The sequence below is a fragment of the Pseudomonas mercuritolerans genome (assembly GCF_025706525.1).
GTDB classification, from domain to species: domain Bacteria; phylum Pseudomonadota; class Gammaproteobacteria; order Pseudomonadales; family Pseudomonadaceae; genus Aquipseudomonas; species Aquipseudomonas mercuritolerans.
On record NZ_JAMSHA010000006.1, the window covers coordinates 56,050 to 171,392 of the forward strand.

99 protein-coding genes, 1 tRNA gene and 1 pseudogene (1 of these 101 running past the window's edge) are annotated in these 115,343 nt (G+C 60.4%); 44 read left to right on the forward strand and 57 right to left on the reverse strand.

Annotated elements, in window-relative coordinates; translation table 11 throughout:
- From ND528_RS17705 to ND528_RS17715, 3 genes are all read right to left on the reverse strand, one after another.
- On the reverse strand, nucleotides 1–643 hold the 5' portion of the coding sequence (locus ND528_RS17705) for an ABC transporter permease (RefSeq protein WP_016772144.1). It extends 53 nt beyond the left edge of the window; the window shows 643 of its 696 coding nt (coding positions 1–643); its start codon is at nucleotides 641–643; the stop codon falls past the left edge of the window.
- Nucleotides 644–720: 77 nt separating this feature from the next.
- Complete coding sequence (locus ND528_RS17710) at nucleotides 721–1,473, reverse strand: ABC transporter substrate-binding protein (RefSeq protein WP_042608621.1); 753 nt, start codon at nucleotides 1,471–1,473, stop codon at nucleotides 721–723.
- A gap of 13 nt (nucleotides 1,474–1,486) precedes the next feature.
- Nucleotides 1,487–2,260 (reverse strand): ABC transporter ATP-binding protein, encoded by a 774-nt coding sequence (locus ND528_RS17715; protein WP_024011209.1) that lies wholly within the window; start codon nucleotides 2,258–2,260, stop codon nucleotides 1,487–1,489.
- A gap of 543 nt (nucleotides 2,261–2,803) precedes the next feature.
- On the opposite strand from ND528_RS17715, the gene gabP reads away from it, so the two are divergent.
- Nucleotides 2,804–4,195 (forward strand): GABA permease, encoded by a 1,392-nt coding sequence (gabP, locus tag ND528_RS17720; protein WP_016772141.1) that lies wholly within the window; start codon nucleotides 2,804–2,806, stop codon nucleotides 4,193–4,195.
- 77 nt (nucleotides 4,196–4,272) lie between these two features.
- Here gabP and vapC read toward each other — a convergent pair whose 3' ends face one another.
- The 17 genes from vapC to ND528_RS17805 all read right to left on the reverse strand — a co-directional run bounded on the left by vapC (nucleotide 4,273) and on the right by ND528_RS17805 (nucleotide 20,179).
- On the reverse strand, nucleotides 4,273–4,671 hold the full coding sequence (gene vapC / locus ND528_RS17725) for a type II toxin-antitoxin system tRNA(fMet)-specific endonuclease VapC (RefSeq protein ID WP_039756566.1): 399 nt from the start codon (nucleotides 4,669–4,671) through the stop codon (nucleotides 4,273–4,275).
- Nucleotides 4,671–4,901 carry a type II toxin-antitoxin system VapB family antitoxin gene (gene vapB, locus ND528_RS17730; RefSeq protein ID WP_137215090.1) on the reverse strand — a complete coding sequence of 77 codons (231 nt, stop codon included), beginning with the start codon at nucleotides 4,899–4,901 and terminating at the stop codon, nucleotides 4,671–4,673. The genes vapC and vapB overlap by 1 nt, the downstream gene beginning before the upstream one ends.
- Nucleotides 4,902–5,065: 164 nt before the next feature.
- Nucleotides 5,066–5,518, reverse strand: coding sequence for a hypothetical protein (locus ND528_RS17735; protein WP_150741762.1), 453 nt, complete (start codon nucleotides 5,516–5,518; stop codon nucleotides 5,066–5,068).
- 6 nt (nucleotides 5,519–5,524) lie between these two features.
- On the reverse strand, nucleotides 5,525–5,938 hold the full coding sequence (locus tag ND528_RS17740; protein ID WP_016772137.1) for a hypothetical protein: 414 nt from the start codon (nucleotides 5,936–5,938) through the stop codon (nucleotides 5,525–5,527).
- A 29-nt stretch (nucleotides 5,939–5,967) separates the two neighbouring features.
- Nucleotides 5,968–6,942, reverse strand: a complete 975-nt coding sequence (locus ND528_RS17745; RefSeq protein WP_408005043.1) for an alpha/beta hydrolase family protein — start codon at nucleotides 6,940–6,942, stop codon at nucleotides 5,968–5,970.
- Between the two features lie 67 nt (nucleotides 6,943–7,009).
- Nucleotides 7,010–8,068 carry a PDDEXK nuclease domain-containing protein gene (locus ND528_RS17750; RefSeq protein WP_263470978.1) on the reverse strand — a complete coding sequence of 353 codons (1,059 nt, stop codon included), beginning with the start codon at nucleotides 8,066–8,068 and terminating at the stop codon, nucleotides 7,010–7,012.
- A gap of 281 nt (nucleotides 8,069–8,349) precedes the next feature.
- A complete protein-coding gene (locus tag ND528_RS17755; RefSeq protein ID WP_263470817.1) occupies nucleotides 8,350–8,694 on the reverse strand; it encodes a hypothetical protein in 345 nt (114 codons plus the stop codon).
- A 22-nt stretch (nucleotides 8,695–8,716) separates the two neighbouring features.
- Nucleotides 8,717–10,195, reverse strand: a complete 1,479-nt coding sequence (locus ND528_RS17760; protein ID WP_263470818.1) for an aminotransferase-like domain-containing protein — start codon at nucleotides 10,193–10,195, stop codon at nucleotides 8,717–8,719.
- A gap of 27 nt (nucleotides 10,196–10,222) precedes the next feature.
- Nucleotides 10,223–11,647, reverse strand: a complete 1,425-nt coding sequence (locus tag ND528_RS17765; protein WP_130910409.1) for an L-lactate permease — start codon at nucleotides 11,645–11,647, stop codon at nucleotides 10,223–10,225.
- 15 nt (nucleotides 11,648–11,662) lie between these two features.
- The gene (locus ND528_RS17770) at nucleotides 11,663–12,277 is read right to left on the reverse strand and encodes a glutathione S-transferase family protein (protein ID WP_137215094.1); all 615 of its coding nucleotides are present in this window, start codon (nucleotides 12,275–12,277) and stop codon (nucleotides 11,663–11,665) included.
- Nucleotides 12,274–14,055, reverse strand: a complete 1,782-nt coding sequence (locus ND528_RS17775; protein ID WP_263470819.1) for an FAD/NAD(P)-binding protein — start codon at nucleotides 14,053–14,055, stop codon at nucleotides 12,274–12,276. Before ND528_RS17775 ends, ND528_RS17770 begins: the two co-directional genes overlap by 4 nt.
- Nucleotides 14,049–15,080, reverse strand: coding sequence for a 2,3-diaminopropionate biosynthesis protein SbnB (gene sbnB / locus ND528_RS17780; RefSeq protein ID WP_263470820.1), 1,032 nt, complete (start codon nucleotides 15,078–15,080; stop codon nucleotides 14,049–14,051). Before sbnB ends, ND528_RS17775 begins: the two co-directional genes overlap by 7 nt.
- A 5-nt stretch (nucleotides 15,081–15,085) precedes the next feature.
- A complete protein-coding gene (gene sbnA, locus ND528_RS17785) occupies nucleotides 15,086–16,060 on the reverse strand; it encodes a 2,3-diaminopropionate biosynthesis protein SbnA (RefSeq protein WP_263470821.1) in 975 nt (324 codons plus the stop codon).
- A 402-nt stretch (nucleotides 16,061–16,462) separates the two neighbouring features.
- Nucleotides 16,463–16,538, reverse strand: a tRNA-Phe gene (locus ND528_RS17790).
- Nucleotides 16,539–16,629: 91 nt separating this feature from the next.
- Nucleotides 16,630–16,902, reverse strand: coding sequence for an oxidative damage protection protein (locus tag ND528_RS17795; protein WP_016772129.1), 273 nt, complete (start codon nucleotides 16,900–16,902; stop codon nucleotides 16,630–16,632).
- Complete coding sequence (gene mutY, locus ND528_RS17800) at nucleotides 16,899–17,966, reverse strand: A/G-specific adenine glycosylase (RefSeq protein WP_039756580.1); 1,068 nt, start codon at nucleotides 17,964–17,966, stop codon at nucleotides 16,899–16,901. The genes ND528_RS17795 and mutY overlap by 4 nt, the downstream gene beginning before the upstream one ends.
- Nucleotides 17,963–20,179: an AsmA family protein gene (locus tag ND528_RS17805; RefSeq protein WP_130911356.1), complete on the reverse strand. Its 2,217-nt coding sequence runs from the start codon at nucleotides 20,177–20,179 to the stop codon at nucleotides 17,963–17,965. The genes mutY and ND528_RS17805 overlap by 4 nt, the downstream gene beginning before the upstream one ends.
- Before the next feature lie 524 nt (nucleotides 20,180–20,703).
- Here ND528_RS17805 and ND528_RS17815 point away from each other — a divergent pair.
- The 7 genes from ND528_RS17815 (at nucleotide 20,704) to ND528_RS17845 (ending at nucleotide 26,680) form a co-directional block, all read left to right on the forward strand.
- Nucleotides 20,704–22,368, forward strand: a complete 1,665-nt coding sequence (locus tag ND528_RS17815) for an OFA family MFS transporter (protein ID WP_263470822.1) — start codon at nucleotides 20,704–20,706, stop codon at nucleotides 22,366–22,368.
- A 273-nt stretch (nucleotides 22,369–22,641) separates the two neighbouring features.
- Nucleotides 22,642–23,235, forward strand: coding sequence for an imidazoleglycerol-phosphate dehydratase HisB (hisB, locus tag ND528_RS17820; protein ID WP_016772125.1), 594 nt, complete (start codon nucleotides 22,642–22,644; stop codon nucleotides 23,233–23,235).
- Complete coding sequence (hisH, locus tag ND528_RS17825; protein WP_212615074.1) at nucleotides 23,235–23,873, forward strand: imidazole glycerol phosphate synthase subunit HisH; 639 nt, start codon at nucleotides 23,235–23,237, stop codon at nucleotides 23,871–23,873. The genes hisB and hisH overlap by 1 nt, the downstream gene beginning before the upstream one ends.
- Nucleotides 23,874–24,137: a DUF2164 domain-containing protein gene (locus ND528_RS17830; protein ID WP_212615075.1), complete on the forward strand. Its 264-nt coding sequence runs from the start codon at nucleotides 23,874–23,876 to the stop codon at nucleotides 24,135–24,137. It abuts the gene before it with no gap.
- 95 nt (nucleotides 24,138–24,232) lie between these two features.
- Complete coding sequence (gene hisA, locus ND528_RS17835; protein WP_263470823.1) at nucleotides 24,233–24,973, forward strand: 1-(5-phosphoribosyl)-5-[(5-phosphoribosylamino)methylideneamino]imidazole-4-carboxamide isomerase; 741 nt, start codon at nucleotides 24,233–24,235, stop codon at nucleotides 24,971–24,973.
- A gap of 107 nt (nucleotides 24,974–25,080) precedes the next feature.
- The gene (hisF, locus tag ND528_RS17840; RefSeq protein ID WP_016772122.1) at nucleotides 25,081–25,851 is read left to right on the forward strand and encodes an imidazole glycerol phosphate synthase subunit HisF; all 771 of its coding nucleotides are present in this window, start codon (nucleotides 25,081–25,083) and stop codon (nucleotides 25,849–25,851) included.
- 73 nt (nucleotides 25,852–25,924) lie between these two features.
- Entirely contained in the window at nucleotides 25,925–26,680 is a 756-nt protein-coding gene (locus ND528_RS17845; protein ID WP_137215103.1) for a substrate-binding periplasmic protein, read from the forward strand.
- On the opposite strand, the gene ND528_RS17850 is transcribed toward ND528_RS17845, so the two are convergent.
- From ND528_RS17850 to gpmI, 5 genes are all read right to left on the reverse strand, one after another.
- The gene (locus ND528_RS17850) at nucleotides 26,661–28,034 is read right to left on the reverse strand and encodes a Vps62-related protein (protein ID WP_263470824.1); all 1,374 of its coding nucleotides are present in this window, start codon (nucleotides 28,032–28,034) and stop codon (nucleotides 26,661–26,663) included. The genes ND528_RS17845 and ND528_RS17850 overlap by 20 nt on opposite strands.
- Nucleotides 28,035–28,150: 116 nt before the next feature.
- Nucleotides 28,151–28,927, reverse strand: a complete 777-nt coding sequence (locus ND528_RS17855; protein ID WP_130911995.1) for a divergent polysaccharide deacetylase family protein — start codon at nucleotides 28,925–28,927, stop codon at nucleotides 28,151–28,153.
- Nucleotides 28,928–28,929: 2 nt separating this feature from the next.
- Nucleotides 28,930–30,249 (reverse strand): S41 family peptidase, encoded by a 1,320-nt coding sequence (locus ND528_RS17860; RefSeq protein WP_042608642.1) that lies wholly within the window; start codon nucleotides 30,247–30,249, stop codon nucleotides 28,930–28,932.
- A 31-nt stretch (nucleotides 30,250–30,280) separates the two neighbouring features.
- On the reverse strand, nucleotides 30,281–31,567 hold the full coding sequence (locus tag ND528_RS17865) for a murein hydrolase activator EnvC family protein (protein WP_263470825.1): 1,287 nt from the start codon (nucleotides 31,565–31,567) through the stop codon (nucleotides 30,281–30,283).
- A 217-nt stretch (nucleotides 31,568–31,784) separates the two neighbouring features.
- Entirely contained in the window at nucleotides 31,785–33,314 is a 1,530-nt protein-coding gene (gene gpmI, locus ND528_RS17870) for a 2,3-bisphosphoglycerate-independent phosphoglycerate mutase (protein WP_016772117.1), read from the reverse strand.
- Between the two features lie 153 nt (nucleotides 33,315–33,467).
- On the opposite strand from gpmI, the gene ND528_RS17875 reads away from it, so the two are divergent.
- From ND528_RS17875 to secB, 3 genes are read left to right on the forward strand one after another with little or no spacing between them, the layout of a single operon-like run.
- Entirely contained in the window at nucleotides 33,468–33,881 is a 414-nt protein-coding gene (locus tag ND528_RS17875; protein WP_016772116.1) for a rhodanese-like domain-containing protein, read from the forward strand.
- A gap of 1 nt (nucleotide 33,882) precedes the next feature.
- On the forward strand, nucleotides 33,883–34,137 hold the full coding sequence (gene grxC / locus ND528_RS17880; RefSeq protein ID WP_130911997.1) for a glutaredoxin 3: 255 nt from the start codon (nucleotides 33,883–33,885) through the stop codon (nucleotides 34,135–34,137).
- A 57-nt stretch (nucleotides 34,138–34,194) separates the two neighbouring features.
- Nucleotides 34,195–34,680 (forward strand): protein-export chaperone SecB, encoded by a 486-nt coding sequence (gene secB, locus ND528_RS17885; RefSeq protein WP_130911998.1) that lies wholly within the window; start codon nucleotides 34,195–34,197, stop codon nucleotides 34,678–34,680.
- A 96-nt stretch (nucleotides 34,681–34,776) separates the two neighbouring features.
- Here secB and ND528_RS17890 read toward each other — a convergent pair whose 3' ends face one another.
- Nucleotides 34,777–35,232, reverse strand: a complete 456-nt coding sequence (locus ND528_RS17890) for a tRNA (cytidine(34)-2'-O)-methyltransferase (protein WP_263470826.1) — start codon at nucleotides 35,230–35,232, stop codon at nucleotides 34,777–34,779.
- On the opposite strand from ND528_RS17890, the gene ND528_RS17895 reads away from it, so the two are divergent.
- The 5 genes from ND528_RS17895 (at nucleotide 35,231) to ND528_RS17915 (ending at nucleotide 46,030) form a co-directional block, all read left to right on the forward strand.
- Complete coding sequence (locus ND528_RS17895) at nucleotides 35,231–35,671, forward strand: hypothetical protein (RefSeq protein WP_263470827.1); 441 nt, start codon at nucleotides 35,231–35,233, stop codon at nucleotides 35,669–35,671. The two genes, ND528_RS17890 and ND528_RS17895, sit on opposite strands and share 2 nt — an antisense overlap.
- Nucleotides 35,672–35,822: 151 nt before the next feature.
- Nucleotides 35,823–37,904: a leucine-rich repeat domain-containing protein gene (locus tag ND528_RS17900; RefSeq protein ID WP_263470828.1), complete on the forward strand. Its 2,082-nt coding sequence runs from the start codon at nucleotides 35,823–35,825 to the stop codon at nucleotides 37,902–37,904.
- A gap of 177 nt (nucleotides 37,905–38,081) precedes the next feature.
- Nucleotides 38,082–41,348, forward strand: coding sequence for a leucine-rich repeat domain-containing protein (locus ND528_RS17905; RefSeq protein WP_263470829.1), 3,267 nt, complete (start codon nucleotides 38,082–38,084; stop codon nucleotides 41,346–41,348).
- Between the two features lie 109 nt (nucleotides 41,349–41,457).
- Complete coding sequence (locus ND528_RS17910; protein WP_241669528.1) at nucleotides 41,458–43,437, forward strand: leucine-rich repeat domain-containing protein; 1,980 nt, start codon at nucleotides 41,458–41,460, stop codon at nucleotides 43,435–43,437.
- A gap of 121 nt (nucleotides 43,438–43,558) precedes the next feature.
- Complete coding sequence (locus ND528_RS17915; RefSeq protein ID WP_263470830.1) at nucleotides 43,559–46,030, forward strand: leucine-rich repeat domain-containing protein; 2,472 nt, start codon at nucleotides 43,559–43,561, stop codon at nucleotides 46,028–46,030.
- A gap of 624 nt (nucleotides 46,031–46,654) precedes the next feature.
- On the opposite strand, the gene ntrC is transcribed toward ND528_RS17915, so the two are convergent.
- From ntrC to glnA, 5 genes are all read right to left on the reverse strand, one after another.
- The gene (ntrC, locus tag ND528_RS17920) at nucleotides 46,655–48,091 is read right to left on the reverse strand and encodes a nitrogen regulation protein NR(I) (RefSeq protein ID WP_016772108.1); all 1,437 of its coding nucleotides are present in this window, start codon (nucleotides 48,089–48,091) and stop codon (nucleotides 46,655–46,657) included.
- Complete coding sequence (gene glnL / locus ND528_RS17925; RefSeq protein ID WP_024011230.1) at nucleotides 48,088–49,173, reverse strand: nitrogen regulation protein NR(II); 1,086 nt, start codon at nucleotides 49,171–49,173, stop codon at nucleotides 48,088–48,090. Before glnL ends, ntrC begins: the two co-directional genes overlap by 4 nt.
- Before the next feature lie 230 nt (nucleotides 49,174–49,403).
- Entirely contained in the window at nucleotides 49,404–50,027 is a 624-nt protein-coding gene (locus tag ND528_RS17930) for a DUF4124 domain-containing protein (RefSeq protein ID WP_263470831.1), read from the reverse strand.
- The gene (locus ND528_RS17935; RefSeq protein WP_263470832.1) at nucleotides 50,024–50,536 is read right to left on the reverse strand and encodes a DUF4124 domain-containing protein; all 513 of its coding nucleotides are present in this window, start codon (nucleotides 50,534–50,536) and stop codon (nucleotides 50,024–50,026) included. The genes ND528_RS17930 and ND528_RS17935 overlap by 4 nt, the downstream gene beginning before the upstream one ends.
- Nucleotides 50,537–50,813: 277 nt before the next feature.
- Nucleotides 50,814–52,220, reverse strand: coding sequence for a type I glutamate--ammonia ligase (gene glnA / locus ND528_RS17940; protein ID WP_016772104.1), 1,407 nt, complete (start codon nucleotides 52,218–52,220; stop codon nucleotides 50,814–50,816).
- A 327-nt stretch (nucleotides 52,221–52,547) separates the two neighbouring features.
- On the opposite strand from glnA, the gene thiI reads away from it, so the two are divergent.
- Together thiI and typA are read left to right on the forward strand one after the other, a co-directional pair.
- On the forward strand, nucleotides 52,548–54,002 hold the full coding sequence (thiI, locus tag ND528_RS17945; protein ID WP_263470833.1) for a tRNA uracil 4-sulfurtransferase ThiI: 1,455 nt from the start codon (nucleotides 52,548–52,550) through the stop codon (nucleotides 54,000–54,002).
- A 139-nt stretch (nucleotides 54,003–54,141) separates the two neighbouring features.
- The gene (gene typA, locus ND528_RS17950) at nucleotides 54,142–55,962 is read left to right on the forward strand and encodes a translational GTPase TypA (RefSeq protein WP_090280259.1); all 1,821 of its coding nucleotides are present in this window, start codon (nucleotides 54,142–54,144) and stop codon (nucleotides 55,960–55,962) included.
- Between the two features lie 274 nt (nucleotides 55,963–56,236).
- On the opposite strand, the gene ND528_RS17955 is transcribed toward typA, so the two are convergent.
- Nucleotides 56,237–56,674: a YkgJ family cysteine cluster protein gene (locus tag ND528_RS17955; RefSeq protein ID WP_133337377.1), complete on the reverse strand. Its 438-nt coding sequence runs from the start codon at nucleotides 56,672–56,674 to the stop codon at nucleotides 56,237–56,239.
- A gap of 259 nt (nucleotides 56,675–56,933) precedes the next feature.
- On the opposite strand from ND528_RS17955, the gene ND528_RS17960 reads away from it, so the two are divergent.
- From ND528_RS17960 to ND528_RS17980, 5 genes are all read left to right on the forward strand, one after another.
- Nucleotides 56,934–59,384 (forward strand): glycogen/starch/alpha-glucan phosphorylase, encoded by a 2,451-nt coding sequence (locus ND528_RS17960; protein ID WP_263470834.1) that lies wholly within the window; start codon nucleotides 56,934–56,936, stop codon nucleotides 59,382–59,384.
- Nucleotides 59,385–59,635: 251 nt separating this feature from the next.
- The gene (locus ND528_RS17965) at nucleotides 59,636–63,217 is read left to right on the forward strand and encodes a DUF2339 domain-containing protein (RefSeq protein ID WP_263470835.1); all 3,582 of its coding nucleotides are present in this window, start codon (nucleotides 59,636–59,638) and stop codon (nucleotides 63,215–63,217) included.
- Complete coding sequence (locus tag ND528_RS17970; RefSeq protein WP_263470836.1) at nucleotides 63,214–64,578, forward strand: DUF3999 domain-containing protein; 1,365 nt, start codon at nucleotides 63,214–63,216, stop codon at nucleotides 64,576–64,578. The genes ND528_RS17965 and ND528_RS17970 overlap by 4 nt, the downstream gene beginning before the upstream one ends.
- Before the next feature lie 291 nt (nucleotides 64,579–64,869).
- Nucleotides 64,870–65,880 (forward strand): class 1 fructose-bisphosphatase, encoded by a 1,011-nt coding sequence (locus tag ND528_RS17975; protein WP_039756611.1) that lies wholly within the window; start codon nucleotides 64,870–64,872, stop codon nucleotides 65,878–65,880.
- 3 nt (nucleotides 65,881–65,883) lie between these two features.
- Nucleotides 65,884–66,486, forward strand: a complete 603-nt coding sequence (locus ND528_RS17980) for a DUF924 family protein (protein WP_263470837.1) — start codon at nucleotides 65,884–65,886, stop codon at nucleotides 66,484–66,486.
- A gap of 1 nt (nucleotide 66,487) precedes the next feature.
- Here ND528_RS17980 and ND528_RS17985 read toward each other — a convergent pair whose 3' ends face one another.
- The 3 genes from ND528_RS17985 to ND528_RS17995 form a co-directional block, all read right to left on the reverse strand.
- Complete coding sequence (locus ND528_RS17985; RefSeq protein WP_263470838.1) at nucleotides 66,488–66,820, reverse strand: type II toxin-antitoxin system RelE/ParE family toxin; 333 nt, start codon at nucleotides 66,818–66,820, stop codon at nucleotides 66,488–66,490.
- Nucleotides 66,817–67,089 carry a type II toxin-antitoxin system Phd/YefM family antitoxin gene (locus ND528_RS17990; RefSeq protein WP_101156736.1) on the reverse strand — a complete coding sequence of 91 codons (273 nt, stop codon included), beginning with the start codon at nucleotides 67,087–67,089 and terminating at the stop codon, nucleotides 66,817–66,819. The genes ND528_RS17985 and ND528_RS17990 overlap by 4 nt, the downstream gene beginning before the upstream one ends.
- A gap of 221 nt (nucleotides 67,090–67,310) precedes the next feature.
- Nucleotides 67,311–69,203, reverse strand: coding sequence for a methyl-accepting chemotaxis protein (locus ND528_RS17995; protein ID WP_206665449.1), 1,893 nt, complete (start codon nucleotides 69,201–69,203; stop codon nucleotides 67,311–67,313).
- A 282-nt stretch (nucleotides 69,204–69,485) separates the two neighbouring features.
- On the opposite strand from ND528_RS17995, the gene ND528_RS18000 reads away from it, so the two are divergent.
- A complete protein-coding gene (locus ND528_RS18000; protein WP_016772095.1) occupies nucleotides 69,486–69,740 on the forward strand; it encodes a hypothetical protein in 255 nt (84 codons plus the stop codon).
- 29 nt (nucleotides 69,741–69,769) lie between these two features.
- Entirely contained in the window at nucleotides 69,770–70,339 is a 570-nt protein-coding gene (locus tag ND528_RS18005; protein ID WP_110602125.1) for a lipocalin family protein, read from the forward strand.
- A gap of 121 nt (nucleotides 70,340–70,460) precedes the next feature.
- Here ND528_RS18005 and ND528_RS18010 read toward each other — a convergent pair whose 3' ends face one another.
- Nucleotides 70,461–71,825: a formimidoylglutamate deiminase gene (locus ND528_RS18010; RefSeq protein ID WP_263470839.1), complete on the reverse strand. Its 1,365-nt coding sequence runs from the start codon at nucleotides 71,823–71,825 to the stop codon at nucleotides 70,461–70,463.
- A gap of 146 nt (nucleotides 71,826–71,971) precedes the next feature.
- On the opposite strand from ND528_RS18010, the gene hutC reads away from it, so the two are divergent.
- From hutC to mdoH, 15 genes are all read left to right on the forward strand, one after another.
- The gene (gene hutC, locus ND528_RS18015; RefSeq protein ID WP_263470979.1) at nucleotides 71,972–72,682 is read left to right on the forward strand and encodes a histidine utilization repressor; all 711 of its coding nucleotides are present in this window, start codon (nucleotides 71,972–71,974) and stop codon (nucleotides 72,680–72,682) included.
- A complete protein-coding gene (locus ND528_RS18020) occupies nucleotides 72,679–73,251 on the forward strand; it encodes a HutD/Ves family protein (RefSeq protein ID WP_263470840.1) in 573 nt (190 codons plus the stop codon). The genes hutC and ND528_RS18020 overlap by 4 nt, the downstream gene beginning before the upstream one ends.
- Nucleotides 73,252–73,632: 381 nt before the next feature.
- Nucleotides 73,633–75,321: a urocanate hydratase gene (gene hutU, locus ND528_RS18025; RefSeq protein ID WP_071174124.1), complete on the forward strand. Its 1,689-nt coding sequence runs from the start codon at nucleotides 73,633–73,635 to the stop codon at nucleotides 75,319–75,321.
- Between the two features lie 141 nt (nucleotides 75,322–75,462).
- On the forward strand, nucleotides 75,463–76,935 hold the full coding sequence (locus tag ND528_RS18030; protein ID WP_263470841.1) for a purine-cytosine permease family protein: 1,473 nt from the start codon (nucleotides 75,463–75,465) through the stop codon (nucleotides 76,933–76,935).
- A 71-nt stretch (nucleotides 76,936–77,006) separates the two neighbouring features.
- On the forward strand, nucleotides 77,007–77,975 hold the full coding sequence (locus ND528_RS18035) for an ABC transporter substrate-binding protein (RefSeq protein ID WP_137215122.1): 969 nt from the start codon (nucleotides 77,007–77,009) through the stop codon (nucleotides 77,973–77,975).
- A 68-nt stretch (nucleotides 77,976–78,043) separates the two neighbouring features.
- Nucleotides 78,044–78,895 (forward strand): ABC transporter permease, encoded by an 852-nt coding sequence (locus tag ND528_RS18040; RefSeq protein WP_016772087.1) that lies wholly within the window; start codon nucleotides 78,044–78,046, stop codon nucleotides 78,893–78,895.
- Nucleotides 78,892–79,722, forward strand: coding sequence for a quaternary amine ABC transporter ATP-binding protein (locus ND528_RS18045; protein WP_263470842.1), 831 nt, complete (start codon nucleotides 78,892–78,894; stop codon nucleotides 79,720–79,722). Before ND528_RS18040 ends, ND528_RS18045 begins: the two co-directional genes overlap by 4 nt.
- A 134-nt stretch (nucleotides 79,723–79,856) precedes the next feature.
- A complete protein-coding gene (locus ND528_RS18050; RefSeq protein ID WP_263470843.1) occupies nucleotides 79,857–81,380 on the forward strand; it encodes an HAL/PAL/TAL family ammonia-lyase in 1,524 nt (507 codons plus the stop codon).
- Nucleotides 81,381–81,496: 116 nt separating this feature from the next.
- Nucleotides 81,497–83,029, forward strand: coding sequence for a histidine ammonia-lyase (gene hutH, locus ND528_RS18055; protein WP_263470844.1), 1,533 nt, complete (start codon nucleotides 81,497–81,499; stop codon nucleotides 83,027–83,029).
- A 200-nt stretch (nucleotides 83,030–83,229) separates the two neighbouring features.
- Nucleotides 83,230–84,435 (forward strand): imidazolonepropionase, encoded by a 1,206-nt coding sequence (gene hutI / locus ND528_RS18060; RefSeq protein WP_263470845.1) that lies wholly within the window; start codon nucleotides 83,230–83,232, stop codon nucleotides 84,433–84,435.
- 10 nt (nucleotides 84,436–84,445) lie between these two features.
- Nucleotides 84,446–85,249, forward strand: coding sequence for an N-formylglutamate deformylase (gene hutG / locus ND528_RS18065; RefSeq protein ID WP_137215127.1), 804 nt, complete (start codon nucleotides 84,446–84,448; stop codon nucleotides 85,247–85,249).
- Nucleotides 85,250–85,490: 241 nt separating this feature from the next.
- Nucleotides 85,491–86,462 (forward strand): prolyl aminopeptidase, encoded by a 972-nt coding sequence (gene pip / locus ND528_RS18070; protein WP_263470846.1) that lies wholly within the window; start codon nucleotides 85,491–85,493, stop codon nucleotides 86,460–86,462.
- Nucleotides 86,459–86,896 carry a D-aminoacyl-tRNA deacylase gene (gene dtd / locus ND528_RS18075; RefSeq protein ID WP_263470847.1) on the forward strand — a complete coding sequence of 146 codons (438 nt, stop codon included), beginning with the start codon at nucleotides 86,459–86,461 and terminating at the stop codon, nucleotides 86,894–86,896. Before pip ends, dtd begins: the two co-directional genes overlap by 4 nt.
- 350 nt (nucleotides 86,897–87,246) lie before the next feature.
- Nucleotides 87,247–89,028: a glucan biosynthesis protein G gene (locus ND528_RS18080; RefSeq protein ID WP_160768503.1), complete on the forward strand. Its 1,782-nt coding sequence runs from the start codon at nucleotides 87,247–87,249 to the stop codon at nucleotides 89,026–89,028.
- A complete protein-coding gene (gene mdoH / locus ND528_RS18085) occupies nucleotides 89,021–91,591 on the forward strand; it encodes a glucans biosynthesis glucosyltransferase MdoH (protein ID WP_130910699.1) in 2,571 nt (856 codons plus the stop codon). Before ND528_RS18080 ends, mdoH begins: the two co-directional genes overlap by 8 nt.
- Nucleotides 91,592–91,843: 252 nt before the next feature.
- Here mdoH and ND528_RS28445 read toward each other — a convergent pair whose 3' ends face one another.
- The 11 genes and pseudogenes from ND528_RS28445 to ubiE all read right to left on the reverse strand — a co-directional run bounded on the left by ND528_RS28445 (nucleotide 91,844) and on the right by ubiE (nucleotide 100,084).
- Nucleotides 91,844–92,716, reverse strand: a complete 873-nt coding sequence (locus tag ND528_RS28445; RefSeq protein WP_372339873.1) for a methyl-accepting chemotaxis protein — start codon at nucleotides 92,714–92,716, stop codon at nucleotides 91,844–91,846.
- Nucleotides 92,699–93,760, reverse strand: a pseudogene (locus ND528_RS28450) (methyl-accepting chemotaxis protein); the annotation flags it as partial. The gene ND528_RS28445 and the pseudogene ND528_RS28450, both read right to left, overlap by 18 nt.
- Before the next feature lie 226 nt (nucleotides 93,761–93,986).
- On the reverse strand, nucleotides 93,987–94,694 hold the full coding sequence (locus tag ND528_RS18095) for a 16S rRNA (uracil(1498)-N(3))-methyltransferase (RefSeq protein WP_130911789.1): 708 nt from the start codon (nucleotides 94,692–94,694) through the stop codon (nucleotides 93,987–93,989).
- Complete coding sequence (gene tatC / locus ND528_RS18100; protein ID WP_016772075.1) at nucleotides 94,691–95,482, reverse strand: twin-arginine translocase subunit TatC; 792 nt, start codon at nucleotides 95,480–95,482, stop codon at nucleotides 94,691–94,693. The genes ND528_RS18095 and tatC overlap by 4 nt, the downstream gene beginning before the upstream one ends.
- Nucleotides 95,479–95,925: a Sec-independent protein translocase protein TatB gene (gene tatB / locus ND528_RS18105; protein WP_016772074.1), complete on the reverse strand. Its 447-nt coding sequence runs from the start codon at nucleotides 95,923–95,925 to the stop codon at nucleotides 95,479–95,481. Before tatB ends, tatC begins: the two co-directional genes overlap by 4 nt.
- A 10-nt stretch (nucleotides 95,926–95,935) precedes the next feature.
- The gene (locus tag ND528_RS18110; RefSeq protein ID WP_073471591.1) at nucleotides 95,936–96,217 is read right to left on the reverse strand and encodes a twin-arginine translocase TatA/TatE family subunit; all 282 of its coding nucleotides are present in this window, start codon (nucleotides 96,215–96,217) and stop codon (nucleotides 95,936–95,938) included.
- Between the two features lie 25 nt (nucleotides 96,218–96,242).
- A complete protein-coding gene (locus ND528_RS18115) occupies nucleotides 96,243–96,575 on the reverse strand; it encodes a phosphoribosyl-ATP diphosphatase (protein ID WP_007909355.1) in 333 nt (110 codons plus the stop codon).
- A complete protein-coding gene (gene hisI / locus ND528_RS18120; RefSeq protein ID WP_007899278.1) occupies nucleotides 96,568–96,969 on the reverse strand; it encodes a phosphoribosyl-AMP cyclohydrolase in 402 nt (133 codons plus the stop codon). Before hisI ends, ND528_RS18115 begins: the two co-directional genes overlap by 8 nt.
- 120 nt (nucleotides 96,970–97,089) lie before the next feature.
- Nucleotides 97,090–98,694, reverse strand: coding sequence for a ubiquinone biosynthesis regulatory protein kinase UbiB (gene ubiB / locus ND528_RS18125; RefSeq protein WP_130911787.1), 1,605 nt, complete (start codon nucleotides 98,692–98,694; stop codon nucleotides 97,090–97,092).
- On the reverse strand, nucleotides 98,691–99,314 hold the full coding sequence (locus tag ND528_RS18130; RefSeq protein ID WP_071174136.1) for a ubiquinone biosynthesis accessory factor UbiJ: 624 nt from the start codon (nucleotides 99,312–99,314) through the stop codon (nucleotides 98,691–98,693). Before ND528_RS18130 ends, ubiB begins: the two co-directional genes overlap by 4 nt.
- Nucleotides 99,314–100,084, reverse strand: coding sequence for a bifunctional demethylmenaquinone methyltransferase/2-methoxy-6-polyprenyl-1,4-benzoquinol methylase UbiE (gene ubiE, locus ND528_RS18135; protein ID WP_016772069.1), 771 nt, complete (start codon nucleotides 100,082–100,084; stop codon nucleotides 99,314–99,316). The genes ND528_RS18130 and ubiE overlap by 1 nt, the downstream gene beginning before the upstream one ends.
- A 154-nt stretch (nucleotides 100,085–100,238) precedes the next feature.
- Here ubiE and ND528_RS18140 point away from each other — a divergent pair, with 154 nt between their 5' ends.
- From ND528_RS18140 to ND528_RS18150, 3 genes are all read left to right on the forward strand, one after another.
- Entirely contained in the window at nucleotides 100,239–100,514 is a 276-nt protein-coding gene (locus ND528_RS18140; RefSeq protein ID WP_016772068.1) for a polyhydroxyalkanoic acid system family protein, read from the forward strand.
- Between the two features lie 230 nt (nucleotides 100,515–100,744).
- The gene (locus tag ND528_RS18145) at nucleotides 100,745–101,167 is read left to right on the forward strand and encodes a phasin family protein (protein ID WP_016772067.1); all 423 of its coding nucleotides are present in this window, start codon (nucleotides 100,745–100,747) and stop codon (nucleotides 101,165–101,167) included.
- A 10-nt stretch (nucleotides 101,168–101,177) separates the two neighbouring features.
- On the forward strand, nucleotides 101,178–102,083 hold the full coding sequence (locus tag ND528_RS18150) for a phasin family protein (protein ID WP_263470849.1): 906 nt from the start codon (nucleotides 101,178–101,180) through the stop codon (nucleotides 102,081–102,083).
- A gap of 143 nt (nucleotides 102,084–102,226) precedes the next feature.
- Here ND528_RS18150 and ND528_RS18155 read toward each other — a convergent pair whose 3' ends face one another.
- The 9 genes from ND528_RS18155 to argS form a co-directional block, all read right to left on the reverse strand.
- A complete protein-coding gene (locus tag ND528_RS18155; protein WP_212615103.1) occupies nucleotides 102,227–102,847 on the reverse strand; it encodes a TetR/AcrR family transcriptional regulator in 621 nt (206 codons plus the stop codon).
- A gap of 30 nt (nucleotides 102,848–102,877) precedes the next feature.
- Nucleotides 102,878–104,560, reverse strand: coding sequence for a class II poly(R)-hydroxyalkanoic acid synthase (gene phaC, locus ND528_RS18160; protein WP_263470850.1), 1,683 nt, complete (start codon nucleotides 104,558–104,560; stop codon nucleotides 102,878–102,880).
- A gap of 140 nt (nucleotides 104,561–104,700) precedes the next feature.
- Nucleotides 104,701–105,555 carry a poly(3-hydroxyalkanoate) depolymerase gene (gene phaZ, locus ND528_RS18165; protein WP_016772063.1) on the reverse strand — a complete coding sequence of 285 codons (855 nt, stop codon included), beginning with the start codon at nucleotides 105,553–105,555 and terminating at the stop codon, nucleotides 104,701–104,703.
- 150 nt (nucleotides 105,556–105,705) lie between these two features.
- On the reverse strand, nucleotides 105,706–107,385 hold the full coding sequence (gene phaC / locus ND528_RS18170; protein WP_263470851.1) for a class II poly(R)-hydroxyalkanoic acid synthase: 1,680 nt from the start codon (nucleotides 107,383–107,385) through the stop codon (nucleotides 105,706–105,708).
- A gap of 257 nt (nucleotides 107,386–107,642) precedes the next feature.
- Complete coding sequence (locus ND528_RS18175; protein WP_137215136.1) at nucleotides 107,643–108,014, reverse strand: gamma-butyrobetaine hydroxylase-like domain-containing protein; 372 nt, start codon at nucleotides 108,012–108,014, stop codon at nucleotides 107,643–107,645.
- Between the two features lie 76 nt (nucleotides 108,015–108,090).
- Nucleotides 108,091–109,428: an ATP-dependent protease ATPase subunit HslU gene (gene hslU, locus ND528_RS18180; RefSeq protein WP_016772060.1), complete on the reverse strand. Its 1,338-nt coding sequence runs from the start codon at nucleotides 109,426–109,428 to the stop codon at nucleotides 108,091–108,093.
- A gap of 55 nt (nucleotides 109,429–109,483) precedes the next feature.
- The gene (hslV, locus tag ND528_RS18185) at nucleotides 109,484–110,014 is read right to left on the reverse strand and encodes an ATP-dependent protease subunit HslV (protein ID WP_007968352.1); all 531 of its coding nucleotides are present in this window, start codon (nucleotides 110,012–110,014) and stop codon (nucleotides 109,484–109,486) included.
- A gap of 232 nt (nucleotides 110,015–110,246) precedes the next feature.
- Nucleotides 110,247–110,957: an SPOR domain-containing protein gene (locus ND528_RS18190; RefSeq protein WP_016772059.1), complete on the reverse strand. Its 711-nt coding sequence runs from the start codon at nucleotides 110,955–110,957 to the stop codon at nucleotides 110,247–110,249.
- A 1-nt stretch (nucleotide 110,958) separates the two neighbouring features.
- Nucleotides 110,959–112,695 carry an arginine--tRNA ligase gene (gene argS, locus ND528_RS18195; protein ID WP_024011262.1) on the reverse strand — a complete coding sequence of 579 codons (1,737 nt, stop codon included), beginning with the start codon at nucleotides 112,693–112,695 and terminating at the stop codon, nucleotides 110,959–110,961.
- On the opposite strand from argS, the gene ND528_RS18200 reads away from it, so the two are divergent.
- On the forward strand, nucleotides 112,694–112,816 hold the full coding sequence (locus ND528_RS18200) for a hypothetical protein (protein WP_016772057.1): 123 nt from the start codon (nucleotides 112,694–112,696) through the stop codon (nucleotides 112,814–112,816). The two genes, argS and ND528_RS18200, sit on opposite strands and share 2 nt — an antisense overlap.
- Before the next feature lie 118 nt (nucleotides 112,817–112,934).
- On the opposite strand, the gene ND528_RS18205 is transcribed toward ND528_RS18200, so the two are convergent.
- Entirely contained in the window at nucleotides 112,935–115,154 is a 2,220-nt protein-coding gene (locus tag ND528_RS18205; protein ID WP_263470852.1) for a primosomal protein N', read from the reverse strand.
- Nucleotides 115,155–115,343 lie beyond the last annotated feature (189 nt).

Here is a 115,343-nt window from a genome sequence, read left to right on the forward strand (position 1 = left end):
TGCCGGTCATCGCCAGCACGGTCAGGCCCAGGTACATGATTGCCGCGACCATATAGAAGGTGAATGGTTGTTTCGACACGGTCACGCCAATCTGCGCGTGACGCATGATTTCTTCCAGGCCGATGACCGATACCAACGCGGTGTCCTTCATCAGGATCATGAACAGGTTGCCCAGGCCCGGCAGGGCGATGCGCCACATCTGCGGCATGATCAACCGGGTGAAGATCCGCCACTTCGACAGGCCCAAGGCCTGGCCGGCCTCACGGTGACCCTTGGGAATGGCCAGCAGGGCGCCGCGAAACACTTCCGTGGCGTACGCGCCGAAGCACAGGCCCAGTGCGATCACTCCGGCGGCAAAGGCGTTGAGTTGCAGGTCGGGATTGCCGAAGTACTCACCGAGGGCGCGCATCAGGTTGACCGTACCGAAGTAGATCAACAGCACCCAGAGCAATTCGGGGACGCCGCGTACCAGCGTCGAATAAGTGCCGCCAAGCCATTGCAGCGGCTTGTACGGGGAAGTCTTGGCCAAGGCGCCGAGCAGGCCGAGCACCAGGCCCAGACACAGGGCGGTGAGGGCCAGTTGGACGGTCATCAGCGCGCCAGCGGCGAGCGCCGGGCCGAATCCGTAGAGGTCGATAATCATGGGTTTCTGTTCAAATTGCGGCAGGCAAAGTCGGGATCCGGTGCCGCTTGATCACGGCGCCGGTCCCACAGGTCAGATCAATAGATACTGAACGGGAAGTACTTGTCGTTGATTTTCTTGTAGGTACCGTCAGCGACGATTTCCTTCAGGGCTGCGTTCAGCTTGTTGCGCAGCTCGTTGTCACCCTTGCGCACGGCGATGCCGATCTTGTCGCTTTCCACCACCGGGTCGCCCTTGAACTCGTAGTTCTTGCCGGCGTCGGTTTTCAGCCAGTCATAGTTGGCGTACTTGTCGGCGAGGATCGCGTCGACACGACCGGAGGTCAGGTCGAGGTAGGCGTTTTCCTGGGTGTCGTAGAGGCTGACCTTGATGTCGTCACCGTAGGTGTCTTCCAGCCAGGTGCCGGCCAGCGTTGCGCGCTGGGTGCCGATGGTCTTGCCCTTGAGCGAGTCCTTGTCGGTTTTGAAATCGACATTTTTCGGCGCGATGAACTGCAATTTGTTCGAGTAGTACGGGTCGGTAAAGTCCACCGCGGCTTTGCGCTCTTCGGTGATAGACAGCGAGGAAATCAGGAAGTCGAACTTCTTCGCGTTCAGCGCCGGAATGATGCCGTCCCAGTCAGAGGTGACGACGGAGCATTCGGCTTTCATCTTCGCGCACAGGGCGTCGCCGATTTCCTTGTCGAAGCCGACCACTTGGCCGCTCGCGTCTTTATTGTTGAACGGCGGGTAGGCCGCTTCGATGCCCATCTTCAGGGTTTCAGCCATGGCACCGGCGCTGAACGCGAGGGTGACGGCTGCGGCCAGGAAGACCTTCTTGAAATTCTGCATGCATGTTGCTCCGTTAGCGGTTGCTGGACATGAATTGTTTGCAGCGCGCCGAAAGCGGGTTGTCGAACACCTGCTGTGGCGATCCTTGCTCTTCTATAAGGCCCTGATGAAGGAACACCACTTCGCTGGAGACCTGGCGGGCGAAGCCCATTTCGTGGGTCACGAGCAGCATGGTGCGGCCTTCTTCGGCCAATGCGCGGATGACACTAAGTACTTCCTGAACCATTTCCGGGTCAAGCGCGGAGGTGGGTTCGTCGAACAGGATCACCTTCGGCTGCATTGCCAGCGTGCGGGCGATGGCGGCGCGTTGTTGCTGACCACCGGACAATTGCGCCGGGTAGGCGTGGCGCTTGTCAGCGATGCCGACCTTGGCCAGCAACGCTTCGGCGACTTCGATGGCCTCGGCCTTGCTCTGGCCGAGCACGCGGCGCGGGGCCTCGATGACGTTGTCGAGCACGCTCATGTGCGGCCACAGATTAAAGTTTTGAAATACAAAACCAATCTCCGAGCGCAGGCGGTTGATCTGCTTGCCGTCGGCGGCGACCAGTTCGCCGTTCTTCGCGGCCTTGAGCTTGAGTTCTTCACCGGCCACCAGGATCTGGCCTTGGTGCGGGTTTTCCAGCAGGTTGATGCAGCGCAGGAACGTGGACTTGCCGGAACCGGAAGAGCCGAGGATCGAGATCACGTCGCCGTCGCGGGCGGTCAGCGAGATGCCTTTGAGCACCTCAAGCTGTCCGTAGCGTTTGTGCAAGTTGCGGATTTCAAGCGCGGGCGTGGCCTCAGCCATGTGCGTTCCTCATATATGTTGCGCTCCTGCTGTTGGCGGGCCTTCCTGGCGAGGCGGCCAAGCTAGCATAGCGTTTCAATGGCAGCCAACAGCGCTACGAGCGGTAAACGGGTGGCATGTGGCGGGTTGTCGCATCGGCGCAGCAGACTGTCGCCCCTTCAACAACCTAACGGGTGTTTGATCATGCAAACCCGTGGGTGCCGCGTAAAAAAAGGCGCGATGTTGCCAGCTTTGGCGGGGTGTTGGAAGCGCTATCCGGCCGAACGTTCCTTATTCGCCCTTTTTCTGTGCGCCGCACACTTTTTCTGTGTGTTTCTGGTGCGCTGATTCGTCTTGAAAGTGAGTCGCCGGGTAACGTTCTGGCGAATAGCCATTAAACTCAATGACTTGCATCGGATGCCGGAGCCCCCGGCACTCAAGGACTTGAAACATTTTGGCGCAAATATTGCGTGCAGAATAAGGAACAGGCCGTTGGATTCTTTTTACGAGAAAGAATTTTCAGACGCGCCGGACGCACTCGCTTTCCTTGCAAAGGTAGTCTCTATGAGCAGTACCCCAAGCTCCACTGGCCTCGAACAGGGGCTCAAACCGCGTCATGTGACCATGTTGTCGATCGCCGGGGTGATCGGCGCCGGTCTGTTCGTCGGCTCCGGCCACGCCATTGCTGCCGCCGGCCCGGCCGTGCTGCTGGCCTACGCCGCTGCCGGTACTCTGGTGGTGTTGGTGATGCGCATGCTCGGCGAAATGGCCGTGGCTTCGCCGGACACCGGTTCGTTCTCGACATATGCCGACCGCGCGATCGGTCACTGGGCCGGTTTCACCATCGGCTGGTTGTACTGGTGGTTCTGGGTGCTGGTGATTCCGCTGGAAGCCAACGCCGCCGCGACCATCCTGCACGCGTGGTTCCCGGGCGTGGACATCTGGGCTTTCGCTTTGGTCATCACCATGCTGCTGACCGTGACCAACCTGTTCAGCGTGAAGAACTACGGCGAGTTCGAGTTCTGGTTCGCCCTGATCAAGGTGCTGGCGATCATCGGCTTCATCGGCCTCGGCCTTGCGGCGATTTTTGGCTTCCTGCCGACCAGCCAGGTCAGCGGTGTGTCGCATCTGTTCGACAGCGGTGGCTTCCTGCCCAACGGCATGGGCGCTGTGCTGGGCGCGATCCTGACCACCATGTTCTCGTTCATGGGCACCGAGATCGTCACCATCGCGGCGGCGGAGTCGAAGGACCCAGGCAAGCAGATCTCCAAGGCGACCAACTCGGTGATCTGGCGGATCGGCTTGTTCTATCTGGTTTCGATTTTCATCGTGGTGGCGCTGGTGCCGTGGAACGATCCTACCCTGGCCAACCTCGGTTCCTACCAGACCGTGCTTGAGCGCATGGGCATTCCCAATGCGAAGATGATCGTCGACATCGTCGTACTGGTGGCGGTGACCAGTTGCCTGAACTCGGCGCTGTACACCTCGTCGCGCATGCTGTTCTCCCTCGGCAAGCGCGGCGACGCCCCAGCCATGTCGACCCGCACCAACAAAAGCGGCACGCCTTACTGGGCAGTGATGTTGTCGACCGGCGCAGCGTTCCTCTGCACCTTCGCCAACTATGTGGCTCCGGCCGCGGTGTTTGAATTCCTCCTGGCCAGCTCCGGCGCCATCGCCCTGCTGGTGTATCTGGTGATCGCGTTCTCGCAACTGCGTATGCGTAAACAGCGCATGGCCCGCGGCGAGAAGATTGTCTTCAGCATGTGGCTGTTCCCGGGTCTGACCTGGGCGGTGATCATCTTCATCGTCGCCGCGCTGACCATCATGCTGTTCCAGGAAGCCCACCGCGTGGAAATCCTCGCCACCGGCCTGCTGAGCCTGATGGTGGTGGCTGCCGGTCTGCTGGTGTCGCGCCGGCGCAAGCTGGAAAAGCGCGGTGCGGTGGTGTTGAACTGATTTTTAACGCGTAATGCAAAACGGCCGCTGTCAGGGATGACTAGCGGCCGTTTTTGTTTCTGAGCTTTTCAATCAGGTTAAACCCAGTCCTCGATTCGCAAACCGGAAACGCGTTCAAACTCCCGTACGTTGTTCGTCACTACAATGAGTCCAAGTGACCGCGCGTGGCCAGCGATCATTTGGTCGTATGGCCCGATCGGCGTTCCAGCTTTCGCAAGTTCAGATCGAACCATCCCGGCCTGTGCGGCTGCGTCGTTATCGAAAGGCAAGACATCCAGTCGCGCGACGAACCCTTCGACAATCGCCAGATTCTTCTCCGGGACCGCTGACTTTTCAGCACCGTAAATAAGCTCCATGAGCGTGATAGCGCTGATGCACAACTGCCCGGAATGTCGATTGAAGGCTTCCCGGACAATTTGTGGTTTGTTCTTGATGGTGAAGATGCAGATGTTTGTATCCAGCATGTATTTGATCATCAGAACGACTCGCGCTCCTGATCAGTGGGTTGCTCACGGTCAGCCATGAAATCAGGGCTGACGCTGTCGCCATCAAACCAGCTATCCCAGCATTCTCCAGCAGGCGTAATGACGCGTGTTCTGCCAATCGCGATAACTTCCACGCGTTTAACGTCGCCGGGCATCGCAACTGCCTTTGGCAGGCGGACTGCCTGACTTCTATTGCTCATGAAAATTGTGGTCTGCTCCATATCCGACCTCCGGGCCTGATCCTGTGATTGGTTCAGGATAGGTTGTGCTGGGGATATGTCAACGGGATATACATTGTCATTGGGCAAAGAGTGCTAGGCCATCCAAACAAAAAAACGGCCGCTGTCAGGGATGACTAGCGGCCGTTTTGGTTTCTGAGCAGGGCTTATTCGCTCTTGTCTTCCTGGGTGTCTACCGACTTCCCATAAGCATCCAGCGCCACCCCGAAATCCGTAATGAACTGCGGCTCGCTCAGCCAGGCCTGGGCTTGTTCGATGGTCATGCCGTCGGCCCACATGCGGTAGTCGATGAGCATGTCGGCGGCGAGGTGGGTGGCGGCCATGCCTTCGTTGTCGGCGTTTTCCATGTCGAGCAGTTCAGGATGGTCGACGATGATGAAGGCCAGTTCGCGCAGCAGGGTCAGCAGCATTTCGTTGCGGCTGACGGCTTCGGCGTCGCGCATTTTGCTGAACATCGCCAGGGTGTATTCCGGGATCGGCTCGGCGAGGTGGCCGAGCTCTTCGTCCTGATCCAGCGGTTTGCGCCCGACCATACGGATCTGCTTGGCTTTGGCCTTGGCGCGTTTGGCGCGTTTCTGTTGCTTGTTCAGGGATGCCATGGGAGCTCAGTTCTTCTGTTGGGTTTGTGCAGCGATCGCGTCGGATGCCGCCACATAGTCAGCCTGGAAGGCCGGGGATTCGATCCACGCCAGCGCGCCAGCCTCGTCGGTTTCCTGTGACCACTGGCGATACTCGATCAGCGCGGCGAGGATGAAATCCATCGCGCCTTCTTCGCCTTCCTGCTCATAGACCAGTTCCAGCAGCGGGTCTTCGAGGAACGCGGTGCACATGGCTTGCTGGCTGATCTTCTCGGCGTCGATCATTTTCTTGAACAGTTCGGTCAGGTCCACCGATTCGAAATCGATGCGGTCGTCGTTCGGGTCCAGCTCGACCGGCGCTTCGGCACGCTTGGTGCGGTTCTGCTTGGCCTTGGCTTTGGCCCGGGTGGCGCGTTTTTGCTGCTTGTTGGCGGAGGCCATGATGTGTTCCGTCGTGCGTGGAGAAGGGCTCAGCTGCGCGGGATTAGCCGGCCGGGTGTGTCGGGGGCCAACGCGCCGGTCTGCAGCCAGGTCAGAGCGATGGGCCATAGTGTGGCTTGGTATGCGCTGCGAAAAAAGCCGAAATGTCCGACTTGTTGTTCGCCGATGTCCTGCGGTGCGATGCGCAGGTGAGTTTTTGCCGCGCTGCTGAAGTAGCCGAGCAGGCGTTCGATCGCCGGGATCGTGCCGTAAGGATCATCGCTGAGGCTGATAGCGAGGGTCTGCGCGCGGACGCCATCGAAGGGCAGGGCGCCCGCCTTTTTCATCAGTGCGCGACCGCTTGGGCGTTGCTCGTAACGTGCGGTGGGCGTGCTCCAGTCGCGGACTACACCGGTGGGCGTGTCCTCCAGCCAGCCGAGCCGCTTGCCTGGAAAATAACCGCAGAGCAGCGCCATCAAAGGCATGACCACATGCCACTTGCCGAACATCCGCCAGCGGTGTTCGGGGGCGTAATCGCGCCAGTAGGCGAACTGCGCACCGACGGTTACCAGCCGTCGGATTACCTTGCCCGACTCGGCCAGGCCCACCGCGCAACCGCCGAAACTATGGCCGACCACATCGATCGGCTGGCCGGGAAACTCCCGCTGCGCCCGTTTGAGCATCGCTTCGAAATCCAGCGCGCCCCAGTCGGTCCACGAGGCACGCAGCCCTTTGATCGATTCGCTGCGTGATTCGCCGATGCCCCGGTAGTCGTAGATCATCACATCGAAGCCGTGGCTGAACAGATAGGCCGCGAAGCTTGAGTAATGGCGACAGCGCACGGAGGTGGCGGCGTTGATGATGACCACCGGGCGCTGAGGATTGGGCGAACTGTGGCGCCAGGTGAAGCCGCCGAGTGCGTAGCCGTCGGCTGCGGTTTCCTTGAAGGGCGTGGCTTTAGTTACAGTCAAAGCTGCTTGGCTCAACTCTGGGGCGCCCACATCGGATGTCTGCTGACAGCTCATGGCGCTTGACCTCGGCGGTTAGGTGCCAACCATAGTCGCCGCGCTGATCAAGAACAATCCGGCCGGTTCATTCACTGGATTGAATGAGCATGCGTTCTTCGATCAACGCCTGTTCGCGGTTGAGTTCAGCACGTAACTCTTCTTCGCTCGGCAGTATCGTCTTGTAGCTGCTGGCGAACAGTTGCTCATTGCCTTTGAGCATGGAATAGCGCGCCACCGAGTCATTGCTTTCCGCGCTCAGAATGATACCGACGGTTGGCTTGTCACCTTCGCTGCGCTTGAGCTCGTCGTACATGCGCACATACATGTCCATCTGCCCGACATCGCGGGCGCTGAGCTTGCCGCGTTTCAGGTCGATGATCACGAAGCACTTGAGCAGGTAGTTGTAGAACACCAGATCGATATAGAGGTCGACGCCGTCAGTGCTGATGCGTTGTTGGCGGGCGACAAAGGAAAAGCCTTTGCCAAGTTCAAGCAGAAAGCTTTGCAAGTGGTCGATGAGTGCTTGTTCGAGTCCGCTTTCCCTGACTTTGCCTGCCGAGGGCAGGCCGAGGAATTCGAGCATGACCGGATCGCGAATGAATTCCCGCGGATTGCATTTCATCGCGTCGATGTTGGTCGTGGCTTCCTCGACCACCTCGGCTTTGTCCGGACTCATCAGCAGGCGCTCGTAGTAGAGCGTCAGGATCTGACGATCAAGGGCGCGGCTTGACCAGTTGAGGTCGGCGCATTCGTTCATGTACCACAGGCGCGCTTTCTCGCTTTCGACCCGCAGTAGCCGGCGGTAGTGGGTCCAGCTCAATTCGGGACGCAGTGCGTCTCGAATTGGAAATTTTTGATAAAACAGGCGCATCTTCCACAAATTGGTTTCATCAAACCCTTTCCCGAATTGCCCGGTCAGATCCTTAGCCAGTAGGCCAATCAATTTTTTCCCATATCCCGCACGTTGGGCTCCCTGTTGTTCAAACTCGACGATATGCCGGCCGATTTGCCAACAGGTCTGCACCTGGATCGTATCGACCGCGCGCAGCACTTTTTGCCGCGCCTGGCGAATCAGTTCGCCCAGTTCGCCCAGCAGTGAATCGATTTTATGGTCTGGCGTATCAGCAGGTTTGAGCTGGCTCATCGGGTCTTCCGCATTCTGGAAACAGAGACGCAAGCATGCCGGGGAAGGCGGCGCAGGTATGTCGGGCGAACCTGCGAGTTCGGAAGGAAGGGCGGGACAGGCGTTGCAGGACTTTGCCACCGGAAGGCGCGTAACAAGGTAAATGTCCGTAGTCCATTTCGTACTTTTTGCCCAGTCAATCGCCGCAGAGTTGGCGGCGCTGCGGTGAGCGATCTGGTGTTGCGCTGGAATGAAAGGAACAGGCAGGTAAGAGGCTGCTTCAAAAAAGCGCCCCAGTTGCATCATCGCGAGCGCTTGCCCTTCGGCCTCTGCTCACGAACCCGCCCTTTGCGATAAATCCACAGCCCGAACACACCGATGGCCAACATGAACGCGGTCCAGAAGCTCTGCCAAAGGAACTCGAACCAGTATCGCCGAGGTTGCAGTGCCAAGGTGTAGGTGCTGCGCGGTCCGCGATTGTTGGTGGTGATGGAACCGCTGATCCAGCTTTCGATAAGCATGTAGATCGAAAGACACACGGCAAAGGCGATCAGCACTCCCGCGAGCACCGTCAGCCAGAATGTCCAGCGGCTCGGGCGATACGGCGGAGGATGCGGCAAGCGAATACGGGTTCTTTTCTGATTCATAAGCGAGGCTCGCGTGAGCCGGTCAGAAAACTGCCGGCTCTTGCAATTGTTCAGTCGGCATCTGCCGCAGGCTCGTCGGGCGTGCGGCAAGATGGGCGCATTCAGCGATCACCTTGAGAATGCCGATCACCGCCGGCGTCAGCGCAGTGCCGAGGCAGATGCGCACGCCTGTGGAAGCCTGGCCGTCGGCGAAAAAGATGCCGCTGCCAGCCACGTGGCAACCGCGTTCCGTGGCCAGTCGCTGCAAGGCCGGCATATCGGTGTTTGCGGGCATTTCGATCCAGTGGATGAAGCCGCCGCGCGGTGGGACGTAGAGGGTTCCGGCCGGGAAATCCGTGCGCACCAGCGTTTCGACAAAACTCGCCAGCGAAGAGAGTTGCGACCTCAATCTGGCGCAGTGCTCGTCCATGTAGCCACGGCCGATGAATTCATTGAGAACATTTTGCGCCAGGCTGGAAACGGCCAGGTTGCGCGAAAACATCTGCGCGAGGATGGCATTGCGGTATTTGCCGGCCAGACACCAGCCGACGCGATAACCCGGCGCGATGGTTTTAGAAAAGGACGAGCAGTAGATCGTCTGGCCGCTGCTGTCGTAGCTCTTGAGGGCGCGCGGCCGATCAGCTTCGGGCACCAGGTCGAAGAAGATGTCGTCTTCGATGATCGGCACATCCGCTTCGCGGGCGATCCGTGAAAGTCGGGCGCGCGCTTCGTCGGGCATGATGAAGCCACGCGGATTCTGCAGCGTCGGGTTGAGAAATATCACCGCGACTTTTTTCTGTTTCAGCGCTTCTTCCAGATGATCGACATCCAGGCCCGTGCGGCCGTGGGTGCGGATCGGCAAGGCGCGCATGCCCAGGCGTTCGATGGTCTGCAGGATGCCGTAATAAGTCGGGGTTTCGATGGCGACGGTAGCGCCTTTCGACGCGACGGCTTCGAGGGCCAGTTCCAGAGCGATGGTGTCGCCCGAGGTCACCAGAATATCGTCCGGCCCGCAGACTACACCGCGGGTCAGCATCAGCCCGGCGATGCGCCGTCGCAGCGCTGGCAGGCCGGGTGGCGCGACCAGACCGCTCAGCGCGTTGTCAGTCCTGGCGGCCAGCACCGAGAGGCATTTGTTGAGCAACACGTTGGGCGTGAGATCGCTGTGCAGAACCGCCGAATTCAGCGATGCGGTGGTGCGCGAGGCCGCTTCGGAGAGCATCGCGACCACCGCGTGATTGACGTTGACGGTGACACTGGAAAAGTCGAAGGCGCCGGACGGTTTTGCCCGCCCTGACGCCGAGACGAAGTAGCCGACGCGGGGCACGGTCGAGACGTAGGCATCAGCCTCGAGATCGGCCAGCGCCCGCTGCACCGTGGTGATGCTGGTCTCGAACATCCGCGCCAGAACGCGGATTGACGGCAGTTTCGCTTCGGCCGCCAGGTCACCGCTGTCGATCTGGCGAATAATCCAGTCCTTGACTATCCGCCAGCGCTTGTCCGGCAAATCAAACCTGTCCATAAGTTCTCTGTGATGATTCGAAACAATTCACAGAAAGTAGAGCAAAACGATCCCCGTTGCAGCAACTATGACGATGTTCAGCGCCACCAGACCGAAGGCGAAGCGGATCAGGCTGTTTTCTTCCTGGCGGTTGGCACCGGCAAGTCCGGTGATCAATGACAGGATCGACAGCGAGCCAAGTGCGCCATGGCCGGCGGCGCTGTTGACCATTGCCGCCAGCCACGCCCCGTGTTCGCTGCTCAGCGCGGCAATGGACGGCATCACCAGCGTGTTGCCGCCGACGTTGGAGCCGGTGACATAACCGGCAATCCCCGCCAGCAGGGCGATCGTCGGCGCCAGCGAAATACCCGACATGGATTGCAACGCGCTTTGCGCCTCGACGAGGAATCCGGCGTTGACCATCACCTGGGAGAGCAGCAGGAACAGGAAGATTGTCGTGACCGGAAACTTCGCCCGGTTGAACAGCGCTTGCCACGGGAAGCCGCCGCCCGCGGTTTGCCTGAACGCCATCAGCACGGTCACGATCAGCAGCGCCAGCCCTGGAGACGCCAGCGGCTTCCATGAAACGTGCTCGCCCCTGACGACCCACAGGCCATCCCAGCCCGACAGCACGAACAGTCCGCGCGACGCCACAATCACTCCCAGCAAGGCCAGATAAGGCCATGCCGCGCTCGGCCAGCGCACCAGTTTTTTCCGTTGCGCCCAGGAGATGCCCAGGCCGACGCAAGCCACGGCCAGCCCGGCCAGCACACCGGAAACTTCCGGGCCGAGCCACAGGTTGACGCCAAACAGCACGGCAACGAACAGGGCCGTCACGACAAGCAGCCCCAGCCACGCTGTGATCCTGCGGATGCCGGCCTGCCACAAGGCCAGCGACGCCAGGCAGAGGAACACCGGCGCGCTGATCAGCGCCGAATGGCTACCGAGGGTTTGCGCCGGCAAATGCGCCAGCAAGGCACCGATCACCGTTGCCAGACCCAGCGTGCCCCACGGCATGATCACCATGCCGGCGAGAGCGATTTTCATCCCCGACTGGCGAGTGAAAAGCCCCATCAGCAGCGGCACCGTGGCGATCAGCGAAACGCCGAAGCCGGTCATCGCTTCCAGCAGCGGTGCCAGGCCCAGCACGATGAAAATCACCTGCGCGGGGGGCGTCCAGCCGAGTTCCTTGACCCACGCGCCGATGGCCTGTGGTGCGCCGCCGCGCTCGACCAGAATGACGAAGGCCAGCCCCGGGACGATGACGCACGCGGTGCTGAGAAACAGGATCGTGGTGTCCTGAAATATCGCCGAGGAGATCGCCGCCGACACCGGCCCGGCAGCGCCCAGTGCCCACAGCACCAACACCAGCACCACACCGGCCAGCGCCGCTTGTACTGGTGGACGCCGGAGGATCAGGATCAGCGCGATCACCAGCGCGATCGGTGACATTTGCAGCAATAGAGAGCTCATAGCGATTTCCTTGGCCTAGTCGTGCGTCTGTCCGCTGTACTCGGTCGCCCGCATGGACGCGCGCTGGCAGAACGTCTGATACCACTCGCTCAGGCGTGCCTGCGCCGAGAAGTCCGAGAGTTGACGAAAAGCGATCCAGTCAAGGGCAGTCGCCAGGGCGATGTGGCCCACGGTGATCGGGCCATTGAGGTCGACGTGCTCTTCGATGAAGCGATACGCCTCCTTGAGTTTGTACGCCTGACCCTCGGCGTACGCTGGATAGCGCAAAGCCTCGGGGCGCCGCTCGACTTCCCAGCGCAGCTTGATACCGACGTCGCACATACCCTGCGCCAACGCTTGCAGGCGCAGCGCCTGGTAGCGCTCGGGGCCGCTGGCCGGGATGAATTTGCGGCCACCGCTCAGGTCGTCGAGGTATTCGCAAATGACGATTGAATCAAACAGTGCAGTGTCGTCCGGCAGCATCAGCACCGGCACTTTGCCCAGCGGATTGGCCTGGTAGATGGTCGCGTTTGGCGAAGTCGGACTGGTTTCGTGATGAATCACCTCCAGGCTCGACGCGATGCCGAGTTCGTGAGCCAGCACCAGCACCTTGCGGGCGTAGGGCGAATGCGTCTGATAGTAGAGTTTCATGCGCGAGTTCCTGTCTCAAGGATGGCGGTGGCGACTCGATGGGCGTCCATGAACAGCCGCGAAGGTGCGCCCGCCGAGGTGACGTAGTGGTTGTAATAACAGGAGCCTTCGGCGAGCGGCCCCAGCACCCAGATGTCACGCACCGCTTCGCCGCCGTTCGATTTGGGGTGGCAGGCCGCGTCGACATCGATGCCGTCGATGCCCGGCACATCGGTGCGCGGACGCACAAGGCCCAGGCGCGCGAGGTCGCGCACCGGCGCGCAGTCGCTGTGGGCGACGCCGCTGCTCTGGACGTAACCGGCGATTCGCTTGAAGTGCTCGATCGCGGGGCGTGAGCCAGGCTTGAGAAAGGTCAGCAAACCGGCATCACACAGCGCGAGCAGATCGGCGTGGCGCTCCTTCTGCGGGCCGGCGACCAGACGATTGATCGCCTTGTGCCAGCGGCCATAGAACTGCCGATGCGAATCTTCGGTGAGCCCGTCGAAATCCACCGCCTCACGCAGCCGGTCACGCAAGTCTCGCCATACTTCGATGGCGGCTTTGATCGGCGACGCGCCGCGTCCCAGGCGTGCTTCATGCAAGTCGGCTTCGAGGGTGTCGTAAATCCATGCGTGATAGTTGTAAGGCGTGACGCTGTCGGGCAGTGCGTGGCAGATCAGCTCCAGCGGATTGATTGCGCCGGCAATCGCTTCGAACTCGCGCAGCAAAGCTTCGCAGGCGACAACACCTGCTGGGCCGGCAACGCTGACGGTTCTGAGCTGCTCAAGCAACTGTTGTGGCGCTGAGGGTTTATGCAGGACGGCGACCGCAGCGGCACGCATTTCCAGCAGCATCAGCGGCAGAATGTCCCGTTCGAAATCCAGTCGGCGGTTGTGCGCGTTGATCCGCAACGACTCGATGCGCTCGCTGGTCAGCAACACGGCGTTATGGCGTGGGCAGCCGATCAAGCCATTGGGACGCGTGCGAAACGGCAGCCCGTCCCGCGACTGGATGAAGATCACCGGCTCCTGACCCGACGGCTGGTAAGTGTGACTGCCATCGGCCATGGGTTTGTAGACCCCGCCTCTGCCAGCCGTCAGCGCCGCCAGGGTGTCCATGGCGCCCAGGCCCAACCCTTCGATCAACACCGTTTCGCCGGGCTCGACGGTGGTGAGGCTGCCCGGCAACGGGTAAACGTTGTCGACCCGGTTCTGCCCCGCCAGGCGCAAGCGTCCGGTGTGGCCGACGGTCAGCACCAGACGATCCACCGTCACCGCAGCGCCGTCGGCGGTTTGCAGAACGTATTGCTGATTCTCGTTGCGCTCGACCGCCGTGACCTGATGCCGATGCAGATTGACGGTGACCCAGGCGGGTGCGGTCGCGAGGATCTGCGTGAAGGCGTCAGCCAGATAGGCGCCGAGCAGGTGCCGTGGCAGAAAATCCTCCGCCTCGACGTCGCGACCGTCGGCGGCGAGCAGGCCACTGTCGGGGTCAACCTTGATGCGCTGCGCGCGGCACCACGCGAGGAAATCCGGCCCTGGCCGCTCCCGGGCCTCGCTCAGATCACCGAACGCTGCTGCGTCGGGAAATACCCCGAGCTGACCGGCGACAGTGTTGAGCAACAGGTAGTCCGGTTGATCGGGCCAGTGCGCGCCGCTGCCGAGCACATTGGGCTCGAAGATGTCGATGAACATCGGTTGTTGCGGGCGTTCCTCGGCGCGGCTCAACAGGCGCTCGAATACCGACAATCCGCGCGAACCGCAGCCGATCAGGCCGATTTGCACAGGCGCCTTCACCATCTGCGCTCCTCGCCAAAAAAGGACGGTATGGCAATTGCCGTACCGGCCGCCACCGCAATGTCGTGGATCATCCGGCCAATCGCGAGATCGAGAATGCCCATGCCGAATGGCGAATAGATCAGCGGTTTGTCTTGGGCGACATGCAGGTCGCCGCGAATCAGCTGCGCCACTGTGCCGGTGACAAAGTCGCGATGGCCGTATTGCTGCTCGGCCAGATGCGGCGAAGTATTGGCTTTCAGGCAATGGGTGATGTCGTCGAAATAGTTGTAACTTTCCTCGATGATTTCGGCGCCGATATCCCGCAGCGAAATGTTCAGAACAATCTGCCCCGGGCGGAACGTGCCCTGGCCTTTTACGTACGGCTCGCCCGCGCTGGTGGCGAACACCACGATGTCGGCAGTCAGTGCGTCTTCGAGCGACAGCAGACGCACATCCGGCAGGCCCAGTTGTTCGCCAAATTCCGCGAGGGCTTGGGCCGACTCGGCGTTGAGATCATGAATGCCCACGCTATCGAAGGACCAGTCGTCGGCGACGAAAGTCTCGAGGATATTCCTAGAAATTACCCCGCCACCAATGATCGAAAGTGTCGCCGCGTGGCGTTCCTGGCCATTCAGCCACCAGGCACCCAAGACTGCCGACGCTGCCGTGCGCACAGCACTGATCAGTGCACCTTCGAGCAGCGCGTAGGGGTAACCGGTCTCGGGATCGTTGAGAATCAGCACCGCAGATGCGCGCGGAATGCCTGACTTGATGTTGTCGGGATAACTGGCAATCCACTTGATCCCGGAGACGGATTGATCGCCCTCGCTGTCGACGATGGCCGCCGGCAGCGCAATGATCCGGTTCGCCGGTTGCGCAGGGAAACGCAGAAAATAACTGTCGGGGTTAACAGTTTCGCCACGCTCGTGGGTCAGGTAGGTCTGCGCCACCATGTCGATGGTTGCATGCCGCAGCCCGTTGAGGATGTCTTTGACGACAGCGCCGGGGATGACGTGGAACGGCTGGATCGGATTCTGTGTGGTCATGAGGATTACGCCGAGAGTGCCAGAGCGATTTCAGGGAAAAGGGGCTGCAGTGCGGTTGCGCCGATCCGCTGGGTGACCCAGTCGTCGGAATAGATGGTTTCGAGGTAGCGCTCACCCATGTCGGGGGAGATCGCCACCACGACATCGTCGGGCCGGATATGCGGCGCCCACTGGCGGATGCCGGCGAGCACAGTGCCGGTGGAGCCGCCGAAGAGCAGGCCGTAGCGTTGCGCCAGCCAACGGCAGACCTTGATCGTCTGTTCCTCGGGAATCGACAGGAAGTCGTGAATGCCCGACGACTCGAATATCTCCGGCAGGCGGCTGGTGCCGAGCCCCGGAATATGGCGCGTGCCGCCCGGCAGTCCGAACGTCACCGAGCCGACGGTATCGACGGCAATGACTTTGGTGTGCGGATGATGTTCGGCAAAGTAGTTCTTGCAGCCCATCAGCGTGCCGGTGGTGCCAGCGCCGACGAACAGATAATCGACCTGGGGAAACTTGCGCGCGATGGACCTGGCAGTCGCTTGATAGTGGGCGAGGGGGTTGGTCGGATTCTTGTACTGGTTGAGCCAGATGTAGTCGGCGTTGTCAGCGACCAGTTGTTCGATCAGGCGAATCCGCGAATTCAGGTAACCGCCGTTCTCGTCACGCTGATCGACCATGAGCATTTGCGCGCCAAGGGCGTGAATCAGCTTGCGGTTCGGCGCGGAAATATTTGGATCGATTACGCAAACGAACTGGTAACCCTTGGCGGCGCAAACCATGGCCAGCGCAACGCCCAGATTCCCCGACGAGGATTCGATAAGGCGGGTCTTGTGATTGATCAGTCCGCGGATTTCAAGATCAGTGATCAGCGCGTGCGCGGTCTTCAGTTTGATGGAGCCGGCGGGATTCAGTCCTTCGATTTTCAGCTGGATCGTTGCGCTGCAAAGATCGCCGATCTGCACATAACTGTCTTCATTGATGAGTTGCTTGATCATACGTCGTCCGTTTCGCTGTTTTGCCGGGCGCACGGGGGCGCCAGCATTCATCCTGGAATGTTTGAAAAGCAGTAACTGCAGTTCGCCTGTGGGTTGGGTTCAGATTTTTTTGCTGGACAGGAAGTGACCTTGCGGGCGACGCCGATCGATTCAAAAAATCAGGTTTTGCGCTCTGAGGGCTACAGAAACCCAGAGTGTTGCGGGGCGCAAAGTGGAGCCAGTCATTGGCTCGCCAAGGCTTGCGCAAAGTATTGGCGAAACGCCATCTGCGCGGAGAGATACAGATTTCGGGTTTTTTCCAGTACAGCTGGAATTGGGTGTATCGAAGGGAGAAGTGAGGAGGGGGATCAAATCGCAGGCATAAAAAAACCCTGAATCTTGCGATTCAGGGTTTTCGGTATTTGGTGCCCAGAGACGGAATCGAACCGCCGACACGGGGATTTTCAATCCCCTGCTCTACCGACTGAGCTATCTGGGCAACGGGGCGCATTAAAAGGGTTTTTCGGATTTACGTCAACGACTTTTTGAAAATTTCTTAAATTAATTCCGTCGCTTACGAAATCTGCGGGTTATTCGGCTGGCGGCACGTAGCCTTCGGCCTTGGCGTATTCCTCGCCGGAGAAGTACTTGTCCATTTCGCCCTGCAGGTATTTGCGATCTTCGGCGTTCATCATGTTCAGGCGCTTTTCGTTGATCAGCAGGGTCTGGTGTTTCTGCCAGTCGGCCCAGGCCTTGGCCGAGACGTGGTCGAAAATGTCCTGGCCCTTGGCACCCGGGAAAGGGGCGCGTTCCAGCGCGGGCAGTTCTTCTTTGTACTTGCGGCACATTACGGTGCGGGTCATGGCGATTCTCCTGCATTCAAGACGGCGGCCGCGCGTTCGAGCAAGGTCTTGACCGGGGCAGCAAGGCCCAGGCGCGGCGGGGTGGCGAGGTTATACCAGAGCCAGTCGGCCTCGGCCACGTGATGGCTGGCTTCCTGCACCTGAACCAGCCAGGGTTCGATGGACAACTGGAAATGGCTGAAGGTGTGAACCAGGCTCGGCAGCGCCTGCTGCTGGCCCATGGTCAGTGAGTGCTGATCGGCCAGATGTTGCAGATCCTCCAGGTCATCCAGTTCCGGCAGGCTCCACAAACCGCCCCACAGTCCCGTCGACGGGCGGCGGTAAAGCAGAATCGCGCCTTCACCGTTGGCGAGCATCGGCATCAGCGTGCGTTTCTGCGGGATGGCTTTGCGTGGCTTGGGAATCGGATAACGGGTTTCCAGGCCAAGCATGTGCGCTTCACAGCCACGCTTGAGCGGGCACAGCAGACAGCTCGGCTTGCTGCGCGTGCAGAGTGTCGCGCCAAGATCCATCATCGCCTGGGTGTAGGCGTTGACCCGATCGTGCGGGGTGAAGCGCTCGGCGTTGGCCCAGAGTTGTTTGGCCACCTTCGGTTCGCCAGGGTAGCCCTCTTGCGCAGTGAAGCGCGCCAGCACGCGTTTGACGTTGCCGTCGAGGATCGGCGCGCGCAGGCCCATGCTGATGCTGGCGATCGCCCCGGCGGTGGACAGGCCGATGCCTGGCAGCTCGGTGAGTTTTTCCACGTCACGCGGGAATTCGCCAGCGTACTGGCTGACGACGATCTTCGCCGTCTTCTGCAGATTGCGTGCGCGAGTGTAGTAACCCAGCCCGGTCCACAGGTGCAGCACCTCGTCTTCCGGCGCTGCGGCCAGCGCTTCGACTGTCGGCAGCGCCGCCATGAAGCGCTCGAAGTAATTGAGCACCGTGCTGACCTGAGTCTGCTGCAACATGATCTCGGACACCCACACCCGGTACGGGTTGATGTCCTGCTGCCACGGCAAATCGTGGCGGCCATGGCGGTCGAACCACTCCAGCACCGCCGTGGAAAACTGCTCCGCTGTCATCGCTTGAACAGCCCCTTCAATGCGTTTTTCAGTTCCGGGCTGACTTTGTCGCCCAGTTTCTCGTCGATCTTCTCGCTGAGCTTGTTGCCGGCCATCTTGCTGGCGACCTGACCGAGACGATCATTGTCGATGCGGCAGGCCTTGGCGCCCAGCTCCAGCGGTCCACGGCAGCGCAGCGGCCACTCGATGCCGACGAATTTGTCGCCGACCTGACAGGCCGGGTCAGGCATGGCGCTGGTATCGCCTTCGACGATGATGCCGACGCGGTAATCCATGCCGAGCACGCGCAGGTCGATGTCGCCGTCACCGTTGACGGTCATGCCGGGGATGCGCACTTTCAGGTCTGGGTTGCTGGCGACGCCGTTGCGCACGGTCAGGTTGCCCTTGAGCTCCTCGAACGGCGTGTCCTTGCCCCGTGGCTCGCCGCTGAGGGACTTGCGATTGAGCGTGGCGATGCCTTTGCACAATTGCTGTTCAAGGTTGGCGTTGAGCAGCACACCGTTGTTGATGACGAAACTGGCGTTGCCGTTCAGCGTATCGATCAGCGCCTGTTGGCTGTTGCCGCTGCCAGTGAAGCTGCTGGTCAGCGTCACCAGGCCTTTGACCGGCGGGTTCTTGCCCTGGCTTTCGATGATTTTTTCCACCGGGACGCGATTGAGGCGGGTCTGCAGGTTCAGCACCGGCGCGCTTGGGCGCACGTCGAGTGTGCCGTTGGCGACGAAGCCGCCGTTGTACAGATCGCCGCTCAGGTTAGTCAGCGTCAGCAGGCCGCCCTGGCCAGTGGCTTTGAGCGCGGCGTTCTGTATCGGCAGTTTGTCGAGGGTCAGTTGGCCGAAAGTCAGGTCGGCATCGACGTCGAGTTTGGCCAGGCGTTCGACCGGCAGCAGACGCTCGGTGCTCCAGGCGGTTTTGCTCGGTTTGTCCGGCAGCGGCGTGGTGCCGGCCACAGCCCCGGCCTCGGTGCTGGCGACTTCGGCCTGACGTGTTTGCGTGGCGCTGTTGGCTTGGGCAGATTTCGGTGGCAGGTAGCGATCGGCGTTGAAAGTGTCGGCCTTGAGAATTGCGCGCAGCGATTGTTTGGCGAAGTCCTCGATGGCGATGCGACCGCTGAAGCTGCTGTCATCGAGTTTCAGGTTGATGTTGTCGAACGACAGGCTGGTCGGAGTGGCCGCAACGCGGCTGACCAGTTCGACCTTGCTCAGGCTGCCTTCGCCCATCGCCGGCAGTGTCTGGCCGATGCTGTCGACGAATTTCGCCAGATCGAACTGGGCAATGGAAATGCCGCCGCTGATCTGTGGCGTCTTGTCGAGGTCGTTGGCTTTCAGCTCGCCCAGGGCGCGCAACTGGTTGGCGGAAATCTTGATGCCGGTCCACTCGGCGACGTTCGCTGCCTTGTCCAGCAGCAACTGGCCCTGAGCAGAGAAGGTCATGGTCTTGCCTTGCAGCGGATCGCCAGCGAGCTCGCCGGTCAGCTTCAGGTCTTCGAACTTGTAGCGTTGCAGGGCGCGCTCGAAGCGCAGCTCACCGTTGAGCTCGGTGCGCACGCGCAGCACCGGTTGGTTGGTGCCAAGGAACGCGGTGGCTTTCACCGGGATATTGGTCGAGTCATGGACCGGGCCGGTGCTCAGCTGAATGCTTTCGGCGCTGAACTGCTTGCCGGTCAGCTCATCAGTATATTCAACGCGGGCGTTGTTGACGGTCAGGCTGTCGATGTCGAGGCGGATCGGTTGCGCCGGTTTTTCCACGGCGACAGTCGGCTCGCTGGCGGTCGCGCCCGCTGTGGCCGGTGGAGTCGAGCCCGGCGCCACAGGCACCTTGCCAATGTCTTCCCAATTGCCGTGGCCGTTCTTGTCACGGTTCAGGCGCAGGTTGAGGCCTTCGACGCGCACGTCACTCATCTGCACCTCGCGGCGCAACAACGGCAGCACGCGCACGGACAGGCCGAGCATCTGCAAGTCGGCAAACGGTTCGGCAGGTTTGGCCAGGGTAGCGACGCTGGCTTCGTGCAATTCCAGGCCGAGCCACGGGAACAGGCTCCAGCCGATATCGCCATTGAGCGTCAGCTCGATGTGGGCCTTGTCGCGGGCAATCTGGCGGATCTCGTCTTTATAGTCGTTGGGATCGAAGAGGTGGGTCAGGGCAAAGCCTGCCGCCACAATGATCAGCAACAGCCCGAGAAGTACCAGACCCAGGATTTTGCCGAACGCTTTCATGGGCGAGTCCTTGTAGTTAGTCGAATTGGTCATATGGCCGGGGAGTATAGCGCTGCCGGCACCCGGTTCGGTGTGGCGTCATCTGCCGAGGGTCGGCGGTGGCACCTGCAACTTCGCCACCGGGCCTGCGCTTGAGGATGCCCGGCGGGCGTCAGAGGGTGCAATTCGTCCCCCGCTTGCGACGCCATTTTTTGCGCTTGGTTCACCAGTCGTTCAGTCACGCCCAGTCGACGGGTAACTTTTCACACGCATAAATGGGACAAGTAGCAAACGGCGTGGTGCCTTTGCAGACGCGGGGTTGGCAGCTTCCCGAGTCGTACGAGAACAGATGACTTGAAAAAAGGTGATATCAGTTTGGTTTTTCTGTCACCTGAGAATGGTAACCTTCGCCAGTTCGTCCGCCCGTCTGCGACTTAACGTCGCGCCTTCAAGGAGCTTCACCTGAAAAAACGGTCATGCCTGCGTGCATAAGGCCGAGGGTGAGCAGTGGCTGGCGAACCATACTAACAATTGGGGGATACACAATGAGCACGAGCATCACGGCGGACGGCCTCAAGGCCGACCAGCCTGCGTTCCTGTCCAAGGAACGCATCATCGCCAAGCCCGGTTTCAACCGCTGGCTGGTTCCACCGGCCGCTTTGGCCATTCACCTGTGCATCGGCATGGCCTACGGCTTCTCGGTGTTCTGGTTGCCGCTGTCCAAGGCACTCGGCGTTAGCGCGCCGGTGGCTTGCGCGCCGGACATGAGCTTCATCGCACAGGTATTTTCGTCGAACTGCGACTGGCCGATCTCCATGCTCGGCTGGATCTACACGCTGTTCTTCATCTTCCTCGGCTGCTCGGCAGCGATCTGGGGTGGCTGGCTGGAACACGCCGGTCCTCGTAAAGCGGGCGTGGTCTCGGCCTTGTGCTGGTGCGGCGGTCTGCTGATTTCCGCGCTGGGTATCTATACCCACCAGATCTGGCTGATGTGGATCGGCTCCGGCGTGATCGGCGGTATCGGTCTGGGCCTGGGCTATATCTCGCCGGTGTCGACCCTGATCAAGTGGTTCCCGGACAAGCGCGGCATGGCGACCGGCATGGCGATCATGGGCTTCGGTGGCGGCGCGATGGTCGGTGCGCCGTTGGCGACTGCGCTGATGAGCCACTTCGCATCGCCAGAAGGCGTTGGCGTATGGCAGAGCTTCGTGGCCATGGCAGCCATCTACTTCGTGTTCATGATCGGTGGCGCGCTGTCCTACCGCGTGCCGCCAACCGGCTGGAAGCCTGAGGGCTGGACCGCTCCAGCGAAGAAAGCTTCCAACGCCATGATCACTAACCGTCACGTCCACGTGAACGTAGCGTGGAAAACGCCGCAATTCCGTATGGTCTGGCTGGTGCTGTGCCTGAACGTGTCGGCGGGTATCGGTATCCTCGGCATGGCTTCGCCACTGTTGCAGGAAGTGTTCGGCGGCAAACTGCTGGGCGTCGATGTGCCGTTCGGCCAACTCGACGCTGGCCAACTGGCCTCGATCGCGGCGATCGCAGCGGGCTTCACCGGTCTGCTGAGCCTGTTCAATATCGGTGGCCGGTTCTTCTGGGCCTCGTTCTCGGATTACCTGGGCCGCAAGAACACCTACTTCGTGTTCTTCGCGCTGGGTTTTGCCTTGTACGCGCTGATTCCGAACATGGGTCATCTGGGCAACGTTGCGCTGTTCGTGGCGGCGTTCTGCATCATCCTGTCGATGTACGGCGGTGGTTTTGCCACCGTTCCGGCGTATCTGGCCGACCTGTTCGGTACACAGATGGTCGGTGCGATCCACGGTCGTCTGCTGACTGCCTGGGCCGCTGCCGGCGTACTCGGTCCGGTGCTGGTCAACTACCTGCGTGAATATCAGCTGAGCATCGGCGTGGAACGCGCTGCCGCTTACGACATCACCCTGTACATCCTCGCCGGCCTGCTGGTGCTGGGCTTCCTGTGCAACCTGATGGTGCGCCCGGTGGCCGACAAGTACTTCATGACCGACGCCGAACTGGCCGCCGAACAGGCGCTGGGCCACGACAAGGGTGCCGATGCCAGCACCGTTCTGGAGTGGAAAGCCGCGCCGGGCACCAAGCCTCTGGCGATCGCTGCCTGGCTGGTGGTGGGTATTCCGTTGGCGTGGGGTGTGTGGGTGACCCTGCAGAAGACGGCGGTACTGTTTCACTAAGGTGTTAGCTGAATAAACACCGAACCTGTGGGAGCGAGCCTGCTCGCGAAGACGGAGCACCAGTCGACATCAATGTTGCCTGGCCTACCGCATTCGCGAGCAGGCTCGCTCCCACATTTGTTTTTGGCATGCCTGTTATGGCTTGTATGGACATGTCTACCCGCGACAGCCGGGCGTTCTATCCGTCAGGCATCTCACCTCGCGTGTTTCTGTTTGCTTGCTGCGTGCCTATAATGGCTGCCTTTTTCGCCCAATGATTTTGCGGAGCTGGTGATGGCCGAACGTAAGGCGTCTGTCGAGCGCGACACTCTGGAAACCCAGATCAAAGCCTCGATCAACCTTGATGGCACCGGAAAGGCCCGATTCGATATCGGTGTACCTTTTCTTGAGCACATGCTGGATCAGATCGCCCGTCATGGGTTGATCGACCTGGATATCGAATGCAAGGGCGATCTGCATATCGACGACCACCATACGGTGGAAGACGTCGGTATCACCCTCGGCCAGGCGTTTGCCAAAGCCATCGGCGACAAGAAAGGCATCCGTCGCTACGGCCATGCCTACGTGCCGCTCGATGAAGCGCTGTCGCGCGTGGTGATCGATTTCTCCGGTCGTCCGGGCTTGCAGATGCACGTGCCGTACACCCGGGCCACCGTCGGCGGTTTCGACGTTGACCTGTTCCAGGAATTCTTCCAGGGCTTCGTCAACCACGCGCTGGTCAGCGTGCACATCGACAACCTGCGCGGCACCAACACTCACCACCAGATCGAAACCGTGTTCAAGGCTTTCGGCCGCGCGCTGCGCATGGCCGTCGAGCTGGACGAGCGCATGGCCGGGCAAATGCCGTCGACCAAAGGCGTTCTGTAATGCAGACGGTTGCAGTTATCGACTACGGCATGGGCAATCTGCACTCGGTCGCCAAGGCGCTTGAGCACGTCGGCGCCGGCAAGGTGCTGATCACCAGCGATGCGAAGGTGATTCGCGAAGCCGACCGCGTGGTATTCCCGGGCGTTGGCGCGATTCGCGATTGCATGGCGGAGATCCGTCGCCTCGGCTTCGATTCGCTGGTCCGTGAGGTCAGCCAGGATCGACCGTTCCTCGGCATCTGTGTCGGCATGCAAGCCCTGCTCGATACCAGCGAAGAGAACGCCGGCGTCGACTGCATCGGCCTGTTCCCCGGCGCGGTGAAATTCTTCGGCAAGGATCTGCACGAAGACGGCGAGCACCTCAAAGTCCCGCACATGGGCTGGAACGAGGTGAAGCAGAAGATCAGTCACCCGCTCTGGCATGACATCCCGGATCTGGCGCGTTTCTACTTCGTGCACAGCTACTACATCGCCGCCGCCAATGCGCGTCAGGTGGTGGGCAGCGGTCATTACGGTGTCGATTTCGCCGCAGCGCTGGCCGACGGTTCGCGTTTCGCCGTGCAGTTCCACCCGGAGAAAAGCCATACCCACGGCCTGCAACTGCTGCAGAACTTCGCTGCGTGGGACGGTCGCTGGTAAATGGCTGTCAAGAAATCCAAACCGCCGATTCTGACCCTCACTCCCGAGCAGGAGAGCGAGGCCAGTCGCAAGATTCAGCGGTTCATGGAAGATCGTTTCGAATTGGACCTGGGTTCGTTCGAGGCGGCGGAAATTCTTGAGCTGTTTACCCGCGAGATTGCTCCGCACTATTACAACAGGGCGATTTTCGATGTGCAGACCCACCTCAAGGAACGGTTTGAAAGCATCGAAAGCGACCTGTGGGCGCTCGAAAAAAGCAGCTGAAAGCTACAAGCTTCAAGCTGCAAGAGTAAAACGAACACACGCATGCTTGCAGCTTGTGGCTTGCAGCTTGCAGCTCTTTTGACGAAGGAAAAAGCATGCTGATTATCCCCGCTATCGATCTTAAGGACGGTGCCTGCGTACGTCTGCGCCAGGGCCGCATGGAAGATTCCACGGTGTTCTCCGATGACCCGGTGAGCATGGCTGCCAAGTGGGTGGAGGGCGGTTGCCGCCGTCTGCATCTGGTCGACCTCAACGGCGCGTTCGAAGGCCAGCCGGTCAACGGCGAAGTGGTCACCGCGATCGCCAAGCGCTACCCGACCCTGCCGATCCAGATCGGTGGTGGCATCCGTTCGCTGGAAACCATCGAGCATTACGTCAAGGCGGGCGTCAGCTACGTGATCATCGGCACCAAAGCCGTGAAAGATCCGGCGTTCGTTGCTGAAGCCTGCCGTGCGTTTCCGGGCAAGATCATTGTCGGTCTGGATGCCAAAGACGGTTTCGTCGCCACCGACGGCTGGGCTGAGATCAGCGCCGTGCAGGTCATTGACCTGGCCAGGCAGTTCGAAGCCGACGGCGTGTCGTCGATTGTTTATACCGACATCGCCAAAGACGGCATGATGCAGGGCTGCAACGTACCGTTCACCGCTGCGCTGGCCGCTGCCACCAGGATTCCGGTGATCGCTTCCGGCGGCATCCATAACCTGGGTGACATCAAGTCGCTGCTCGACGCCAAGGCACCGGGCATCATCGGCGCGATCACGGGCCGCGCGATCTATGAGGGCACTTTGGATGTTGCAGAGGCTCAAGCTTTTTGTGATGGCTACGCGGCCAGATAAAAGCAGCTTCAAGTTGCAAGCTGCGAGCTGCAAGTTAGAAGCGCGACCGCAATCCGCCCTTTCTTGCAGCTTGAAGCTTGAAGCTTCTTAATCGGAGATTAAGTCTTATGGCGTTAGCCAAGCGCATCATCCCTTGCCTGGACGTGGACAACGGCCGGGTCGTCAAAGGTGTGAAGTTCGAGAACATCCGCGACGCCGGTGACCCGGTGGAAATCGCCCGTCGCTACGACGAGCAGGGCGCCGACGAGATTACCTTTCTCGACATCACCGCCAGCGTCGATGGCCGTGACACCACGCTGCATACCGTCGAGCGCATGGCCAGCCAGGTGTTCATTCCGCTGACCGTCGGCGGTGGCGTGCGTACCGTGCAGGACATCCGCAACCTGCTCAATGCAGGCGCGGACAAAGTGTCGATCAACACCGCTGCCGTGTTCAACCCGGAATTCGTTGGCGAAGCCGCGCAGCATTTCGGCTCGCAGTGCATCGTCGTTGCCATCGACGCCAAGAAAGTCTCCGGCCCCGGCGAAACCCCGCGCTGGGAAATCTTCACCCATGGCGGGCGCAAGCCGACCGGCCTCGACGCAGTCGAGTGGGCGAAGAAAATGGAAGGCCTCGGTGCTGGCGAAATCCTCCTGACCAGCATGGATCAGGACGGCATGAAAAACGGCTTCGACCTCGGCGTGACCCGCGCCATCAGCGACGCGCTGGGCATTCCGGTGATCGCTTCCGGTGGCGTCGGCAATTTGCAGCATCTGGCCGACGGCATTCTCGAAGGCCATGCCAGTGCGGTGCTGGCGGCAAGTATTTTCCACTTCGGCGAATACACCGTGCAGGAAGCCAAGGCCTACATGTCGCATCGCGGCATCGTCATGCGCTAAAGCGTACAGGCCAGTGGACAGCATGGCGCGCCCAAGGCACTCTTGGGCACGCCATGGATTCCGGTAGCCCGACATGATCAAACGCCTGCTTGTTGTTCTCGCCAGCGCCTCGTTGTTGTTCATCAGCAATGCCCGGGCCGAAACCAGTCCCGACACCGATCTGGTGCTGCTCACCGAGAACTTCCCGCCGTACAACATGGCGAAGAACGGCAAGAATTTCGCCCAGGGCGACAACATCAACGGTATTGCCACGGACATCGTTCGCGAGATGTTCCAGCGCGCCGGCCTCACTTACAGCCTGACCCTGCGTTTCCCCTGGGAGCGTGTCTACAAGCTCGCCCTGGAAAATCCCGGTTATGGGGCCTTCGTCATGGCGCGCCTGCCCGATCGCGAAAAACTCTTCAAATGGGTCGGCCCGATCGGACCCGACGACTGGATCCTGCTGGCCAAGGCTGACAGCAAGATAACCCTGGAAACCCTCAATGATGCGCGCAAATACAGGATCGGCGCCTACAAGGGCGATGCGATTGCCGAGACCCTGACCAAACAGGGCCTCAAACCGCTGGTGGTGCTGCGCGATCAGGACAATGCGAAGAAACTCGTCAACGGCCAGATCGATCTCTGGGCTACCGGGGATCCTGCCGGCCGTTATCTGGCGCGGCAGGATGGCGTGACCGGTCTGAAGACCGTGCTGCGCTTCAACAGCGCCGAACTGTATCTGGCACTGAACAAGGATGTGTCAGATACAGTCGTTGCCAGGTTGCAGGCTGCGCTTGATCAGATGCGCAAGGACGGAGTTGTCGACGAGATCATGGGACGCTATCTGTAGTCACTGGCAACTCTGTGCTTGTTGGCAACGCTGCGGCTTCGTTATCCGTTTCGTCCTCGACTGTTGCGCTTTGCATGTGCGCGGCCTCGGCAGGCAGGACTGTCGCGTTTGGTTGCGGTGGTGTGTACACGCTGAAGTGCAGGTTCTTGCCATCGGTGTAGCTGACGACGCTGCCGATCTGTGTGCCGTCCGCGCGCAGCAGCTTATAGTCACTCTGAGTCAGATACACCGCCATCGAGCTGTTGCCGGCCACGATAGCCGCGACCTCGATAGGTGCCGGGTTGAGCCATTCGTTCGAGTGCATTTCACACTGGGTGAAATCATTGTTCAACCGCGCCGAAAACAGAAAGGGTTGGGACAGATTGCTCTGCCACTGTGCGCCGAACTCGATCAAAGTGGCGCTGGTAAACAGGCGCAGTCTATCGTTTTGTTGCAGGCGGGGGGCGACCCAGCGGACGGTCTTGTTGCTGTCTTCCGTGTTGTGGCAATGGCCAACGAGCTGATAATGATCCGTGCGCTGTAGCAGATACTCAGGTGACTGACTGAGCTGTTGGCGTCGGGTGAGCTGTGGGTCTTTTACGATGAACCAAGGCAGTCGCGCGCTGTAGGCAGGTTGCTCGGGCACCCGCAGGTCGGGTGGCGTGACATCCGCAAGGACTGGCACGGCGGGGCGTGCATTGACGTCAATCTCAATCGGGATACGCAGGGAATAAATGGTGAAATTGGCGGGTTTGGAATAACTCTTCAAGCCGACGAAGGTGCCGGGCGCCAGATGGATTTCATCCGCAGGCGCCGAAGGCGGAACGGCGCTCCACGTGCTGATGCTTTGTCGGGCTCCACTGCCCTTGTCTGTCCACACCGATTCAGCCAGGCCGGAAGCAATCAAGAGGTCGGCACGGACGCAACGGACAGCGTTCAAGGAAGGCTTTGCGTGACCGTCGGAGCAGACCGAACCGAGCGCTACATACCCTTGCGGAGGAATGGGTCGCCAGATCGCCCCGTCCTTTTTCGAGCCTGAGCCTGTGTCTTGCCAGATCAGTTCATAGTCGTCAGGACGGCGCAACGCGCTGCCTTTTGCGGGATCCGCACTGGGTGTCGCCGCTTCGCAAACCACAGCCACCGCATGTCTGTCAGTAATGTTGTCATGGTCATCAATCGCCACGTCGCCCAACGGAAAGTAACCCGGCAGCACATCGGCAGGTGGCGTGGGCCGCCAGAAGGCAGCCGGTTTTGCCCGGGATCCAGCGGTATCCCAGATGCGCAGAAACTCCGTCGTAAAGCTGATCAGCAAGTTGTCGTTTCGGATGGGTTGCATTTGCCTGGTTGGCAAAGCGGTAGTCTCATGAGTAGTCATTGCGATTCCTGATAGTGAAAGCGACGCATGGGCGTCGCGACCTGTTGCAGGTCGCACTATCGGAAACGGGGGCGGTTACCGGGTGGTAAATATGTATGTGTCAACGTCACAGGGCGTTACCGGTAAACGCCGTCCTTGCCATGGCCGGCCATGGCGCGGTTGCTGCGCACGCTGATCATCTGCCTGATGTCGATCCAGTCGATACCCTGCGCCTTCAGTCTGGGCAGTTCGCGCTCGAGCACCGCCAGGGTCTGCGGATACGGATGGCCGATCATCACCGCTGAACCCTGTTTGTGCGCCAGAGCGATTGCGGTCTGCAGTTGAGTGGAAATCGCCGCTTCGGTGCGTTCGTCATCGAGAAACACATCGCGGGAAACGCTGGCCAGATCGATTTTCTGTGCTTGCTGCGCAGCGACTGTCTGGGCGCTGGTGCGGCTGTCGACGAAGAACTTGTGCCGGTGCTGCAACTCAGCCATCAGCCACGCCATCGCCGCCGGCTGCGCGGTCATGCGGCTGCCCATGTGATTGTTGATGCCGGCAGTGAACGGGACTTTCTCGAACGCGGCATTCAGGCGTTTCTGCAGTTCTTCGATGGGCAGTTCGGGGTGCCAGGCGTACGGTCCGGTGGCCGGGTCCATCGGCATGTGCAGGATGACGATCTTGCCGGCGCGATGGGCCTCGCGGGCAAACTCGGTGGCGTGGGGCGTATCGGGCATGATCGCTGCCGTGACCGGGCCGGGCAGGGCGAGCACGCGGCGATCCCGGGGCAGATTCTGCCCCAGGTCATCGATGATCAGTGTCAGGTAGGCTTTGTGCGGCGTGGAGCCGGCGGGCTCCGCTTGGGCAAAACCCGCCAGACAGCACAACAGAGCGCAGACGAAACGCAGCAACATCCTCAGCGGCCGGAGGTGATGCTCAGGCCTTTGAGCAGGCTCAGGGCCTGGGCCAACTGGTAATCGTCATCCTGCGGCATGGCTTTGGCCTTGCCAGCCGAACCACTCGGTTTGTCGGCGCCGCCGTTGCCGTTGCCCAGGTGACCTTGCAGATCGGCTTCCTTGAAGTATTCGCTGTCGGCTTCGTTGGTGATCTTGGCGCGGCGCACTTCGATGTCCGGCACGATGCCCTGGGCCTGGATCGAGCGGCCGTTCGGCGTGAAATACAGCGCGGTGGTGATCTTCAGTGCGCGGTCGTTGTTCAGCGGCAGCACGGTCTGCACCGAGCCCTTGCCGAAACTGGTGGTGCCCATGACCACGGCACGTTTCTGGTCCTGCAGGGCGCCGGCGACGATTTCCGAAGCCGAGGCACTGCCGCCGTTGATCAGCACGACCATCGGCACCGCTTCGCTCTCGTCCTTGCCGGTGGCGGAGAAGCGCAATTCGGAGTTGGCGATGCGGCCCTTGGTGTAGACGATCAGGCCTTTGGTGATGAAGTGGTCGACCACTTCCACCGCCGATTGCAGCACGCCACCCGGGTTGTTGCGCAGGTCGAGAATGATGCCGTTGAGCTTCTTGCCGTTGTCCTTGCGCAATTTGGCCAGCGCCTTGGAGACTTCTTCGCCGGTCTTGACCTGGAACTGGGTAATGCGGATGTAGCCGTAGCCCGATTCCAGCAGCTGCGCCTTGACGCTCTTGACCTGAATCACCGCCCGCGCCAAGGTCACGTCGAATGGCGTGCCGCCGTCGCGAACCAGGGTCAGGGTGATTTTCTGGCCGATCTTGCCGCGCATCTTGTCGACGGCTTCAGTCATGGTCTGGCCACGCGTTGGCTGGCCGTTGATCTTGACGATGAAGTCACCAGCCTGAATGCCAGCCTTAGATGCCGGGGTGTCATCGATCGGCGAGACGACCTTGATGAAGCCGTCTTCGGCGCCGACTTCGATGCCCAGACCGCCGAACTCACCACTGGTGCTTTCCTGCAGCTCGGTGAAGTCTTCCGGGCCAAGGTAGGCCGAATGCGGATCGAGATTGCTGAGCATGCCCTTGATCGCGTTTTCCAGCAGGGTCTTGTCGTCCACGGGCTCGACGTACGCGGCTTTGATCCGGTCCATGACCTCGGCGAAGGTGCGCAGCTCTTCCAGCGGCAACGGCGCCTTGGCGGTCGCGGCAGTGCCTGCCGGAGCGACGGTCGGGGCCGGTTGTGCGGCGAACGCCAGAGGCGCGCCGATCACCAGAGCGATCGTCAGGGCCAGCGAGGTAAGGCGGGACAAATGCAGCATGTCGAACGAACTCCTGAATTAGATGCCGTGCTTATCCTTGCGCACGACACCATTGCGCCGGATCACTCGGGTGACCCTGCTGACGAATTGCGAAATACAGCGCTGGCGTGTCCTGACCGCCACTGTTACCGACAGTGGAAATCGACTCGCCAGCCTTGACCACATCACCCGCCGACTTGAGCAGCGTCTGGTTGTGGCCGTAGAGACTCAGAAAACCATTGCCGTGATCGAGGATCACCAGCAAACCGGCACCCCGTAGCCAGTCGGCGAACACCACGCGCCCGCCGTGTACGGCGTGCACCTGGCTGCCGGCGGAAGCGCTGATCATCACGCCATCCCATTTGGTGCGGGCATCGTCGCCACGGCTTTCACCGAAGCGTGCGAGTAATCGACCATCAACCGGCCACGGAAGTTTTCCCCGGGTTGCAGCAAATGGCCCGCCAAAGGTTTCGCCGCTGCTCGATACCAGCGCGCCGGGGCTTGATCTGACGGGTTTTCGTGGGGCGTCGCTGTTTTCAGCCTGCGCCTCACGCAAACGCTTTTTTTCCGCTTCCTGCTGGGCGATCAGCGCTTTCTGTCGCGCTTCTTCTGCCTCACGAGCCTGGCGGGCCAGGGTTTCTTCAATGGTTTTAAGGACTTTAGACAGGTCTGCCTGATCCTGCTCGCGGGCGGCGAGTTTCTGGTCGCGGGCCTTCACGTCGTCATTGAGTCTGGCGAGAACCTGCTGGCGCTCCTTGCGGACTTTCTCGAGTGCTTCGCGCTGAGTGTCGAGGTCGCTTTTCTGCACCAGCAACTGCGCTTGCTGCAGGCCGATGTCTTTTTCGACATTGGCCAGCTGGCGCAGGGTTTCGTTGAAGTTCTTCAACTGCTCCAGGCGTGCCTGGCTCAGGAAGTCGTAATAGGTGAGGGTGCGGGCGAACTTCTCGGGGTTCTGCTGATTGAGCAGCAGCTTGAGGTATTCCTGGCGGCCGTTCTGGTAAGCCGCACGGGCCTGAATGGCGATCAGTCGCTGCTGTTCAGTGCGCGCGCTCTGGAGTTTTTTTTTCTCTGCATCGAGCCGCTGTAGCTCGGATTCGCTTTTCTGCAGTTCTTTCTGCAGCGCGTCGACCTGCTTCTGCAGCTTGCCCATCTCGGTTTCAGTGCCCTTGAGCTCTTTCTGCACGCCGGACTTTTCTTCCTGCAACTTGCCCAGGAGCTTTTTCAGCTCGGCGATATCCTGACGCGTGGCCTCCAACTGCTGTTGGGTTTGCGCGCGCTCGTCGGCGAAGGCCGGCTGGAGCAGACAGGTCAGAGCAAGGGCGATCAGGACGCGAAGCATAGGGGCGGGCGGCACCAGGGTAAGGGACGGCCTAGTATGCCCGCCCGAGGCTGCAAAAAAAACGCCCAATTGGGGCTGTGTGATAACTGGACAGAAAAACACCGCAAAACCAATGTGGGAGCGAGCCTGCTCGCGAAAGCGGTGCGTCAGGCGACATCGCTGTCGACTGATCCACCGTATTCGCGAGCAGGCTCGCTCCCACAGGGATTGGCGGTGTTTATACGAGGATCGAGGTACCTGTCATCTCCGCCGGTTTTTCCAGGCCCAGCAGCATCAGCATGGTCGGTGCCACGTCCGCCAGCACGCCGCCTTCGCGCACTTTCAGGTCGCGTTTGCCGACGTAGATGAACGGCACCGGCTCGGTGGTATGCGCGGTGTGCGCCTGACCAGTGGATTCATCGGCCATTTGCTCGACGTTGCCGTGGTCAGCGGTGATCAGTGCTTCGCCGCCGACCTTTTCCAGCGCCTCGACGATGCGACCGACGCAAGTGTCCAGGCACTCGACCGCTTTCACCGCCGCGTCGAACACGCCGCTGTGGCCGACCATGTCGCCGTTGGCGTAGTTGACCACGATCACGTCGTAACGCTGGTTTTCAATGGCGTCGACGATGCGGTCAGTAACTTCCGGGGCGCTCATTTCCGGCTGCAAGTCATAGGTAGCGACTTTCGGCGACGGGATCAGGATGCGCTCTTCGCCCGGGAACGGTTCTTCGCGACCGCCGGAGAAGAAGAAGGTCACGTGGGCGTATTTTTCGGTTTCAGCGATGCGCAGCTGGGTCTTGCCGTTTTTCGCCAGATAATCGCCGAGAACGTTTTCCAGGCTGCCGGCGGCGAAGGCCGACGGTGCCGGAATGCTAGCGGCGTACTGGGTCAGCATGACGAAACCGGCCAGTTTCGGCTGGCGGGCGCGCGCGAATTCCTTGAAATCGTCTTCGACGAACACCCGGGTCAGCTCGCGGGCGCGGTCGGCGCGGAAGTTCATGAACACCACGGCGTCGCCGTCTTCAACTTTCACCGGCTCGCCGATGGAAGTGGCTTTGACGAACTCGTCGCTTTCGCCACGGGCATAGGCGGCTTCGAGGCCTTCCTGAGCGGTGGCGGCGTTGAACTCGCCGTTGCCGTCGACGATCAGGTTGTAGGCCTGGGCGACGCGATCCCAACGGTTGTCACGGTCCATGGCGAAGTAGCGGCCGATGATGCTGGCGATCCGGCCTTTGCCCAATGCCTGGAACGTCGCGTCGAGCAGTTCGATCGACGAGGCAGCGCTCTTCGGCGGTGTGTCACGGCCATCGAGGAAGGCGTGCAGATAGATTTTTTCGGCGCCGCGCTTGAAGGCCAGTTCGGCCATGGCGATCAGGTGATCCTGGTGGCTGTGCACGCCGCCATCGGACAGCAGGCCCATGAAATGCACGGCTTTGCCGGCGGCCACGGCTTTATCGACAGCGGCGCAGATGGTCGGGTTTTCGAAGAATTCGCCGTCGCGGATCGCTTTGGTCACACGGGTGAAGTCCTGATACACCACGCGCCCGGCGCCGAGGTTCATGTGGCCGACTTCGGAGTTGCCCATCTGGCCATCCGGCAGGCCGACGTCCATGCCGCTGCCCGAGATCAAGCCGTTTGGCACGGTGGCCCACAGACGATCCAGCACGGGTTTCTTCGCCGCGAACACGGCATTGGATTCGGGGCTGTCGCTGTGACCGAAGCCGTCGAGAATCATCAGGACCAAAGGTTTGGGCGTAGTCGTCATGGAATCCACTCGTGGCTGATAAAGAAGAGGGCGATGGAAAACGGAGTTGGAGTTTAAAGCTAAGTTCCGACCGCGTCACCGCCGGACGGGGTTTGGCCGACCATAGTGGCTGTGTATACTGGCCGACATTTTAACGCCCTGGAACCTCCTTCGATGGTTGCTCACCTGATTGAATTTGCCACTAACCACTACATTCTTGTCGGTATCTTCGTCGTACTGCTGGCTCTGTTGCTGGCGCACACGATGCAGGGCGGCGGCAAGAGCCTGAGCACCGGCGAGCTGACCGCACTGGTCAATAAAGATGCAGGCGTGGTGGTGGACATCCGTCCGGCCAAGGATTATGCCGCCGGCCACATCGTCGGCGCGGTGAACATCCCGCAAGACAAGCTGGCCGCTCGCGTCGGCGAGCTGGAAAAGCACAAGGCCAAGACCATCATTCTGGTCGATGCCCTCGGTCAGACCGCCGGCACCCACGCCCGCGAACTGATGAAGTCCGGCTTCACCGCCGCCAAGCTGTCCGGCGGGATTTCCAGCTGGAAGGGCGACAACCTGCCATTGGTGAAATGACATGAGCGAAGTCATCGTCTACTCCAGCGATTACTGCCCCTACTGCTCGCGCGCCAAGCATCTGCTCGCCAGCAAAGGCGTGGCCTTCGAAGAGATCAAGGTCGATGGCAAGCCGCAGCTGCGTGCCGAAATGACCAAAAAGGCCGGGCGCACGTCCGTGCCGCAGATCTGGATCGGCTCTAAGCACATCGGCGGTTGCGATGATTTATATGCCCTGGAGCGCGCCGGCAAACTCGACGCGCTGCTCAAGGGCTGAACGGCTGCACCCACGTACAGCACTCCCTAAAAGACCCAAGATCGATAAGGATCTGAGATGACTGACCAACAGAACACTGCAGCCAGCGAAGAAGAAACCGCACCGCAATTCTCCTTGCAGCGCATCTACGTACGCGACCTGTCCTTCGAAGCCCCGAAAAGCCCGGCGATCTTTCGCCAGCAGTGGGATCCGGCGGTCGGTCTGGATCTGAACACTCGGCAGAAAGCGCTGGAAGGCGATTTCTACGAAGTGGTGTTGACCCTGTCGGTGACCGTGAAGAACGGTGAAGAAGTCGCCTTCATCGCTGAAGTGCAGCAGGCCGGTATATTCCTGATCAAGAACCTCGATGCGGCTTCGATGAGCCACACCCTCGGTGCGTTCTGCCCGAACATCCTGTTCCCTTACGCCCGCGAAACCCTCGACAGCCTGGTTACCCGTGGCTCGTTCCCGGCGCTGATGCTGGCCCCGGTGAACTTCGACGCCCTGTACGCGCAAGAGCTGCAGCGCATGCAGGAAAGCGGGGACGCACCAACCGTTCAATAACGGCGCGGATACGCATCGCGGGCAAGCCCGCTCCCACAGGTTTTGCACATTCCTGTGGGAGCGGGCTTGCCCGCGATTGTTTTGGTCAGGTGAAAATTATTTGAAGTCGTTCTGCCGCCACGCTTCGTACACGGCGACCGCCACAGTGTTGGACAGGTTCAGGCTGCGGCAGCCCTCGCGCATCGGCAGGCGCAGGCGTTGTTCGCCGGGCAGGGCGTCGAGCACGTCCGCGGGCAGGCCCCGGCTTTCCGGGCCGAACAGAAACGCATCGCCGGGCACGAACGCGGCATCATAGAACGGCCGCGAACCCTTGGTGGTGAAGGCGAACACGCGCGGGTTGCCCAGACTTTCCAGACAGCTGGCCAGGTCCGCGTGACGCTGCAACGTGGCATATTCGTGGTAGTCGAGACCGGCACGGCGCAGGCGCTTGTCGTCCATCTCGAAACCCAGTGGTTCGATCAAATGCAGGTGGCAGCCGCTGTTGGCGCACAGCCTGATAACGTTGCCGGTATTCGGCGGAATTTCTGGTTGAAAAAGGATGACGTGAAACATGCACGGCTCCGAAGGTAAAGATGACGCGCATTCTACGCCGCAAGCGGACCCGCGTTCGAAACTATTCCCGCGCGTCATTGGTTCGCTGGCGATCGTCGGGATGATGATCGGCTTGATGATCGGCCGCCTGACCACGCCAGACCCGAGCGTGCTGGAGAGGGTCGAGGTCACCGAAGGCGGCCTGGTAGTGTGGTTCAACAACGAACCGAAACTGCACGGCGAGATCATCGATGGCACCATCGCGCTGCTGTTTCAGGCCGAAGGTCGGGCGCAGAAAGGCCAGCTCAGGCTCAACGGCAAGGACGTCAACTGGCGCACGCGCAAGAGTGATGGCGGATTGTTGCTGACGGTGCTGGCAGCGCGCCCATTGCAGGGCGACTGGGTCGGTAGCGAGGTCGATGATCGCTGGCGAGTGGAGATCCGCTTGAGCGAGCCCTAGCGGGAAGTCATCCTTGCTGATGTTCGTTCCTACATTGTTTTAGGTCGTTTCCCACTGCGGCCGTCGCCCTTTCCCATCTCCGTCAGATGCTCGTCCACGCTATCGTTCGCCCCTTCAAACGGCAGGATGCCGATACCAAGCGTGCCCTTGCATGAATGCATGGGGCGTTTTTTTCAAGGATGAAGATATGCCAGTAAAACCACCGCGCGGTGGCAGTACCCCCGTTGATGTGAATGCTTCCGCCGGCGCGAGTCGATCGGCCGAAGTTGATACGTCGCTGCCGACGACATCGGGCCGCCGAGGTTCCGCATCGGATATTTCTGTGGATCATTCGCGCCCGGGAGACGGGGCGTCCGACGGCACCGCCGGGAATGAAACCAAGCCGCTTGCGGTGGTAATGGTCCACGCGGCTAGCGCTGAGGTGCTTGTTATTCCCGGTCCGTCGTCGTTGGAAAACTACCTGATCAGTGCCGGTTCAACGCTTCCAGACGCCAACAGCAGCGGACTCAGAGTGTTCAAGAGCCGCACTTATGTTGATCTGTCCATCGGCGGGACTGTGCTTGTCGGGGCGGATCCGGATACGGGACTTTATCGCGCCCGGCGTTCGAGTGAATTGCGTCCCTCTGGCCCCGTGCTGGAGCGCGATAGCGCTAGCGGCTTGTGGCGTTTGCACGAGGATGTTGGCGCGACCATTCGAGAACAATTCAAGAGATCGTTTCCTGAGGCAGCCGATGAACACGCGCAGCACTTTAACAACCGATTCGGTGACAGGGACAGCGCAGAGATTGAACTTGAGCGGATCAAGTTTGGGTTTCCTCAACTGGACCGCGAACTCGGCGCATGGGAGAAGGCCTACAAGGGCTCTGATACCGAGGAGCGCGATCGGCGCTTTGCTCTGGGAGCCAAGATGCGTCAATTGTTCAAGTGGCTAGGCGATGCATCGGAAAGAATCCATCAGGAGGGATTTCAGACAGGGTTTGTCCTGAAACTGGCTTTTGGAAGGAAGAGGAACTTCGCTCTCCCGGTTTTATCTACACGACTCGATTCCATAGTTGCCCTTGAAATCACAGAGGGGGCCGTAGGTAAACTCGAAGGTCTGTTCAAGAGCTTGTCCCACATTGAAACGCTGAAAGTGCAAGCGTCACTTGATGGCTTACCTGCCGGGATCGAAACACTCACAGAGCTGAAAGTCCTCGACATGAGCCGAACCGGAGTCCTATTCAAGCCGGCCGATGTGGATCGCTTCACACGCATGAGCCGCCTGCAGGAGTTGAACCTCGAAAATGGCAGGGTACTGCACGCTCCGTCAGTCCGCGGTCTTACCGAGTTACGCGTATTGAATCTTCGATATACCGGTATAAATGCCTTGCCGGCTGGACTGAGTGAAATGCCCGGCCCGTCACGTTTACAAGTGCTTGATTTGGGTCGGAATCGGGGCCTGAAAGTCGCACCTGACGTAAGTGCAATGTCCGAGCTGCGAATATTGGATCTGGCGGATACGGGGATAAGCAGGCTTCCGGTAGGGCTTGATTCCGGGAGTGGGCCTTCGCGGCTCGAAATATTGAACCTCAGCGCCAATGATCTTTATGTGGCGCCTTCGCTTAGAGGGATGACTGCATTGCAGGAGCTGGATCTGAGCTGGACCCGTATAGACAGACTTCCCGAGGGCATTACGGCCGATATCCCCAAGACGAAATTGATACTTAAAGGCAACGATATTCAAACGATCCCCGAATCGCTTGAGCTCAGGAAAGGCTTCGACCTTTCATACAATCCGATTTCCGACCCGGCTGCCCTGCGGCGATTCATTTTTGCTCGGCGACAAACAGGCACAGATGTCTGGCTGGGGCGAGGAAGTACTGACCTGTCTGCAAATCTTTGGCTGAAGAATGTGCCGCCAGCACAATTGCCCGACAAGCTGGCGCTCTGGAACCGATGGTCGAGCGTTCCCGAAAGCGACCTGATGTTACGTATCCGGCACTTGAGTGGCACGCCAGAATTTCACATCGAGCGTCCGCTATTGCAACGCCGCGTCTGGGCATTCCTCGAGGCATTTGACAAGGCTGACGCTGTCGAACAGGCACAGCTCAGAGCTGTTGCTGGAAGGTTCACGGAAAATGAACCAATTATTGGCGTCATGCTGGAAAGACTGGAAGCCGAAATTGAAAAATTTGATGCACGGCGCCAACACGTGCCACCGCATCAGTTACCCAAGCGACCGAGATTTGAATGAACGCAAGTTCATGCCTCGGCGCGCGATATAAAACCGGGAATTCCTGACCCGCCTGTATTCAGATTGCTCCAAGGCACAGCTCATTGCGCTGCGGTCTGAGTCCGAGGCGGGCAATCTCTGTCGCGCTCTCATTTCCCCTTGCATGATGCAGGGGGCATTTTTTTCAAGGATGAAAACATGCCATTAAAACCAGCCAAAGGTGGCTCTGCCCGCGCGAAAGTGGACGCTTCCACCAGTCCGACCCGACCGGACGACATCGATATCGAGCTCGCCGGCACATCGCGTCGGGGAGGCGCCGGCGCGGCTTCCTCCGCCGATCATCTGGCGTCGCGCGCCGGCCCGTCCAGCGCTATCGACGCAGACGCCACTCGTGCGACTGCGGCAGTCGTGGTTAATGCGCTCCCTGCTCAAGCCAGTCTGCCAGCGTCTCAACCCACGCTGGACCATTACGTGATCAATGCCCGCGCAATGCTTCCAGAACTCAACAGCGAAGGACTAAGGGTGCTCAATCAACGCACCTACGTTGACGTGGCCGATGGTGACCTCGTTCTTGTCGCCGTGGATCCGCAGACGGGTCTGCAGCGTGCCCGCCGGCCAAGCGAGCTGTTGCCAGGTCCGGTGATGCTGCGCGATGCGGACAGCGGACTCTGGTATGCGCGCGAAGTCGTTGAGCCAACCACGCGAGCGCAGATCGAACGATATTTTCCGCAGGCGACCGATCAACAGGTGGAAAACCTTATTGCCCGATTCGGTGACAAGGATGTGGCAGACGTGGAGCTCAAACGGGTCCAGTCCGGGCTTGCTCAGATGGAACGGGATATGGCAATTCTTGATGGCACAGGGAGTTTCGTTGCCAGAGAAATGGCAAGCAGACTGCGCAGACTTTATACGTGGCAAGGCGATCCTGATGAGCGGGTCTACCACGATGATCGGCTGGCGGGGTTCAAGATCGAGATCGATCTCAACGCTTGGCCGACCCATCGAACTTTTCCAACAACATTCAATTCCATTGCTTCTCTCACCCTGAGGGACGGGAGTCAGCTCAACCTGGAGGTTTTCCTCAGGCAGTTTCCCAACGTCGACCGGGTACTCATCAATCCACCGTCTCAGTATCGGACTTTTTCGAAGCTCAGGATCGAGAATGGTTCTGTTGAGCAGTCGACGTTGCGCCGTTTCAGGGAGCTGCACCTGCAAGACTGCATCTTGCCCGATGATTTTTCGCTGGCCGGCATGACCAGACTGCAATTGCTTACGCTGGGTAACATTCAGCAGGGGCCGGACTTGATTGCTCTGGTCAATCAACTGCCAGAACGCTCACAGTTGCAGTTGCTGGACTTGAACCAAAATCCCTACTTGAAGGCCGCACCAACCGTTGTGGGGATGACGCAGTTGCGTGTACTGGACCTGACGATGACTGGAATACACCAGTTGCCTGTCGGGCTGGGGGCTGAAAACGGGCCGTCACGCCTGGAAGTGCTGAGACTTGGATATAACCCGTTATCCGTTGTGCCTTCGCTCAAGGGAATGAATGCACTGCAGGAACTCGATCTTTTCGGCACGGGTCTGGACAGGTTTCCTGAAGGCATCACGTCTCAGTTGCCAGGGAAAGTGTTGAATCTGGCGAATAACCGTATTTCAGCCATCCCCGAATCTGTTGAACTTCGAGCAGGCCTCAATCTCAGTGGTAATCCTGTAACTGATCAGGCTCAACTCCAGCGCCTGATGGATGCACGTATTAAAACAGGCTCTGACATTTGGCTGGGTGGAGAGAGTATTGACCGATCGGTAAATCCCTGGTTACGGCATTCACCGTTGGAAGAACTACCTGAACAATTGAAACTCTGGGAAAGGACCGGCGATTCCACATGCCGTCAAGGAATCTTGAAGCTTACTCGTCTGCCCGACTTTCATCTTGACCGACCATTCTTGCAGCAGCGAGTTTGGCGGTTTCTGGACGTCTACAGCAAGGCTGGCGCCAGGGATGTGTTTACCATGAGGAGTATCATGTCCAGTGAACTCAGCCCTGGGAAAATGCTCGACCGACTGGAAGCGGAAATCTATTCGCAAAGCGAGCCTATGCCCTCGGCCACGGATCTGCTCCGCGAATCCGGCAGTATCGTCCAGCCCCCCCGTATACGAGACGAGTCGGCCTCGCGAGCGCTGGTACGAAAATATTTTCCGGAGGCGACCGATCAGCACGCAGATCACTTTATCGCCAACTTCGGCGACAAGCGCGCGGCAGAGTTGGAACTCCAACGCATGCAGCTCGGAATTCCAGAACTGGATCGCCAGGTCAACGCTGCGTTTGAACAAAGTCCTCACACTCAAATGTGGCGCAAGTTGCGTCGTCTGTACAAATGGCAAGGGGAGCCTGATGAGTTGGTCTTCCACGATGCTCGACCGGTGGGTTTCAAGACGTCTATCAGTCTTGATCTATGGGGGGATGACCTGCAGTTACCTCTGCAATTCAGCTCCGTTGTCTCCCTTTCCCTGACAGCAGGCATCCTGCGTAAACCGGAGACTTTCTTTGCACATTTCCCCAGTCTTGAACGTCTGACGGTCATAAGCGAAGCCTGGCAACCACGCTTCAACGCGGACCCCGGCTTCACTGAACAATTGACAAAGCTTACGCGCCTGCGCGAATTGCACCTGCAAAGGACGTCCGTACCGTCCAACTTTTCGTTGGTGGGCATGAACGAGCTGCGCATACTCGATCTTACGCAGACGGGACTGGTTCGACTTCCTGTCGGGCTTGGTGCCGATAACGTCGCGCCGGGGTTGGAAGTACTGAAACTTGGCGGTAATCCTCTCTCTGAGGTGCCTACGGTCAAAGGACTGACTGCGCTGCAGGAACTGGATCTCTCCAATACCGGCCTGGACAAGTTCCCCGAGGGCATCACATCCCAGATACCCGGGAAGGTGTTGAACCTTGCGAACAACCGTATTACTTCGATTCCCGAATCTGTTGAACTCAGGGCGGGCTTCAATCTCATGGGTAATCCTGTAACAGATCAGGCTTCACTCCGACGGCTCATACGTGCACGTATCGAAACGGGTACTGATATCTGGCTGGGAGATCTGAGCAGCGATCAGTCGTCGTTCGTCTGGCTAAGAAATGTGGATAAGGACGTCGCTGAAAAACAGCAACTATGGGACCGCGTCGGCCCCTCTGGCGGTCTCTTGAAGAACAGGATATTGCTGCTTACTCGTACGCCGGAATTTCATGCCGAGTATCCGCTTCTGCAGCGGCGGGTCTGGTCGTTCCTCAAGATCTACAGCGAACTTGGGTACGGCGAGCAGGTCCGTCTCGATGACATTTTGCTCGGTGAATTCAGCCCCGGCAAAATGCTGGACAAGCTGGAAGCAGAGATCCGCGAACGTGACTCAGGGAGGCAAAACCAGCCTTCGCATCATTTACCCAAGCGTCCGAGGCTTGATATTTAACGGCTCGACGGGCAATTCGAAACCGCAACCGCTCCATTTATGTTGGCAAGATGCCAATTTCTTCGTCCCTTGCGTAAATGCCGGGGGCGATTTTTTCAAGGATGAAAACATGCCAGGAAAACCAGCCAAAGGTGGCGCTACCCGCGCGAAAGTGGATGCTTCCACCAGTCCGACCCGACCGGACGACATTGATATCGCACTCCCCGGCACATCAGGTCGGGGAGGTTCTGGCCCGGCTTTCTCCGCCGATAATCTGGCGTCGCGCGCTACCGACGCAGACGCCACTCGTGCGACTGCAGCGGTCGTGGTTCATGCAACCCCTGCTCAAGCCAGTCTGCCAGCACCTCAACCCACGCTGGACCATTACGTGATCAACGTCCGCGCAATGCTTCCGGAGCTCAACAGCGAAGGGCTAAGGGTTCGCAATCAACGCACTTACGTTGACGTGGCCGGTGGTGACCTCGTTCTTGTCGCCGTCGATCCGCAGACGGGTCTGCATCGTGCCCGCCGGCCCAGCGAATTGTCGCCAGGTCCGGTGATGCTGCGCGATGCGGAGAGCGGACTCTGGTATGCGCGCGAAGTCGCGGAGCCAACGAGTCGGGAGCAGATACGCAAATATCTTCCGGACACGACCGATGAGGACGCGGATGCCTTCATCGCGCGGTTTGATGACAAGGATGCAGCAGAGCTTGAGCTCAAGCAGATCCAGCTTGGGCTTGCGCAACTGAACTCGACGTATATTCGCGTGCCGCGCAGTCCGGATCGTATTGTATCGGGCCCGGAATTAGATGAGGCCTCTGTAACTTGGACGACGCTACGCCAGTTATACAAATGGCAGGGCCAGCCCGATCAACGGGTCTACAGTGATGGGCGGTTTGTGGGCTACAAGCTGGATATCAATCTCACGACATGGCCAGTTCAAGAGCCGCTTTCATTGAAATTCAGCTCAGTCGTTTCTCTGACCTTAAGAGGTCGTGGGAGGCTGGACCCGGACGCGTTTTGCGCACAATTCCCCAACCTTGAAAGTCTGACGATCACTAGTCAGGTGATCAACATGAATGGCCGGGTACCGGGACGGATCTCGGTAAGATTTGTTCATTCGAAATTCAGCATGGATTTGGGCTTTGCCGAACAATTGAAAAGATTCCCGCGTTTGCAAAGGCTGCGCCTGCAGGACTGTGAACTGACGGCTGGCTTTTCGCTGCGAGGCCTTACCAGGCTACGTGAGCTATGGTTTTGCAATACATTCGAGGCGCCGGTGAGTACGTTGTACGGGCAGATGCAACGTCAGGAGCAAGTCACCTTTTCGCAAGTGGCAGCTGACGTCAGAGGGATGACTGAATTGCGGGTGCTGGATTTGAGCCACACCGGAATAGAACTGCTTCCTACCGGACTTGATGCCATTGAAGTTGCATCGAAGCTGGAAGTATTGAAACTTGGTGGCAATCCGCTTTCAGCCAGCCCGCCACTCAAAAACATGACCGCATTGCAGGAGCTGGATCTTTCCAGCACAGGGCTGGATCGATTCCCGGAGGGCATCACCGACGTTTTTCCCGGCAAAGTACTGAATCTGGCGAACTGTCGGATTACTTCGATTCCTGAATCCATCGAGCTCAGAGCGGGCTTCAATCTCATCGGCAATCCCATAACGGACCCGGCCTCTCTTCGGCGGTTGATACGTGCACGTATGGCGACGGGCACAGATATCTGGCTTGGGCAGGAAAGCAGCGATGTGTCTGCCGGTCTCTGGCTGCGCAATGTACCGCAGCAACAGATAGCCGAAAAACAAACGCTGTGGGACAGGCATTTCGGAACAACCCCACAAGCCTTGACCATGATCATTCGTCGACTGAGTCGTACGCCCGAATTTCATGTTGAGCGACCGCTTCTGCAGCGGCGCGTATGGTGGTTTCTGGATATGTATGACAAAGCCGAAGTCAACGAGCGATCCAGGCTTGACGCAATTCTTGCCACCGAAACGAGTCCTGGAAGGATGCTGGACAGGCTGGAAGAAGAGATTCGCAAATATGACGGCGGGCGGCAGAATCAGCCGTCGCACCCCCCGCCCAAGCGCTCCAGACTGGAGTGACTCGCAGGCGTCCGCAATGCCGGTGTAAAAGCGGCAATATTCAGCCTCCCTGTACCAAAGGTGCCAACCCCAACATCGTCTCTGGCATTTATGCCAGAGAAGAACTTTCAAGGATGAAAACATGCCAGTAAAACAGTCTCGCGGTGGCAGCGTTCGCGTGGATACGGATGTCCGCACGCACTCCACTCACAGTTCGGAAAAGAATTTTTCACAGGCCGGCACGGCCGGCCGGGATGCTAAGGTCTCACGAGTTCGTGTTGATGACACGTGGCAGCGAAGCACCTCTGTTGGCGATGCTGCAGTGCGGGAGACGATTGCGTCGACGCTCACAGTCGAGGCTCGCCCGGATCCGCTTCCTGTCCAGAAGCCAATCGCTTTTTACACGTCGCTGGAAAATTACCGGATCCAGTCAGCTGCCGTGCTGCCGGACGCTGACAGCGAAGGCTTGAGGGTTTACAAGGATCGCCAATATGTTGATGTGCCTGACGCAGGCGTGGTGCTTGTCGGCGTGGATGCGGAAACCGGATTGTATCGCGCTCGGCTATCCAGCGAGTTGCTGCCCTCCGGCCCATGGATGCTGCGTGATATCGAGAGCGGCATCTGGCATCCGCACAACGACTTCAGCACACGTACCGATCCTTTGACCGACGCTAGTTTGCAGAACTTTCGCAGTGGCCTCGATCTTGGCAGTGTGGAACCCGGCGTTGACGGCGTGATACGTCACAACGGCAAGCTCTACGTGGTCATCCAGGAACACACGTATCAGGTTCTGCAGGATCTTGATGCGTCCCGCCCGGAATATCGAGTCTGGCGTCTGGTCAATCCCGCAGATCCCGTCGCCACCGACAGCGCAAACATTTATCGCGCCAGCCTTGGCGGTGAGACTGTGGCAATTACCCGTAGCGAACAGGATACGTGGGTTTCCATCCTCACAGGTCTGCGCGGCGGTATGGACCGCAACGCCCCCGCAGATGCCAACCCGTTCAACTTTCACCGCCCCTGGCTCACCGGTGCGGGTCAGTCAACGCCGCAACCACCGGCCCTTGTCGCGACGACCCGGGCACAGGTCAAACGCTATTTTGCAGACTCGACCGATCAACATGCCGATGATTTCATCGCACGCTTTGGTGAAGCGGGTGTGGCGGAATCGGAACTGCAGCGGATTCACCTCGAGTTTCCTCAGTTGAACCGTGAGATCGCGGCCTGGGAAACGGGCTATAAGGGCAATGACGATGCTGAGCGCAGTCGGCGACTGGAAATAGGTGCGAAGATGCGCCGGCTGTTCAAGTGGCAGGGAGACAGTAGCGAAAAAGTCTACCGTGACGGGCGGCTGGTCGGTTTCGAGCTGGAGCTCGACCTGGGAAGGCGAAGCAATCTGTCGTTACCGGAATTTTCGATTCCACTCAGATCCGTTGAATCTCTTGTCCTTGAAGGCAGCCCCTCGAGAAGCCTGGTGAATATGTTCGCTATGTTCTCGCATATCGATTCTCTCGAAGTTCGGAGATTCTCAGGCGAGAGCCATGAGCTGCTTGCCGAAATTGCCAGGCTGCCGGCGTTGAGAGTCCTGCAGATGCGGGACAGCAAGGTCTGGGCGTCGTCGATCGATCATGAACTCTTTCCGCACTCGACGCGTTTACAGAAACTGATCCTGACCAACTGCAGTATCTGGCCAGATCTCTCAGTGCGTGGCATGGCCGATTTGCGAGTCTTGCGCGTGCGTGGTTGTGCTTTGCTCGGGTTACCGCCCGGACTGGGTGATATGCCCGCCGCGGCGCGGTTGCAGGTACTTGATCTGTTCCATAATCCGGCGATCACGGATGCGCCGGACGTGACCCATATGTCGGAACTGCGAGAACTGAATCTTTCCTATACCTGCATTTGGGCTCCACCGCGTGGACTTGGCTCGCAGAATGGTCCTTCGCGGCTTGAAACCCTGAATTTATCGCAGACCCCACTTGCCCAGGCGCCATCCCTCAGAGGCATGAGAAGCTTGCTGGAGGTTGATCTCAGCCATACTCAGATAAAAGATTTCCCTGACGGTGTGACTTCCGAGAATCCCGTTGTTAGTTTGGATCTGTCTTACACCGGAATCACCTCGATACCGGACAGCGTTGAAATCAGAGCAGGTTTCGAGCTGACCGGCACTCTGCTTTCTGATCCGGTCACTTTCCGGCGGCTCATTGCTGCGCGTCGGCAAACAGGTACGGATTTCTGGTTGGGAAGAACCCTGTACGACCTGGTGATCGATCATTGGATGCATAACGTTCCGCAGGAGCAGCACGCCGCCAAAGCATCTCTCTGGGTCTCGTTGATCAATCCGACAAACATTCCGATGATGAGAAAAATCAGGGATCTTGTACGCACGCCTGAGTTTCAGGTCGAGCGGTCACTCCTGCAGCGTCGGGTCTGGGCGTTTTTTGAACATTTCCAAAGGGCAAGCCTTGGTGAGCAGGAAACTCTGCGGGATATTGCTTTCGCTGAGCCAAGTCCCGGGAAAATGCTGGACCGGCTCGAAGAGGAAATACGCAAGTTTGATCCAACGTGGCAGAACCCGCCCTCGCATCATTTGCTTAAGCCTGGGAGGGTGGGTTGAAGGGATGCAATGGCTGTATGTAAAAGCGGGAATCCCTGACCTGCCTGTATCAGGGTTCCCAAAAGCGTGGGCTGCGCTTGTGGCGTCAGCCCGGTGTAAAGAGGGAACCCCCGGCCTGCCTGTACCAAGGATCCCAAAAGGGTGGGCTCGCCGCTTTGCGCTGTGAGCCCAATGTAAAGAGGGGAATCCCCGGCCTGCCTGTACCAAGGTCCCCGAAACGGGTGGTGAAACGAATCACCTGAGATAGGTGTTGCAGGGTGCGTGCCAGCTTTTAATCTGCTGAAACAAAAAACGCTTTGGAAACGCGAAAGCCCCGGGACTCGGGGCTTTCGCGTTTTTGAATAAATGTTTTTTCAGTGTTTTCAGGAGTGATTGTGGCGATACGGCTGTGCGCGATCGCGGGTCATTGTGCATTGATGCGGTGCACGGTAGCCCTCACCCTAACCCTCTCCCAGAGGGAGAGGGGACTGACCGAGGTGCCCGGTCAAGTTACGCCGACCTGAGATACCGAGTCGAACTCAGGCCTCGAAACCACCCAAGATCGGCTCCCTTCCCCCTCTCCCCCTCGGGGGAGAGGGCTGGGGTGAGGGGGATCGATCCTGAGTACACGAAAATCCTTAAGCGTTAACCCTCTTCCCCCTCATCATCATCCCCACCATCAACCTTCATCCCCAATTCCTTGATCTTGCGCGTCAAGGTGTTCCGCCCCCAACCCAGCAACACTGCCGCATCTCGCCGACGCCCTGCGGTGTGCTTCAGGGCCGTCTCGATCATGATCCGCTCGAATGCCGGCACCGCGCTGTCGAGCAGGCTCGACTGGCCACGGGCCAAGGCCTGATCGGCCCACTGGCGCAGGGCCTGTTCCCAGTTGGTCACTGGCGCCGAATCCTGCGGCAGGTTGAGCAGTTCCGGCGGCAGGTCACTGATGTGCACTTCACGGCCGGAGGCCATGACGGTGATCCAGCGGCAGGTGTTCTCCAGTTGACGCACGTTGCCTGGCCACGGCAGGTTTTTCAGGTATTCCTCGGTTTCGCTTTTCAGCAGCTTCGGCTCGACCGCCAGTTCCTGCGCGGCGCGGCTGAGGAAGTGCCGGGCCAGGGTCGGGATATCTTCGCGACGATCCGACAGGCGCGGGATGTGGATGCGGATCACGTTGAGGCGGTGGAACAAGTCCTCACGGAATTTGCCGGCGTGGACGAGCGTTTCGAGATTCTGGTGGGTGGCGGCGATGATGCGCACATCGACCTTGACCGGCACATGGCCGCCGACGCGATAGAACTCGCCATCGGCCAGCACGCGCAACAAACGGGTCTGGGTGTCCGCCGGCATATCGCCGATTTCATCAAGGAACAGCGTGCCGCCGTCCGCCTGTTCAAAACGACCGCGACGCAAATTCGCCGCGCCGGTGAACGCGCCTTTCTCGTGGCCGAACAGCTCGGATTCCATCAGATCCTTGGGAATCGCCGCCATGTTCAGGGCAATGAACGGCGAAGCCGCGCGTGGGCTGTGGCGGTGCAGGGCGTGGGCGACCAGTTCTTTACCGGTACCGGATTCGCCGTTGATCAGCACGGTGATGTTGGAGTGGCTCAGGCGCCCGATGGCGCGAAACACTTCCTGCATCGCCGGCGCTTCGCCGATGATTTCCGGGGTGCGGGTCAGCGCAGGCACCACTTCCAGGCCTTGCTGTTCCTGCGCATGCTGATTGGCGCGTTTGACCAGCGATACCGCTTCATCGACGTCGAAGGGCTTGGGCAGGTACTCGAAAGCGCCGCCCTGATAGGAGGCGACAGCGCTGTCCAGATCGGAGTGAGCGGTCATGATGATGACCGGCAGCCGTGGGTGCTGTTCGCGAATCCGCGCCAGCAGATCCAGGCCACTGGCGCCCGGCATGCGGATATCGGAAATGATCACGTCCGGCTGCTGCCGGGCCAGACGACTCATCACGCCATCGGCGCTGTCGAAGCTCTGGGTGGTCATGCCTTCCTGCTGCAAGGCCTTTTCCAGGACCCAACGGATAGAACGGTCGTCATCGACGATCCACACGGTTTCACTACGGCTCATGTCGATGTGGCTCCTTGTTCCAGTGGCAGGAAGATCGAGAAGGTGGTGTGGCCTGGATGGCTCTCACACTCGATCAGGCCCTGGTGCTGACTGATGATGTTCTGGGTAATGGCCAGGCCCAGCCCGGTACCGTCCGGGCGGCCGCTGACCATGGGAAAGAAAATGGTTTCCTGCAGTTCCGCCGGGATGCCCGGACCGTTGTCGATGATCTCGATCTTGGTCACCAGACGATGGCGGATGTGGCCGATGGTGAACTGGCGCATGGCGCGGGTGCGCAGGCTGATGCGGCCCAGGCGCAGCTCGTTCTGGCTGCTGATCGCCTGCATCGCGTTGCGCACGATGTTCAACACCGCCTGAATCATCTGCTCGCGGTCGATCAATACGTCGGGAATGCTCGGGTCGTAATCACGCACCAGGGTGATGCAGCCCTGGCTTTCGGCTTCGACCAGATGGCAGACGCGTTCGAGCACTTCGTGGACGTTGCACATGGCCAGCGACGGCAACTTATTCGAGCCGAGCATGCGATCGACCAGATTGCGCAGGCGGTCGGCCTCTTCGATGATCACATTGGTGTAATCGCGCAGGCTCTCTTCCGGCAGTTCGCGGGCGAGCAATTGCGCCGCGCCACGGATGCCGCCGAGGGGGTTCTTGATCTCGTGGGCGAGGCCGCGCACCAGCATCTTGCTGGTTTCCTGCTTGGACAATTGCGCCTCTTCCTTGGTGATGCGCAGCAGGCGATCACGCGGATGCACTTCGAGCAAAAGCAAAGTCTCGCCGTTACTGAGAATCGGCGTGACCGCGTAATCCACGGTCAGCGTCTGGCCGGTGAGGGCGGTGAGCATCGCTTCACGCTTGGTGAACGGGTGCGCCTGCTCCACCGCCTGACGCAGGGAATTGAGCGCCTCGGGGGATTCGGTAAACAGCTCGCTGATGAACTGGCCGTGACTGCGCTGACCGCTGACCGCCAACAGCATCTCCGCCGCCGGGTTCATGTACTCCAGTCGCAATTCGGCGTCGAGCAGGATGGTCGCCGTGGTCAGGTTGTCGAGCAGCAAACGGTGAATAGCGTCGCTTATGGTCATCTGGACCCCTTTTGGAGCAAGGCGTGCGCGAGAACAAAGCGCTGATGTCGGGAAAATGCAAAAACCAAACCAAGGCTCCGAAAAGAAGCGTTTAACCCCTGAAACAGGCGTTTGACGCGCGTTTGTATGGCACGAAGCCAGCTCAAACGGGAAGTTTCGAACCAAAATGGGTTGGGTTGTGGGCGAGATGCAGTTTAGTGCACCAATAGGGTGCGCACGTTTGGCAGGGGTTAAAAGAAGCGCAGAAACGGATTCTTCGGTTCTTCAGGTTTGTCCTTGAGCGGGCATTCCGGCCGCACGCCGTAATCGTCGGCGACACAGGGTTTGACCTGACGTTTCTGCGCCAGGGAAATGCGCAGCATGTGGAACGGCTGATTGGCGGTGCGTTCCACGGTACGCCCGGCAGCGTCGAGAATCTCGATCGACAGGCTGTGGCTGCCGCGATCGATATTGCTCAGCGCAAAAACCGGGCTGAAGCCGGGCTCGCCAGTGGTCTTGCCATCCAGCAGCAGGCGATAGCGATGGCCGCTTTGCAGGCCGGGCTCGCTGGTGACGCTGACGATCAGCTCGCCGGCGCTGCTGCGCAGAGTCGCGTCGGGCTCCGGGATCAGAATGCGCAGCATGTCGTAGTGAAAGGGCGGCGGTTCGGCGGATTTTTTCGCTGTGGTGATCGGCGCTGCGGTGTTGGCAGGGACAGCCATGCGATTGCTCGTCGCGATCGGCACTCGCTTGGCGTTGGCGCGTGGCTGGTCGGTGTAGACGCGGTTGCCCTGTGCGTCGATGTAGGTGAATACCTCGGCTGAGACAGGCGCCATCATCAGGACCAATAAGGCGAGCAGCGCTGCGCGGATCATGGTTTATGCACTCGTTGCACGGTGAGCACGGCGGACGAGCTCTGCTGGATGACGGTCTGTCCGTCGATCACTTGCACGGCCAGGCGATGTTCGCCGCGATCGATGTTCACCAGTTGCAGAACCGGCACGTTGCTCGGCTGGCCGTAGGGTTCATCGTCCAGCACCAGTCTCAGTTGATGGGGCGGTTGCAGGCGCGGCTTGATCAGGACGTTGACCGTGAAGGTGCCGTTGTTGGCGCGCAGGGCCTCGTCAGTGGGCAGACCGGCAAGCTCGAGGATTTCATAGGCGTTGCGCGGTGGTTGCGGTGCTTCGGCGCTGGATGATTGCGGCGCGCTCGGCGCTTGTGGCTCGACCCGATTGAGTGGCGGCAACTCGACCGGTTGCGCCTGCACGCCGTCCGGCGGCTGATTGCTGTACGCCGTGTTGCCGTTGGCGTCGGTGTACTTGTAGATCTGCGCGGCGGCGGGCAGGGCGATCAGCAGCAGAATGTAGAGGAGCGTGCGACCCATGAAATCGACCGGGGTTGGAAGCGATGGGTAGCAGCATAGGACAGGTGGGGCGGTTGGCCCAACTGGCGACACATTCAAAGATCATTCAGACACCACAGATCGCCTGTGGGAGCGAGCCTGCTCGCGAAGGCGTCGCATCAGTCACCATCATCTTCAATGCCTCACCGCTTTCGCGAGCAGGCTCGCTCCCACAGGGTAAATGAACTGCGCCGGGCAATAAAAAAGGCCTCCCGAAGGAGGCCTCGTTTGTCACGCCACTTTACGCAGCGCTACCGGATCAGCAGCTGTAGTACAGCTCATATTCCAGTGGGTGTACGAAGGTGCGAACCTTGATTTCTTCTTCCGATTTCAGCGCGATGTAAGCGTCGATGAAGTCGTCGGAGAACACGCCGCCCTTGGTCAGGAACGCGCGGCCCTTGTCCAGCTCTTCCAGGGCTTCTTTCAGGCTGCCGCAAACCTGTGGAATCTCTTTCGCCTCTTCAGGCGGCAGGTCGTACAGGTTCTTGTCGGCGGCATCGCCTGGGTGGATCTTGTTCTGGATACCGTCCAGACCAGCCATCAGCAGCGCTGCGAAAGCCAGGTACGGGTTGGCAGCCGGATCCGGGAAGCGTGCTTCGATACGGCGGGCTTTCGGGCTCGACACGTATGGAATACGGATCGAAGCGGAACGGTTGCGAGCCGAGTAGGCCAGCATTACCGGCGCTTCGAAGCCTGGCACCAGACGCTTGTAGGAGTTGGTCGCCGGGTTGGTGAAGCCGTTCAGGGCCTTACCGTGCTTGATGATGCCGCCGATGAAGTACAGAGCGGTATCGGACAGGCCGGCATAGCCTTCACCTGCGAAGGTGTTCTTGCCGTCTTTCCAGATCGACATGTGCACGTGCATGCCCGAACCGTTGTCGCCGTACAGTGGCTTCGGCATGAAGGTCGCGGTGCGGCCGTAAGCGTCGGCAACGTTGTGCACAACGTATTTCAGGGTCTGAACTTCGTCAGCCTTCTTCACCAGGGTGTTGAACTTGACGCCGATTTCGTTCTGGCCGGCAGTTGCCACTTCGTGGTGGTGAACTTCAACCGACTGACCCATTTCTTCCAGTGCGTTGCACATGGCGGTACGGATTTCGTGGTCGTGGTCGAACGGTGGAACCGGGAAGTAGCCGCCTTTCACGCCTGGACGGTGACCCTTGTTGCCGCCTTCGATGTCCTGGTCGGACATCCACGAACCTTGCTCGGAGTAGATCTTGAACATCGAGCCGGAGATGTCCGACTTGAATTTCACCGAGTCAAAGATGAAGAACTCAGGCTCTGGACCGGCGAATACGGTGTCACCGATACCGGTGGCTTTCAGGTGCTCTTCGGCGCGCTTGGCGATCGCACGTGGGTCGCGATCGTAGCCCTGCATGCTCGAAGGCTCGATGATGTCGCACACCAGAATCAGGGTTGGGTCTTCGGTGAACGGATCGAGTACGGCAGTTTCGTCGACCGGCATCAGGATCATGTCGGAGGCTTCGATGCCTTTCCAGCCGGAGATGGAGGAACCGTCGAACATCTTGCCGACTTCGAAGAAGTCGTCATCCAGCGCATCGCGAGCCGGCATGGTCACGTGGTGCTGAGTGCCTTTGGTGTCCGTGAAGCGCAGATCAATCCACTTGACGTCATGATCTTTGATGAGTTGAACCGACTTCGACATAGTGTCCTCCGGGTGAATTAGGGCGGGTAGTGGATGCCCTTAATAATGGTGATGCCGGCGCGAATACTCTGCCAAGGCAACCTGCCTCACAAGGGAGCAAATTGCATGCCAGTGCCCCAGCATGGGTTTTTTGCCCCAAATTCACGCTTATTAAGGCGTGCGAGGTTCTGAATCGACAAATCCCGCCCCTTAATGTTGCGTTTAAATTCAGAAATGACCTGTTTTGGTGCAAGCAAAACCTTCTGCACATTAACTGGTTAAACCTTGAGCAATTTCCGCTATAATCCGCGCCCCCCTTTTTCGGCTGGCCGTTCGCGCGCTGTTTTCATGAAACTAATCGTAAAAGTCTTCCCCGAGATCACCATCAAAAGCCGACCTGTCCGGACGAAATTCATCCGCCAGTTGGCCAAGAACATCCGCACCGTGCTCCGTGACCTGGACCCGGCCGTGGTGGTGAACGGCGTGTGGGACAATCTCGAGCTGGAAACCCGCGTTACCGACGCCAAAGCCTTGAAAGAGATGGGCGACCGCCTGACCTGCATGCCGGGCATCGCGCATTTTCTACAGATCGACGAGTACCCGCTGGGCGACTTCGACGACATCACCGAAAAGTGCAAACAGCACTACGGCGATGCACTGGCCGGGAAGATTTTCTCGGTGCGCTGCAAGCGCGCAGGCAAGCATGCCTTCAGCTCGATGGACGTTGAAAAATACGTCGGCAGCAAGCTGCGTCGCGAGTGCGGTGCGGCCGGAATCGACCTGAAAGCGCCGGAAATCGAAGTCCGTATCGAAGTTCGCGACAAACGGTTGTTCGTGATTCACAGCCAGCACAACGGCATCGGCGGCTACCCGCTGGGTGCGCTGGAGCAGACGCTGGTATTGATGTCCGGCGGCTTCGATTCGACCGTGGCGGCTTACCAGATCATGCGTCGCGGCCTGATGGCGCACTTCTGCTTCTTCAATCTCGGCGGGCGTGCCCACGAATTGGGCGTGATGGAAGTCGCGCACTTCATCTGGAAGAAGTACGGCAGCTCGCAACGCGTGCTATTTGTCAGTGTGCCGTTCGAGGAAGTGCTGGGCGAAATTCTCGGCAAAGTCGATAACAGTCATATGGGCGTGGTTTTGAAGCGTATGATGTTGCGCGCCTCGTCCGAGATCGCCGAACGCCTGCACATCGATGCACTGGTGACCGGTGAAGCGATCTCCCAGGTGTCGAGCCAGACGCTGCCGAACCTGTCGGTGATCGACTGCGTGACCGACAAGCTGGTGCTGCGACCGCTGATCGTCGCGCACAAGCAGGACATCATCGACACCGCCAACGAGATCGGCACCGCCGATTTCGCCCGGCACATGCCGGAATATTGCGGCGTGATCTCGGTCAACCCCAAGACCGCCGCCAAGCGTGGCCGGGTTGAACACGAAGAGAAAGAATTCGACATGGCGGTGCTCGAGCGTGCGCTCGCCAACGCCAAACTGGTGCCGATCGATCGGGTGATCGACGAATTGGGCCAGGATTTGCAGATTGAAGAAGTCAGCGAAGCGCTGGCCGGTCAGATCGTGATTGACATCCGCCACCCGGATGCCGCCGAGGATGACCCGCTGGAACTCGCCGGCATAGAGGTACAGACGATGCCGTTCTATGCAGTGAACGCACGTTTCAAGGAACTGGACCCTACTCGCCAGTACCTGCTGTATTGCGACAAAGGCGTGATGAGTCGCCTGCATGCTCACCATTTGCTCAGTGAGGGGCATGCCAATGTGCGCGTTTATCGACCGAGCTAAGTGCCCGGGGCTGTTTGCCTGTGGCCTGCGTCACCGGCCCCCCGACACCGCCGTCAAGCTGTAACGGCCATGCCGGACACTACTGCTAATCGCTGCCATGACTTGTCAGCAAACCGAATCCTCTGATCGAGATACACAAGTGATCGAAAATCTACGCAACATCGCCATCATTGCCCACGTTGACCACGGTAAAACCACCCTGGTAGACAAACTCCTGCGTCAATCCGGCACCCTGGAGCGCAACGAGCTCAACGACGAGCGCGTGATGGACTCCAACGACCAGGAAAAAGAGCGCGGTATTACCATTCTGGCGAAGAACACCGCCATCAACTGGAACGGCTACCACATCAACATCGTGGACACCCCGGGCCACGCCGACTTCGGCGGCGAAGTTGAACGCGTAATGTCGATGGTCGACTCCGTTCTGCTGCTGGTTGACGCTCAGGACGGCCCTATGCCGCAAACCCGCTTCGTGACCAAGAAGGCTTTCGAAGCCGGCCTGCGTCCAATCGTGGTGATCAACAAGGTTGACCGTCCAGGCGCGCGTCCGGACTGGGTTCTGGACCAGATCTTCGACCTGTTCGACAACCTCGGTGCGACCGAAGAACAACTGGACTTCCAGGTTGTTTACGCTTCGGCCCTGAACGGCATTGCCGGTCTGGACCACACCGCCATGGGCGAAGACATGACCGCGCTGTACCAGGCGGTAGTCGACCACGTTCCGCCTCCGGCCGTTGACCGTGACGGTCCGTTCCAGATGCAGATCTCCGCTCTGGACTACAACAGCTTCCTGGGTGTTATCGGTGTTGGCCGTATCGCTCGTGGTCGCGTCAAGCCGAACACTCCGGTTGTCGCGATCGGTGCCGATGGCAAGCGTCGCAACGGCCGTATCCTGAAACTGATGGGTCACCACGGTCTGCACCGCGTTGACGTTGAAGAAGCTGCGGCCGGCGACATCGTCTGCATCAGCGGTATGGATTCGCTGTTCATCTCCGACACCCTGTGCCACCCGGATACTGTCGAGGCGATGAAGCCGCTGACCGTTGACGAGCCAACCGTTTCCATGACCTTCCAGGTTAACGATTCGCCTTTCTGCGGTAAGGAAGGCAAGTTCGTGACGTCCCGTAACATCAAGGACCGTCTGGACAAAGAGCTGCTGTACAACGTTGCACTGCGCGTTGAAGAAGGCGACTCGGCTGACAAGTTCAAGGTTTCCGGCCGTGGTGAGCTGCATCTCTCGGTACTGATCGAAACCATGCGTCGCGAAGGCTTCGAACTGGCCCTGGGCCGTCCTGAAGTGATCATCCGTGAAGTTGACGGCGTGAAGCAGGAACCGTTTGAAAACGTGACCATCGACATCCCTGAAGAATCCCAGGGCAAGGTCATGGAAGAGATGGGCCTGCGTAAGGGCGACCTGAGCAACATGGTGCCGGATGGCAAGGGCCGTGTACGTCTGGAATACAACATCCCTGCTCGCGGTCTGATCGGTTTCCGTAACCAGTTCCTGACCCTGACCAACGGTGCTGGCATCCTGACCTCGATCTTTGATCGTTACGACACCGTCAAGTCGGGCCACATGTCCGGCCGTCAGAACGGCGTTCTGGTTTCGGTTGAAACCGGCAAGGCACTGACCTACTCGCTGGAAACCCTGCAGGCTCGCGGCAAGCTGTTCGTAGAACACGGCCAGGAGATCTACAACGGTCAGATCGTTGGTCAGAACAGCCGTGACAACGACCTGGGCGTCAACCCTACCAAGGGCAAGAAGCTCGACAACATGCGTGCTTCGGGTAAAGACGAAACCATCGCTCTGGTGCCACCGGTGAAGTTCACCCTGGAACAGGCTCTGGAATACATCCAGGAAGACGAGCTGTGCGAAGTCACTCCTAAGTCGATCCGTCTTCGCAAGAAGATCCTCGACGAAAGCGAGCGTACCCGCGCTGCGAAGAAAGCCAAGGCGTAATCCAGCCCTGGAATAAAAAACGCCCCCGGTCGCGAGACCGGGGGCGTTTTTGTTTGTCTGGGGGGAAGGAAATGTGTGAAGCCTGAAAAGCCCCTCACCCTAGCCCACTCCCGGAGGGAGAGGGGACCGATTGGGGGATGCTCTGAAGATACGTCGACTTGAAAGAATTCTGCTGAATCCATAATCGACTGGGTGTTTCAGGTCGATGTATGGCGCCAGACACCTCGGTCGGCTCCCTCTCCCTCTGGGAGAGGGCTGGGGTGAGGGTTTGCTGTTAAAACTTCTCGATCGCCCGGAAATTCTGCACTCGCTCGACTTCCTTCGGCTTGTACGCGCAATACCCCGGCCGCGGCCCGATCTTCGGGTGGTTGCGGCAGGTGTCCGGCCGCTTGTCATAAATGGTGCACAGGCGGGTTTTACGATCCAGGTAATAGCAGTCGTTGTTGCTCATGCGCTGGAGGGTGAAGATTCCCGACTTCTGATTGAAGCGCTCGACCAGACCTTCCTTTTGCAGACGCTTGGCGATGTTCTTCGGCGGATCGCCCAATTCGAACTCGTCGACCACGCCGATGCGCACCAGATCCTTGATCTTCACTTCGACCGGCAGCGTGCAGCAGCTGGACATGCACGAGCCGCACATCGGTGCCGAATATTTGGCCCACGTATCGAGACGATCAATCTCGGCGGCGGCGATCAGGTTGGGCTTCATCATCGGGAGTTACCAGGCGTGTATGCATCAGGGCGCGCGATCATACCGGGAGCGGTGGAATTTTGAACAACCTTTCGCCGGATATTTTCATCGCGACTGCATTTTGCCCGACAGGACGGCACGGCCCCTGCATTCACTGGCTCATCCGCCAAGGTTATGTCGGACTGGCGCACAGTCCGCGCAAATAACGCCGAACCAGAGCCGTTACCGCCGGTCAGACCGTCTAGGCTCAGAAAATTCCCGCTCGCTCGAGGTCCTGTTGATGACTCAAGAACCACTAGTTCGCGAAGCAGAGGTGGCCGCATTCCGCGACGCCGTCCTGACCAAGCTCACCTATGCCGTGGGCAAAGACCCTGATCACGCCTTCGACCATGACTGGTTCGAAGCCATCGCCCTGGCTGCGCGTGATCACATGGTCGAACACTGGATGGACCACACCCGGCAGATCTACCGCAAAGGCCAGAAGCGCGTTTATTACCTCTCGCTGGAATTTCTCATCGGCCGCCTGCTCTACGACAGCCTGAGCAACCTCGGCCTGCTCGACGTCGCCCGTGAAGCTCTGACCGAGCTGGGCGTCGATCTGGAACGCATTCGTCTGCTGGAACCGGACGCGGCGCTCGGCAACGGCGGCCTCGGGCGTCTGGCAGCGTGCTTCATGGAAAGCATGTCGACCCTCGGCATCGCCGGCCATGGCTATGGCATTCGTTATGAGCATGGCTTGTTCCGTCAGGCGATTGTCGATGGCTGGCAACAGGAGCAGACCGAACACTGGCTGGATTTCGGCAACCCTTGGGAGTTCGAGCGTCCGGAAGTGGTGTACCCGATCGGCTTCGGCGGCAGCGTCGAAACCGTCACCGATGCCTCGGGCAAGACTCGTCAGGTCTGGTCGCCGGCGGAAACCGTGCGCGCGATTGCCTACGACACGCCGGTGGTCGGCTGGCGCGGGGCGAGCGTCAATACTCTGCGCCTGTGGCGTGCCCGCGCCATGGAAGACTTGCACCTGGAGCGCTTCAACGCCGGTGACCACCTGGGCGCCGTGGCGGAAGTGGCCCGCGCCGAAAGTATCTCCCGCGTCCTCTACCCGGCCGACAGCACCGAAGCCGGGCAAGAACTGCGCCTGCGTCAGGAATACTTCTTCGTCGCCGCCTCGCTGCAGGATCTGCTGCGCCGTCATCGCAACATGCACACCTCGGTGCTGACCCTCGGTGACCACGCGGCGATCCAGCTCAACGACACTCACCCCTCGATCGCCGTGGCCGAACTGATGCGCCAACTGGTCGACGTCTACGACGTGGCGTGGGACGCAGCATGGCAAGTCACCGTCGACACGCTGTCGTACACCAACCACACGCTGCTGCCGGAAGCGCTGGAAACCTGGCCGGTGGGCCTGATGGAACGCATGCTGCCGCGGCACATGCAGATCATTTATCTGATCAACGCGCAGCACATCGATTCGCTGCGGGCCAAGGGCATTCATGACTTCGACGTGCTGCGCGCGGTGTCGCTGATCGAAGAAGACAACGGCCGTCGGGTGCGCATGGGCAACCTCGCGTTCCTCGGTTCGCACAGCGTCAACGGCGTGTCCGGTCTGCACACGCAACTGATGCGCAAAACCGTATTCGCCGAACTGCACAAGCTCTATCCGGAGCGGATCAACAACAAAACCAACGGCATCACCTTCCGCCGCTGGCTGTATCAGGCCAACCCGGAACTGACCTCGATGCTGGTCGATGCCCTCGGCCCGGACGTGCTCGATCATCCTGAAGAGCGCCTGCTCGAACTCGAGCCGTTCGCCGAGAAAACCGCGTTCCGCAAAGCCTTCGCCGAGCAGCGTTTGCACAGCAAGAAGGCGTTGGCCTACCTGATTCACGAACGCCTGGGGATTGCGGTCAACCCGGCGGCGATGTTCGACGTGCAGGTCAAGCGCATCCACGAGTACAAGCGTCAGTTGCTCAACCTGCTGCACACCGTGGCGCTGTATCAGGCGATCCGTGCCGAGCCGGAAGTCGACTGGGTGCCGCGCGTGAAGATCTTCGCCGGTAAAGCGGCGGCGAGCTATCACCAGGCCAAACTGATCATCAAACTGACCAACGACATCGCCCGGGTGGTGAATAACGACCCGACCGTGCGTGGCCTGCTGAAAGTGGTGTTCCTGCCCAACTACAACGTCAGCCTCGCCGAGAGCATCATTCCGGCGGCGGACCTGTCCGAGCAGATTTCCACCGCCGGATTCGAGGCGTCGGGCACCAGCAACATGAAGTTCGGCCTCAACGGCGCGCTGACCATCGGCACCCTCGACGGCGCCAACGTGGAGATGTGCGAGCGTATCGGCGCCGAGCACATGTTCATCTTCGGCCTCAGCGCGCAACAGGTTGAAGCGCGCAAGCAGAACCACGAGTTCAGCGCCGTGCCCGACATCGCTGCATCCCATCGTTTGAACGATGTGCTGCAAGCGATTCGCAGCGGTGTGTTCTCGCCGGACGACACCTCGCGCTACACCGGCCTGATCGACTCACTGATCGACTACGACCGCTTCCTGGTCTGCGCCGACTTCGATTCCTACTGGGAAGCGCAAAAACGCGTGGAAGAGCACTGGCATGACTCGCAGAACTGGTGGCGGTCGGCGGTGCTCAACACCTCGCGGATGGGCTGGTTCTCCTCGGACCGGACGATTCGTGAATACGCCACGGATATCTGGAAAGCGCTGGAGTAACTTTCCGCAACAAATCTGCGCAGGGCCCAACGTTTGTTGGGCCGGATCGATATACTGAGCGCCGGTTAAAAGGCATCAATCACCGCCATCCCCTGTGGGAGCGAGCCTGCTCGCGAAGCGATCGTCGACTTAAACAGAAATGTTGGCTGACAATCCGCCTTCGCGAGCAGGCTCGCTCCCACAAGGTTTGTGCCTAGACTGAAGCCATCGCCGGACTCGCCCCGTCTCGGGGCTGCTTAGGGATATCGACCATGCAATGGATGTTCATGTTGATCGGGCTGGTGCTCGGTGGGCTGCTTGACGAGTCTGTCAGTGGCGCGCTGTTGGGTGCGCTGCTGGGGCTGGTCATCGGCCAGATGCTTCGCATTGCGCGCCTCGGCTCGCAGGCGGCGGAGCAACAGCGCCAGCTCGAGCAGGTGCGCGAGGCCTTGCAAGGCGTGGCTCAGCGGCTGTTTGTGCTGGAGGGTTCGCCTTCTCATGCGCCGGCACCGCCAGCTGAAGTCGAGTCTGTCGTCGCACCCGTCGATGTGGCGGAGCAGGCCGCCCCGAGCCCTGAGCTGATCTGGGAACTGCCGCCCGAACTCGAACCGATCTCCGCCGTCGCCCGCGAAACCAGTCAGCCGCTGCCGGCCGATGTATGGCGCGCCGAACCGGCTCCCGTTGCACCACCGCAAAAAACCGCCGAACCCCGCGGCCCGAACCTGATCGAACGCGGCATCAGCGCGGCGCGCAATTGGCTGTTTGGCGGCAACACCGTGCTGCGCGTCGGTGTGGTGCTGCTGTTTTTCGGTCTGGCATTTTTACTGCGTTACGCCACCGAAGGCATGGTGGTGCCGATCGAGTTGCGATACGCCGGCGTCGCGGCAGCAGCGTTGGCCCTGCTGGCGCTGGGCTGGTGGCTGCGACGACGCAACAGCAACTATGCGTTGATGCTGCAAGGAACCGGGATCGCGGTGTTGTACCTGACGGTGTTTGCGGCGATGCGTTTGCATCCGTTGCTTGATCCGTCCGCTGCACTCGGTTTGCTGGTCGCGGTGACGGTGTTCTCGGCCATTCTGGCGATCACTCAGGATGCCTTGGGGCTGGCGGCAGTGGCGGCGCTCGGTGGTTTCGCCGCGCCAATCCTCACTTCTACGGGCGAGGGCAATCACGTCGCGCTGTTCAGCTATTTCGCGCTGCTCAACGCCGGCATTCTCGCTATCGCCTGGTTCAAGGCCTGGCGCCTGCTCAATCTGATCGGCTTCGTCGGCACCTTCGGCATCGGTTTCGCCTGGGGCCTGCGTTCCTACACGCCGGAACTGCTGTGGAGCACCGAGCCGTTCCTGATTTTGTTTTTCCTCATGTACCTCGCCATCGGCCTGTTGTTTGCCCGGCGTAAATTGCGCGAGATGCCGGATGCGCCGCAGGAGGCTGATCGCGAGGCGTTGCTGCAATGGTCGGCGCGCAAGGGCGATTACGTCGACGGCACCCTGCTGTTCGGCCCGCCGATCATCGGCTTCGGATTGCAGTTCGCGCTGGTGCAGCATCTCGAATTCGCGGCGGCGTTCAGTGCCCTGGCGCTGGGCATGATTTACATGGCGCTGGCCAAAGCGCTGATGGGCGGGCGCGCGATGCTGTTGGGCGAAACCTGCCTGGCGCTGGGAGTGATTTTTGCCAGCCTGGCGATTCCACTGGGGCTCGATGCGCGCTGGACTTCTGCGGCGTGGGCCGTGGAAGGAGCGGGGATTTTCTGGCTTGGTTTACGTCAGCATCGGCCGTTTGCCCGGGCCTTTGCCTTACTGCTGCAACTGGGTTCGGCACTGGCGTTTCTCAGCCAGTTGCAGCTCGGCGACAGCAGCCTGCTCGACGGCGCACCGCTGGGCGCGCTGATGCTCGGGCTTGCGCTGCTGTTCAGTTTCGATCAATTGCGCAAGGCTACGCCTGAGCAGACTTCGCCGTGGGAGCGCCAGAGTCTTCCGGTGCTGGCATGTCTGGGCCTGACTTTCCTCTATCTGCTGGCACCGTTGTTCCTGTTCATTCAGGGCACGGCGATCAGTTGGGCGTTGGCCGGTTTGGTAACGTTGTTTGTCGGACTGCGGATTCAATCGCGCACGTTCCTGTTCACTGCGTTCGGTGTTCAGCTACTTGGTGGCGCGTTGTTCCTGCTGCGTCTGCAAAGTGCCGGCGAAGATTCTGCGGCGGTATTCAGTGCGGGCTGGAGCGGTTTGCTCAGTGCGTCCTTGATCGGTCTGGCCTTGATTGGCGGCATGCTGCTGGCGGCGCGGGATGAGATGGTGCGCGGCGATGTGCGCCTGCTGCGTGGCTTGTCGGTGGTGCTGCTGGCCGGCTTGGTGCTGATCAATCTGGCGGTGCTGTTCGTGCTGCCGTGGCAAACCGCGAGTGCAGTGTGGGCGGCCAGCGGCTTGCTGATCATCTGGCTGAGCCTGTACCTGCAACAGCGTCTGAGTTTCGTTTTCGGGCTGCTGTTGCAGGTGGTCGGCGGCGCGGCGTTTCTGCTCGCCGGCCCCGAATGGCTCGGGCCATTGTCTAGCGAAGAATTGAAACCATTGGCCCATGGCGGCTTCTGGACACCGCTGGTGCTGGGGCTGGCCGCGCTGATCGGTGCGTGGCGCTTGCAATTGGGCAACCATGCCACGGCTTTTGATGCCTTGAGTTTGCAGCGCTTGTCGCAAGTGCTGCTGGTCTGGGGCGCCGGTTGGTGGACGCTGGCGTGGGTCAGCGAAATCCTGCGTTTCGCCTCGCCGAACCTGCAAGGCACATTGTTGCTGCTGGTCGCTGCGATCAGTGTGGCGCTGTGGACGATTTTGTCACTGCGCTTGAAATGGCCGGCGCTGGGGTTGCTCTGCACCTTGCTGATTCCGGTGGCGGCGCTGGTTTTGCTCGGCGCTTGGCATTCGCGCTACCACCCGGCCGCCGACTTCGGCTGGCTGGCGTGGCCGGCGCTGTTCGCGGTGCACTTCTTCAGCCTGCGCCGCTTGGCGTCGATGTTGCCGGCGCGCGCATTGAGCGTGGCCCATGTGCTCGGTTGCTGGCTGCTGATTGGCGTGCTGGCGCTGGAGTTGCGTTACGGCCTGCTGCTGTTGTCCGAGCAGTACAACGCGTGGCGGTGGCTGGGCTGGGCGATTCTGCCGAGCCTCTATCTGTTGCTGATGGCTGCTCACCGTACGTGGCCGTGGCCGGTGGCCGCATTTGCCCGCGAGTACCGCTTGTATGCGGCGGCACCGCTGGCGGTGTTGATGCTGGCGTGGTTCTGGCTGGCCAATGGCGTCAGCGATGGCAATGCCGAACCGTTGCCCTATGTGCCGCTGCTCAACCCGTTGGAGTTGGGCCTGTTGTTCGCGCTGTTCGGCGTTTATGTCTGGTCCCGCAGTGCGGTTGCACAACTGTCGATCCGTAAGGACTACGCCGACCATGCCACGCAACTGATCGCCGGGGTTTCGCTGTTCGCCTTCTGCACCGCGCTGGTCACTCGCGCCGCGCATCACTGGGCCGGTATTCCGTTCGAGCTTGATCAACTGCTCGCGTCGATGCTGGTGCAGGCCGGCCTGTCGATCGTCTGGACGTTGATGGCGCTGGGGCTGATGATCGGCGGCCATCTGCGCCATCGCCGCGAAGTGTGGCTGATCGGCGCGGCACTGATTGCGCTGGTGGTGGCCAAACTGATTTTTGTCGAACTGAGCAACCGTGGCGGCCTCGCCCGGATCGTCTCGTTTATCGGTGTCGGCGTATTGCTGCTGGTGGTCGGCTACTTCGCGCCGCTGCCACCCAAACGCGTCGAGGCCGAACCGGCGGCGGACAAACCCGCGCCGGAAACCGAAGGAGTTGCATCTTGAGTCGCATGCTGAATCTGGGGTGGTTGGCGCTGGGCGTGGTGATGGTCGCTGGCGCTCAGGAAAAACCGGCGGACTTCGCCACGCAAGTGCCGTTGACGGTGAGCGGCAATGGCCCGTGGTATCGCCTCGACCTGCCGCTGAGCGCGCAATTGCAGGCGCGCCAGACCGATCTCGGCGACCTGCGTGTGTTCAACGCCGCCGGCGAAGCGCAGGCCTATGCCTTGGCTCGCGAATCGGCGCAGACCCGCGACGACGGCAAGCTGCATGAGGTCAAGTGGTTCCCGCTGTACAACGCCGCCGATGCCAGCGAGCGCGCGCCGAACGTGCGCGTGCAGTCGACCACCAACGGCACACTGGTCGAAGTGCAACCGTCCTCGCAACTGGAGGCGGGCGAAGAAGTGCTGCGCGGCTGGCTGCTCGATGCCAGCGCGATCAAGGCGCCATTGCAGCAGTTGGTCCTCGACTGGACCAGCGAGCGCGACGGTTTCCAGCGTTTCAGCATCGAGGCCAGCGACGATCTGCAGCACTGGCAGGCATGGGGCGAGGGCCAGGTGGCACGGCTGACCTTTTCCGATGAGCGCATCGAACAGCACGAAGTGACTTTGCCGGGGCAGACCGCGCGCTATGTGCGCCTGTTGTGGGAGTCGCCGGGTTCGGCGCCCGTCCTGACGTCGGCGCAATTGAAAAGCAGCCACCCGCGCAACCTGCCGCTGCCTTTGGTGTGGTCGCCCAGCGTGGCCGGCAGCAGCAGCAAATCCGGGGAATACACCTGGCAGTTGCCGATGGGGCTGAATGTCGAGCGGGTGCAGATTGAGCTGAAACAGCCGAACAGTCTGGCGCCGGTCACGTTGGCTGGTCGACGTGAAAGCAACTTGCCGTGGCAGCCACTGAGCAGCGGTTTGCTGTATCGCCTGAGCCAGAACAATCAGGATGTGGTGCAGAACGAAATCCCGCTGTCCGGGCAGACCGTGCAGCAACTCAAGCTGACCGTGGATGAGCGCGGCGGCGGGTTGGGTGAGCAGGCGCCGGACCTGAAATACGCAGTGCGCGCCACCCAGGTGATTTTCCTTGCCCGCGGCGAAGGTCCGTACAGCCTGGCGTTGGGCAATCCGACAGTAAAAACGGCGAACCTGCCGCTGGCAACGTTGATTCCGGATTTCAAGCCAGAAAAACTGGCGAGCCTGGGCAAGGCAACGGTGCAGGGCGAAGCGCTGGCCACGCAGACCTCGACGGCTACCACGGCTGCGGTGGCCGGAACCAATTGGAAGAAACTCGGCTTGTGGGCGGTGTTGTTGCTCAGTGTGGTGTTTCTCGGGGCGATGGCGTTCAGCCTGTTGCGCAAGCCGCCTGCCAATACCTGAGCATGGCGGCGCTTTGCGCCGTTCGCGAGCGGGCTCGCTCCCACAATGGAATGCATTGCCCTGTGGGAGCGAGCCTGCTCGCGAAAGCGCCCGGGCAGACACTGAAAATCTTCAGTCGCTCATGCCGAACCGAACTACGCTCAACCCGACACCTGAACTCTGCACCGACAATCACGTCTCATACAGGCAAATACACCCAGGCGCACGTTAGCCGGCGTCTTCGCTCGCTAGGTTTTCAGACTCCCTGTAAACTGCGCGGGTTTTCCGCCCCCCATTCCACCGGAGCCGTCCATGTCCCGCGTTACCTTGAGTCGCTATTTGATTGAGCAGACCCGCAGCAACAACACTCCTGCCGATCTGCGCTTTTTGATCGAAGTGGTGGCGCGTGCCTGCAAGGAGATCAGCCACGCCGTGTCCAAAGGCGCCCTGGGTGGTGTTCTGGGCAGCATGGGCACCGAGAACGTGCAAGGCGAAGTGCAGAAGAAGCTCGACGTGCTGTCGAACGAGATCCTGCTCGAAGCCAACGAATGGGGCGGTCACCTGGCCGGTATGGCGTCCGAAGAAATGGACAACGCCTACCAGATCCCGGGCAAATACCCGAAAGGCGCGTACCTGCTGGTGTTCGACCCACTGGATGGCTCGTCGAACATCGACATCAACGCCCCGGTCGGCACGATCTTCTCGGTACTGCGTTGCCCGAACGAATACCTGAGCCAGAACGAGCCGCTGAACGAAAAAGCCTTCCTGCAGCCAGGCACCCAGCAAGTGGCCGCCGGCTACGCGATCTACGGCCCGCAGACCATGCTGGTGCTGACCCTGGGCGACGGCGTCAAAGGCTTCACCCTGGACCGCGAAATGGGCAGCTTCGTCCTGACTCACGAAGACATCACCATCCCGGAAACCACCCAGGAATTCGCCATCAACATGTCCAACCAGCGTCACTGGGAAGCCCCGGTGCAGCGCTATGTCGGCGAGCTGCTGGCCGGTGAAGAAGGTCCGCTGAAAAAGAACTACAACATGCGCTGGGTCGCGGCAATGGTCGCCGACGTACACCGCATCCTGACCCGTGGCGGTCTGTTCATGTACCCGCGCGACAGCCGCGAGCCGTCGAAACCCGGCAAGCTGCGCCTGATGTATGAAGCCAACCCGATGTCGTTCCTCGTCGAACAAGCCGGCGGCGCGTCCACCGACGGTCACCAGCGCATTCTCGACATCCAGCCGGAAGGCCTGCACCAGCGCGTTGCAGTGTTCCTCGGCTCGAAAGAAGAAGTTGCCCGCGCCACGGCCTACCACAAGGAATAAACCATGCACGCGCCCTGGCAGCCGTTGCTCGACTGGTGGTTCGGACATGCCGAATCAGCCAACGAAGTAGCGGCCGAAAAGGGCAAGTTGTGGTTCGGCAAGCGAAACAGCCAAGACCTCGAAGCGCAGACGCGTTTCGGGGTCTTTGTCGATCAGGCCCTGGCCGGCGGATTGACCGAGTGGACGCAATGTCCCGAAGGTTGGCTGGCGGTGGTGCTGTTGCTTGATCAATTGCCGCGCATGATCTATCGCGACACCCCCAAAGCATTTTCCGGTGATCTGCGCGCACAGAAGCTCGTCGCCCAAGGCATTGCAGCGGATTTCGATCGGCAGTTGAAGCCGATTCAGCGCGTGTTCATTTACCTGGTGTTCGAACACTGTGAAAACCTCGCGGTGCAGAACGAAGCCGTCTCGCGATTCATGGCCCTGGTGGCTGAACAGCCGGAAACGGAGCGGGCGGTGTTCGCCGACAATCTGGATTATGCCGAGCGGCATCAGAAGGTGATTGCCCGATTTGGCAGGTTTCCGCACCGCAATGCGGTGTTGGGGCGGGAGTCTACGGTGGAGGAGTTGGAGTTTCTTGGTCAACCCGGATCCTGGTTCTAAATCAAGGATTGCCTCGTAGAAGCCGTTTCATCAACAGTGCCGGTAGGCTTTTTCGCGTATCGACAATGATATGGACGAAAACCGTTTTTTCTCGCACCTCATAAATAATCCGATTCATACCTGAAATGATTTGCCGATACTGGCCGAGATTGAGCTTTTCGATCTCTTCGGGAATCGATCCTGAATAAGGCAGATCTGCAAGACCAAGAATCGAAATTTTGAGATCGGCATAGGTTTTTTGCCAAATCTGGCTGGAGAATTCTTTGACGACGTACGTGCGAATTTCTTTGAGATCTGTTTGAGCGGACTGAAGGATAACCACCTTTAAACTCATTGATGATCGGCCTTATCCAGTTCGGCAAAGACATCTTGAGCGTCATTGAACTTGCCTTCCTCAATCTCCCGATTACCCATCGCCAACAATTTGAGCAAGGCCATCGTGCCTTCTTGCTCTTCAAAACTCTTCACATCCATAACGACTAACTTGGCTTCACCGTTTTGGGTAATTACCAGCGGCTCGCGGCTCTCAGTGATTGATTTGACGATCTCGGCCGTATGGCTTTTCAGGTAACTGATCGGTTTGATTTGCGAAGAAAGCTTCATGATAAACCCTGCCAAATTGAACAGGGCTGAGTTTAGTCTTAATTTGGTCCATAGTCTCTGCGGGCTGACCAAGCGTATTTCAGTTCGAAACGTTTTCGTCGCTGCTGCCGCCTTCGCGAGCAGGCTCGCTCCCACAGGATTTGGTGGTGCACTCAAATTGTGTAACCTCCGGAGATCCCTGTGGGAGCGAGCCTGCTCGCGAGGAAGCCTGAGGCCGCGGCTTAGATCCTGAAGCTGCCGACCAGATGCTTCAACCGCGCGGCTTGCTGCTCAAGATCCGAACAGGCGCGCAACGTAGCCTGCAAGTTCTCCACGCCTTCCTGATTCAGCGTGTTGATCTCGTTGATATCAACGTTGATCGACTCGACCACGGCTGTCTGTTCTTCGGTCGCGGTGGCCACCGACTGGTTCATGCCGTCGATTTCGCCGATGCGCTGGGTCACGCTGCCCAGACGCTCGCCGGCCTGGTTGGCGATGCCGACGCTGCTTTCGCTCTCACGCTGGCTCTCGGTCATGATGGTCACTGCCTGGCGTGCGCCGACCTGCAGCTCCTCAATCATCTTCTGCACTTGCTGCGCCGAATCCTGAGTGCGGTGGGCGAGGTTGCGCACCTCATCGGCGACCACGGCGAAACCGCGTCCGGCTTCACCGGCGCGCGCGGCTTCGATGGCGGCGTTGAGTGCGAGCAGATTGGTCTGCTGGGAGATGCTGGTGATCACTTCGAGAATCTGGCCGATGTTCACCGTGTTGCTGTTCAGCGTTTCGATGTTGCCGCAGGAGTCGCTGATCTTCGCCGACAGTTGCTGCATGGCCTGGATGGTTTTATCCACTACCTGCTGGCCATCGACCGCCAGGCTGCGTGCGTCGCTGGAATGCTGCGAGGCGAGGGCGGCGTTCTGGGCGATTTCCTGAGCGGCGGCGCCGAGCTGATTGATCGCGGCGGCGACGCTGTTGGTGCGGCTGGCCTGCTGGTCTGAGTTGTACATCGACGAGTTCGAGGCAGCGACCACACGCAGGGCGACTTCGTTGACTTGGCCGGTGGCCGAGGACACTTCGCGGATCGACGTATGAATGCGTTCGACGAAGCGGTTGAACGACGTACCCAGTGCGCCGAATTCATCGTTGCCGTGAATCACCAGACGCTTGGTCAGGTCGCCTTCGCCTTCAGCGATGTCATGCATCGCGCGGCCCATGGTCAGAAGTGGCTGCATCAGCACGCGAATCAGCATGCCGAGCAGGCCGATGATGATCAGCACGGCGATGACCATGGCGATCAGTGCCGAGGTGCGGAATTCGCTGAGCATCGAGAATGCGGTGTCTTTGTCGAGCACCAGTGCCACGTACCAGTCAGCCGAAGGCACGCCGTTGACCCGAGTGAAGGAAATCAACTGGGTTTTGCCGTCGAACTCGACTTCCTTCAGGCCCGGGCTGACTTGAGGCGCGCCGTTCGGATAGGCCTCGGCGAGGGTCTTGAGCACCAGTTTGCTGTCCGGGTGAATCAGGATCTTGCCTTCGGCGCTGACGATGAACGCATGACCGTGGCCGCCGAAGTTCAGCGAGTTGATGATCGCGCTGACGCTGGTCAGATCGATGTCGGCCCCGGCCACGCCAAGCATCTGGCCTTGACGCTGCACCGGCGTGGCCACAGTGATGACCAGTTTGCCCGACGAAGCGGCGATGTACGGTTCGGTGACGATGGTCTGCTGCGCGCTGTTGGCCGCTTTGTACCAGCCGCGAGCGCGCGGGTCGTAGTCCGGCGCACGGTTGCCGGCAGGCACCGAGAACATCACGCCGTCGGCGCCACCGAAATAGCTGAGCTGGAAATTGCCGGTGTAGGCGGGCAGGTCAATGATGCGCTTGAGGCTGGCGGGCGCGTTGCCGTCGACGGCGACTTGCTGCGACAGCGATTGCAGCAGTTGAATGCGGCTTTCCAGCCAGGTCTGGATGTTGCTGGTGGTCAGGCTGCCCAGCTCCTGCATGGTCGCTTCGGTGCTGCTGCTCAAGGCCTGACGCTGGCGATAGTCGTTGAAGAAGATGAAACAGGCGAACGCTACGGCCACCACAAGGGCAGCAGCCAGCAAAATCTTGTGGCTGAATTTCATGTTTCTGGTCATCGAATGAACTACCGCGAAGGGGCTGGTCAAGAAAGGGCGGCAATTTGCCATATTCGGCAGCGTTGCGCTGCTCTTATTTTCGACCGCGCCGCGCCAAAGATTAGGTGCTTGCAGGGAAAGTCGACGAAATGCTCGACGGCTTCACAAAGTTTTTGATTTACCGAAAAAAGCCAGACGGGCGGGCTGATAAATAGGCGTCCGGCCACGGAACCAGATGACACTTTTCTCTTCTAAGCTTCTGGTTGGCACCATGCCATCCCCCCTCGTTCCAGGAGTTTCACCATGTCGCTGCGATCTATCGCCCTGCTGTCGTTTTGCGTGCTGTTGGCCGCATGCAGCAAGGTCAATCAGGAAAACTACTCCAAGCTCTCGGCCGGCATGGCCAAGTCCGAAGTGGAAACCCTTCTCGGCAAGCCCACCGATTGCTCGGGCGCGCTCGGTATGTCCAGCTGCACCTGGGGCGACAAGAACAGCTTTATCAGCGTGCAATACGCCGGTGACAAAGTGCTGATGTTTTCCGGCCAAGGCCTGAAGTAAACCGGGGCTTCGCGCCCACGGAGAAAAAAATGAAGCGGTTATTGCTGATCCTTTTTGCTGGCCTGGTACTGGCTGGCTGCGCCACTTCCGGCGTCGACCCGTTGGCGCCCAAGACCGTCAACAGCGTCAACCTCAAGCGTTATCAGGGCACCTGGTATGAACTGGCACGCTTGCCGATGTTCTTTCAGCGCCACTGCGCGCAGTCCGAAGCCCACTACACCCTCAAGCCTGACGGTAACGTCGGCGTGCTCAACCGTTGCCTGACCCCGGAGTGGCAGTGGGAAGAAGCCAAGGGCACGGCTTATCCACAAGTGCCAGGCAAGACCGACAAGCTCTGGGTCGAATTCGATAACTGGTTCTCGCGCCTGGTGCCGGGTGTGGCGAAGGGCGAGTACTGGGTGTTGTACGTCAGCGACGATTACAAGACCGCCATCGTCGGCGATCCGAGTCGCAAGTACCTGTGGCTGCTGTCACGCACGCCGACCGTCAACGGTGTAGTGCGCGAAGAATTGCTGAGCAAGGCGCGTCAGCAGGGTTACGACACCACCCGCCTGATCTGGCGGGCTTCGGATCGGCAGATGGCCAAGACCTCTAATTAAGCCGCTATACAAATCAAATGTGGGAGCGAGCCTGCTCGCGAAGAGGGTGTATCAGTCGACATGAATATTGACTGATACACCGCGTTCGCGAGCAGGCTCGCTCCCACAGTTTGGTTTTGGGTCAGCCCAAGAGATCGCGCAGGACCCGGGTGAAGGCTCGGGCGCTGTCCTCTTCGCCGGCGTGCCGGCCATCGCGCACCACCCACTGACCATTGACCAGCACATCGCGCACCTGGCGATCGCCGCCGGCGAACAACCAGCGATTCAGAATCGCGTCGCCATTGGCAGTCGCCAGATACGGATCGCTGCCATCAAGGACAATCCAGTCCGCGCGCTTGCCCACTTCCAGCGCGCCGATCGGCTGCCCCAGTGCCTGTGCGCCGCCGTCCAGCGCCGCTTCATACAGGGTGCGCCCGACCATCGGCTGGTCCGCGCCATACAAGCGATTACGCCGCTGATCACGCAGGCGCTGGCCATATTCCAGCCAGCGCAATTCCTCCACCACGCTCAGCGACACATGGCTGTCGGAGCCAATGCCCATGCGCCCGCCCTGGGCAAGAAAATCCACCGCCGGGAAAATCCCGTCACCCAGATTCGCTTCAGTGGTCAGGCACAGCCCGGCGATCGCGCGACTGTTGGCCATCAGCGTGACTTCTTCCGGGTTGGCATGGGTGGCGTGGACCAGACACCAGCGCTGATCGACTTCAGTATTTTCATACAGCCATTGCAACGGACGGCGACCGCTCCAGCTCAGGCAATCGTCGACTTCTTTCTGCTGCTCGGCGATGTGGATGTGCACCGGGCATTGTTTGTCACTGGCCGCCAACACTTCGCTGATCTGCTGCGGCGTCACCGCACGCAACGAGTGGAAACACAGGCCCAGCGATTGCGCCTTCTGCTGCGCCAGTAATGGCTGCAACCGCGCTTGCAGATTCTGATAGTTTTCAGTGCTGTTGATAAAGCGCCGCTGGCCATCGTTGGGCGTCTGGCCACCGAATCCGGAATGGCTGTAGAGCACCGGCAGCAGGGTCAGACCGATACCGCTTTCGCTCGCGGCCTGACTGATGCGCAAGGCCAGTTCGGCCGGATCGGCGTACGGCTGGCCGTTGCTGTCGTGGTGCACGTAGTGAAATTCGGCGACTGAGGTGTAACCGGCCTTGAGCATTTCGATGTACAGCTGACGGGCGATGATGCCGAGCTGATCGGGGCTGATTTTTCCGACGAGGCGGTACATCAGATCGCGCCAGGTCCAGAAACTGTCGTTGGGGTTGCCGGCCACTTCGGCCAATCCAGCCATGGCGCGCTGGAAGGCGTGAGAGTGCAGGTTGGGCATTCCCGGCAGCAACGGCCCGCGCAGGCGTTCGGCGCCGTCTGCGCTGGAATCGGCCTGGATTCGGGTCAACAGGCCATCGGCGCTGACCTCGAGACGTACATTGTTGGCCCATCCCTCAGGCAGCAGTGCGCGTTCGGCAAAGAAGGCGGACATCGTTCGGCACCCCATCGTGTGTTATTTGTATATACATATACAGACGTTTGCCTGCCCGGTAAACTCCGGCAAGCTAGTCACTTTCATCCAATGAACAGGGATCAACCGTGCCGACTCCGCCTCCAGTTTCTCCGTTGGCCGCGAACATGGGCGACAGTCCGGCGCCCTTGTACGCCCGCGTCAAACAGATGATTACCCAGCAGATCGACAGCGGTAACTGGCCGCCGCACTACCGCGTGCCGTCCGAAAGCGAACTGGTCAGCCAGCTCGGCTTCAGCCGCATGACCATCAACCGCGCCCTGCGCGAGATGACCGCCGACGGCCTGCTGGTGCGCATGCAAGGCGTGGGCACGTTTGTCGCCGAACCGAAGAGCCAGTCTGCGCTGTTCGAAGTGCACAACATCGCCGATGAAATCGCCTCGCGCGGCCATCGCCACACCTGCCAGGTCATCACCCTCGAAGAAGAGTCCGCCGGTTCCGAACGCGCGCTGGCGCTGGACATGCGCGAAGGTCAGAAGGTCTTTCACTCGCTGATCGTGCATTACGAAAACGACATTCCGGTGCAGATCGAAGACCGTTTCGTCAACGCCCTGGTCGCGCCGGAATACCTCAAGCAGGATTTCACCCTGCAAACGCCCTATGCCTATCTCAACCAGGTCGCGCCGCTGACCGAGGGCGAGCACGTGGTCGAAGCGATTCTTGCCGAGCCGTCGGAGTGCAAATTGCTGCAGATCGAAAAGGGCGAGCCGTGCCTGCTGATCCGCCGGCGAACCTGGTCGGGGCGTCAACCGGTGACGGCGGCGCGTTTGATCCACCCCGGTTCCCGCCATCGTCTGGAAGGGCGCTTTCATAAATGAATTATCAAGTGAAGGTTCTACGCGCCGAAGGCTACCCGCGCATGCCGTGGAAAAACGGCGGCGGCAGTACCGAGGAAATCACCCGCGATGCTGGCGCAGGCCTGGACGGTTTCGGCTGGCGTCTGTCGATCGCCGACATCACCGAATCCGGCGGTTTCTCGACATTTGCCGGATACCAGCGAGTCATCACTGTGTTGCAGGGCGACGGCATGACCTTATGCGTCGACGGTGACGATACCCGGCCATTGTTACCCTTGGACCCGTTTGCTTTCAGCGGCGAAAGCCAAGTGTCCTGCACCTTGCTCGGCGGTGCGATTCGCGACTTCAATCTGATCTACGCGCCGCAACGTTACCGCGCGCGATTGCAGTGGCTGGACGGCGAGCAGCGGTTCTTCAGCTCGGCATCGACGCTGCTGGTGTTCAGTGTCAGTGAGCTGATGGACGCGCGTGTTGGCGACGGCGTTTCGCAGCTCGGTCGGCATGATTGCCTGCAACTGGACGGTAACAGTGGGCTGGTCGAAGTCTCCACCAACGCCGCATGCTGCGTGATCGAACTCCTTCAGAACTGAACACACCCCTCGCCACCAAAGCCATCCCCACTCTTGTTTCCCTTCACGCACCAACTTGTTACCGAACGCCCCAGCGTGGCGCAAAACCCCTGCTCACGCCGCTAAGCCCCGCCTCCCTCAAATACACCTCAGAAAAATTTCATCCACGCCAGAACCCCCGATTCAGGCGCTCTACAGCCTCGCCCATGATTTTTCTTGAACGCCGATCCAACAAGTTGGCCGCTTGATTGCATATGCTTGTATGTACAAGTAAAGACGTATGCGTATGAGTCGGTCGAGACTCTCCGCAGCGTCCACTGATTCGCTTGTCGCGCAGCACAGCGCGCAGGCTGCTGCCCACTGCCAGGGTTGGTTTGAATTGATCGCTGAGGAGTCTTTTTCGTGACTGACAATACCCAGAACAGCAACAAGTTTCGTGACGTGCAGATCCGCGCCGCACGCGGTAACACGCTGACCGCCAAGAGCTGGCTGACTGAAGCGCCGCTGCGCATGTTGATGAACAACCTCGACCCGGAAGTTGCCGAAAATCCGAAAGAACTGGTGGTCTACGGTGGCATCGGCCGCGCCGCGCGCAACTGGGAGTGCTACGACAAGATCGTCGAAAGCTTGACCAACCTGAATGACGACGAAACCCTGCTGGTGCAATCGGGCAAGCCGGTCGGCGTATTCAAGACTCATAGCAACGCGCCGCGCGTGCTGATCGCCAACTCCAACCTGGTGCCGCACTGGGCGAGCTGGGAACACTTCAACGAACTCGACGCCAAAGGCCTGGCCATGTACGGCCAGATGACCGCCGGCAGCTGGATCTACATCGGCAGCCAGGGCATCGTTCAGGGCACCTACGAAACCTTCGTCGAAGCCGGTCGCCAGCATTACAACGCTGACCTCAAGGGTCGCTGGGTGTTGACCGCCGGGCTCGGTGGCATGGGTGGCGCACAACCGCTGGCCGCCACCCTGGCCGGAGCCTGCTCGCTGAACATCGAGTGCCAGCAGGTCAGCATCGATTTCCGCCTGAAAAGCCGTTACGTCGATGAGCAAGCCAAAGACCTCGACGACGCTTTGGCGCGTATCGACAAATACACCAAAGAAGGCAAAGCGATTTCCATCGCCCTGCTCGGCAACGCGGCGGAAATCCTCCCGGAACTGGTCAAGCGCGGCGTGCGCCCGGACATGGTCACCGACCAGACCAGCGCCCACGATCCGCTCAATGGTTACCTGCCGGCCGGCTGGAGCTGGGACGAGTACCGCGCTCGCGCCAAGACCGAACCGGCCGCTGTGATCAAAGCCGCCAAGCAGTCGATGGCGGTGCACGTCAAAGCCATGCTGGAGTTCCAGAAGCAAGGCATTCCGACCTTCGACTACGGCAACAACATCCGTCAGATGGCTCAGGAAGAAGGCGTCGAAAACGCTTTCGATTTCCCGGGTTTCGTGCCGGCCTACATCCGTCCGCTGTTCTGCCGTGGCATCGGCCCGTTCCGTTGGGCGGCGCTGTCGGGTGATCCACAGGACATCTACAAAACCGACGCCAAGGTCAAAGAGCTGATCCCCGACGACGCGCATTTGCACAACTGGCTGGACATGGCCCGCGAGCGCATCAGCTTCCAGGGTCTGCCGGCGCGTATCTGCTGGGTCGGTCTGGGCCAGCGCGCCAAGCTCGGTCTGGCCTTCAACGAAATGGTCCGTAGCGGAGAGCTGTCGGCCCCTGTGGTGATCGGTCGCGACCACCTCGACTCCGGCTCGGTGGCCAGTCCCAACCGCGAAACCGAATCGATGCAGGACGGTTCCGACGCCGTCTCCGACTGGCCGCTGCTCAACGCACTGCTGAACACTGCCAGCGGCGCGACCTGGGTCTCCTTGCACCACGGCGGCGGCGTCGGCATGGGCTTCTCGCAGCATTCGGGGATGGTGATCGTCTGCGACGGTACTGACGAAGCGGCCGAGCGCATCGCGCGCGTGCTGCATAACGACCCGGCGACTGGCGTCATGCGCCATGCCGATGCCGGTTACCAGATTGCGATCGACTGCGCGAAAGAGCAGGGGCTGAATCTGCCGATGATCACCGGTAAATAACGCGAAAGCACTGTAGGAGCTGCCGAAGGCTGCGATCTTTTGATGTTGATTTTTAAGATCAAGAGATCGCAGCCTCGTTTCACTCGACAGCTCCTACAGGTGTGCGAACCAACCCGAATCGCAATCCACAGAGGTTGAATCATGGCGGTTAACAACGAACGTGCAGGCAGTACACCGTTGATCGAAAGGCGTTCGATCGACTACATCCCGGAAGCGGAAAGACACGGTCGTCTGTTCAGCCAGTTCACCATGTGGATGGGCGCCAACCTGCAGATCACTGCGATCGTCACCGGGGCGCTGGCCGTGGTGCTTGGCGGTGATGTGTTCTGGTCGTTGATCGGTCTGCTGATCGGCCAACTGCTCGGCGGTGGTGTGATGGCGCTGCATGCCGCGCAAGGGCCGAAACTGGGCCTGCCGCAAATGATCTCCAGCCGCGTGCAATTCGGCGTTTATGGCGCGGCGATTCCGATCGTGCTGGTGTGCCTGATGTACCTGGGTTTCACCGCCACCGGTACGGTGCTCTCCGGGCAGGCGCTGGGGCAGTTGTTCGGTGTCAGCGACAGCGTTGGCATCTTGATTTTCGCCAGTGTCATCGTGCTGGTCACAGTGCTCGGCTATCGCGTGATCCACTGGATCGGCCGCGTCGCCAGCGTGATTGGCGTGATCGCTTTTGTGTTCCTGTTCTGGCGGCTGATGAGCCAGACCGACGTCGGTGCACTCCTGCAGATTCGTCACTTCAGCTGGAGCAGTTTCCTGTTGGCGGTGTCGTTGGCGGCGTCCTGGCAGATCGCTTTCGGCCCGTATGTAGCGGACTACTCGCGTTACCTGCCGAGCGCCACTTCATCGGTGAAAACCTTTTTCGCCGCCGGTGCCGGCTCGGTGATCGGCGCCCAGGTGGCGATGATCCTCGGCGTGTTTGCCGCCGCTTCGGCCAACGGTCAATTCGCTGGTCACGAAGTCGCTTACATCGTTGGTTTAGGCGGTACCGGCGCCACTGCCGCGCTGCTGTATTTCAGCATCGCGTTCGGCAAGGTGACCATTTCGACGCTGAACTCCTACGGCAGCTTCATGTGCATCGCCACCATCATCAGTGGCTTCAAAGGGCACCTGACGGTTACCCGCATGCAGCGGCTGGTGTTCGTGCTGTTCATCGTCGGCGCGGCGACACTGATCGCGCTGCTCGGGCAGCACTCGTTCCTCGGTGCGTTCAAGTCGTTCATCCTGTTTCTGCTCGCCTTCTTCACGCCGTGGAGCGCGATCAATCTGGTCGACTACTACTGCATCACCCGCGAGCGCTATGACGTGCCGGCGCTGGCCGATCCGAACGGCCGCTACGGCCGCTGGAACCTGCTCGGTATCAGCGTCTACGTGTTCGGCGTACTGGTGCAGTTGCCGTTCATCTCGACCAAGTTCTACACCGGGCCGCTGGTGGCAGCGCTGGGGGATGTGGATATCTCTTGGATCATCGGCCTGGTTCTCCCGGCCGCCGTCTATTACTTCTGCGCAAAGAAATGGCACAGCGCAGTGCCCGATCGCCTGATTCTGCCGGTCGAGCAGAACAGCACCCAACAAGCAAAAACGAGTGGGGCCGGTCGCGCTGCGGCGCAGGCCTGATCTGGACGTGGACCAGGCTGGATGCCTCTTGAACTGCCGTAAGCCCATTCATGATTAGGAGCGTCACGACAATGAAATCGAACAAGACCCTGCTGACCACATTGCTGTCCATGGGCCTGTTGGCCAGTGCCGGTGCGACGCAAGCCGCCGGCTGGTGCGAATCGGGCAAACCGGTGAAATTCGCCGGGCTGAACTGGGAAAGCGGCATGCTCCTGACCGACGTTATGCAAGTGGTGCTGGAGAAAGGTTACGGCTGCAAGACCGACAGCCTGCCGGGCAATTCCATCACTATGGAAAACGCCCTGAGCAGCAACGATATTCAAGTGTTTGCCGAAGAGTGGGTCGGCCGCAGCGAGGTCTGGAACAAGGCCGAGAAGGCCGGCAAGGTCGTCGGTGTCGGCGCGCCGGTAGTGGGCGCGATCGAGGGCTGGTACGTGCCGCGCTATGTGATCGAAGGCGACGCCAAGCGCAAGCTCGAGGCGAAAGCCCCGGACCTGAAAAACATCGCTGACCTGGGCAAGTATTCCGCCGTGTTCAAGGACGCCGAAGAGCCGTCCAAGGGCCGCTTCTATAACTGCCCGGCCGGCTGGACCTGCGAGCTCGACAACAGCGAAATGCTCAAGAGTTATGGCCTGGAAAACAGCTACACCAACTTCCGTCCGGGCACAGGCCCCGCGCTGGATGCGGCGGTACTGTCGAGCTACAAGCGCGGCGAGCCGATCCTCTTCTATTACTGGTCGCCGACGCCGCTGATGGGCCAGATCGACGCGGTCAAACTGGAAGAGAAACCCGGCGTCGACAAGACCGTCAGCATCAAAGTCGGCCTGTCGAAAACCTTCCACGACGAAGCCCCGGAACTGGTCGCCGTGCTGGAAAAGGTCAACCTGCCGATCGACCTGCTCAATCAGAATCTCGGGCGCATGGCCAAGGAACGTATCGAGTCGGCAAAACTGGCGAAAATCTTCCTCAAGGAACATCCTGAAGTCTGGCACGCATGGGTGAGCGACGACGCAGCCAAGAAAATCGACGCGGCCTTGTAGGTCAGGTTTCCCGGCTGCCAGCACGGCAGCCGGACGCTTGATCGCAACCCCTTGATTGAGAGTCCCTTATGTTTCCCGAAAGCTTTACCTTTTCCATCGCCGACTGGGTCAACGGTTGGGTCGATTCGCTGGTGACCAACTACGGCGACGTGTTCCGCCACATTTCCGACACGCTGCTGTGGGCCATCGTCAGTCTCGAAGGTTTGCTGCGTGCGGCGCCGTGGTGGTTGATGCTGGCAATCGTCGGTGTCATCGCCTGGCACGCCACGCGCAAAGTCGTCACCACCGCCGTGATTGTCGGCTTGCTGTTTCTGGTGGGTGCGGTTGGCCTCTGGGACAAGCTCATGCAGACCCTGGCGCTGATGATGGTCGCGACGATCATTTCGGTGCTGATCGGCATCCCGCTGGGGATCCTCTCGGCGCGCAGCAATCGCCTGCGTTCGGTGCTGATGCCGCTGCTCGACATCATGCAGACCATGCCGAGTTTCGTGTACCTGATTCCGGTGCTGATGCTGTTCGGCCTGGGCAAGGTGCCGGCGATTTTCGCCACGGTGATCTACGCCGCGCCGCCGCTGATTCGCTTGACCGATCTGGGCATTCGCCAGGTCGACGGCGAAGTCATGGAGGCGATCAACGCCTTCGGCGCCAACCGCTGGCAGCAACTGTTCGGCGTGCAACTGCCGCTGGCGCTGCCGAGCATCATGGCCGGGATCAACCAGACCACGATGATGGCCCTGTCGATGGTGGTGATCGCCTCGATGATCGGCGCCCGTGGCCTCGGTGAAGACGTACTGGTGGGGATTCAGACCCTCAACGTCGGCCGGGGTCTCGAAGCCGGGCTGGCGATCGTGATTCTCGCGGTGGTCATCGACCGCATCACTCAAGCGTACGGTCGGCCACGGCACGAGGTGAGCAAATGAGCAACGCAAGCGTGAGCAAGATCGAAGTGCGCAACGTCTTCAAGATTTTCGGCAACCGCGCCAAGGACGCGCTGGCCATGGTCGGCCAGGGCAAGAGCAAGGACCAGGTGCTCAGCGACACCGGTTGCGTGGTCGGCGTGAACGACTTGTCGCTGAGCATCGGCACCGGCGAAATCTTTGTGATCATGGGCCTGTCCGGCTCGGGCAAATCCACCTTGGTGCGCCACTTCAATCGGCTGATCGACCCCACCAGCGGGGCGATTCTGGTCGATGGCGAGGACATCCTGCAGTACGACATGGAAGCGCTGCGCGAATTTCGCCGGCACAAGATCAGCATGGTGTTCCAGAGCTTCGGCCTGCTGCCGCACAAGACCGTGCTCGATAACGTCGCCTACGGCCTGAAAGTGCGCGGCGAGAGCAAGCAGGTCTGCGCCGAACGCGCGCTGCACTGGATCAATACCGTCGGCCTCAAAGGCTACGAAAACAAATACCCGCACCAGCTCTCCGGCGGCATGCGTCAGCGCGTCGGCCTGGCCCGTGCGTTGGCGGCGGACACTGACATCATTCTGATGGACGAAGCGTTCAGTGCGCTGGATCCGCTGATCCGCGCCGAGATGCAGGACCAGTTGCTGGAGCTGCAAAAGACCCTGCACAAAACCATCGTCTTCATCACCCACGACCTCGACGAAGCCGTGCGCATCGGCAATCGCATCGCGATTCTCAAGGATGGTCGGTTGATACAGGTGGGCACGCCAAGAGAGATCCTGCATTCGCCGGCGGATGAGTATGTCGACCGGTTCGTACAGCGGCGGGCGGCGGTGGTTTAGGTAGATTTGTGGTGGCTGGGCGGGCCTCTTCGCGAGCAGGCTCGCTCCCACAGGGGTTCGCATTCCAATGTGGGAGCGAGCCTGCTCGCGAAGGGGCCGGTAGAGCTGCATCAATATCAAGGTTGAGGTTAGAGATGTCCCAGGCTGAAAAAATCGTTATCACAGGCAGCCCTCTGCATTGGCAGGACGTGGTCGCCGTCGCCCGTCACGGTGCGCTGCTGGAACTGTCCAGCGACACATGGGCGCGCATCGACAACGCTCAGGCCATTGTTCAGCGCATCGTCGCCAGCGGCGAGCGTGCCTATGGCGTCAACACCGGTCTGGGCGGTCTGTCCAACGTTTCGCTGCAAGACGAACAGCTCAGCCAACTCTCGCGCAACACCCTGCTCAGCCATGCCTGCGGTGTCGGCCCGGTGCTCAGCGACGAGCAGACCCGCGCGATCATCTGCGCCGCGATCCACAATTACAGCCACGGCAAATCCGGCCTGCATCGGCGCGTTGTCGAAGGGCTGCTGGCGCTGCTCAATCGCGGCATCACCCCGCAGGTGCCGTCGCAGGGTTCGGTGGGTTATCTGACGCACATGGCGCACATCGGCATCGCGTTGCTCGGCGTCGGTAATGTCAGCTATCGCGGGCAGATCAACTCGGCGCAACAGGCGTTGGCCGAAGAAGGCCTGCAACCAGTGCAACTCGGTGCGAAGGATGGCTTGTGTCTGGTCAACGGCACGCCGTGCATGACCGGCCTCAGTTGCCTGGCGATTGCCGACGCCACGCGGCTGATGCAATGGGCCGATGTCATCGGTGCGATGAGTTTCGAAGCCCAGCGCGGCCAGATCGATGCGTTCGATGCCGAGATCATCGCGCTCAAGCCGCATCCCGGAATGCAGCAGGTCGGCATCAATCTGCGCGCCTTGCTCGATGGCAGCCAAGTGATCGCCGCGAGCAAAGGCATTCGCACTCAGGACGCGCTGAGCATTCGTTCGATCCCGCAGGTCCACGGCGCCGCGCGTGATCAACTGGAGCATGCGATCAAACAGGTCGAAGCGGAGCTGAACGGCTGCACTGATAACCCGTTACTGCTGGGCACGCCGGACAATTTTCGGGTGATGTCGCAGGCCAACCCGCACGGTCAATCCGTGGCGATGGCGGCGGATCTGCTGGCGATTGCCATGGCCGAAATCGGCTCGATCGCCGAGCGCCGTCTCGATCGCTTGGTCAACCCGCACGTCAGCGGTTTGCCGGCGTTTCTGGTGGCCAATCCGGGGGTGAACTCGGGGATGATGATCGTGCAATACGTCGCCGCATCGCTGTGTGCGGAAAACCGTCAATTGGCGCAACCGGCGGTACTCGACAACTACATCACCTCGGGCCTGCAGGAAGATCACCTGAGCATGGGCACCAACGCCGCGCTGAAGCTGCATCGTGCGCTGGAAAACTGCACACAGATCCTCGCGATTGAATATCTGCTGGCGGCGCAGGCGTTTGAATTCCTCAAGGAGCAGCGCTTTGGCGTCGGCACAGATGTCGCCTGGCGCCTGCTGCGCGAAACGGTCCCGGCCTACGATCAGGATCGCTGGCTGGCGCCGGACATCGCTGCCGCTGCGACTGTATTGAAGGACCCGAATCTGCCGCACAACGTCCTACCGAATTTGCACTGACAACTACCCATACCAGCGTGCCAAGGCGTGGATCGTTCACAAGACGAGAAACGACGGATAACGGAATGCTCCGGAGCGACTGGTAGTTAATAACAATGCCTAACAGGAGCATTTTAATGACTGCGCTGAACCTGATCCCCGGCCAACTGAGCCTGGCCCAACTGCGTGACGTCTACCAGCACCCGGTCACCTTGACTCTCGACAACAGCGCCAGTGCGCAGATCGAGGCCAGCGTCGCCTGCGTCGAACAGATCCTCGCCGAGAACCGCACCGCCTACGGCATCAACACCGGTTTCGGCCTGTTGGCCTCGACGCGCATCGCCAGCGAAGATCTGGAAAACCTCCAGCGTTCGCTGGTGCTCTCGCACGCTGCCGGCGTCGGCCAGCCGATCAGCGATGAGCTGGTGCGACTGATCATGGTGCTCAAGGTCAACAGCCTCAGCCGCGGTTTTTCCGGCATCCGTCGGCAGGTGATCGATGCGCTGATTGCGCTGATCAATGCCGAGGTCTATCCGCACATTCCGCTGAAGGGTTCGGTCGGTGCGTCGGGGGATCTGGCGCCGTTGGCGCACATGTCGCTGGTGCTGCTGGGCGAGGGCAAGGCACGCTACAAGGGCGAATGGCTGGAGGCGACCGAGGCGCTGAAAGTGGCTGGCCTGACGCCGCTGACTTTAGCGGCTAAAGAAGGTCTGGCGCTGCTCAACGGTACTCAGGTTTCCACAGCGTTTGCGCTGCGCGGTTTGTTCGAAGGCGAAGACCTGTTTGCCGGTGCCTTGGCGCTGGGCAGTCTCACCGTAGAAGCCGTGCTCGGTTCACGCTCGCCGTTCGACGCGCGCATTCATGCCGCACGTGGGCAGAAAGGGCAGATCGATGCCGCTGCGGCTTATCGCGATCTGCTCGGCGAGCGCAGCGAAGTCTCCGCCTCGCACCAGAATTGCGACAAGGTCCAGGACCCGTACTCGTTGCGCTGCCAGCCGCAAGTCATGGGCGCCTGCCTGACCCAGTTCCGCCAGGCCGCTGAAGTGCTGGCAGTGGAAGCCAACGCGGTTTCCGACAACCCGCTGGTATTCGCCGCCGAAGGCGACGTGATTTCCGGCGGCAACTTCCACGCCGAACCGGTGGCCATGGCCGCTGACAACATGGCCCTGGCCATCGCTGAAATCGGCTCGCTGAGCGAGCGGCGCATCTCGCTGATGATGGACAAGCACATGTCGCAACTGCCGCCGTTCCTGGTGGCCAATGGCGGGGTGAACTCCGGTTTCATGATCGCCCAGGTCACCGCTGCGGCGTTGGCCAGCGAAAACAAGGCGTTGTCCCATCCACATTCGGTGGACAGCCTGCCGACCTCGGCCAACCAGGAAGATCACGTATCGATGGCCCCGGCCGCCGGCAAGCGTCTGTGGGAAATGGCCGAGAACACTCGCGGGATTCTCGCCGTGGAATGGCTGGCGGCGGTGCAGGGGCTGGATCTGCGCAACGGTCTGAAGACCTCGCCGAAGCTGGAACAGGCACGGGCAATCTTGCGCAGGGAAGTGCCGTTTTATGAGAAGGACCGGTTCTTTGCCCCGGACATCAATGCGGCGACGCAATTGCTGGCGTCGCGGTGTTTGACAGAGCTGGTGCCGGCGAAGCTTTTGCCGAGCCTGTAAAAACCAGCCCTCACCCCAGCCCTCTCCCGGAGGGAGAGGGAGCCGATCTCTGCGAGTTTCAAGACCTGAGTTCGGCTCAAGACTCTCAGGTCGATGTAGCTCGACAGAACAACACTGTCAGTCCCCTCTCCCTCTGGGAGAGGGCTAGGGTGAGGGGCTTTTGAGGCTGCTCACCATACAAACCCAAACGGAGGCCAACAGTGAAAACCCTCTGGCAACACTGCCACGTCGCAACCATGGCCAACGGCGCCTATTCGATCATCGAGGATGCCGCGATCGTGACGTCCGGCTCGCTGATCGAGTGGATCGGCCCACGCACTCAATTGCCGTCCGGCGAATACCCGGCGGTCAATGACCTGCAAGGCGCGTGGGTCACGCCCGGGCTGATCGACTGCCACACCCACACCGTGTTCGGCGGCAACCGCAGCGGCGAGTTCGAGCGGCGTCTGCAAGGCGTCAGCTATGCCGAGATCGCCGCGCAGGGCGGCGGCATCGCCAGCACCGTGCGCGCCACTCGCGAAGCCACTGAGGACGAACTGTTCGCCAGCGCCGCCAAACGCCTGAAAAGCCTGATGCGCGACGGCGTGACCACGGTGGAAATGAAATCCGGCTACGGTCTCGATCTGGCCAACGAGCGCAAGCTGCTGCGGGTCATCCGGCGCTTGGCGGAAGAGCTGCCGATCAGCGTGCGCAGCACTTGCCTGGCGGCGCACGCCTTGCCGCCGGAGTACAAGGATCGCGCCGACGAATACATCGATCTGGTCTGCGAGCAGATGCTCCCGGCCCTTGCCGCCGAAGGTCTGGTCGACGCCGTGGACGCGTTCTGCGAATACCTGGCGTTTTCGCCGGAGCAGATCGAGCGGGTGTTCGTCGCCGCGCAAAAACTCGGTCTGCCGGTGAAACTCCACGCCGAGCAATTGTCCTCGCTACATGGCTCCAGCCTCGCCGCGCGCTACAAAGCCTTGTCCGCCGATCACCTGGAGTTCATGGACGAGGACGATGCCATCGCCATGGCCGCTGCCGACACCGTCGCAGTCCTGCTGCCGGGCGCGTTCTACTTCCTGCGCGAAACCCAATTGCCGCCGATGGACGCGCTGCGCAAACACAAGGTGAAGATCGCCATCGCCAGCGACCTCAACCCCGGCACCTCGCCGGCGCTGTCGTTGCGCCTGATGCTGAACATGGCCTGCACCTGTTTCCGCATGACCCCGGAAGAAGCTCTGGCCGGGGCGACCATCCATGCCGCGCAGGCGCTGGGCATGGCGCAGACCCATGGCTCGCTGGAGGTCGGCAAAATCGCTGATTTCGTGGCGTGGGACATCGAGCGTCCGGCGGATCTGGCCTATTGGCTCGGTGGCGATCTGGACAAGCGCATCGTGCGTCACGGCGTTGAATCGAATTTATAGGAGGGCGGTTGTGGACAAGGTTCTGAGTTTCAAACAAGGCCGCGTGCCGCTGCTGATCAGCATGCCCCATGCGGGCGTGCGTCTGACCCCGGCGGTCGAGGCCGGGCTGATCCCCGCGGCGAAAAGCCTGCCGGACACCGACTGGCATATCCCGCAGCTCTACGACTTTGCCGAGGAGCTGGGCGCCAGCACCTTGGCCGCCGAGTATTCGCGTTTCGTCATCGACCTCAACCGGCCGTCCGACGACAAGCCGTTGTATGCCGGGGCGACCACCGGGTTGTATCCGGCGACGTTGTTCGACGGCATTCCGTTGTTTCAGGAAGGTCTGGAACCGTCGAAAGAGGAGCGCGCGACTTACCTGGAGCAGATCTGGACGCCGTATCACCGCACCTTGCAGCAAGAGCTGGCGCGACTGAAAGCCGAATTCGGCTACGCGCTGTTGTTCGATGCGCACTCGATCCGCTCGATCATCCCGCACCTGTTCGACGGCAAACTGCCGGACTTCAACCTCGGCACCTTCAATGGCGCCAGTTGTGATGCGCAACTGGCCAGTCAACTGGAAGCCATCTGCGCGCAGCACGAGCAGTTCACCCATGTGCTCAACGGTCGCTTCAAGGGCGGACACATCACCCGCCAATACGGAGACCCGGCGCAGAACATCCACGCCGTGCAGCTGGAACTGTGCCAGTCCACCTACATGGAAGAGTTCGAACCGTTCCGCTACCGCGCCGACCTGGCCGAACCGACGCGGGTGGTGCTCAGGGAATTGCTGCAGGGCTATCTGGCCTGGGCAAAATCTCACTACAGCGCCTAACCCCTGTGGGAGCGAGCCTGCTCGCGAAGGCGTCCGTTCAGCCGACAACCAGGCCGAATGACACACCGCGTTCGCGAGCAGGCTCGCTCCCACAGGATCGCGTTCAGCCCGTGAGGGTGATGGCTGACAAACGGTGACAGCGCACAGGCATGCTCATTGACGCAAATCGGGTTTATGATGCCCAACGGCAGAATAATACGAGTCCCCCCAGGGATGACCTCGACCCCTTACGGAGCGCGCAATGCAGACTTTGTTTCCGCAGATCAAACCCCACGCCCGGCACGATCTGGCTGTCGATGACACCCATACGCTGTACGTCGATGAAAGCGGCTCGCCGGAGGGTTTACCGGTGGTGTTCATCCACGGTGGCCCCGGCGCCGGCTGCGACGCCCAGAGCCGACGCTATTTCGATCCGAATCTGTATCGCATCGTCACCTTCGACCAGCGCGGCTGCGGTCGCTCGACGCCGCACGCCAGCCTGGAAAACAACACCACCTGGGATCTGGTCGAAGACCTTGAGCGCATCCGCAAACACCTTGGCATTGAAAAATGGGTGCTGTTCGGCGGCTCGTGGGGTTCGACCCTGGCGCTGGCCTACGCGCAAACCCACCCGGAGCGGGTCCATGGTCTGATTCTGCGCGGGATCTTTCTCTGCCGTCCGCAGGAAATCGAATGGTTCTATCAGGCCGGCGCCAGCCGTCTGTTCCCCGATTACTGGCAGGACTACATCGCGCCGATCCCGCTGGACGAGCGCGACGACCTGCTCAACGCTTTCCACAAACGCCTGATCGGCAACGACCAGATCGCCCAGATGCATGCGGCGAAGGCGTGGTCGACCTGGGAAGGGCGCACCGCGACCCTGCGCCCGAATCCGCTGGTGGTCGATCGTTTCTCCGAGCCACAGCGCGCACTGTCGATCGCGCGGATCGAATGCCACTACTTCACCAACAAAGCCTTCCTTGAGCCGAACCAGTTGATCCGCGACATGGGCAAGATCGCTCATCTGCCCGGCGTGATCATTCACGGTCGCTACGACGTGATCTGTCCGCTCGACAACGCCTGGGAATTGCACCAGGCCTGGCCCAACAGCGAATTGCAGGTGATCCGCGACGCCGGCCACGCCGCATCCGAGCCGGGCATCACCGATGCGCTGGTGCGCGCCGCGAGCAAAATGGCCCAGCGCCTGCTCGACCTGCCGCTCGAAGAAGCATGAAGGCGCTGTTGCAACGCGTACGTGGTGCGCGGGTAGAGGTCGCCGGCGAGGTAGTCGGCGCGGTCGATCAGGGTTTGCTGGTGCTGGTGGCGGTAGAACCCGACGACACGCGTACCAGCGCCGACAAACTTCTGCATAAGCTGCTTAACTATCGGGTATTCAGTGACGCCGGGGGCAAGATGAATCTGTCCCTGGCGGATGTGGGTGGCGGGTTGCTGCTGGTCTCTCAGTTCACCCTCGCCGCCGACACCAAAAGCGGCCTGCGTCCGAGCTTTTCCACGGCCGCACCGCCGGCGCTGGGTGAAGAATTGTTCGACTATTTATTGAGTCAGGCGAAACAGGTGCATGGCACTGTGGCATCAGGTAGATTCGGCGCCGATATGCAGGTGCACCTGGTCAACGATGGCCCGGTAACCTTTTTGTTACAGACCTGACAGTGCCTGAAACACCTTTTTCGGTAATTTCGACTGTTTTTAGGCTGTTTTCGCGATAAATACTTTGTTACCCCTGATGCGTTGTCATCCGGGCTACTAGATAATCGCGCGCTGCGGGGATCGACATTCGTTGATCCGTTTTGACTTAGGTAGAGACTTGTCTGGATCCGATTGGGGAATCATTTTGCCCCGGCGGAGTCGGAACAATGCTCGCCAACTTGGCAAGGGTGCCCTGAAAGGTCGGTTTTTTACTTCCGAAAACCCTACAGGCACTTCATCTGGCCGTTGGTTTATTGATCTGTTTTCGGCGAGGGTTGCTCGTGATTGTTAGTCCCTGTAATGCAGCAAAAATGTCTGCCAAACGCATGCGAAGTGCTCTGGTAGCGGGTTCGGCGCTCCTGTGCCTGCTCAGCGCCGGTCAGCTTTGGGCGTTCAATCTTGACGACGTATCGGCCAAGGCCAAAGAGCTGGCCGGGCAGAAGTTCGAAGCCCCGCGCAGCAACCTGCCGAACGAATTCCGCGAAATGAAGTTCGCGGACTACCAGAAGATCCGCTTCCTCACCGAAAAGGCTGAGTGGGCCGATCAGAAGACGCCGTTCAAACTCTCCTTCTATCACCAGGGTATGCATTTCGATACGCCGGTGAAAATCAACGAAATCACCGCAAACACTGTCTCGGAAATCAAATACGATCCGAGCCGCTTCGATTTCGGCGATCTGAAATTCGATCCGAAAGCCACCGAGCAACTGGGCTACGCCGGTTTCCGTGTGCTGTATCCGATCAACAAGGCCGACAAGCAAGACGAGATCATGACCATGCTCGGCGCGAGCTACTTCCGCGTCGTCGGCAAGGGCCACACCTACGGTCTGTCGGCCCGTGGTCTGGCGATCGATACTGCGCTGCCGTCGGGTGAAGAGTTCCCGCGTTTCCGCGAGTTCTGGATTCAGCAGCCCAAGCCAGGCGACAAGCACCTGGTGATCTTTGCTCTGCTCGATTCGCCGCGCGCCACCGGTGCCTACCGTTTGATCCTGCGTCCTGGCAGCGACACCATCGTCGACGTGAAGGCGCAGATGTTCCTGCGTGACAAGGTCGGCAAACTGGGTATCGCGCCGCTGACCAGCATGTTCCTGTTCGGCGCCAACCAGCCGTCGAAAGTACTCAACTACCGTCGTGAACTGCACGACTCCAGCGGTCTGTCGATCCATGCCGGCAACGGCGAGTGGATCTGGCGTCCACTGAACAACCCGAAACACCTGGCTGTGAGCAACTTCAGCGTCGAGAACCCGCGTGGTTTCGGTCTGCTGCAGCGTGGCCGTGACTTCAGCCACTACGAAGACCTCGACGACCGCTACGACAAGCGCCCAAGCGCCTGGATCGAGCCGAAGGGCGAGTGGGGCAAGGGCACTGTCGATCTGGTAGAGATTCCGACCGCTGACGAAACCAACGACAACATCGTTGCGTTCTGGAGCCCGGAAAAAATGCCGGAGCCAGGCCAGCCGCTGGACTTCGCCTACCGCATGCACTGGACCATGGACGAAGCAGCACTCCACGCGCCGGACAGTGCCTGGGTGGCACAGACCCTGCGTTCGACCGGTGACGTCAAGCAATCGAACCTGATCCGTCAGCCCGATGGCAGCGTGGCCTATCTGGTCGACTTCGAAGGCCCGTCGCTGGCGGCCCTGACGCCGGATGCCGACGTGCGCAGTCAGGTCAGCGTCGGCGACAACGCCGAACTGGTCGAAAACAGCGTGCGCTACAACCCGGAAACCAAGGGCTGGCGCTTGACCCTGCGGATGAAGATCAAGGACCCGAGCAAAGCGACCGAGATGCGCGCCGCCCTGGTTCAGCCAGTGGTCACCGCAGATCTGGGCAAATCGGTGCCGGCGTCCAATTCGTCGGTCGCCAAGGCCGACAAGGTTGCCGCCAAGCAACAGGAAAAACTCGACAAGGAAGCCAAGGCCGCCGAAGCCAAACAGGCTGAAGCCAAGCCTGCAGCCGACGCCAAGGACAAGGCCAACAAAGACGCCAAGCAGCCAGTCGCTGCCGACGCGGCCCCAGCCACACCGGAATCGGCGCCGACTGAAGAAGTCCTGACCGAGACCTGGAGCTATCAGTTGCCTGCCGATGAGTAATTCACCAGTACAGCCAGAGACTCTGTCCGAGTATCTGGCGCATCTGCCGATGACCGACGAGCAACGCGCGGAACTCGCGGGTTGCCAGTCGTTCAGCGAGCTGCATGAACGCCTGTCGTCCTCGACATTCGACGCCCCTGCCGAAGCCGCCCAGGCTTCGGTGGGCAAGCGTCTGACCCTGAGCACTGCCGAAGAACTGGCCGAAGCGGAAATGCTGGTGCTCGACGCCAGTGGTCGGGTCAGCCTCAAGGCCACTCCACCGATCCGCCGCACCAAGGTCGTGCCGGAGCCATGGCGCACCAATATCCTGGTGCGTGGCTGGCGCCGTCTGACCGGGCGCACCAACCCGCCGCAACCGCCGAAGGACGCCAACGTCCTGCCGGCCGCCCGCTGGCGCACCGTCGGTTCGATCCGCCGCTACATCCTGTTGCTGCTGATGCTCGGCCAGACCATCGTCGCCGGCTGGTACATGAAAGGCATCATGCCGTACCAGGGCTGGTCGTTCGTCGATCTCGATGAAGTCCTGCATCAGCCGCTGCTGCAAACCGCCACGCAAGTGCTGCCGTACGCGCTGCAAACCAGCATCCTGATTCTGTTCGGGATTCTGTTCTGCTGGGTCTCGGCCGGCTTCTGGACCGCGCTGATGGGCTTCCTCGAGCTGCTCACCGGCCACGATAAATACCGTATCTCCGGGAAAAGCGCCGGTAACGAGCCGATTCCCAAAGATGCGCGTACTGCGCTGGTGATGCCGATCTGCAACGAAGACGTACCGCGTGTATTCGCCGGTCTGCGTGCGACGTTCGAATCGGTAGCGGCCACCGGTGATCTGGATCGCTTCGACTTTTTTGTCCTCAGCGACAGTAACGACACCGATATCTGCGTCGCCGAGCAACAGGCCTGGCTGGATGTCTGCCGCGAGGCCAAGGGCTTCGGCAAGATCTTCTATCGCCGTCGTCGCCGTCGTGTGAAACGCAAGAGCGGCAACCTCGACGACTTCTGCCGTCGTTGGGGTGGTGACTACAAGTACATGGTCGTGCTCGACGCCGACTCGGTGATGAGCGGCGAGTGCCTGACCAGTCTGGTGCGCCTGATGGAAGCCACGCCGGACGCCGGGATCATCCAGACCGCGCCGCGTGCGTCGGGCATGGACACTTTGTATGCGCGCATGCAGCAGTTTGCGACCCGCGTGTACGGCCCGCTGTTTACCGCCGGTCTGCACTTCTGGCAGTTGGGTGAATCCCACTACTGGGGTCACAACGCGATCATCCGCATGAAGCCGTTTATCGACCACTGCGCTTTGGCGCCGTTGCCGGGCAAGGGCGCGTTTTCCGGTGCGATCCTTTCCCACGACTTCGTCGAAGCTGCGCTGATGCGCCGTGCCGGCTGGGGCGTGTGGATTGCCTACGACCTGCCGGGCAGTTACGAAGAGTTGCCGCCGAACCTGCTCGACGAACTCAAGCGTGACCGGCGCTGGTGCCATGGCAACCTGATGAACTTCCGCCTGTTCCTGGTCAAGGGCATGCACCCGGTGCACCGCGCGGTGTTCCTCACTGGCGTGATGTCTTACCTGTCGGCGCCGTTGTGGTTCTTCTTCCTGGTGTTGTCGACCGCGCTGCTGGCGGTGAACACGCTGATGGAGCCGCAGTACTTCCTCGAACCACGCCAGCTCTATCCGCTGTGGCCGCAATGGCACCCGGACAAAGCCATCGCGCTGTTCTCGACGACCATCGTGCTGCTGTTCCTGCCGAAGCTGTTGAGCATCATCCTGATCTGGGCCAAGGGCGCGAAAGAGTTCGGCGGCAAGTTCAAGGTGACCCTGTCGATGCTGCTGGAGATGCTGTTCTCCATGCTGCTGGCGCCGGTGCGGATGATTTTCCACACCCGCTTCGTCCTCGCCGCGTTCCTCGGCTGGGCCGCGACCTGGAACTCGCCGCAGCGTGACGACGACTCGACGCCGTGGAGCGAAGCGGTCAAGCGCCACGGTCCGCAGACTTTGCTGGGCTTCTTGTGGGCGCTGCTGGTGATCTGGCTGAACCCGAGCTTCCTCTGGTGGCTGGTGCCGATCGTCGGTTCGCTGATGCTGTCGATCCCGGTATCGGTGATCTCCAGCCGTGTCGGCCTTGGTCTGAAGACCCGTGACGAGAGCCTGTTCCTCATCCCCGAGGAATACAATCCGCCACAGGCCTTGCTGGCAACCGATCAGTACACCCACGAGAACCGTTATCACGCCCTCAACGACGGCTTCGTCCGCGCCGTGGTCGATCCACAGCAGAACGCCCTGGCGTGCTCGCTGGCGACCTCGCGTCACGGCCAGGCCGAGCCGATCGAGTGGCTGCGTCAGGAACGTGTGCGTCACGCCATCAAGGTCGGCCCGGCCGGGCTGAACAACCATGATCGCCTGCAACTGCTCAGCGACCCTGTAGCACTGGCACGTCTGCATGAGCAGGTCTGGGCCGAAGGTCACGCCGAGTGGCTGGACGCCTGGCGCGCCTCGGTGAAAGCCGATCCGCATGCGCCGTTGCTGCCGCTGCGACCGGTGAGCTTGCAGGCTCAGCCGGCCTGATGAGAAAACCCCGCTGATTCAGCGGGGTTTTTTTTGCCCGCTGTTGAGCTGCGAACAAACACCGATCAAACCTAAAACCAGTGCAAAGCATCCGTCGCCGAATTGGCGCGCCCGTTACCTACGACGCGCAAACCGCGCGGCTGCCTTCGCGAGCAGGCTCGCTCCCACAGGGAAACGCATTCCAAGATGGGAGCGAGCCTGCTCGCGAATGGCATCACCTCGGTTCCAGGCGAACCGAGGTTGTGCATCAACTCAGACTTTGAAGCGGCCCACCAGCATCTGCAGATGCGTGCCCAGTCGCGCCAGTTCAACACTCGACGCTGCGGTCTCTTCACTCGCCGCCGAGGTCTGATCGGACACATCGCGCACATTCAACACGCTGCGGTTGATCTCTTCGGCCACGGCGCTCTGCTGCTCGGCGGCTGCGGCGATCTGCTGGTTCATCGCCTGGATCGCCGACACGGTGCGGGTAATGCTTTCCAGCGAACCTCCCGCACGCCGGGTCAGTTCGACGCTGCTGTCGGTCAGGCTGCGGCTGTTGTCCATGATCGTCGCCACTTGCTGGGTGCCGTTTTGCAGGCCGACGATCAGCTCTTCGATCTCTTCGGTGGACTTCTGCGTGCGTTGGGCGAGGCTGCGCACTTCATCGGCAACCACGGCGAAACCACGTCCGGCTTCCCCGGCACGCGCGGCTTCGATGGCTGCGTTGAGGGCCAGCAGGTTGGTTTGCTGGGCGACCGACTTGATGACGTCGAGGACGCTGCCGATCTTGTCGCTTTCGCGCTTGAGCTCGCCCATGGCTTCTGTGGAATGGCCGACCTCAAGCGCCAGACGCTCGATCTGCGCGATCGCTTCGCCGACGACCTTGTCGCCTTCACGGGCCTGTTGGTCAGCGGCGACAGCGGCTTCAGAGGCCTCTTCAGCGTTGCGCGCGACTTCCTGCACGGTGGCGGCCATTTCGTTCATGGCGGTGGCGACCTGATCGGTCTCGACCTTCTGATTGTTGACCCCGGCGCTGGTCTGCTCGGTCACCGCCGAAAGCTCCTCAGCGGCGCTGGCGATCTGCGTGACGCCGTCGCTGATGCCGCCGATCAACTCGCGCAGGCCTTGGGTCATGCTCTGCATCGAGCGCTGCAATTGACCGAGTTCGTCGCGACGCAGGGACACCAGGTTGTGAGTCAGGTCACCGGCCGCCACGCGCTCGGCGACTTTCAGGGTCTGGGTCAGCGGAATGATGATTTGTCGGGTGATCGCCCAGGCGGCAATCAGACCGAAGGCCAGCGCCAGCGCAGTGGCGACCAGCAGCATGTTCTTGGCGTGGGCGGCGTCGGTGTCGCGCACCACGGTTTGCGATTCGGTGAGCTTCTTGCTGGCCGACATGAGGATGTCGCCCTGAGCCGACATGTTCGCCAGTGCGGCGGTGTTCTTGACCTGCGAATCACGGAATTGGGCGACGGCGGCGCGGTAGGCCTTGAGCGAGTCGGTGGCTTGCTGCAGGTTGGCGATGTGCTGCTCTGGCACGCGGGTCGGCAGGCTTTCGAGGTTTTTCAGGGCGTTGTCGATGGCAGTCAGCGCCGGTTGCTCCGCGTCGGCCTTGCCGCTGTAGGTGTAGCCGCGCACTTGATAGCGCGCTTGCTGGAGCAATTTGCTCATTTCGATCACTGCGTTGTATTGCGCGACGCTGTCGCCTTGCAGCAGCGCACTTTCAACTTCGCCAACCTTGGCTACCGCGTTGTCAGCGTTGGCGCCAAGCTTGCTGCGCGCGTCTTCACGCTGCACCGTGGCCTGGGTCATTTCGCCAAAGGCGCGTTTGTATTCGGCAACCGCAGCAAGTTGTTGATCGACCATCGCCACATCTGACGGCTGCTCGATCATGCCGCGTGCCGATTGCAGACCGCTTTCGAGTTTGCTGAGCAATTCATTGACCGCGCCCGGGCCTTGTTCGCCACGGCGCATGTCGTAGTCCATGCGCGCCAGGCGCAGGTCTTTGGTCAGCTCGTTGAGGCTGGAAATGAAGCCGAGCTTGTCGCCACGGCTGATGATGCCGCTCATGCCGGTCCAGCCAGTGAAAGTGATCAACAGCGTGAGCAACAGCACCAGGCCGAAACCGATGCCCAGCTTGCGTTTGACGCTGACGTTTCCAAGACTCTCGGCTAACCAACGGTACATGCGACCACTCCCTTCGGACCACTAAATTGGACTTATAGGGGTTGTATCGGCTGGGTGATGGCAATCTGTAACGCCACTTGTCTGCGCCCCATAGGAGCTTGTAGGAGCTTGTAGGAGCTGACGAGTGCAACGAGGCTGCGATCTTTTGATTTTGCTTCTAAAAAAACAAGGTCAAAAGATCGCAGCCTCGTTGCACTCGACAGCTCCTACAAGGATCGCTGTCGCGCTAGAACAGGCGCGCAAGCAGGGCGGTGACGGCGGTTTCGACGCGCAGGATGCGCTCGCCCAGTTGCACCGGTTGCAGGCCGGATTTGGCCAGCAGATCGATTTCGTAGGGAATCCAGCCACCCTCGGGGCCGATGGCCAGGGTTACTGGCTCGCTCAGGGCGCGCGGGCAGGGCGGGAAGTTGCCGGGGTGGCCTACCAGGCCGAGGGTGCCCTCGGCGATCGCCGGCAAGCGATCTTCAACAAAAGGCTTGAAGCGCTTTTCGATGACGATCTCTGGCAGCACGGTATCGCGAGCCTGTTCGAGCCCGAGGATCAACTGCTCACGAATCGCTTCCGGCTCCAGAAATGGCGTCTGCCAGAAGCTTTTTTCGACGCGATAGCTGTTGACCAGAATCACCTTGGCCACGCCCATCGTCGCGACGGTCTGGAACACGCGGCGGAGCATTTTCGGCCGGGGCAGGGCCAGCACCAGGGTCAGCGGCAGTTTGGCCGGCGGTGGCTGATCGAGGTTGACGCGCAGCTCCGCTTCGCCGGCTTCCAGACGCAGCAACTCGGCCGAACCCATCAACTCGTTGATGCGCCCCACACGCAGGCTGTCGCCGACTTCCGAGCGATGCACTTCCTGCATGTGCGTCAGGCGGCGATCACGCAGGATCACGCGGTCGGCCGCAATGAAGTCGGCCTCTTCGAGCAGCAGCAGGTTCATGCCTGGGTCGCTGGCGGCTGGTCGTTGTGGTCGTCGGCCGGGGTTTCGTCCGGGCGCTCGCGCTTGCTGACCAGCGCGCCGAAGAGAATGCCGATCTCGAACAGCATCCACATCGGCACAGCCAGCAGGGTCTGCGAGAAGATGTCCGGCGGGGTGAGGATCATGCCGACCACGAAGCAGCCGATGATCACGTACGGGCGAATCTTCTTCAGGTATTTGACGTCGACCACGCCGATCCACACCAGCAGGACTACGGCCACCGGAATCTCGAACGCCACGCCGAAGGCGAAGAACAGCGTCATGACGAAATCGAGGTAGCTGGCGATGTCGGTCATCATTTCCACGCCGGCCGGGGTGGCAGCGGCGAAGAACTTGAAGATCAATGGGAAGACGAAGTAATAGGCGAACGCCATGCCGATGTAGAACAGCAGGATGCTGGAGATCAGCAGCGGCACCGCGACGCGTTTTTCATGCTTGTACAGGCCCGGTGCGATAAAGCCCCAGATCTGATGCAGGATCACCGGAATCGCGAGGAACAGCGAAACCATCATCGTCAGTTTCAGCGGCGTCAGGAACGGCGACGACACGTCAGTGGCGATCATCGTCGCGCCGACCGGCAGGTACTGGCGCAGCGGCGTCGAGACGAAGGTGTAGATCTGCTGGGTGAACGCGAACAGCCCGGCAAAGATAATGAAGATCGCCGCCACGCAACGCAGCAGGCGGGTGCGCAACTCGGTGAGGTGCGAAACCAGCGGCATGTGCTGGTCGTTTTCCGGAAGATCGCTCATGGGGCTCGCGGCGGCAGTGTAGGGTCTTGAGGCGCTGGTGTAGTCGGCGCGGCGGAGGGCGCTACGTGTTCAACCGATGTGTCTGTGGTAACCGGCGCCGGTCCTGGCGGTGTTACAACAGGTGCAGGTGCAGTGGGAGCGGCAGCGCTGTGAATCGTCTGCTCGCCCACAGGCTCGACCGGCGACGGCTCCTGCTGGTTCGGATTGAAGATCTTCCGCGCCTCTTGCTCCAGCGACAGAATATGTTCGTTGTGCAGTTGCCGACGGATCTCGTCGGCACCGATTTCACGTTCAACTTCCTGTTTGATCGCGTTGAAGCTGCGCTTCAGGCGGCCGACCCACAGACCGGCGGTGCGCGCAGCGCCCGGCAGACGCTCGGGGCCGAGCACCAGCAGGGCGACGAGGCCGACGAGCAGCAGTTCAGAGAAGCTGATACCAAACATTAGTCAGTGCTCACACGTCTTTGCGAATCGGCTCTTCGACTTTCTGCGCCTGCACGTCGATGGTGTGCGGCGGGTTGGCCTGAGCAGTGGTTTGCGGCTGCACCGGTGGCACAGGCTGGGCCGGCGGGGTCACGTTTGGTTCGGCCGGTTTTTCGTCGTCGTTCATGGCTTTGCGAAAACCCTTGATCGACTCGCCAACGTCGGTGCCGAGGTTTTTCAGTTTCTTGGTACCGAATACCAGCACCACGACAATCAGAATGACGACCCAGTGTTTCCAGTCAAAAATGCCCATGTGGCGATTCCTCTCTAAAAGTTGTTCAGGCGGACGGACGCGAGGCTTTCTCGACGTGTCCGGACAGGCCGAAGCGACGGTCCAGTTCATCCAGCACGGCCTGCGGATGCTGCCCCAGTTGGGCGAGCATGACCATGCTGTGGAACCACAGGTCGGCGGTCTCGTAGATCACATCACTGCAATCGCCGCTGATGGCGGCATCCTTGGCGGCAATAATGGTTTCGACCGACTCTTCGCCGACTTTCTCCAGAATCTTGTTCAGCCCCTTGTGATACAGGCTGGCGACATACGAGCTGTCGGCGGCTGCGCCTTTGCGCTCTTCGAGCACTTCGGCCAGACGGGTGAGGGTGTCACTCATGTGTGTGTCCTGCGGAATAGATAGCGTGCGGATCTTTCAGTACCGGGTCGACCGTTTTCCAGTCGCCGTTTTCGAAGACCCGGTAAAAGCAGCTTTGCCGGCCGGTGTGGCAGGCGATGTCGCCGATCTGTTCAACCATCAGGATGATCACGTCGGCGTCACAGTCCAGGCGCATCTCATGCAGGGTCTGCACATGGCCGGATTCTTCGCCCTTGCGCCACAGCTTGCCACGGGAACGTGACCAGTAGATTGCACGATTTTCCGCAGCGGTCAGTTCGAGCGCTTCGCGGTTCATCCAGGCCATCATCAATACGCGCCCGGTCTTGTGATCCTGGGCAATCGCCGGCACCAGGCCGTCAGCGTCCCACTTGATCTCGTCCAGCCAGTTTTTCATCTTCAAATCTCGAAAAGCAGCAGCAAGCCATGAGCTTCAAGCTGCAAGTAAACGCACGTTGCGGTGTGCCTGTAGCGTCAAGCTTGAAGCTCGCAGCTTATAACTTGCAGCTCAATCGTGCTATCGGCGAACGACCAGATACAAACCGACCGCGATCATGATTCCGGCGGGCCAGTGCGACCACTCGGTCAACGGACCACCCGCTGCGAGGATCGCGCCGCCGGCCAGATGCGCGCAGCCGAGCAGGCGCAGGAACCAGTCGTCCTTGCGTTTGCGCCACGGCGGCGGAGGGTCTTTGGCGTGGGGTTGCGACATGCGTTCGAGCAGATCGCGGGCCATGTTCGACAGGTGCGGAATCTGCTCCAGCTGGCTCTGCACGTTGCCCAGAAGGGCTTTCGGGCTGACGCGTTCGCGCATCCAGCGTTCGAGAAACGGCTGCGCGGTGTTCCACAGATCCAGATCCGGGTACAGCTGACGACCGAGGCCTTCGATGTTCAGCAAGGTCTTCTGCAACAGCACCAGTTGCGGCTGCACTTCCATGTTGAAGCGCCGTGCGGTCTGGAACAGGCGCATCAGCACCTGGCCAAATGAAATATCTTTTAACGGTTTTTCGAAGATCGGTTCGCACACCGTACGGATCGCCGCTTCGAATTCGTTGAGTTTGGTTTCCGCCGGCACCCAGCCCGAATCGATGTGCAATTGCGCCACGCGACGGTAGTCACGCTTGAAGAACGCGAACAGGTTGCGCGCCAGATAATCCTGGTCTTCCGGGGTCAGGCTGCCGACGATGCCGCAGTCGATGGCAATGTACTGCGGGCTCCACGGATTGACCGTGCTGACGAAGATGTTGCCCGGGTGCATGTCGGCGTGGAAGAAACTGTCGCGGAACACTTGGGTGAAGAAAATCTCCACGCCGCGCTCGGCGAGCATTTTCATGTCGGTGCGCTGGTCGGCGAGTGTCGCCAGGTCAGTAACCTGAATGCCGTAGATGCGCTCCATCACCAGCACTTTCGGCCGGCACCAGTCCCAATAGACTTGCGGTACATAAAGCAGCTGCGAGCCTTCGAAGTTGCGGCGCAACTGGCTGGCGTTGGCCGCCTCGCGCAACAGATCGAGTTCGTCGTAAATGGTCTTTTCGTAATCCTGCACCACGTCGACCGGGTGCAGCAGGCGCGCATCAGCGGAGAATTTTTCCGCCGCGCGGGCGAGGATGAACAGCCATGCCAGATCCTGCGCGATGATCGGCTTCAGACCCGGGCGAATGACCTTCACCACCACTTCTTCGCCGCTTTTGAGCTGCGCCGCATGCACCTGCGCTACCGAGGCCGAGGCCAGCGGTGCGACGTCGAAACGGCTGAACACTTCGCTGATTTTCTTGCCCAGCTGTTCTTCGATCAGCTTGATCGACACCTGCGAATCGAACGGCGGCACGCGGTCCTGCAGCAGCATCAGCTCATCGGCGATGTCTTCGGGCAACAGGTCGCGGCGGGTCGAAAGAATCTGCCCGAACTTGATGAAGATCGGCCCCAGATCCTGCAACGCCAGACGCAAGCGCGCGCCACGGTTGAGCTCCAGCGGCTTGCGCGGCAGCCAGCGCCACGGCAGCAAAAAGCGCACGGCCAGAAGAAACCAGGGCAGCGGCAGATCGAACAGCAGGTCATCGAGGCGGTAGCGGATCACAACGCGCTGGATGCGCAACAGACGGCGGACGGCAAGCAGCTTCATGCGTTATCGCTTGGGTCGAGGGATCGGGAAAGGCGCTCGAAACGCGCCTCGAGTCGTTCCAGATCAAGTTTGATCCGGTCCAGTTCGCTGAACCGCGCTTCGGCTTCACGCTGCCCGACAAGGGTGCGTGATTCTTCGGCGAGGTATTCGGCAAGATTCTGGTTGAGGCTGGCAAATCCTTGTTGATACCAGCGCGCGCGGCTGCGCAGGTGACCACCGAGCAGTTGCGTGGCGACCGGACCGAGCCAGCGCGAGAGTTCGTACTCCCAGTCCAGCTCAAGATCCTGCAGCACGCCGGCCAGCTCCAGCAGCACGCCGCTGTCGCCATCGAGCTCGACTTCCGGTGCGTGCAGCACGGCGGTCTTGTCTTTGCTCAGGGCCAGTTTCACCAGGCTCGAGGCCGGTGCACGCAACGTGCAATCGACGTCCGCTGCCCACTGCGCAGCCAGCATCAGGCCTTCGTCGCTGGGCAGGATGAACAGTTGCAGCGCCGGGCTGCGGCAGTCGACGGCAATCACTTTGCCGGTCAGATGCGCCAGGCGCGGCAGCGCCGTGCTGTCGAGACGCAGCACCCGGTTGAGGCCGAGTTCGACGCTGGCGAGCAGCCCGGTGAGCAACATCAGGGTTTGATGCCGCGGTGCAGGGCGACGATGCCTGCGGTCATGTTGTGATAGGTCACGCGGTCGAAACCGGCCTCGACCATCATCGACTTCAGGGTTTCCTGATTCGGGTGCATGCGGATCGATTCGGCCAGGTAGCGATAGCTTTCCGAATCGTTGGTGATCAGCTTGCCCATCAGCGGCATGAAGGCGAACGAGTAGGCGTCGTAGGCTTTCGACATCAGCGCGTTGGTCGGCTTGGAGAATTCCAGTACCAGCAGGCGTCCGCCGGGCTTGAGCACGCGCAGCATCGAACGCAGCGCGTCCTCTTTGTGCGTCACGTTGCGCAGGCCGAAGGCGATGGTCACGCAGTCGAAATGGTTGTCCGGGAATGGCAGTTTTTCCGCGTCGGCCTGGACGAATTCGACGTTGCCGGCAACGCCCAGATCGAGCAGACGATCACGGCCGACCTTGAGCATCGACTCGTTGATGTCGGCCAGCACGACCTGGCCGGTCGGCCCGACGAGGTTCGAGAACTTGCGGGTCAGGTCGCCGGTGCCACCGGCGATGTCGAGCACGCGGTTGCCGCTGCGCACGCCGGAAAGCTCGATCGCGAAACGCTTCCACAGACGGTGCATGCCGCCCGACAGAAGGTCGTTCATCAGGTCGTATTTAGCGGCTACGGAATGGAAAACCTCAGCGACTTTTTCCGCTTTCTGGCTTTCCGGAACGTTTTTGAAGCCGAAGTGAGTGGTGGGTTCGGCATCGCTGCCTTTGCGCTGATCAGTCATATCGCTGTCACCAAAAGAGAATGCGCGACATTCTAATCCCCAAGCCATGCTTTGTCTTGGAATGGCTAAAGGTAAGATGGGCAACCTTCGGGACGATTTGCCGCAGATGCGGTCAAGATTCAACGTCAGCCATTCAATCATCAGGAGTCATTCCATGGCCAAAATCAGTGTTGAGCGCGCCCACACCCTGGGCAAGGACGCCGCCCGCGAAAAGGCCGACAAACTGGCCAAAAAGCTCAATGAACAATACGGCCTGGAGCCGCAATGGTCGGGCGACACCCTGAACCTCAAGCGCTCGGGCGTGAAAGGCGAAGTGCATGTGGCGGACGACTCGATCAGGGTCGACGTCGAACTGGGCCTGATGATGTCGGCCATGAGCGGCATGATCAAAGCCGAGATAGAGAAGGCCCTCGACAAAGCCCTGGCCTGATTTCCAGATTGAAATCCAGTCCCCTGTGGGAGCGAGCCTGCTCGCGAAAGCGGTCTTTCAGTCAAATTATCCGTGACTGACAAACCGCATTCGCGAGCAGGCTCGCTCCCACATTTGTTTTGTGTTGCTCCCGCTGGTTAGGGTGCCCTTTCTAATTTTTCTGCCTACTTTGTGCTTGAGCCCGACACTCGTCCGGCAGTTCCTCAAACCTTCTGCGCGTGAGGTGCACCATGGCCAAAGTCATTTTGAAGAAAAAAATCGACGCTCCGACTTCCACTCTGAGCGACGTCAAATCCTATGCCCGCAAGATCTGGCTGGCAGGCCTGGGCGCCTACACCAAGGTCGGCCAGGAGGGCAGCGAGTACTTTCAGGAGCTCGTGGCCGCCGGTCAAACCGTTGAAAAGAAAGGCAAAAAGGCCGTCAGCGAAAAACTCCTCGCGGCCAACGCCGAGATCGACGACGCGGCCACTCAGGTCAGCTCGTTCAAGGGTCGCGTTGAAGTTCAGCTCGACAAGGTCGAGAAGGCCTTCGACAACCGTGTGGCCAGCGCCTTGAATCGGATCGGCATTCCGTCTAAACATGACGTTGAGGCACTCTCTGCTAAGCTCGATGAGCTGACGGCATTGCTCGAACGCGTCGCGCGAAAATCTTAAGGAGAACGGGATGGCTGGCAAAAAGAACACCGATAAAGAAAGCAGCTCGTGGGTCGGGAAGGTCGAGTCCTACTCCCGCAAAATCTGGCTGGCTGGTTTAGGCGTGTACTCGAAGATCGACACTGACGGCAGCAAACTCTTCGATGCATTGGTCAAAGACGGCGAGAAAGCCGAGAAGCTCACCAAGACTGCCGTCGGCAAGAAAGTCGAGGACTCGACCTCCTCGGCCAAGTCGCGCATCAGCGGCGTGAAAGACCGCGCCATGGGCAAGTGGGACGAGCTGGAAGGCGCGTTCGACAAGCGCCTGAACAGCGCGATTTCGCGCCTGGGTGTGCCGAGCCGCAATGAGGTCAAGGCGCTCAACGCCAAGGTCGACACGCTGACCAAGCAGATCGAAAAACTCACCGGTCTGAAAGCTCAGCCTGTGGCGGCGAAAACCGCTGCGGCGAAACCTGCCACTAAAACTGCAGCGGCCAAACCTGCGGCGAAAACCGCAGCCAAGCCACTGGCCAAAGCGGCGGCAAAACCTGTGGCGAAAGCTGCGGCCAAAACGGCAGCCGCCAAGCCTGCGGCCAAAGCGGCAGCCAAACCGGTTGCCGCCAAGGCCGCTGCCAAACCGGCAACCAAAGCGGCAGCAAAACCTGCGGCTAAAGCTGCAGCGAAACCAGCGGCCAAGCCAGCAGCGAAAACTGCTGCTGCCAAACCCGCTGCGAAGCCTGCGGCCAAACCGGCTGCGGCGAAAAAGCCTGCAGTGAAAAAACCGGCCGCGCCGAAAGCCGCTGCGCCGAAACCGGCCGCCGCACCATCGACTGTTCCAACAGCTCCGGCCAACGCGGCAAACTCCGCTGCGGCGCCTACGGCAGCCGCTACTCCGACTGCAGCATCGACACCGTCGACGCCATCCAGTCAGTCCTGATTGCAGGGCAAATCAAAAACGCCCGGCCTGTGAAGGTCGGGCGTTTTTTTGAAGATCAAAAGATCGCAGCCTTCGGCAGCTCCTACAAGGGAACGCATTTCAAATGTAGGAGCTGCCGAAGGCTGCGATCTTTTGATTTTGGGTCAGTCGTGATCCTCAAGGTATTGCAGCGCCATTCGCTCTGTCGCCACCTTCACCGGCGGCAACAAATGCGGCGCCACCAGCATCATGATCTGATAAACCACCAACCTGACCTCACCCTCACGATCCAGAATCCGCTGATAATCCAGCGAGAACAGCAGCGTCATGGTCACCTGCTCGACCAGTTGCCCCAAGGCTTGGGTATCGCTGACCAGTTGCCCCGAAGCCTTCAGACGCGCCAACAGAGAGGCCAGAGTTCTCTTCAATGCATTGAGCAGATTGCGAATTCCCTTGGCCAGTTTCGGCAAACGGCCGGCGAGGTTCGACAGGTCCTGGAACAGGAACCGGTATTGCGCCAGACGCTCGACGATTAAATGCAAAAACAGCCAGTAATCTTCCGGTGCGAGTTCCACCTCCGGTGGCGGGTCGAGCAGGGGTGCGAGTTCATGCTGGAAGCGTTCGAACAGGCCGAGAATCAGCGGTTCTTTACCGTGGAAGTGGTAGTAAAGATTGCCCGGGCTGATCCCCATTTCGTTGGCCACCTCCATGGTGGAAACGTTCGGTTCGCCCTTTTCGTTGAACAGTTGCAGCGCACATTCGAGAATCCGGTCGCGGGTTTTCATCCAGTCTTCTTAGAAAATTTCGGTTGAGCGTCAGCGCACATGCACATAGGTGCCGGGTGCCGCTTCCATCGGTGGATAGTTCGGACTGCCGAGGGTGGTGCGAGTCTCATTCAGGGCGCCGGAGCGCTGCGCGACCCATTCCAGCCACTGCGGCCACCAGCTGCCGTCGACGTGTCTGGCATCGTAGTACCAGGCACGCGGGTCACTGCTCAGTCTGGCGTTTTCGACGTAGGCAGCTTTCGGATTGCTCGGCGGGTTGAGGATGCTCTGCACGTGGCCGCTGTTGGACAGCACGAAACGTCGCTCGCCACCGAGCAGCAGGGTCGAGCGATACACCGCGTCCCACGGCGTGATGTGGTCGTTCATGCCGGCGACGCTGAAGCTGTCGACGTTGACCTTCTGCAGATCGATCGGCGTACCGCACACTTCTAGACCGCCAGGGTGGATCAGCGGGTTGTGCTTGAAGAAGTCCAGCAGATCGCCGTGCAGAGCCGCAGGCAGGCGCGTGTTGTCATTGTTCCAGTAGAGAATGTCGAAGGCTGGCGGCTCCTTGCCCAGCAAGTAGTTGTTGACGAAATAGCTCCAGATCAAATCGTTGGGGCGCATCCAGGCGAAGACCTTAGCCATGTCGCGACCGTCGAGCACGCCTCGCTGGTACGAGCGACGCTTGGCCGCTTCCAGTGTTTGCTCGTCGGCGAACAGCGTGGCCGGGGTCTCGATCTGGCTGTCGAGCAGACTGACCAGATACGTCGCGCTGGCGACCCGGCGCAATTGCCGTTTGGCCTGCAAGTGCCCTTGCAGGGCGGCGATGGTCAGGCCGCCGGCGCAGGCGCCCATCAGGTTGACTTCGCGGGCGCCGGTAATCGCCCGGCAGATGTTCATCGCTTCTTCGACCGCTTCGACATAACTCGACAGGCCCCACTCGCGATGACGCGCATCCGGGTTGCGCCAGCTGATCATGAAGGTCTGCAGGCTGTTTTTCAGGGCGTACTGGACGAAGCTGTTCTGAGGGCTCAGATCGAAAATGTAGTACTTGTTGATTTGCGGCGGCACCACCAGCAGCGGCTTGGCGTACTGCTTTTCGCTCATCGATTTGTACTGGATCAGCTCGAACATTTCATTGCGAAAGACCACCGATCCGCTGGTGGTCGCCACGGTTTTGCCGACCTCGAACGCTTGCTTGGTCACCTGCCGGGGCAGGCCGTCGTTGTGCAAAAGATCATCGAACAGATGGCTCAGGCCACGCACCAGACTCTGCCCGCCGGAATTGAACAGCTCCTTGACCGCCAGCGGATTGAGCAGGGTGTTGGAGGGCGCCACGGCGTCATTGAGCAGAGTGAAAGCGAAGTGCGCACGGGCACGATCTTCAGGGCTCATGTCGCCTTCATCGATCCAGCTTTTGACCTGTTTCTGCCAGGCCAGATACGCCTGCAGGCTGCGCCGGTAGAACGGGTTGAGGCTCCACGCCGGATCGGCGAAGCGGCTGTCTTGCGGGTTGGTCGGGTGCAGGGTTTCGCCGAGCAGCACGCGGCCCAACTGTCCGCCAAGCTTCAGCGCATGCTTTGCGCTGTGCAACGGATTGCGCAAGCCGTGGGCGGCGACGCTGCGCAGTGTCGACAGCAGGTCCCTGCCACGCAGACCGGCGATCGCACTCTGGGCGTTGATAAACACGGCGGGGCTGGGCACCACGCCCGTCGCTGGTTTTTCGCGCATGACTCAACACTCCTTCGTCTTCAGGGCAAAAACACACTCACCGAACCAGAACACCATAGACGCTGTTACCGGTTGCTGCCTGCGCAGCGTCCTGCCGCGCGCTTGATTTGAAAAGTGCTGCATAAAGCAGGCCGCCGCGATCAGCCGCCGAGCGGGGTCGGATGCGGGTGCATGACTGCGCGCAGACGCTCCTCTTCGAGAAACTTCATGATGATCGGCGCCACCGCTTCGGCGCGAGTGATCAGGAACAGATGGCCGTCATCGATGATGTGCAACTGCGCGTTGGGAATGCGCCAGGCGAGCATGCGCATGTTGATCAGCGGGATCAGCGGATCGTCATCGCCGGCCAGCACCAGCGTCGGCTGATGGATCTTGTGCAGCCAGTGGATGCTGGTCCAGCCGAGGCCGGCGAACAGCTGCCAGTAATAACCGAGCTTGCCCGCCGAGCGCACTTTCGCCGCATGGCTGGCCGCCAGCGTCGGGTCGCGGCGGAACGAGCCGCCGTAGATCATCGGCGCGATGCGAATCACATGGGATGGCTGAATGTAGCGGCGCGGGCTGGCCATCATCCACAGCACTTTCGGTTTGCCGGGGACCATCACCGCACCGGCCGCGGTCGCCGCCAGTACCAGTTTCTTGCAGCGCTCGGGGTAGTCGTAGGCAAACTGCTGCGCGAGGGCGCCGCCCCATGACACGCCGATCACATTGACCTGACCGTAGTCGAGATAGTCGAGCATCCGCGCCGTCAGTTTGGCCAGGCCGGGGAAGCGATACGGCCGGTTGGGCGTCGACGAGCCGCCGACCCCGGGCACGTCGAAGGCGATCACTTCCAGATCCGGGTCGAGCGCTGCGACAAACGGAAACACCAGCTCGAGGTTGGCGCCGATGCCGTTGAAAATCAGCAGAGGCGTCAAATGAGGCTTGCCGGGACGCACCGCCGTGCGGAGGGTCTGGCCATCCAGATCGACGGTGCGGAATATGAACGGTTGCGGCATGCGTGAGGCCCTGTAGATTTCAAGTCCATCCGTATCCTGTAGGAGCTGACGAGTGAAACGAGGCTGCGATCTTTTGATCTTTGACGACGACATCAAGAGATCGCAGCCTCGTTTCACTCGACAGCTCCTACAGCGGCCGGGTGGTGTCAGTTACCGCTCGTGAACGTAAGTGCCCGGCGAAGCCTCGCCTGCCGGGTACGCTTTGTTGCCCAGTTTCGTCGGGGCCTTCTTCAGGTTGCCCGAGCGTTCGGCCAGCCATGCCTGCCAGTACAGCCACCAGGAATCGGTGTGCTTGGTCGAATTTTTCTGCCAGTCATCGGCGGTCGGCGCCATCTCTTCGCTGGTCATGTAGCGCGACTTCGGATTGCCCGGCGGGTTGAGGATGCTCTGGATATGGCCGCTGCTCGACAGCACGAATTCGACTTTGCCGCCGAACAGTTGCGCCGACTTGTAGCAGGACTTCCATGGCGTGATGTGATCGTTGGTGCCGGCCAGGGAGAAGATGTCGGCGGTGACCTGCTTGAGATCGATCGGCGTGCCGCACACTTCCAGTGCATTGGGGCGGATCAGTGGATTGTTTTTGAACATCTCGATCAGGTCGCCGTGGAACGCGGCGGGCAGGCGAGTGGTGTCGTTGTTCCAGAACAGGATGTCGAACACCGGCGGCTCGTTGCCGAGCAAGTAGTTGTTGACCCAGTAGTTCCAGATCAGATCGTTGGGGCGCATCCATGCGAAGACCTTGGCCATGTCTTTGCCTTCGAGCACGCCGGCCTGGTAGGAGTGGCGCTTGGCGGTCTCCAGGGTCTGCTCGTCGACGAACAGGGCGACGTCGCTGTCCAGGGTGGTGTCGAGCACGCTGACCAGCAGGGTGAGGGCGTTGACCTTGTTCTCGCCGAGCGCGGCGTAGTGGCCGAGCAGGGCGGTGCAGGTGATGCCGCCGGAACAGGCGCCGAGCATGTTCACATCTTTGCTGCCGGTTATAGCGGTGACTACGTCGACGGCTTCCTTCAGCGCCTCGATGTAGGTCGACAGACCCCATTCGCGCTGGGCCTTGGTCGGGTTGCGCCAGCTGATGATGAAGGTTGGCACATTGTTGCGCAGGCAGAAGCGCGCCAGGCTTTTGTCCGGGCTCAAGTCGAAGACGTAGAACTTGTTGATCTGCGGCGGCACTACCAGCAGCGGGCGCTCGTGGACCTGCTCGGTGATCGGCCGGTACTGGATCAGCTCCAGCACATCATTGCGAAACACCACCGCGCCTTCGGTGACGCCCAGGCTCTTGCCAACCTCGAACGCGCCCATGTTGACCTGGCTCGGCATGCCGCCGTTGTGCACAAGATCCTTGGCCAGATGCGAGAGGCCATCGAGCAGGCTTTTGCCGCCGGTTTCGAAAAAGCGTTTGACCGCCGCCGGGTTGGCCGCCGTGTTGGTCGGCGCCATGGCTTCGGTCATCAAGTTGATGACGAAATGGCCGCGAGCGATGTCCTTGGGGGACAGGCTGCTGTCATCAATCCAGGCATGCAATTCCTTGCGCCAGGCCAGGTAGGTTTGCAGATAGCGTTTGTACAGAGGGTTCTGGCTCCACGCCGGGTCGGCAAAACGGCGATCATCACCGGCCGGTTGCAGCGCGGATTTCCCCAGCAGCACGTTCTTCAGCTCAAGGCCGAAATGGGTCACGTGCCTGACGCTGTGAATCGGTTGTCTGATGGCCTGTTTCAGCACCATCCGAGCAGAGGCCAGCAGATCCTTTCCGCGCAGCCCGACGACGGGGTTAAGCCCCAGAGTATTTTCCGAGGCTTGGTACTTCAGGTCATCGTTATTCTTGTCACTCATCTACGACGCTCCATTGTCCTGAGACGAGTACCCGGTTTCACGCTGTCGCTTCCACAGCCAATGCCGGGTACTACTGCTCGGGTGACCGTTGATTCTGCATAGCTGCTTTACAGTCGTAGAGCACTGCAGGGAACTTGCCAGCTCCATTGGTTACCCGAGTTTAATTTTTTTCGCAAGCGGCCGATCCGGGGCCGTATGCGCGGAGCATTCAAACAGATGAAGTTAGAAAATGCCCTCTAAAGAGCGAGAGCCACGGCCTAGAGCATCAGCTTGACGAACGACTCGTTCGGATCGCGGGATTTCCCGGCAGCGCGCAGCTCCGCAAGATAATCGTCCCAGAGTTCGTTCTGGCGTTTGCCAAGTTCGTAGAGGTATTCCCAAGTGAACAGGCCACTGTCGTGACCGTCGTCGAAGGTCAGTTTCAGTGCATAGTTGCCAGCCGGTTCCAGCTTGCTCAGACCCACGTTGAGCTTGCCGAATTGCAGGATCGGTTTGCCGTGGCCCTGGACCTCGGCGGAGGGAGAGTGCACGCGCAGAAACTCGGCGGGCAGAGTGTATTCCTCGCCGGACGCATATTTGAGCGTCAGGGTTTTCGAGGCTTTGTGCAGTTTGATGTCGGTGGGAATCATGAAAACAGCCTTTAGCTGCAAGCTACAAGTTGCAAGCTTAACTCAGCTTGCCGCTTGTAGCTTGTAGCTTGCCGCTCTACAGAATGTAGCGGGACAGATCTTCGTTCTGCGCCAATTCGCCGAGGTGGCTGTTGACGTAGTCGGCGTCGATCAGAATCGCCTTGTCATCATGGGCGCTGGCCAGGTCGCCGGCGCTGAACGACACCTCTTCGAGCAGGCGCTCGAGCAGGGTGTGCAGGCGACGGGCACCGATGTTCTCGGTTTTCTCGTTGACCTGCCAGGCGATCTCCGCCAGACGCTTGATGCCTTCGGGCTGGAACTGGATGTTCAGGCCTTCGGTTTTCAGCAGCGCGCAGTATTGCTCGGTGAGCGAGGCGTGCGGTTCGCTGAGGATGCGTTCGAAGTCTTCCGGGCTCAGCGCCTTGAGCTCGACGCGGATCGGCAGACGGCCTTGCAGCTCCGGCACCAGATCGCTTGGCTTGCTCAGGTGGAACGCACCGGAGGCGATGAACAGGATGTGGTCGGTCTTGACCATGCCCAGCTTGGTGTTGACGGTGCAGCCTTCGATCAGCGGCAGCAGGTCGCGCTGTACGCCTTCGCGGGAGACATCGGCGCCGCCGACATTGCCGCGCTTGGCGACCTTGTCGATTTCGTCGATGAAGACGATACCGTGCTGCTCGACCGCTTCCAGCGCCTTGGCCTTCAGTTCTTCTTCGTTGACCAGACGCCCGGCTTCTTCATCGCGCACCAGTTTCAGCGCTTCCTTGACCTTGAGCTTGCGCGACTTCTTCTTGCCCTTGCCCATGTTGGCAAACAGCGATTGCAGCTGGTTGGTCATCTCTTCCATGCCTGGCGGCGTGGCGATTTCGATGCCGGAGACTTCGGCGACTTCGATCTCGATTTCCTTGTCGTCCAACTGGCCTTCGCGCAGGCGCTTGCGGAACAGCTGACGCGTATTGGAATCGGAGCTCGGCGCTTCTTCGTTGCTGAAACCCATGCGTGCCGGCGGCAGCAGCGCGTCGAGGATGCGATCCTCGGCGGCGTCTTCGGCGCGGTGGCGTACGCGGGTCATTTCCTGCTCGCGGAGCATCTTGATCGCGGCATCGGCCAGATCACGGATGATCGACTCGACGTCACGGCCGACATAACCGACTTCGGTGAATTTGGTCGCTTCGACCTTGATGAACGGCGCATTGGCCAGTTTCGCCAGGCGACGGGCGATCTCGGTTTTACCGACACCGGTCGGGCCGATCATCAGGATGTTCTTCGGGGTCACCTCAACGCGCAGCTCTTCAGGCAGCTGCATGCGGCGCCAGCGGTTGCGCAGGGCAATCGCGACGGCGCGCTTGGCATCGTCCTGGCCGATGATATGGCGGTTGAGTTCGTGGACGATTTCGCGGGGAGTCATGGACATAGTAATTGACGGTCCTCAAGCAGAAACAAGCCGTGGCACATGGGCCGCAACAGGCTTATTCAGCGAGATCCTGCTCCTCAATGGTCTGGGTGTGGTTGGTGAATACACAGATGTCGCCAGCGATGCCGAGAGCGGTTTCGACGATCTCGCGCGCCGACAGGTCGGTCTTTTTCAGCAGGGCGCTGGCGGCGGCTTGCGCGTAGGCGCCGCCGGAACCCATGGCGATCAGGCCATCTTCGGGTTCGACCACGTCACCGTTGCCGGTGATGATCAGCGAGGCATCCTTGTTGGCAACCGCGAGCATCGCTTCGAGGCGGCTCAGGGAGCGGTCGGTGCGCCATTCTTTGGCGAGTTCGACGGCGGCGCGGATCAGGTGACCCTGATGTTTTTCGAGCTGGCCTTCGAAACGTTCGAACAGGGTAAAGGCGTCGGCGGTGGCACCGGCGAAACCGGCGATGACCTGGCCGTGGTACAGGCGACGGACCTTTTTGGCGTTGCCTTTCATCACGGTGTTGCCGAGAGAAACCTGGCCGTCGCCGCCCATGACGACTTTGCCGTGGCGGCGGACTGAAACGATGGTGGTCAAGGGAAGAGTCTCCACGCAGCGGGGCGAAAATGCCTTATGCCCATTCATATGGGGGTGCTGGAGGGGATTTCAACTGTAGCGCGGGAGAGGAGACGAGCGGTGATCAACTGTAGGAGCTGCCGAAGGCTGCGATCTTTTGATCCTGATCTGAAAGCAAAATCAAAAGATCGCAGCCTGCGGCAGCTCCTACAGGGGATTTGCGTTACCTGTGGGAGCGGTTGTCTACGTAAAGTCAGCGGCTCTGGCGTTGTTGTAACAACAGGTTGCTGAAGCCGGCGCCGGCCAGTTGTTTCTGCGCCGTGGTCAGTTGTTCACGGTTGCTGAACGGGCCGACCAAGACGCGGTACCAGGTTTCATCCTTGACCGTACCGGACTCCACCGCGACGGCTTGGCCGAGCAGAATGATCTGCGCACGCACCTTGTCAGCATCGGTTTCCTTGCGGAACGAACCGGCCTGGAGGAAGAACTTGGTCACTGGCGCGGCTTTGCTCACTGGTGGCGCTGGCGGCGGCGTGATACCCGCCAAGGCTGCCTGCGCCCGTGCGGTGTCGATCTTCGCCGCTTCCGCCGGGGTCACCGGCGTGGTCGGGATGGCCGGCACTTGCGGCGTCGGCAGGGTCTTCTCCGGTACCGCGTCCGGCGGCACGATCACTTCCGATTCCGGCAGCAAGGTGTAGAAGTCGTACTTCGGCTTCACCGGTTGCGTCGGGCTCGGCGGGGTCTTGTTGGCCTCGGCGATCTTCGACGCTTTCTGCTGCTGCTCGACCTTCTCGCGCTTGACCGTGTCGCTGCCCTTGCCCGGTTCCAGTTTCATCAGAAACACGATGAACGCGCCGACGGTCAGGCCGATGGCCATCCACAGCCAGCCCGGAATCGGTTGTTTCGCCGGGGCCTGATAGCGACTGGCGCCGCGTTTGGGTGCAGGTTTTTTCTTGGCAGCCAACTTACATACGCTCCAGAGTTTCCAGACCCAACAGCTCCAGGCCTTGCTTGAGGGTGCGACCGGTCAGTGCGGCCAGACGCAGACGGCTCTGCATCTGCGCCGGGGTGTCGGCGGCGAGGATCGGGCAGTTCTCGTAGAAGCTGGAGAACAGGCCGGCGACGTCGTACAGGTAGGTGCAGAGAATGTGCGGGGTGCCTTTTTCAGCGACGTTGTTCAGCACTTCGCCGAACTGCGCCAGCTTCGCCGCCAGCTCCTGCTCGTGCGCCGCTTCGAGGACGATCTGGCCGTCGACTTCGCTGAAGTCCTTGCCCAGTTTGCGGAACACACCGGCCACGCGGGTGTAGGCGTACAGCAGATACGGCGCGGTGTTGCCTTCGAAATTGAGCATCAGGTCGAAGTTGAAGCTGTAGTCGCTGGTGCGATGCTTGGACAGGTCGGCGTATTTCACCGCGCCGATGCCGACGACCTTGGCGATGTTGCGCAACTCGTCTTCGGCCAGGGTCGGGTTCTTCTCTTTCACCAGGTTGTAGGCACGTTCCTGGGCTTCGGTGAGCAGGTCGATCAGCTTCACGGTGCCGCCATCACGGGTCTTGAACGGACGGCCATCGGCGCCGTTCATGGTACCGAAACCCATGTGTTCCATTTCCATCGGATGGGTGACGAAACCGGCCTTGCGCGCCACCGCGAAGACCTGCTGGAAGTGCAGGGCCTGGCGCTGGTCGACGAAATACAACGCGCGATCAGCCTTGAGCTTGCCGCTGCGGTAGCGCACGGCGGCGAGGTCAGTGGTGGCGTACAGGTAACCGCCATCGGCCTTGACGATGATCACCGGCAGCGGATCGCCATCGGCGTTCTTGAACTCGTCGAGGAACACGCACTGGGCGCCGTTGCTCTCGACCAGCATGCCGGCAGCCTTGAGGTCGTTGACCACATTGATCAGGTCATCGTTATAGGCGCTTTCGCCCATGACGTCGGCCATGGTCAGTTTGACGTTGAGCAGTTCGTAGATCTTCTGGCAGTGCGACAGCGAGATGTCCTTGAACTTGGTCCACAGTGCCAGGCATTCGGCATCGCCAGCCTGCAACTTGACCACCAGGCCACGGGCGCGGTCGGCGAATTCTTCGGACTCGTCGAAACGCTGCTTGGCCGCACGGTAGAAGTTTTCCAGATCGGACAATTCGTCGCTGGTGATCGGGTTTTCCTGCAGATAAGCCATCAGCATGCCGAACTGAGTGCCCCAGTCGCCGACGTGGTTCTGGCGGATCACCTCGTCGCCGAGGAACTCAAGAACGCGGGCCACGCCGTCGCCGATGATGGTCGAGCGCAAGTGGCCGACGTGCATCTCTTTGGCCAGGTTCGGCGCGGACAGATCGACAACGGTGCGCTGTGCCGGGCCGGCCTTGCGCACGCCGACACGGGCGTCGGCCAGTGCGGCGTCGAGGCGCGAGGCCAGTGCCTGGGTGTTCTGGAAGAAATTGATGAAGCCCGGGCCGGCGATTTCGGCCTTGGTGACGTTCTCGTCAGCGGGCAGAGCGGCGATGATTTTCTCCGCCAGATCGCGCGGCTTCATGCCGGCAGGCTTGGCCAGCATCATGGCGATGTTGCTGGCGAAGTCGCCGTGGGTCTTGTCGCGGGCGTTCTCCACCTGGATCGCCGGCGTCAGGCCTTCAGGCAACACACCTTCGTTGACGAGTTGGGTGAGGGCTTGCTGGATCAGCTGGCGAATGGTGTCTTTCATGGTCTTCTCTTTCGACCGCAAGCGCGGCGGGCGCATCGATGCGCGGGTGGAAAAACTGGGCATTATCCGTTGCGAAGACGGGCTTGCCAACCTTAGCAGGCAGGATGTGGATATGTGGTGACAAAAAGTCCGCTTTCGCGAGCAGGCTCGCTCCCACAAGGTTTTGCGCAGGACACACAAGGTATGTACGGCGCTGATCCACTGTGGGAGCGAGCCTGCTCGCGAAAGCGATCTTCAGCTCAATACAGATCCACCGGATCAACATCCAGCGACCAGCGCACCGCCCGCCCGCTCGGCATCTGCTCCAGCACCAGCATCCAGCTGGCGAGCAAGCGATGCAACGGCGCTCGGGCGGTCGCCTGCAACAACAGTTGCGCGCGATAACGCCCGGCGCGGCGCTCCATCGGTGCCGGCACCGGCCCGAGCAATTCGATGCCGCTCAGATTCAATTCGGCCAGCAGGCGTTCGGCCTCGCTGCACGCTTCATCGAGAAAGCCTTCCGCCTGGCCCGGCTTGTGCGCTTCGGCGCGCAGCAGCGCCAGATGGGCAAACGGTGGCAATCCGGCCGCGCGGCGCTCGCTCAAAGCTTGTTCGGCGAAGGCGAAATAACCCTGCTCGGTCAGTTGGACCAATAAAGGATGGTCGGCGAGGTGCGTCTGGATGATCACCTTGCCCGGCTCCTCCGCCCGGCCGGCGCGCCCGGCGACCTGCACGATCAGCTGCGCCATGCGCTCGCTGGCGCGGAAGTCGCCGGAGAACAGGCCGCCGTCGGCATCCAGAATCGACACCAGCGTCACCCGTGGGAAATGGTGCCCTTTGGCCAACATCTGCGTGCCGACCAGAATGCACGGCTGGCCTTTCTGGATCGTCGCGAACAACTGATTCATCGCGTCCTTGCGCGAGGTGCTGTCGCGATCGACGCGCAGTACCGGGTAATCCGGGAACAGAATCGCCAAGCGTTCTTCGGCGCGTTCAGTACCGGCACCGACCGGGCGCAGATCGACCTTGCTGCATTTCGGGCATTGGCGCGGTGTGCGCTCGACGTTGCCGCAGTGGTGACAGCGCAACTCGCCGTAACGCTGGTGCACGGTCATGCGCGCATCGCAACGCGAACATTCCGACATCCAGCCGCAGTCGTGACAGAGCAGGGTCGGGGCAAAACCGCGACGGTTGAGGAACACCAGCACCTGCTGGCCGTTGGCGAGGGTCTGGGCGATGGCTTGCTGCATCGGCCCGGAAATACCACTGTCGAGCGGACGGCTTTTCACATCCAGGCGCAGAAAGCGCGGTTGCTTGGCGCCGCCGGCGCGTTCGTTCAGGCGCAGCAGGCCGTAGCGCCCGGTGTAAGCGTTGTGCAGGCTCTCCAGCGAGGGCGTGGCGGAGCCGAGCACGATCGGGATGTTTTCCTGCCGCGCGCGCACCAGCGCCAGATCGCGAGCGTGGTAGCGCAGACCTTCCTGCTGTTTATAGGAGCCGTCGTGTTCTTCATCAATGATGATCAGCCCGGGATTTTTCATCGGCGTGAACAGTGCCGAGCGGGTGCCGATAATAATGTCGGCCTCGCCATCACGGGCGGCGAGCCAGGCTTCCAGGCGTTCGCGATCATTCACTGCCGAGTGCAGCAGGGCGATCCGCGCGTTGAAGCGCTGTTCGAAACGCGCCAGGGTCTGCGGGCCGAGGTTGATCTCCGGAATCAGTACCAGGGCCTGTTTGCCGGCTTCGAGGGTTTCGCGGATCAGTTGCAGATAGACTTCGGTCTTGCCGCTGCCAGTGACACCAGCCAAGAGAAAAGCGTGATAACTGTCGAAGCCGGCGCGAATCGCTTCATACGCCGCACGCTGTTCACTGTTGAGCGGCAGCTCCGGTTGTGCCAGCCAATGTTCATGGCGAACGCCGGGAGCGTGGCGGCGGATTTCGACCTGCACCAGCCCCTTGGCCAGCAGCAGATCGAGGCTGTCCTTGCTCAGCATCAGTTTGCTCAACAACTGATGGGCGACGCCGTGGGGATGCTGGGCCAGCGTGGTCAGCGCCTCGCGTTGGCGTGGCGCGCGGGCCACTCGCGGGTCGTCAACGCTGGCGCCGGGGGCAATCGACCAGAAGCGTTCCTGGCGGGCCTCGGCCAGTTCGCCCTGACGCAGCAGCACCGGCAAGGCCCAGTTCAAGGTGTCGCCGAGGCTGTGTTGGTAATACTGCGCGGTCCACAGGCACAGCTTGAACAGCGCTGGCGGCAGTGGCGAAGTCGTGTCGAGCAGGGCCAGCGCCGGCTTGAGTTTTTCTGCCGGCACTTCGCTGGTGTCGGTGACCTCGACCAGAATGCCGATCATCTCGCGCCGACCGAACGGCACCCGCAGGCGCATGCCCGGCTGCAATTGCTCGCGCCGCACCCCGGCCGGCGCCCGGTAATCGAACAGGCGGCGCAGAGGCGAAGGCAGGGCAAGGCGCAGAATGGCGTCGGGCACGCGGGGGGATCTCTATAAACGCAAAAGAAGGGTTGAACGCAGATCAATTGTGGGAGCGAGCTTGCTCGCGAAGGCGGTGTATCAGACGCTTGGACATTGACTGACACAACGCATTCGCGAGCAAGCTCGCTCCCACAGGGGAATGCGTTCAAGGTCGGGAGCCTAGCAGACGGTCGGTCTCGGTGACAG

Coding starts and splice junctions, on each gene's coding strand:
- hisA (WP_263470823.1), top strand. CDS start 24,233: ATGCTGATTATCCCCGCTATCGATCTTAAGGACGGTGCCTGCGTACGT.
- ND528_RS18045 (WP_263470842.1), top strand. CDS start 78,892: ATGAGCAACGCAAGCGTGAGCAAGATCGAAGTGCGCAACGTCTTCAAG.
- hisF (WP_016772122.1), top strand. CDS start 25,081: ATGGCGTTAGCCAAGCGCATCATCCCTTGCCTGGACGTGGACAACGGC.
- ND528_RS18150 (WP_263470849.1), top strand. CDS start 101,178: ATGGCTGGCAAAAAGAACACCGATAAAGAAAGCAGCTCGTGGGTCGGG.
- ND528_RS18130 (WP_071174136.1), bottom strand. CDS start 99,314: ATGTTGCTCACCGGGCTGCTCGCCAGCGTCGAACTCGGCCTCAACCGG.
- ND528_RS17930 (WP_263470831.1), bottom strand. CDS start 50,027: ATGATCCGCGCAGCGCTGCTCGCCTTATTGGTCCTGATGATGGCGCCT.
- ND528_RS17865 (WP_263470825.1), bottom strand. CDS start 31,567: ATGCTTCGCGTCCTGATCGCCCTTGCTCTGACCTGTCTGCTCCAGCCG.
- ND528_RS17860 (WP_042608642.1), bottom strand. CDS start 30,249: ATGCTGCATTTGTCCCGCCTTACCTCGCTGGCCCTGACGATCGCTCTG.
- ND528_RS17985 (WP_263470838.1), bottom strand. CDS start 66,820: ATGAGTTTAAAGGTGGTTATCCTTCAGTCCGCTCAAACAGATCTCAAA.
- hisB (WP_016772125.1), top strand. CDS start 22,642: ATGGCCGAACGTAAGGCGTCTGTCGAGCGCGACACTCTGGAAACCCAG.
- ND528_RS18175 (WP_137215136.1), bottom strand. CDS start 108,014: ATGATTCCCACCGACATCAAACTGCACAAAGCCTCGAAAACCCTGACG.
- ubiE (WP_016772069.1), bottom strand. CDS start 100,084: ATGACTGATCAGCGCAAAGGCAGCGATGCCGAACCCACCACTCACTTC.
- dtd (WP_263470847.1), top strand. CDS start 86,459: ATGAAGGCGCTGTTGCAACGCGTACGTGGTGCGCGGGTAGAGGTCGCC.
- ND528_RS18040 (WP_016772087.1), top strand. CDS start 78,044: ATGTTTCCCGAAAGCTTTACCTTTTCCATCGCCGACTGGGTCAACGGT.
- ND528_RS17770 (WP_137215094.1), bottom strand. CDS start 12,277: ATGAAACTCTACTATCAGACGCATTCGCCCTACGCCCGCAAGGTGCTG.
- tatC (WP_016772075.1), bottom strand. CDS start 95,482: ATGAGCGATCTTCCGGAAAACGACCAGCACATGCCGCTGGTTTCGCAC.
- ND528_RS18000 (WP_016772095.1), top strand. CDS start 69,486: ATGTCGCTGCGATCTATCGCCCTGCTGTCGTTTTGCGTGCTGTTGGCC.
- ntrC (WP_016772108.1), bottom strand. CDS start 48,091: ATGAGCCGTAGTGAAACCGTGTGGATCGTCGATGACGACCGTTCTATC.
- tatB (WP_016772074.1), bottom strand. CDS start 95,925: ATGTTTGGTATCAGCTTCTCTGAACTGCTGCTCGTCGGCCTCGTCGCC.
- ND528_RS18115 (WP_007909355.1), bottom strand. CDS start 96,575: ATGAGTGACACCCTCACCCGTCTGGCCGAAGTGCTCGAAGAGCGCAAA.
- grxC (WP_130911997.1), top strand. CDS start 33,883: ATGAGCGAAGTCATCGTCTACTCCAGCGATTACTGCCCCTACTGCTCG.
- ND528_RS17750 (WP_263470978.1), bottom strand. CDS start 8,068: ATGAGCCAGCTCAAACCTGCTGATACGCCAGACCATAAAATCGATTCA.
- sbnB (WP_263470820.1), bottom strand. CDS start 15,080: ATGACCACACAGAATCCGATCCAGCCGTTCCACGTCATCCCCGGCGCT.
- hutC (WP_263470979.1), top strand. CDS start 71,972: ATGGGCGACAGTCCGGCGCCCTTGTACGCCCGCGTCAAACAGATGATT.
- ND528_RS18005 (WP_110602125.1), top strand. CDS start 69,770: ATGAAGCGGTTATTGCTGATCCTTTTTGCTGGCCTGGTACTGGCTGGC.
- ND528_RS17900 (WP_263470828.1), top strand. CDS start 35,823: ATGAATGCATGGGGCGTTTTTTTCAAGGATGAAGATATGCCAGTAAAA.
- glnL (WP_024011230.1), bottom strand. CDS start 49,173: ATGACCATAAGCGACGCTATTCACCGTTTGCTGCTCGACAACCTGACC.
- ND528_RS17915 (WP_263470830.1), top strand. CDS start 43,559: ATGCCAGTAAAACAGTCTCGCGGTGGCAGCGTTCGCGTGGATACGGAT.
- ND528_RS17995 (WP_206665449.1), bottom strand. CDS start 69,203: ATGACCAGAAACATGAAATTCAGCCACAAGATTTTGCTGGCTGCTGCC.
- ND528_RS17830 (WP_212615075.1), top strand. CDS start 23,874: ATGGCTGTCAAGAAATCCAAACCGCCGATTCTGACCCTCACTCCCGAG.
- ND528_RS17875 (WP_016772116.1), top strand. CDS start 33,468: ATGGTTGCTCACCTGATTGAATTTGCCACTAACCACTACATTCTTGTC.
- ND528_RS18035 (WP_137215122.1), top strand. CDS start 77,007: ATGAAATCGAACAAGACCCTGCTGACCACATTGCTGTCCATGGGCCTG.
- glnA (WP_016772104.1), bottom strand. CDS start 52,220: ATGTCGAAGTCGGTTCAACTCATCAAAGATCATGACGTCAAGTGGATT.
- mdoH (WP_130910699.1), top strand. CDS start 89,021: ATGAGTAATTCACCAGTACAGCCAGAGACTCTGTCCGAGTATCTGGCG.
- ND528_RS17955 (WP_133337377.1), bottom strand. CDS start 56,674: ATGATGAAGCCCAACCTGATCGCCGCCGCCGAGATTGATCGTCTCGAT.
- secB (WP_130911998.1), top strand. CDS start 34,195: ATGACTGACCAACAGAACACTGCAGCCAGCGAAGAAGAAACCGCACCG.
- ubiB (WP_130911787.1), bottom strand. CDS start 98,694: ATGAAGCTGCTTGCCGTCCGCCGTCTGTTGCGCATCCAGCGCGTTGTG.
- hisH (WP_212615074.1), top strand. CDS start 23,235: ATGCAGACGGTTGCAGTTATCGACTACGGCATGGGCAATCTGCACTCG.
- thiI (WP_263470833.1), top strand. CDS start 52,548: ATGAAACTAATCGTAAAAGTCTTCCCCGAGATCACCATCAAAAGCCGA.
- ND528_RS17980 (WP_263470837.1), top strand. CDS start 65,884: ATGCACGCGCCCTGGCAGCCGTTGCTCGACTGGTGGTTCGGACATGCC.
- ND528_RS17760 (WP_263470818.1), bottom strand. CDS start 10,195: ATGGACAGGTTTGATTTGCCGGACAAGCGCTGGCGGATAGTCAAGGAC.
- gpmI (WP_016772117.1), bottom strand. CDS start 33,314: ATGACGACTACGCCCAAACCTTTGGTCCTGATGATTCTCGACGGCTTC.
- ND528_RS18020 (WP_263470840.1), top strand. CDS start 72,679: ATGAATTATCAAGTGAAGGTTCTACGCGCCGAAGGCTACCCGCGCATG.
- ND528_RS17710 (WP_042608621.1), bottom strand. CDS start 1,473: ATGCAGAATTTCAAGAAGGTCTTCCTGGCCGCAGCCGTCACCCTCGCG.
- ND528_RS17935 (WP_263470832.1), bottom strand. CDS start 50,536: ATGGGTCGCACGCTCCTCTACATTCTGCTGCTGATCGCCCTGCCCGCC.
- ND528_RS18030 (WP_263470841.1), top strand. CDS start 75,463: ATGGCGGTTAACAACGAACGTGCAGGCAGTACACCGTTGATCGAAAGG.
- ND528_RS18080 (WP_160768503.1), top strand. CDS start 87,247: ATGTCTGCCAAACGCATGCGAAGTGCTCTGGTAGCGGGTTCGGCGCTC.
- hisI (WP_007899278.1), bottom strand. CDS start 96,969: ATGAAAAACTGGCTGGACGAGATCAAGTGGGACGCTGACGGCCTGGTG.
- vapB (WP_137215090.1), bottom strand. CDS start 4,901: ATGGAGCAGACCACAATTTTCATGAGCAATAGAAGTCAGGCAGTCCGC.
- ND528_RS17715 (WP_024011209.1), bottom strand. CDS start 2,260: ATGGCTGAGGCCACGCCCGCGCTTGAAATCCGCAACTTGCACAAACGC.
- mutY (WP_039756580.1), bottom strand. CDS start 17,966: ATGACAGCGGAGCAGTTTTCCACGGCGGTGCTGGAGTGGTTCGACCGC.
- ND528_RS18155 (WP_212615103.1), bottom strand. CDS start 102,847: ATGAAAACCCGCGACCGGATTCTCGAATGTGCGCTGCAACTGTTCAAC.
- hutH (WP_263470844.1), top strand. CDS start 81,497: ATGACTGCGCTGAACCTGATCCCCGGCCAACTGAGCCTGGCCCAACTG.
- ND528_RS28445 (WP_372339873.1), bottom strand. CDS start 92,716: ATGCAGAGCATGACCCAAGGCCTGCGCGAGTTGATCGGCGGCATCAGC.
- vapC (WP_039756566.1), bottom strand. CDS start 4,671: ATGATCAAATACATGCTGGATACAAACATCTGCATCTTCACCATCAAG.
- phaC (WP_263470850.1), bottom strand. CDS start 104,560: ATGCGCGAAAAACCAGCGACGGGCGTGGTGCCCAGCCCCGCCGTGTTT.
- ND528_RS17795 (WP_016772129.1), bottom strand. CDS start 16,902: ATGACCCGCACCGTAATGTGCCGCAAGTACAAAGAAGAACTGCCCGCG.
- phaZ (WP_016772063.1), bottom strand. CDS start 105,555: ATGCCGCAACCGTTCATATTCCGCACCGTCGATCTGGATGGCCAGACC.
- phaC (WP_263470851.1), bottom strand. CDS start 107,385: ATGAGTGACAAGAATAACGATGACCTGAAGTACCAAGCCTCGGAAAAT.
- ND528_RS17990 (WP_101156736.1), bottom strand. CDS start 67,089: ATGAAGCTTTCTTCGCAAATCAAACCGATCAGTTACCTGAAAAGCCAT.
- ND528_RS17765 (WP_130910409.1), bottom strand. CDS start 11,647: ATGAGCTCTCTATTGCTGCAAATGTCACCGATCGCGCTGGTGATCGCG.
- ND528_RS17845 (WP_137215103.1), top strand. CDS start 25,925: ATGATCAAACGCCTGCTTGTTGTTCTCGCCAGCGCCTCGTTGTTGTTC.
- ND528_RS17815 (WP_263470822.1), top strand. CDS start 20,704: ATGAGCACGAGCATCACGGCGGACGGCCTCAAGGCCGACCAGCCTGCG.
- argS (WP_024011262.1), bottom strand. CDS start 112,695: ATGAAAGACACCATTCGCCAGCTGATCCAGCAAGCCCTCACCCAACTC.
- ND528_RS17775 (WP_263470819.1), bottom strand. CDS start 14,055: ATGGTGAAGGCGCCTGTGCAAATCGGCCTGATCGGCTGCGGTTCGCGC.
- ND528_RS18095 (WP_130911789.1), bottom strand. CDS start 94,694: ATGAACCTGCTGCTGCTCGAAGAGGCCGACTTCATTGCGGCCGACCGC.
- ND528_RS18010 (WP_263470839.1), bottom strand. CDS start 71,825: ATGTCCGCCTTCTTTGCCGAACGCGCACTGCTGCCTGAGGGATGGGCC.
- ND528_RS17740 (WP_016772137.1), bottom strand. CDS start 5,938: ATGGCCTCCGCCAACAAGCAGCAAAAACGCGCCACCCGGGCCAAAGCC.
- ND528_RS17905 (WP_263470829.1), top strand. CDS start 38,082: ATGCCATTAAAACCAGCCAAAGGTGGCTCTGCCCGCGCGAAAGTGGAC.
- ND528_RS17755 (WP_263470817.1), bottom strand. CDS start 8,694: ATGAATCAGAAAAGAACCCGTATTCGCTTGCCGCATCCTCCGCCGTAT.
- ND528_RS17855 (WP_130911995.1), bottom strand. CDS start 28,927: ATGTTGCTGCGTTTCGTCTGCGCTCTGTTGTGCTGTCTGGCGGGTTTT.
- ND528_RS18050 (WP_263470843.1), top strand. CDS start 79,857: ATGTCCCAGGCTGAAAAAATCGTTATCACAGGCAGCCCTCTGCATTGG.
- gabP (WP_016772141.1), top strand. CDS start 2,804: ATGAGCAGTACCCCAAGCTCCACTGGCCTCGAACAGGGGCTCAAACCG.
- ND528_RS18145 (WP_016772067.1), top strand. CDS start 100,745: ATGGCCAAAGTCATTTTGAAGAAAAAAATCGACGCTCCGACTTCCACT.
- ND528_RS17965 (WP_263470835.1), top strand. CDS start 59,636: ATGCAATGGATGTTCATGTTGATCGGGCTGGTGCTCGGTGGGCTGCTT.
- ND528_RS18140 (WP_016772068.1), top strand. CDS start 100,239: ATGGCCAAAATCAGTGTTGAGCGCGCCCACACCCTGGGCAAGGACGCC.
- sbnA (WP_263470821.1), bottom strand. CDS start 16,060: ATGATCAAGCAACTCATCAATGAAGACAGTTATGTGCAGATCGGCGAT.
- ND528_RS17890 (WP_263470826.1), bottom strand. CDS start 35,232: ATGTTTCACGTCATCCTTTTTCAACCAGAAATTCCGCCGAATACCGGC.
- ND528_RS17910 (WP_241669528.1), top strand. CDS start 41,458: ATGCCAGGAAAACCAGCCAAAGGTGGCGCTACCCGCGCGAAAGTGGAT.
- ND528_RS18110 (WP_073471591.1), bottom strand. CDS start 96,217: ATGGGCATTTTTGACTGGAAACACTGGGTCGTCATTCTGATTGTCGTG.
- ND528_RS17960 (WP_263470834.1), top strand. CDS start 56,934: ATGACTCAAGAACCACTAGTTCGCGAAGCAGAGGTGGCCGCATTCCGC.
- hslU (WP_016772060.1), bottom strand. CDS start 109,428: ATGTCCATGACTCCCCGCGAAATCGTCCACGAACTCAACCGCCATATC.
- ND528_RS17895 (WP_263470827.1), top strand. CDS start 35,231: ATGCACGGCTCCGAAGGTAAAGATGACGCGCATTCTACGCCGCAAGCG.
- pip (WP_263470846.1), top strand. CDS start 85,491: ATGCAGACTTTGTTTCCGCAGATCAAACCCCACGCCCGGCACGATCTG.
- ND528_RS17735 (WP_150741762.1), bottom strand. CDS start 5,518: ATGGCATCCCTGAACAAGCAACAGAAACGCGCCAAACGCGCCAAGGCC.
- ND528_RS17975 (WP_039756611.1), top strand. CDS start 64,870: ATGTCCCGCGTTACCTTGAGTCGCTATTTGATTGAGCAGACCCGCAGC.
- ND528_RS17745 (WP_408005043.1), bottom strand. CDS start 6,942: ATGAGCTGTCAGCAGACATCCGATGTGGGCGCCCCAGAGTTGAGCCAA.
- ND528_RS18200 (WP_016772057.1), top strand. CDS start 112,694: ATGGTCTTCTCTTTCGACCGCAAGCGCGGCGGGCGCATCGATGCGCGG.
- ND528_RS17805 (WP_130911356.1), bottom strand. CDS start 20,179: ATGAAAGCGTTCGGCAAAATCCTGGGTCTGGTACTTCTCGGGCTGTTG.
- ND528_RS17850 (WP_263470824.1), bottom strand. CDS start 28,034: ATGACTACTCATGAGACTACCGCTTTGCCAACCAGGCAAATGCAACCC.